The sequence below is a fragment of the Klebsiella sp. 18074 genome (assembly GCF_902705905.1).
Lineage (GTDB): Bacteria > Pseudomonadota > Gammaproteobacteria > Enterobacterales > Enterobacteriaceae > Klebsiella > Klebsiella terrigena.
The window spans coordinates 112,318-227,660 of sequence record NZ_CACSIS010000001.1 but is presented as its reverse complement, the minus strand read 5'-3'; the positions used below and the strand labels follow the sequence as shown (position 1 = coordinate 227,660).

General features: G+C 58.6%; 90 protein-coding genes, 1 tRNA gene and 1 pseudogene (2 of these 92 only partly in view). 47 read left to right on the top strand and 45 right to left on the bottom strand.

What is annotated here, in order from left to right; genetic code table 11:
• Positions 1 to 141, bottom strand: partial view of an oligopeptidase A gene (gene prlC / locus GVK32_RS01010; RefSeq protein WP_159864272.1) — the 5' end (the start) only. Its footprint begins 1,902 nt before the window's first position; 141 of the gene's 2,043 nt are visible here — the first part of the coding sequence; the start codon lies at positions 139 to 141; its stop codon lies beyond the left edge, outside the window.
• 185 nt (positions 142 to 326) lie between these two features.
• Entirely contained in the window at positions 327 to 1,598 is a 1,272-nt protein-coding gene (locus tag GVK32_RS01005; protein WP_159864269.1) for a phosphatase PAP2 family protein, read from the bottom strand.
• Between the two features lie 193 nt (positions 1,599 to 1,791).
• On the opposite strand from GVK32_RS01005, the gene GVK32_RS01000 reads away from it, so the two are divergent.
• Positions 1,792 to 2,634, top strand: coding sequence for a 23S rRNA (adenine(2030)-N(6))-methyltransferase RlmJ (locus GVK32_RS01000; RefSeq protein ID WP_041143107.1), 843 nt, complete (start codon positions 1,792 to 1,794; stop codon positions 2,632 to 2,634).
• A 71-nt stretch (positions 2,635 to 2,705) separates the two neighbouring features.
• A complete protein-coding gene (gene gorA, locus GVK32_RS00995; protein ID WP_159864266.1) occupies positions 2,706 to 4,058 on the top strand; it encodes a glutathione-disulfide reductase in 1,353 nt (450 codons plus the stop codon).
• A gap of 53 nt (positions 4,059 to 4,111) precedes the next feature.
• On the opposite strand, the gene GVK32_RS00990 is transcribed toward gorA, so the two are convergent.
• On the bottom strand, positions 4,112 to 5,209 hold the full coding sequence (locus GVK32_RS00990; protein ID WP_200842816.1) for a serine hydrolase: 1,098 nt from the start codon (positions 5,207 to 5,209) through the stop codon (positions 4,112 to 4,114).
• A gap of 214 nt (positions 5,210 to 5,423) precedes the next feature.
• The gene (locus tag GVK32_RS00985; RefSeq protein ID WP_123709654.1) at positions 5,424 to 6,047 is read right to left on the bottom strand and encodes a glutathione S-transferase family protein; all 624 of its coding nucleotides are present in this window, start codon (positions 6,045 to 6,047) and stop codon (positions 5,424 to 5,426) included.
• Between the two features lie 219 nt (positions 6,048 to 6,266).
• Between GVK32_RS00985 and GVK32_RS00980 the strand changes: the two genes are divergently transcribed.
• The 3 genes from GVK32_RS00980 to GVK32_RS00970 all read left to right on the top strand — a co-directional run bounded on the left by GVK32_RS00980 (position 6,267) and on the right by GVK32_RS00970 (position 9,943).
• Positions 6,267 to 7,415: an iron-containing alcohol dehydrogenase gene (locus GVK32_RS00980; protein WP_159864260.1), complete on the top strand. Its 1,149-nt coding sequence runs from the start codon at positions 6,267 to 6,269 to the stop codon at positions 7,413 to 7,415.
• 257 nt (positions 7,416 to 7,672) lie between these two features.
• The gene (locus GVK32_RS00975) at positions 7,673 to 9,325 is read left to right on the top strand and encodes an alpha,alpha-trehalase (protein WP_159864257.1); all 1,653 of its coding nucleotides are present in this window, start codon (positions 7,673 to 7,675) and stop codon (positions 9,323 to 9,325) included.
• A 69-nt stretch (positions 9,326 to 9,394) separates the two neighbouring features.
• Positions 9,395 to 9,943 carry a GNAT family N-acetyltransferase gene (locus GVK32_RS00970; RefSeq protein WP_159864253.1) on the top strand — a complete coding sequence of 183 codons (549 nt, stop codon included), beginning with the start codon at positions 9,395 to 9,397 and terminating at the stop codon, positions 9,941 to 9,943.
• A 66-nt stretch (positions 9,944 to 10,009) separates the two neighbouring features.
• Here GVK32_RS00970 and GVK32_RS00965 read toward each other — a convergent pair whose 3' ends face one another.
• Positions 10,010 to 10,768 carry an SDR family NAD(P)-dependent oxidoreductase gene (locus GVK32_RS00965; RefSeq protein WP_159864250.1) on the bottom strand — a complete coding sequence of 253 codons (759 nt, stop codon included), beginning with the start codon at positions 10,766 to 10,768 and terminating at the stop codon, positions 10,010 to 10,012.
• 118 nt (positions 10,769 to 10,886) lie between these two features.
• Here GVK32_RS00965 and GVK32_RS00960 point away from each other — a divergent pair, with 118 nt between their 5' ends.
• The 3 genes from GVK32_RS00960 (at position 10,887) to GVK32_RS00950 (ending at position 14,530) form a co-directional block, all read left to right on the top strand.
• Entirely contained in the window at positions 10,887 to 11,786 is a 900-nt protein-coding gene (locus GVK32_RS00960) for a LysR family transcriptional regulator (RefSeq protein WP_159864247.1), read from the top strand.
• A 120-nt stretch (positions 11,787 to 11,906) separates the two neighbouring features.
• Entirely contained in the window at positions 11,907 to 12,938 is a 1,032-nt protein-coding gene (gene yhjD / locus GVK32_RS00955; RefSeq protein ID WP_128876951.1) for an inner membrane protein YhjD, read from the top strand.
• Between the two features lie 269 nt (positions 12,939 to 13,207).
• On the top strand, positions 13,208 to 14,530 hold the full coding sequence (locus GVK32_RS00950) for an MFS transporter (protein ID WP_041143117.1): 1,323 nt from the start codon (positions 13,208 to 13,210) through the stop codon (positions 14,528 to 14,530).
• A gap of 40 nt (positions 14,531 to 14,570) precedes the next feature.
• On the opposite strand, the gene GVK32_RS00945 is transcribed toward GVK32_RS00950, so the two are convergent.
• Entirely contained in the window at positions 14,571 to 16,622 is a 2,052-nt protein-coding gene (locus GVK32_RS00945) for an AsmA family protein (RefSeq protein WP_159864244.1), read from the bottom strand.
• Between the two features lie 195 nt (positions 16,623 to 16,817).
• Here GVK32_RS00945 and GVK32_RS00940 point away from each other — a divergent pair, with 195 nt between their 5' ends.
• Positions 16,818 to 17,747 (top strand): sugar kinase, encoded by a 930-nt coding sequence (locus tag GVK32_RS00940; RefSeq protein ID WP_041143119.1) that lies wholly within the window; start codon positions 16,818 to 16,820, stop codon positions 17,745 to 17,747.
• A gap of 57 nt (positions 17,748 to 17,804) precedes the next feature.
• Here the strand turns inward: GVK32_RS00940 and GVK32_RS00935 are convergent, their stop codons facing one another.
• The 9 genes from GVK32_RS00935 to bcsR form a co-directional block, all read right to left on the bottom strand.
• Positions 17,805 to 19,304 carry a pitrilysin family protein gene (locus GVK32_RS00935; protein ID WP_159864241.1) on the bottom strand — a complete coding sequence of 500 codons (1,500 nt, stop codon included), beginning with the start codon at positions 19,302 to 19,304 and terminating at the stop codon, positions 17,805 to 17,807.
• A 220-nt stretch (positions 19,305 to 19,524) separates the two neighbouring features.
• Positions 19,525 to 20,811, bottom strand: coding sequence for a dicarboxylate/amino acid:cation symporter (locus GVK32_RS00930; RefSeq protein WP_076946222.1), 1,287 nt, complete (start codon positions 20,809 to 20,811; stop codon positions 19,525 to 19,527).
• Positions 20,812 to 20,966: 155 nt separating this feature from the next.
• Positions 20,967 to 22,973, bottom strand: a complete 2,007-nt coding sequence (gene hmsP / locus GVK32_RS00925; protein ID WP_159864238.1) for a biofilm formation regulator HmsP — start codon at positions 22,971 to 22,973, stop codon at positions 20,967 to 20,969.
• 285 nt (positions 22,974 to 23,258) lie between these two features.
• Positions 23,259 to 26,738, bottom strand: a complete 3,480-nt coding sequence (bcsC, locus tag GVK32_RS00920; RefSeq protein WP_159864235.1) for a cellulose synthase complex outer membrane protein BcsC — start codon at positions 26,736 to 26,738, stop codon at positions 23,259 to 23,261.
• Positions 26,720 to 27,829, bottom strand: coding sequence for a cellulose synthase complex periplasmic endoglucanase BcsZ (gene bcsZ / locus GVK32_RS00915; protein ID WP_200842815.1), 1,110 nt, complete (start codon positions 27,827 to 27,829; stop codon positions 26,720 to 26,722). Before bcsZ ends, bcsC begins: the two co-directional genes overlap by 19 nt.
• Before the next feature lie 3 nt (positions 27,830 to 27,832).
• The gene (gene bcsB, locus GVK32_RS00910) at positions 27,833 to 30,178 is read right to left on the bottom strand and encodes a cellulose biosynthesis cyclic di-GMP-binding regulatory protein BcsB (protein ID WP_159864232.1); all 2,346 of its coding nucleotides are present in this window, start codon (positions 30,176 to 30,178) and stop codon (positions 27,833 to 27,835) included.
• A 10-nt stretch (positions 30,179 to 30,188) separates the two neighbouring features.
• Positions 30,189 to 32,807, bottom strand: a complete 2,619-nt coding sequence (gene bcsA / locus GVK32_RS00905) for a UDP-forming cellulose synthase catalytic subunit (RefSeq protein ID WP_159864229.1) — start codon at positions 32,805 to 32,807, stop codon at positions 30,189 to 30,191.
• Positions 32,804 to 33,544 (bottom strand): cellulose biosynthesis protein BcsQ, encoded by a 741-nt coding sequence (gene bcsQ / locus GVK32_RS00900; protein ID WP_159864226.1) that lies wholly within the window; start codon positions 33,542 to 33,544, stop codon positions 32,804 to 32,806. The genes bcsA (GVK32_RS00905) and bcsQ overlap by 4 nt, the downstream gene beginning before the upstream one ends.
• 18 nt (positions 33,545 to 33,562) lie before the next feature.
• The gene (bcsR, locus tag GVK32_RS00895; RefSeq protein WP_159864223.1) at positions 33,563 to 33,751 is read right to left on the bottom strand and encodes a cellulose biosynthesis protein BcsR; all 189 of its coding nucleotides are present in this window, start codon (positions 33,749 to 33,751) and stop codon (positions 33,563 to 33,565) included.
• 167 nt (positions 33,752 to 33,918) lie between these two features.
• Here bcsR and bcsE point away from each other — a divergent pair, with 167 nt between their 5' ends.
• From bcsE to bcsG, 3 genes are read left to right on the top strand one after another with little or no spacing between them, the layout of a single operon-like run.
• Positions 33,919 to 35,475: a cellulose biosynthesis protein BcsE gene (gene bcsE, locus GVK32_RS00890; RefSeq protein ID WP_159864220.1), complete on the top strand. Its 1,557-nt coding sequence runs from the start codon at positions 33,919 to 33,921 to the stop codon at positions 35,473 to 35,475.
• On the top strand, positions 35,472 to 35,669 hold the full coding sequence (gene bcsF, locus GVK32_RS00885) for a cellulose biosynthesis protein BcsF (RefSeq protein WP_159864217.1): 198 nt from the start codon (positions 35,472 to 35,474) through the stop codon (positions 35,667 to 35,669). The genes bcsE and bcsF overlap by 4 nt, the downstream gene beginning before the upstream one ends.
• Positions 35,666 to 37,345: a cellulose biosynthesis protein BcsG gene (gene bcsG, locus GVK32_RS00880; protein WP_159864214.1), complete on the top strand. Its 1,680-nt coding sequence runs from the start codon at positions 35,666 to 35,668 to the stop codon at positions 37,343 to 37,345. Before bcsF ends, bcsG begins: the two co-directional genes overlap by 4 nt.
• A 55-nt stretch (positions 37,346 to 37,400) precedes the next feature.
• Here the strand turns inward: bcsG and GVK32_RS00875 are convergent, their stop codons facing one another.
• The 16 genes and pseudogenes from GVK32_RS00875 to GVK32_RS00800 all read right to left on the bottom strand — a co-directional run bounded on the left by GVK32_RS00875 (position 37,401) and on the right by GVK32_RS00800 (position 61,297).
• A complete protein-coding gene (locus tag GVK32_RS00875) occupies positions 37,401 to 38,402 on the bottom strand; it encodes a glycosyl hydrolase family 8 (protein WP_159864211.1) in 1,002 nt (333 codons plus the stop codon).
• 11 nt (positions 38,403 to 38,413) lie between these two features.
• Positions 38,414 to 38,890, bottom strand: coding sequence for a cellulose biosynthesis protein BcsD (bcsD, locus tag GVK32_RS00870; protein ID WP_165973037.1), 477 nt, complete (start codon positions 38,888 to 38,890; stop codon positions 38,414 to 38,416).
• On the bottom strand, positions 38,890 to 42,942 hold the full coding sequence (locus tag GVK32_RS00865) for a cellulose biosynthesis protein BcsC (protein ID WP_159864208.1): 4,053 nt from the start codon (positions 42,940 to 42,942) through the stop codon (positions 38,890 to 38,892). Before GVK32_RS00865 ends, bcsD begins: the two co-directional genes overlap by 1 nt.
• A complete protein-coding gene (bcsB, locus tag GVK32_RS00860) occupies positions 42,939 to 45,329 on the bottom strand; it encodes a cellulose biosynthesis cyclic di-GMP-binding regulatory protein BcsB (RefSeq protein WP_159864205.1) in 2,391 nt (796 codons plus the stop codon). Before bcsB (GVK32_RS00860) ends, GVK32_RS00865 begins: the two co-directional genes overlap by 4 nt.
• The gene (bcsA, locus tag GVK32_RS00855; protein ID WP_159864201.1) at positions 45,326 to 47,437 is read right to left on the bottom strand and encodes a UDP-forming cellulose synthase catalytic subunit; all 2,112 of its coding nucleotides are present in this window, start codon (positions 47,435 to 47,437) and stop codon (positions 45,326 to 45,328) included. Before bcsA (GVK32_RS00855) ends, bcsB (GVK32_RS00860) begins: the two co-directional genes overlap by 4 nt.
• A 19-nt stretch (positions 47,438 to 47,456) precedes the next feature.
• Positions 47,457 to 48,249 (bottom strand): annotated as a pseudogene (locus GVK32_RS00850) (cellulose synthase operon protein YhjQ/BcsQ).
• Position 48,250: 1 nt separating this feature from the next.
• The gene (locus GVK32_RS00845) at positions 48,251 to 48,835 is read right to left on the bottom strand and encodes a cellulose biosynthesis protein BcsO (RefSeq protein ID WP_159880929.1); all 585 of its coding nucleotides are present in this window, start codon (positions 48,833 to 48,835) and stop codon (positions 48,251 to 48,253) included.
• A gap of 612 nt (positions 48,836 to 49,447) precedes the next feature.
• The gene (gene dppF / locus GVK32_RS00840) at positions 49,448 to 50,461 is read right to left on the bottom strand and encodes a dipeptide ABC transporter ATP-binding subunit DppF (protein WP_159864195.1); all 1,014 of its coding nucleotides are present in this window, start codon (positions 50,459 to 50,461) and stop codon (positions 49,448 to 49,450) included.
• Positions 50,458 to 51,441 carry a dipeptide ABC transporter ATP-binding protein gene (gene dppD, locus GVK32_RS00835; protein ID WP_159864192.1) on the bottom strand — a complete coding sequence of 328 codons (984 nt, stop codon included), beginning with the start codon at positions 51,439 to 51,441 and terminating at the stop codon, positions 50,458 to 50,460. The genes dppF and dppD overlap by 4 nt, the downstream gene beginning before the upstream one ends.
• Positions 51,442 to 51,451: 10 nt before the next feature.
• On the bottom strand, positions 51,452 to 52,354 hold the full coding sequence (gene dppC, locus GVK32_RS00830) for a dipeptide ABC transporter permease DppC (RefSeq protein ID WP_095102792.1): 903 nt from the start codon (positions 52,352 to 52,354) through the stop codon (positions 51,452 to 51,454).
• Between the two features lie 9 nt (positions 52,355 to 52,363).
• Positions 52,364 to 53,383 carry a dipeptide ABC transporter permease DppB gene (gene dppB, locus GVK32_RS00825; RefSeq protein WP_159864189.1) on the bottom strand — a complete coding sequence of 340 codons (1,020 nt, stop codon included), beginning with the start codon at positions 53,381 to 53,383 and terminating at the stop codon, positions 52,364 to 52,366.
• A 106-nt stretch (positions 53,384 to 53,489) separates the two neighbouring features.
• The gene (dppA, locus tag GVK32_RS00820) at positions 53,490 to 55,097 is read right to left on the bottom strand and encodes a dipeptide ABC transporter periplasmic-binding protein DppA (protein ID WP_159864186.1); all 1,608 of its coding nucleotides are present in this window, start codon (positions 55,095 to 55,097) and stop codon (positions 53,490 to 53,492) included.
• A 1,916-nt stretch (positions 55,098 to 57,013) separates the two neighbouring features.
• Positions 57,014 to 57,090, bottom strand: a tRNA-Pro gene (locus GVK32_RS00815).
• An 81-nt stretch (positions 57,091 to 57,171) separates the two neighbouring features.
• Positions 57,172 to 58,872 carry a kdo(2)-lipid A phosphoethanolamine 7''-transferase gene (eptB, locus tag GVK32_RS00810; protein ID WP_159864183.1) on the bottom strand — a complete coding sequence of 567 codons (1,701 nt, stop codon included), beginning with the start codon at positions 58,870 to 58,872 and terminating at the stop codon, positions 57,172 to 57,174.
• Positions 58,873 to 59,100: 228 nt separating this feature from the next.
• Entirely contained in the window at positions 59,101 to 60,303 is a 1,203-nt protein-coding gene (locus GVK32_RS00805) for an MFS transporter (RefSeq protein ID WP_123709626.1), read from the bottom strand.
• A gap of 352 nt (positions 60,304 to 60,655) precedes the next feature.
• A complete protein-coding gene (locus GVK32_RS00800) occupies positions 60,656 to 61,297 on the bottom strand; it encodes an autotransporter outer membrane beta-barrel domain-containing protein (RefSeq protein WP_159864180.1) in 642 nt (213 codons plus the stop codon).
• A gap of 157 nt (positions 61,298 to 61,454) precedes the next feature.
• On the opposite strand from GVK32_RS00800, the gene tag reads away from it, so the two are divergent.
• On the top strand, positions 61,455 to 62,036 hold the full coding sequence (gene tag, locus GVK32_RS00795; protein ID WP_045853911.1) for a DNA-3-methyladenine glycosylase I: 582 nt from the start codon (positions 61,455 to 61,457) through the stop codon (positions 62,034 to 62,036).
• On the top strand, positions 62,014 to 62,460 hold the full coding sequence (locus GVK32_RS00790; protein ID WP_159864177.1) for an N-acetyltransferase: 447 nt from the start codon (positions 62,014 to 62,016) through the stop codon (positions 62,458 to 62,460). Before tag ends, GVK32_RS00790 begins: the two co-directional genes overlap by 23 nt.
• Here the strand turns inward: GVK32_RS00790 and GVK32_RS00785 are convergent.
• Positions 62,423 to 64,753 carry a molybdopterin guanine dinucleotide-containing S/N-oxide reductase gene (locus GVK32_RS00785; protein WP_159864174.1) on the bottom strand — a complete coding sequence of 777 codons (2,331 nt, stop codon included), beginning with the start codon at positions 64,751 to 64,753 and terminating at the stop codon, positions 62,423 to 62,425. The two genes, GVK32_RS00790 and GVK32_RS00785, sit on opposite strands and share 38 nt — an antisense overlap.
• Positions 64,754 to 64,920: 167 nt before the next feature.
• On the opposite strand from GVK32_RS00785, the gene GVK32_RS00780 reads away from it, so the two are divergent.
• From GVK32_RS00780 to ghrB, 6 genes are all read left to right on the top strand, one after another.
• The gene (locus GVK32_RS00780; protein WP_041143148.1) at positions 64,921 to 65,583 is read left to right on the top strand and encodes an OmpA family lipoprotein; all 663 of its coding nucleotides are present in this window, start codon (positions 64,921 to 64,923) and stop codon (positions 65,581 to 65,583) included.
• A 114-nt stretch (positions 65,584 to 65,697) separates the two neighbouring features.
• Positions 65,698 to 66,714, top strand: a complete 1,017-nt coding sequence (locus GVK32_RS00775; protein ID WP_159864171.1) for a LacI family DNA-binding transcriptional regulator — start codon at positions 65,698 to 65,700, stop codon at positions 66,712 to 66,714.
• A 110-nt stretch (positions 66,715 to 66,824) separates the two neighbouring features.
• Positions 66,825 to 67,574, top strand: coding sequence for a sugar phosphate isomerase/epimerase (locus GVK32_RS00770; protein WP_159864168.1), 750 nt, complete (start codon positions 66,825 to 66,827; stop codon positions 67,572 to 67,574).
• Between the two features lie 3 nt (positions 67,575 to 67,577).
• Positions 67,578 to 68,516: a sugar kinase gene (locus tag GVK32_RS00765; RefSeq protein WP_159864165.1), complete on the top strand. Its 939-nt coding sequence runs from the start codon at positions 67,578 to 67,580 to the stop codon at positions 68,514 to 68,516.
• 99 nt (positions 68,517 to 68,615) lie between these two features.
• Positions 68,616 to 69,896 (top strand): MFS transporter, encoded by a 1,281-nt coding sequence (locus GVK32_RS00760; RefSeq protein ID WP_123709618.1) that lies wholly within the window; start codon positions 68,616 to 68,618, stop codon positions 69,894 to 69,896.
• A 24-nt stretch (positions 69,897 to 69,920) separates the two neighbouring features.
• Positions 69,921 to 70,892 (top strand): glyoxylate/hydroxypyruvate reductase GhrB, encoded by a 972-nt coding sequence (ghrB, locus tag GVK32_RS00755; protein WP_076946249.1) that lies wholly within the window; start codon positions 69,921 to 69,923, stop codon positions 70,890 to 70,892.
• A gap of 98 nt (positions 70,893 to 70,990) precedes the next feature.
• On the opposite strand, the gene GVK32_RS00750 is transcribed toward ghrB, so the two are convergent.
• Positions 70,991 to 71,701: a DUF3053 domain-containing protein gene (locus GVK32_RS00750; RefSeq protein ID WP_128876940.1), complete on the bottom strand. Its 711-nt coding sequence runs from the start codon at positions 71,699 to 71,701 to the stop codon at positions 70,991 to 70,993.
• Between the two features lie 439 nt (positions 71,702 to 72,140).
• Between GVK32_RS00750 and GVK32_RS00745 the strand changes: the two genes are divergently transcribed.
• The 3 genes from GVK32_RS00745 to cspA all read left to right on the top strand — a co-directional run bounded on the left by GVK32_RS00745 (position 72,141) and on the right by cspA (position 74,508).
• Positions 72,141 to 73,499: an aromatic acid/H+ symport family MFS transporter gene (locus GVK32_RS00745; RefSeq protein ID WP_159864162.1), complete on the top strand. Its 1,359-nt coding sequence runs from the start codon at positions 72,141 to 72,143 to the stop codon at positions 73,497 to 73,499.
• A gap of 244 nt (positions 73,500 to 73,743) precedes the next feature.
• Positions 73,744 to 74,034, top strand: coding sequence for an HTH-type transcriptional regulator (locus GVK32_RS00740; RefSeq protein WP_159864159.1), 291 nt, complete (start codon positions 73,744 to 73,746; stop codon positions 74,032 to 74,034).
• Positions 74,035 to 74,295: 261 nt separating this feature from the next.
• Positions 74,296 to 74,508, top strand: a complete 213-nt coding sequence (gene cspA, locus GVK32_RS00735; RefSeq protein WP_004868803.1) for an RNA chaperone/antiterminator CspA — start codon at positions 74,296 to 74,298, stop codon at positions 74,506 to 74,508.
• Positions 74,509 to 74,609: 101 nt separating this feature from the next.
• Here cspA and GVK32_RS00730 read toward each other — a convergent pair whose 3' ends face one another.
• Positions 74,610 to 76,229, bottom strand: coding sequence for an ABC-F family ATP-binding cassette domain-containing protein (locus GVK32_RS00730; protein ID WP_159864156.1), 1,620 nt, complete (start codon positions 76,227 to 76,229; stop codon positions 74,610 to 74,612).
• 204 nt (positions 76,230 to 76,433) lie between these two features.
• On the opposite strand from GVK32_RS00730, the gene GVK32_RS00725 reads away from it, so the two are divergent.
• The 3 genes from GVK32_RS00725 (at position 76,434) to GVK32_RS00715 (ending at position 77,113) form a co-directional block, all read left to right on the top strand.
• Positions 76,434 to 76,631 (top strand): hypothetical protein, encoded by a 198-nt coding sequence (locus GVK32_RS00725; protein WP_159864153.1) that lies wholly within the window; start codon positions 76,434 to 76,436, stop codon positions 76,629 to 76,631.
• On the top strand, positions 76,628 to 76,837 hold the full coding sequence (locus tag GVK32_RS00720; RefSeq protein WP_041143158.1) for a YdgH/BhsA/McbA-like domain containing protein: 210 nt from the start codon (positions 76,628 to 76,630) through the stop codon (positions 76,835 to 76,837). The genes GVK32_RS00725 and GVK32_RS00720 overlap by 4 nt, the downstream gene beginning before the upstream one ends.
• Before the next feature lie 87 nt (positions 76,838 to 76,924).
• On the top strand, positions 76,925 to 77,113 hold the full coding sequence (locus tag GVK32_RS00715; RefSeq protein WP_159864150.1) for a hypothetical protein: 189 nt from the start codon (positions 76,925 to 76,927) through the stop codon (positions 77,111 to 77,113).
• Between the two features lie 98 nt (positions 77,114 to 77,211).
• Here GVK32_RS00715 and glyS read toward each other — a convergent pair whose 3' ends face one another.
• The 3 genes from glyS to GVK32_RS00700 all read right to left on the bottom strand — a co-directional run bounded on the left by glyS (position 77,212) and on the right by GVK32_RS00700 (position 80,645).
• Positions 77,212 to 79,281 carry a glycine--tRNA ligase subunit beta gene (glyS, locus tag GVK32_RS00710; protein ID WP_159864147.1) on the bottom strand — a complete coding sequence of 690 codons (2,070 nt, stop codon included), beginning with the start codon at positions 79,279 to 79,281 and terminating at the stop codon, positions 77,212 to 77,214.
• Between the two features lie 9 nt (positions 79,282 to 79,290).
• On the bottom strand, positions 79,291 to 80,202 hold the full coding sequence (gene glyQ / locus GVK32_RS00705; RefSeq protein ID WP_041143161.1) for a glycine--tRNA ligase subunit alpha: 912 nt from the start codon (positions 80,200 to 80,202) through the stop codon (positions 79,291 to 79,293).
• Positions 80,203 to 80,339: 137 nt separating this feature from the next.
• The gene (locus GVK32_RS00700; RefSeq protein WP_045853898.1) at positions 80,340 to 80,645 is read right to left on the bottom strand and encodes a YsaB family lipoprotein; all 306 of its coding nucleotides are present in this window, start codon (positions 80,643 to 80,645) and stop codon (positions 80,340 to 80,342) included.
• Positions 80,646 to 80,824: 179 nt separating this feature from the next.
• Between GVK32_RS00700 and GVK32_RS00695 the strand changes: the two genes are divergently transcribed.
• Positions 80,825 to 81,820: an acyltransferase gene (locus GVK32_RS00695; protein ID WP_159864144.1), complete on the top strand. Its 996-nt coding sequence runs from the start codon at positions 80,825 to 80,827 to the stop codon at positions 81,818 to 81,820.
• A 41-nt stretch (positions 81,821 to 81,861) separates the two neighbouring features.
• Here GVK32_RS00695 and xylB read toward each other — a convergent pair whose 3' ends face one another.
• Together xylB and xylA are read right to left on the bottom strand one after the other, a co-directional pair.
• Entirely contained in the window at positions 81,862 to 83,316 is a 1,455-nt protein-coding gene (gene xylB, locus GVK32_RS00690) for a xylulokinase (RefSeq protein WP_159864141.1), read from the bottom strand.
• A gap of 88 nt (positions 83,317 to 83,404) precedes the next feature.
• Positions 83,405 to 84,727 carry a xylose isomerase gene (xylA, locus tag GVK32_RS00685; RefSeq protein ID WP_159864138.1) on the bottom strand — a complete coding sequence of 441 codons (1,323 nt, stop codon included), beginning with the start codon at positions 84,725 to 84,727 and terminating at the stop codon, positions 83,405 to 83,407.
• A 372-nt stretch (positions 84,728 to 85,099) separates the two neighbouring features.
• Between xylA and xylF the strand changes: the two genes are divergently transcribed.
• The 4 genes from xylF (at position 85,100) to xylR (ending at position 90,161) form a co-directional block, all read left to right on the top strand.
• Positions 85,100 to 86,092: a D-xylose ABC transporter substrate-binding protein gene (gene xylF / locus GVK32_RS00680; RefSeq protein ID WP_123709610.1), complete on the top strand. Its 993-nt coding sequence runs from the start codon at positions 85,100 to 85,102 to the stop codon at positions 86,090 to 86,092.
• A gap of 65 nt (positions 86,093 to 86,157) precedes the next feature.
• Positions 86,158 to 87,699: a xylose ABC transporter ATP-binding protein gene (locus GVK32_RS00675; protein ID WP_123709609.1), complete on the top strand. Its 1,542-nt coding sequence runs from the start codon at positions 86,158 to 86,160 to the stop codon at positions 87,697 to 87,699.
• Positions 87,677 to 88,858 carry a xylose ABC transporter permease XylH gene (gene xylH / locus GVK32_RS00670; RefSeq protein WP_159864135.1) on the top strand — a complete coding sequence of 394 codons (1,182 nt, stop codon included), beginning with the start codon at positions 87,677 to 87,679 and terminating at the stop codon, positions 88,856 to 88,858. Before GVK32_RS00675 ends, xylH begins: the two co-directional genes overlap by 23 nt.
• A 124-nt stretch (positions 88,859 to 88,982) precedes the next feature.
• Entirely contained in the window at positions 88,983 to 90,161 is a 1,179-nt protein-coding gene (gene xylR, locus GVK32_RS00665) for a D-xylose utilization transcriptional activator XylR (RefSeq protein WP_159864132.1), read from the top strand.
• A gap of 64 nt (positions 90,162 to 90,225) precedes the next feature.
• On the opposite strand, the gene GVK32_RS00660 is transcribed toward xylR, so the two are convergent.
• On the bottom strand, positions 90,226 to 91,044 hold the full coding sequence (locus GVK32_RS00660; RefSeq protein WP_071844863.1) for a protein bax: 819 nt from the start codon (positions 91,042 to 91,044) through the stop codon (positions 90,226 to 90,228).
• Positions 91,045 to 91,358: 314 nt separating this feature from the next.
• Between GVK32_RS00660 and GVK32_RS00655 the strand changes: the two genes are divergently transcribed.
• Positions 91,359 to 93,392, top strand: a complete 2,034-nt coding sequence (locus GVK32_RS00655; RefSeq protein ID WP_159864129.1) for an alpha-amylase — start codon at positions 91,359 to 91,361, stop codon at positions 93,390 to 93,392.
• Between the two features lie 174 nt (positions 93,393 to 93,566).
• On the top strand, positions 93,567 to 94,823 hold the full coding sequence (gene avtA, locus GVK32_RS00650; protein ID WP_159864126.1) for a valine--pyruvate transaminase: 1,257 nt from the start codon (positions 93,567 to 93,569) through the stop codon (positions 94,821 to 94,823).
• 20 nt (positions 94,824 to 94,843) lie between these two features.
• Here avtA and GVK32_RS00645 read toward each other — a convergent pair whose 3' ends face one another.
• Positions 94,844 to 95,332, bottom strand: coding sequence for a 4Fe-4S dicluster domain-containing protein (locus tag GVK32_RS00645; protein ID WP_159864123.1), 489 nt, complete (start codon positions 95,330 to 95,332; stop codon positions 94,844 to 94,846).
• 120 nt (positions 95,333 to 95,452) lie between these two features.
• Positions 95,453 to 96,268, bottom strand: a complete 816-nt coding sequence (yiaJ, locus tag GVK32_RS00640) for an IclR family transcriptional regulator YiaJ (RefSeq protein ID WP_159864120.1) — start codon at positions 96,266 to 96,268, stop codon at positions 95,453 to 95,455.
• Positions 96,269 to 96,491: 223 nt separating this feature from the next.
• Between yiaJ and GVK32_RS00635 the strand changes: the two genes are divergently transcribed.
• The 12 genes from GVK32_RS00635 to araD all read left to right on the top strand — a co-directional run bounded on the left by GVK32_RS00635 (position 96,492) and on the right by araD (position 108,799).
• On the top strand, positions 96,492 to 98,012 hold the full coding sequence (locus GVK32_RS00635; RefSeq protein WP_159864117.1) for a sugar ABC transporter ATP-binding protein: 1,521 nt from the start codon (positions 96,492 to 96,494) through the stop codon (positions 98,010 to 98,012).
• A 13-nt stretch (positions 98,013 to 98,025) separates the two neighbouring features.
• On the top strand, positions 98,026 to 99,096 hold the full coding sequence (locus GVK32_RS00630; protein ID WP_159864114.1) for an ABC transporter permease: 1,071 nt from the start codon (positions 98,026 to 98,028) through the stop codon (positions 99,094 to 99,096).
• 63 nt (positions 99,097 to 99,159) lie between these two features.
• Complete coding sequence (locus tag GVK32_RS00625; RefSeq protein ID WP_227697800.1) at positions 99,160 to 100,227, top strand: substrate-binding domain-containing protein; 1,068 nt, start codon at positions 99,160 to 99,162, stop codon at positions 100,225 to 100,227.
• 1 nt (position 100,228) lies between these two features.
• On the top strand, positions 100,229 to 101,092 hold the full coding sequence (locus GVK32_RS00620; RefSeq protein WP_159864108.1) for an SMP-30/gluconolactonase/LRE family protein: 864 nt from the start codon (positions 100,229 to 100,231) through the stop codon (positions 101,090 to 101,092).
• Positions 101,093 to 101,205: 113 nt separating this feature from the next.
• Entirely contained in the window at positions 101,206 to 102,204 is a 999-nt protein-coding gene (gene yiaK / locus GVK32_RS00615; protein WP_123757152.1) for a 3-dehydro-L-gulonate 2-dehydrogenase, read from the top strand.
• Positions 102,205 to 102,215: 11 nt separating this feature from the next.
• A complete protein-coding gene (locus GVK32_RS00610; protein WP_159864516.1) occupies positions 102,216 to 102,683 on the top strand; it encodes a YhcH/YjgK/YiaL family protein in 468 nt (155 codons plus the stop codon).
• A 45-nt stretch (positions 102,684 to 102,728) separates the two neighbouring features.
• A complete protein-coding gene (locus GVK32_RS00605; RefSeq protein ID WP_159864105.1) occupies positions 102,729 to 103,664 on the top strand; it encodes a DUF4862 family protein in 936 nt (311 codons plus the stop codon).
• 53 nt (positions 103,665 to 103,717) lie between these two features.
• Positions 103,718 to 105,037, top strand: a complete 1,320-nt coding sequence (locus GVK32_RS00600; RefSeq protein WP_159864102.1) for an MFS transporter — start codon at positions 103,718 to 103,720, stop codon at positions 105,035 to 105,037.
• Positions 105,038 to 105,091: 54 nt separating this feature from the next.
• The gene (locus GVK32_RS00595) at positions 105,092 to 106,597 is read left to right on the top strand and encodes an FGGY-family carbohydrate kinase (RefSeq protein WP_159864099.1); all 1,506 of its coding nucleotides are present in this window, start codon (positions 105,092 to 105,094) and stop codon (positions 106,595 to 106,597) included.
• The gene (ulaD, locus tag GVK32_RS00590; protein WP_159864096.1) at positions 106,594 to 107,247 is read left to right on the top strand and encodes a 3-keto-L-gulonate-6-phosphate decarboxylase UlaD; all 654 of its coding nucleotides are present in this window, start codon (positions 106,594 to 106,596) and stop codon (positions 107,245 to 107,247) included. The genes GVK32_RS00595 and ulaD overlap by 4 nt, the downstream gene beginning before the upstream one ends.
• 2 nt (positions 107,248 to 107,249) lie before the next feature.
• Complete coding sequence (locus GVK32_RS00585) at positions 107,250 to 108,110, top strand: L-ribulose-5-phosphate 3-epimerase (RefSeq protein WP_159864093.1); 861 nt, start codon at positions 107,250 to 107,252, stop codon at positions 108,108 to 108,110.
• On the top strand, positions 108,104 to 108,799 hold the full coding sequence (gene araD, locus GVK32_RS00580) for an L-ribulose-5-phosphate 4-epimerase (RefSeq protein ID WP_159864090.1): 696 nt from the start codon (positions 108,104 to 108,106) through the stop codon (positions 108,797 to 108,799). Before GVK32_RS00585 ends, araD begins: the two co-directional genes overlap by 7 nt.
• Positions 108,800 to 108,882: 83 nt before the next feature.
• Here araD and GVK32_RS00575 read toward each other — a convergent pair whose 3' ends face one another.
• A complete protein-coding gene (locus tag GVK32_RS00575) occupies positions 108,883 to 109,698 on the bottom strand; it encodes a helix-turn-helix domain-containing protein (RefSeq protein ID WP_159864088.1) in 816 nt (271 codons plus the stop codon).
• Positions 109,699 to 109,951: 253 nt separating this feature from the next.
• On the opposite strand from GVK32_RS00575, the gene GVK32_RS00570 reads away from it, so the two are divergent.
• Together GVK32_RS00570 and GVK32_RS00565 are read left to right on the top strand one after the other, a co-directional pair.
• Positions 109,952 to 111,352 carry an MFS transporter gene (locus tag GVK32_RS00570; RefSeq protein WP_159864085.1) on the top strand — a complete coding sequence of 467 codons (1,401 nt, stop codon included), beginning with the start codon at positions 109,952 to 109,954 and terminating at the stop codon, positions 111,350 to 111,352.
• 10 nt (positions 111,353 to 111,362) lie between these two features.
• Positions 111,363 to 113,324 (top strand): glycoside hydrolase family 127 protein, encoded by a 1,962-nt coding sequence (locus tag GVK32_RS00565; RefSeq protein ID WP_159864083.1) that lies wholly within the window; start codon positions 111,363 to 111,365, stop codon positions 113,322 to 113,324.
• A gap of 133 nt (positions 113,325 to 113,457) precedes the next feature.
• On the opposite strand, the gene selB is transcribed toward GVK32_RS00565, so the two are convergent.
• Complete coding sequence (gene selB, locus GVK32_RS00560) at positions 113,458 to 115,296, bottom strand: selenocysteine-specific translation elongation factor (protein ID WP_159864081.1); 1,839 nt, start codon at positions 115,294 to 115,296, stop codon at positions 113,458 to 113,460.
• Positions 115,293 to 115,343: the final stretch of an L-seryl-tRNA(Sec) selenium transferase gene (gene selA, locus GVK32_RS00555; RefSeq protein ID WP_159864079.1), read on the bottom strand. The gene runs 1,338 nt beyond the window's last position; 51 of the gene's 1,389 nt are visible here — the last part of the coding sequence; its start codon lies off the right edge, out of view; the stop codon is at positions 115,293 to 115,295. Before selA ends, selB begins: the two co-directional genes overlap by 4 nt.

The window sequence follows — 115,343 nt, the reverse complement described above, 5'->3', positions numbered from 1 at the left end:
ATAGGGCGCACCCTGCGCCACGACGCTCTCTACCACTGCCCGGCAATCGTCCAGCGCTTTGGTGACCGCAGGCACCACATGCTCCGGCTTGATTGCAGAAAAAGGCGGCAACGAAAAAGGCGTCAGTAATGGATTGGTCATATGCGCAGTCCTGTTGAAAAGGGGAAATGAAGCGCGCGTTCCGGCGCTTTAGCATGAGATCTAGAATGGGGGATAGTTGGGTGAATTTCAATGTCGTGCGATGCGCAGAGCCGGGTATTGCTGCAATAAGCCCGGCCGTTGAGCAAAATCCCGGCGGGCGCGCTGCTTCGCCGGGCTGGGTGAGATTAATGCGCCTTCTGCGCCATCTGCCAGGCGGCAGGCAGGTTGAGGCGCTGCCAGAACTGCTGGTCGGCGGTCTCTCCCGACAGCGGATAGCCGGCCGGTAGCGCGCTTTTCACCATCAGTGCCCGACGCTGCGCGGCGGAAAGATGCGGCAGGGCGGCCTCCAGCAGCACCTCGGCCCCTTCCGGTACCTTCAGGGCCGGCTTCTCGCCCTTCTGCTGCGGCAGATCGTAGGTCATGGTGAAGCGATAAAAGGCGTTCATCGCCGGGTCGCGGTACGGATCGTCCTTGCCGGCGCTTTTCGCGCATTCGGCAAGCGAAGTGCCGCACTCTTTCTCCAGCGCGGCGCGCAGCTGGTCGCGCGCTTCGTTAAACAGCGCGCGATATTTTGCGTCGTTCAGATAGTGGGCGACGTTACGCTGCGCCACCATCCGCGAGCCCATCACGTCCAGCGGGTAGTGCACGCCGAGCACGATCCGCGAGTAGCCGTAGCGCGCGCCGCGGGTCACCAGCGCATCGAAGCGCTCCGGGATCATTTCGGCCATCAGCAGGGCATCGGTATAGCCCGTATTGGTGTGCCCGCTGGGGAAGGAGCCTTCATCGGCGGAATAGGGCTGGTTATCCTTCACCACCACGTCATCGGGCACCAGGTGGATGGTGTTGCCCTGTATCAGGAACGGACGCGGGTTATTGAAGTGCTTTTTCGCCGCCCCGGTGCTGACTTCGCTGGCCTTAATCAGCGCCGCCGCTTTGCCCAGCTCGCCTTTGTCGTAGGCCGCAAGGAACGCTTTGCCCAGCCGAGGCCCCATCGCATCGCTGAGGAAGTAGAGATAGTTTATCCCCTCGGCATCGGCCAGCGCCTGCTGGCGGGTAGCCTGGGTGGCATCGCGGTTAATGACGGTGACGGTGGCGAGGTTATCTTTCACCACCGAATCAGGGAGCTTGCTGAACGCCGAGAGCAGCTCAATCCCCGCCTGCTGGTTCGCTTTAGGCTGAAAATCGTAGCCGCTGGCCTTGAGCCAGGCTTTATCCGCCTGGGTTTTATTCTGCTTAGCGTGTTCCAGCTGGCCGCGGGTGAGCGTTGCGGCATCCCCCTTCAGCGCCTGGCACAGCGCCGCCAGCGTCTGGCTTTCCAGCGCGTCAAACGCCGGGCTCTGCGCCGCGGGCGTGACGCTGGCGGCAATCGCCGCCGCCTGATTGAGCGGAAGGTCTTTAGCCAGCGCCGGCAGCGCCAGGATCAGCGCCGACGTCAGAAGTGTGATTTGCAGTTTCATTATTTTTCCTTTTATTCAAACGATTACCTTGCCTGCACGCGACGCTAGCGCGACCGTTTGACGCTTTTATGACACCGTTATGTTTTGCAACGCTTTTGCCACAATTGAAACAGCACGGCGCTACAGCGGTAATCCGGGCGGATCTGCGGTAAACTATCGGTTATCTTGTTTAATTCCCGGAATCTCTGCATCCATGCTCAGTTATCGCCACAGCTTTCACGCAGGCAACCACGCCGACGTCCTCAAACACACCGTTCAGAGTCTGATCATTGAATCGCTGAAAGAGAAAGAGAAGCCGTTTCTCTATCTGGACACCCACGCCGGCGCAGGTCGCTACCATCTGAGCAGCGAGCACGCCGAGCGTACCGGTGAGTACATGGAAGGCATCGCCCGCATCTGGCAGCAGGATGACCTGCCGGCCGAGCTGGAGCCATATATCTCCGTGGTTCAACACTTCAACCGCAGCGGCCAGCTGCGCTACTATCCTGGCTCCCCGCTGGTTGCCCGCCAGCTGCTGCGCGAGCAGGACAGCCTGCAGCTGACCGAGCTGCACCCGAGCGACTTCCCGCTGCTGCGCTCAGAGTTCCAGAAAGACGAGCGCGCGCGCGTAGAAAAATCCGATGGCTATCAGCAGCTGAAGGCAAAGCTGCCGCCCGCCTCCCGTCGCGGCCTGATTCTGATTGACCCGCCGTACGAAATTAAAAGCGATTACCAGGCGGTGGTGACCGGCATTCACGAAGGCTACAAGCGCTTCGCGACCGGCACCTATGCGCTGTGGTATCCGGTGGTCCTTCGTGCGCAGATTAAGCGCATGATCAAAGAGTTAGAAGCAACCGGCATTCGTAAAATCATGCAGATTGAGCTTGCCGTGCGCCCGGACAGCGACCAGCGTGGCATGACCGCGTCGGGGATGATCGTGATCAACCCGCCGTGGAAGCTGGAACAGCAGATGAACAACGTTCTGCCGTGGCTGCACAAAAAGCTGGTTCCGACCGGCATCGGCCATGCAACGGTCAGCTGGATCGTCCCGGAGTAATCGCAGTCATCGGCGGAACCTATTGATTTACGGTATACAATCGCAGCATTCAGATATTAAGGATATGACTCATGAGCAAACATTATGACTACATTGCTATCGGCGGCGGCAGCGGCGGCATTGCCTCCATCAACCGCGCGGCGATGTACGGCCAGAAGTGCGCCCTGATTGAAGCGAAAGATCTGGGCGGCACCTGCGTTAACGTCGGCTGTGTACCGAAGAAAATAATGTGGCACGCGGCGCAGATCCGCGAAGCGATTCACCTGTACGGCCCGGACTACGGTTTCGATACCACCATTAACCACTTCGACTGGGACCGGCTGGTTGCCAGCCGCAGCGCCTACATCGACCGCATTCATACCTCCTACGACAACGTGCTGGGTAAAAATAAGGTCGATGTGATTAAGGGCTTCGCCCGCTTTATCGACGCCAAAACGGTGGAAGTCAACGGCGAAACCCTGACCGCCGATCATATCCTCATCGCCACCGGTGGCCGTCCGAGCCACCCGTCAATTCCAGGCGTAGAGTACGGCATCGACTCCAACGGCTTCTTCGAGCTGCCGGCGCTGCCGAAGCGCGTGGCGGTGGTTGGCGCGGGCTATATCGCGGTTGAGCTGGCGGGGGTGATTAACGGTCTGGGGGCCGAGACGCATCTGTTCGTGCGCAAGCACGCGCCGCTGCGCAGCTTCGATCCGCTGATTGTTGAGACGCTGGTTGAGGTGATGAACGCCGAAGGCCCGCAGCTGCATACCCACGCCATTCCGCAGTCGGTGGTGAAAAACGCCGACGGCAGCCTGACCCTGACCCTCGAAGATGGCCGCAGCCAGACCGTCGATTGCCTGATTTGGGCCATCGGCCGCCAGCCGGAGACCGATAACTTCAACCTCAAGGCCACCGGGGTGGAAACCAACGACAAAGGCTATATCGTCGTGGATAAGTTCCAGAACACCAGCGTGCCGGGGATCTACGCGGTGGGCGATAACACCGGCGCGGTCGAGCTGACGCCAGTTGCCGTTGCCGCCGGCCGCCGCCTCTCCGAGCGTCTGTTCAACAACAAGCCGGAAGAGCATCTGGACTACAGCAACATCCCGACCGTGGTCTTCAGCCACCCGCCGATCGGCACCGTCGGCTTAACCGAGCCGCAGGCGCGCGAGCAGTACGGCGACGAGGCGGTGAAGGTCTATAAATCGTCCTTTACCGCGATGTATACCGCCGTCACCTCGCACCGCCAGCCGTGCCGCATGAAGCTGGTCTGCGTGGGCCCGGAAGAGAAGATTGTCGGTATTCACGGCATCGGCTTCGGCATGGATGAAATGCTGCAGGGCTTTGCGGTCGCGCTGAAGATGGGCGCCACCAAGAAGGACTTCGACAACACCGTGGCGATCCACCCAACCGCCGCGGAAGAGTTCGTTACCATGCGCTAAACGTCAAGGCCCCGTACTCACGGGGCTTTTTTCAACGCCTCATGACGCAGCTGCTAATCTGTTCCCGCCGCCTGATTTTGCAAAATCGCATGCCCGATGTAGTTACTCCAGTTAAAGCTATTTTGCAGCACTACCACCGCATTCTGGTTCGCTTTATCAAAGCCGATATAGCTGGAATAGCCGCCGATGTAGCCCACCTGATAGGTAATCTTTTGCCCGCCGATCGTATCGGTCACCCAGGCAATATTCGCCGCCTCCGTCTGCCGCGGATAGTAGTCGCCGCCAACGTCGGTGAAGGTTTTATCCAGCGCCGGATGGCCGGTCGGTGAAAAATGGGCGCGGGCGTAAGCGATGAGGTCGCGGGCGTCGCTGTACAGGTTTGCCGCCCCCACCATATTGTTGCTGAACTGCCAGTCCGGCGTCAGCGCACCGCGGGTTTTAAATTTCGGCTGATCCCCCGCATGCCCGAGGGCGCGCCGGGAGTATCCGCGCAGCGTTGACGGCACGAAGCTGGTGTTATGCAGAGCCAGCGGCTGGAAAATCATCCGCGATGCCAGCGCCTCAACGGATTCTCCGGTCTGATATTTGAGGATGTAGCCGAGAATGGCGTAGCCGAGATTGGAGTACTCAGGCTCGCGCACCAGCGGCGCGTTGAAGGTGCTGAGATAGCCCAGCACAGCGTCGCTATCCAGCTCGTGGTAGAAGTTTTCCCCATCGCTCAGGTAGGCCAGCAGATGCTCCAGCGACAGCAGGTTCATTGGCTGGCGCGGCAGTCCGGAAGTATGCGTCACCAGTTGCAGGAGCGTGATTTTTTTAGCGTCTGCGCTTAGCCGGGTCTGCGGCGGCAGCAGCATGGCGAGCGTATCGTCCCAGTGCAGCTGCCCCTCATTGACCAGCAGAGTTATCACCTCTGCGGTTATCCCCTTGCTCAGAGAGCCGAGGGCAAAGAGCGTATCCGGGGTAATCGGGTAGCGATTTTTGGCATCGGTCACGCCGTAGCAGTGAAATTCCGCCGGGCCGTTATGACGGATCACCGCCACCACCACACCGCTCACCTGCTTGCTCTGCATATAGTGGTTAACGAAGGTATCAACGGAGAGTCGATGCCCGTGTTGCCCTATCTGACTGGTTTCGTCAGAGGGGACACTCATTTGCGAAAGCGTTCCGGAGCATCCGACAAGCAGCAGAGACGCCAACAACACAGGGCTCAACCGCCTGCTCAAACCATACCTTCCTGCCGTACGCGCTACCGGGTGGATAAAAAAGGGACGCAGATCGTAACGGCAGTCATCGGTGATTGCAAAGCGAATAGGCTGAATTTAACGTCCGCGGCGATGTAAATCTGGACGTTTTTTTATCCTGCCGTCACGCCATGCCGTTATTACCGTGGCGCATAAACGCCGGGCGCTGGTTGAGCGCCATATACCAGCGTTCGACGGCCGGCATCTCTGGATGGGCAAAGGGCGTCATTTTCCAGCGGTGGACCGACAGCCCAAGGACGATATCCGCCAGCGTAAACCGACCACCGGCCAGCCAGCCGCCGGTTTGCTGAAGCTGCTGGTCCACTATCTGCACGCAGCGGGTCCAGCTGGCAATGCTCTCTTTCAGCGCCGCCGGGTCCTGAAAGCGCGGGTCCTTACGCACCAGCCCCATAAACGCGTAGCGCCAGGCGTTGTTAAACTCCGTTGCCTGCCAGTCCATCCAGTGCTCAACCTCGGCCGCCGCCTGCGGCGCAACGGGCAGCAGATCCTCCCGTCCGGCCTTACGCGCCAGGTAGCGACAGATACTGTTCGATTCCCACAGCACAAAGTCGTCATCCAGCAGAACCGGCACCAGGGCGTTCGGATTCAGCGCGCGGAACTCCGCGGTATCAATCGGCTGAAATCCGCTGCCGTAATCCTCCTGCTGATACTCAAGACCCGCTTCTTCGCAGGTCCACAGCGCTTTACGGACGTTAATTGACGAGCGTTTACCCAATATTGTTAGCATTGTCTGGGATTCCTTAACTGAAGAGACGTTTTATTCACCATACTCCATCGGCTACGCGAGTACAGCCAATAGCGAGGCCGCCTGCCGGATTAATCTGTTTCTCAAGCGGCACGCGCGTTGGCTCGCCCCGGTCACTTACCTGCGTTGCCGTCTTCCTGCAACGCGAATGATTTAGGTTATAGTGGGTGCTTGCCTTTTTTGCCGATACAGGAGCCCGTGATGCTGACCCCCTTTAACGTTCTAACCCCGGGAAATATTCGTTTTGGTCGCGGCCTGGCGCCGAGCGCTGCGCCCTGGCTGGCCCAGCGCAGCGGCAAGGTGCTGCTGGTACACGGCGCCAGCCCGCAGCGGGCCGACTTTCTGCTGGCCGAGCTTCGCGCCCACGCGCTGGAGGTGACGACCCTCTCCATCGCCCATGAGCCCGACCTGCAGGCGATCGAGCAGGGCGTGCGCCTGGCGCGCGAAAGGGGCGTCGGGGCGGTGGTGAGCCTCGGGGGCGGCGCGGTGATCGACGCCGGGAAGGCCATCGCCGCGCTGGTGCCGGCATCCGGAGAGGTTATCGAATATCTGGAAGTAGTCGGCAGCGGTCGGGTACTGGAAGCGCATCCGCTGCCGTTTGTTGCCATCCCCACCACCTCCGGCACCGGCGCCGAGGTGACGAAAAACGCGGTGATTAACGTCGTGCAACAGCAGCGTAAGGTCAGCCTGCGCGATGACCGGATGCTGCCGGACCTGGCAATCGTTGACCCGGCGCTCACTGACAACGCGCCGCGGTCGGTGACCCTGGGCTCCGGTCTCGATGCGATCACCCAGCTTATCGAACCCTGGCTGTGCACCCGGGCCAACCCTTTTACCGACGCCCTGTGCCGGGAGGCGATCCCGCGCGGCATCAAGGCGCTTAAAACGCTAATGGCGCAAGAGTGCCCGCAGAGTCGCGATGAAATGGCGTGGGTCAGCCTGTGCGGCGGCCTGGCGCTGGCCAATGCCGGTCTCGGCGTTGTTCACGGCCTGGCGGGGCCGCTGGGCGGCCTGAGCAACGCCTCCCACGGCGCGCTGTGCGGCTGCCTGCTACCCTTCGGCCTCGCGCTTAACGAATCGCTGGTCACCGATGAAGCCCTGCGCGGGCGCTTTAACGACGTGCGCCGCTGGCTGGCCGACGGGCTCAACGTGCATCCGGATACCGCCTGGGAGAGCCTGCACGAATGGAGCCGCGGCGCCGGGCTCGGCAATCTCAATGACCTTGGCGTAGCGCATCGAGCGCTTGAGCCCGCCGCGCTGGCCGCCAGCGGCTCGTCGTCGATGAAAGCCAACCCGGTCACGCTAAGCAGCGAACAGCTGCTGGAGATGCTGGAAGCGGCGTGGGAGTAATCCCGCGCCTGCGCCATAAAATAAGATTTTGTTGCAAAACGATTGCTCTGAATTTTTCCGCGCGATTCAGAGCACCAGTTCATAAATTAACGATATAAATCAGTGATTAATAAAAATATCGGCTTCAGGTATTTGCACAGAAGCGTGACCTGACGCACAGTTTCCCCCACGAAAACCGAAGCGAATGACTAAGCTTAAAAACCATGCCGGGAATATCCGGCGCCATTAAGCGACGCGATCCGGAGGTCCGTATCACTATGTCCAGCCAGACATTACGCAACGATAATAGCGATGAGTTAAAGATCGACGTCGATCTGCGCTACGAAGCCGATCCGTATGAGTTAAAACTGGACGAAATGTTCGACGCCGAACCGGAGCCAGAAATTATCGAGGGGCTGCCGGCGTCTGACGCCCTGACCCCGGCCGATCGCTATCTGGAGCTGTTCGCCCACGTGCAAAAATCGCGCATTTTCGCCGATAGCAAAACCTTCCCCGACTGCGCGCCAAAGCAGGACCCGCTGGATATTTTAATCCACTACCGGCGGGTGAGGCGCACCCCAGGGTTCGATCTGCGGCAGTTCGTTGAGGATCACTTCTGGTTGCCGGATCATCGCGCGGAAGATTACGTTTCCGATCCTAAGCGATCCCTGAAGGAGCATATCGATCACCTCTGGCCGATCCTCACCCGCGAGCCGCAGGATCATATCCCGTGGTCGTCGCTGCTGGCGCTGCCGCAGTCGTATATTGTGCCCGGCGGCCGCTTTAGCGAGACCTACTACTGGGACTCCTACTTCACAATGCTGGGGCTGGCGGAGAGCGGCCGCGAGGACCTGCTGAAGTGCATGGCGGATAACTTCGCGTGGATGATTGAAACCTACGGCCATATCCCTAACGGCAATCGTACCTACTACCTCAGTCGTTCGCAGCCGCCGGTTTTCGCCCTGATGGTTGAGCTGTTTGAAGAGGACGGCGTGCGCGGCGCTCGCCGCTACCTTGAGCATCTGAAGATGGAGTACCGCTTCTGGATGGACGGCGCCGAGTCGCTGATCCCGAACCAGGCCTATCGCCACGCGGTGCGTATGCCGGACGGTTCGCTGCTCAACCGCTACTGGGACGATCGCGACACCCCGCGCGACGAGTCATGGCGCGAAGATATCGAAACGGCAAAGCACTCCGGCCGCCCGCCCAACGAGGTTTACCGTGACCTGCGCGCCGGCGCCGCCTCCGGCTGGGACTACTCCAGCCGCTGGCTGCGCGATATCACCCGTCTGGCGAGTATTCGCACCACCCAGTTTATCCCCATCGATTTGAACGCCTTCCTGTTCAAGCTCGAAAATACCATCGCCAATCTCTCCGGCGTTGAGGGCGATCGCGAAACGGAAGCCGCATTTCGCCAGAAGGCCAGCGACCGTCGGGCGGCGGTGACCCGCTATTTGTGGGATGACGACAGCGGCTGCTTCCGCGACTACGACTGGCGCCGCGAGCAGCTGGCGCTCTTTTCGGCCGCCAGCATCGTACCGCTGTACGTCGGAATGGCGACGCATGAACAGGCGGATCGCCTTGCCGACGCGGTGCGGGCTCGCCTGCTGACCCCTGGCGGCATTATGGCCACCGAGTATGAAAGCGGCGAACAGTGGGATAAGCCCAACGGCTGGGCACCGCTGCAGTGGATGGCGGTGCAGGGCTTTAAAATGTACGGCCAGGACCCGCTCGGCGATGAGATAGCTCAAAGCTGGCTGCAAACGGTGAACCACTTCTACAAGCAGCATCATAAGCTGATTGAGAAGTACCATATTGCCAGCGGCGTTCCGCACGAGGGAGGCGGCGGTGAATACCCGCTGCAGGATGGTTTCGGCTGGACCAACGGCGTGGTGCGTCGGCTGATCGGCCTCTACGGCGAGCCATTATAACCAGGTGCTATTCCGGCGGAGAATGTCCTGCTATGGTCAGGCTATCGACCTTTGCAGGAACCCCGATCTATGCCTGAACTGCTTACGCCACGGCTGCGCTGCTCGCCGCTGCAGCTGGATGACTGGTCCTTCTTTTTAGCCCTGCAGCGCGATCCGCAGGTGATGCTCTATATTGCCGATTCGCGCCCGCTCGCCGAAATCCGCGAAGCGTTCGATTCGCGCCTGTCGCCGTGGACGCCGGGCGCCAGGCACTGGCTGTGCCTGATCGTCCGCGACCGCCAAACCCACGTGCCGCTCGGCATGACCGGCTACCGGAACCACGAGGACGACTGCGCTGAGGTGGGGTTCCTGTTCACTCCCCAGGCCCAGGGAAAAGGCTACGGCTACGAATCACTGCAGGCGCTGTGCGATTTTGCCTTTTCCGCAGGCGGCGTCCGTCGCCTGACCGCCACCGTCACCGCCGGCAACATCGCTTCGAAAAGCCTGCTGCAGAAAACCGGCTTTCTGCTGGAGGGCGAGCTGCGCGAATGCTACTGGCTCAACGGCCGCTGGCATAACGACTGGCTATTTGGCCTGCTGCCGCGCGATTATCACCGGCCCGCCGCTGCGGCAGGCTAGCGCCGCCGGCAGCAGAATACGCCGCCGCGTCCGTTGCAGAGCCAATTGACGCGGCGGCCTCACCGCTTACAGGAACATGCCGCCGGAAACCTCCACCCGCTGGGCGTTCATCCATTGCAGATCGTCACTCAGCAGCGCCGCTATCGCATCGCCGATATCGTCCGGCAGCCCTACCCGCCCCAGCGCCGTTTGCGCCGCAATATGCTGGTTTACCTGCGTATTATCGCGCACCACGCCGCCGCCAAAGTCCGTCTCGATGGCCCCCGGCGCAATAATGTTCACCGAGATCCCGCGCGCGCCCAGCTCTTTTGCCTGGTAGCGGGTCAGGACCTCCATTGCCCCTTTCATTGCCGCATAGGCGGCGTATCCCGGCAGCGCGAAGCGGGCCAGCCCGCTTGAGACGTTGAGGATCCGCCCGCCGTCCTGCAGCAGCGGCAGCAGGCGCTGGGTCAGAAAGAACGGGCCTTTGAACTGGATATTCATCAGCTCGTCAAACTGCGCTTCGCTGGTCTGTGCAAAGGCGACGTTGATGCCGATCCCGGCGTTGTTTAATAAATAATCAAAGGTGCCGCGCTGCCAGCGCTGCTGCAGCAGCGTTTCCACCTCCTGAGCAAAGCTTTCGAAGCTCGACGTATCGGCGACGTTAAGCGCTAATGCCGCAGCTTTAACCCCTTTTTGTTCGATTTCAGCGACAACTTCCAGCGCCGCCTGGCGGTTGCTGTGGTAGGTGAGGATAATATCGGTTCCCTTCGCCGCCAGCTTCAGCGCCGCGTTTTTTCCCAATCCACGGCTGCCGCCGGTCACTAAAGCAATACGTTGTGTCATCAGAAACCCCTTATCAGTTGCGTTTGCATCGTTAAAGAGCTTATTAGCTGACAGAAAAACAATAAATACGCTAAATTACGTTTTACTGTTTCCCTGGCAGCAACAATAGGTCTCAGGTATGGATAAAATTCACGCAATGCAGCTGTTCATTCGCGTGGCGGAGCTGGAGAGCTTTTCCCGCGCCGCCGACACCCTGGGCCTGCCGAAAGGCAGCGTTTCGCGCCAGATTCAGGCGCTGGAAAGCCACCTCGGCGCGCGCCTTCTGCACCGCACCACCCGCCGGGTGCAGCTGACTCAGGACGGGATGGTCTACTACGAGCGCGCCAAAGACCTTTTGAGCAACCTCGAGGAGCTGGACGGCATATTCCAGCACGATCCCTCCAGCATCAGCGGACGACTGCGGGTAGATATGCCGGTCGGCGTGGCAAAAAAGCTGATCATTCCGCGGCTGCCGGCCTTTTTGCAGCAGTATCCGGGGATCGAGCTCGAGCTGAGCAGCAGCGATCGGCTGGTTGACGTGGTCCGTGAAGGTTTTGACTGCGTCGTCCGCGTCGGTACGCTGAAAGATTCCGGCCTGATCGCGCGTCCGCTGGGTAAGCTGACGCAAATTAACTGCGCCAGCCCGCAGTACCTGGCGCGCTTCGGCTATCCACACTCTCTTGACGATCTCGGCGATCATGCCCTGATCCACTATGCCAGCACCCTTGGCGTTCGCCCGCCGGGTTTTGAGGTCGTCAGCGACGGCGCCGTGCGCTGGGTAAAAACCGGCGGCATACTGACCGTCAATAGCACCGAAACCTATCAGGCCGCCTGCCTCGCCGGGCTGGGCATTATTCAGGTTCCGCGCACCGGCGTTCGCGAAGCGCTGCGCACCGGGGAGCTGATAGAAATTCTGCCGCAATACCGCGCCGAACCGCTGCCGGTCTCGCTTATCTACCCACATCGGCGCAATCTTTCGCGTCGCGTCCACCTGTTTATGGAGTGGCTGGGTGGCGTGATGAAGGGCTACGTCGATTAGCGCACGGCGGTCCCGTTTCGCCAGAGTCAGGGGTCGGGTTTACCGCTTCGCCGCCGCAACCGGCGTTTTGCGTATATAATTTTTGCTGAATCTCGCTGTAAAAAAAGGAAGAAATAACTGATGACACCGGAAAACGACGCGACACGCCCGACCCAGGATCCGGGCCAGCAGCCGGAAAAGAGTAAAAGCACGCTGGCCGCCATCAACGAATCCGCCGTGGGACAGAAAGCGAACCAGGCGCTGAAAAGCGTGACCGGGACGGCGGAAAAGGTCCAGCGAAATCCGATTATTGCGCACCTGATCCGCGCGGCAGAGCGCTTTAACGACCGCCTGGGCAACCAGTTCGGCGCGGCCATCACCTACTTCTCGTTTCTGTCGATGATCCCGATACTGATGGTCTCCTTCGCCGCCGCCGGCTTTGTCCTCACCTGGCATCCGACGCTGCTGCAGGACATCTTCGATAAAATCCTGCTCAACGTCAGCGATCCAACGCTGGCGGCAACGCTGAAAAACACCATTAATACCGCGGTTCAGCAGCGCACCACCGTCGGCCTGGTCGGGCTGCTGGTCGCGCTTTATTCCGGTATTAACTGGATGGGTAACCTGCGGGAAGCCATCCGCGCCCAGTCCCGCGACGTCTGGGAGCGTACGCCGCAGGATCAGGAAAAGATCTGGGTAAAATACTTCCGCGACTTTATTTCGCTGATTGGCCTGCTGGTCGCCCTGATTATAACCCTCTCCATTACCTCCATTGCCGGCGCCGCGCAGCAGACCATCATCTCCGCGCTGTATCTCGACAATATTGAGTGGCTAAAACCGGCGTGGCGGCTGATTGGCCTGGCGATCTCGATTTTCGCCAACTATCTGCTGTTTTTCTGGATCTTCTGGCGCCTGCCGCGCCACCGTCCGCGACGCAAGGCGCTGATACGCGGCACGATGATTGCGGCAATCGGCTTTGAGGTGATTAAAATCGTCATGACATGGACGCTGCCGGCGCTGGTGAAGTCCCCGTCGGGCGCCGCGTTTGGCTCCGTTTTAGGACTGATGGCCTTTTTCTATTTCTTCGCACGCCTGACCCTATTCTGCGCGGCGTGGATTGCCACCGCCGAGTATAAAGACGACCGCCGGATGCCGGGGAAAACCCACGATTGATGCCGTATCGGGCTGAACGGAGAGGTATCATTCAGCCCGTTCCATCATTTCAGCAGATAAATCCAACATGTAACTTTTATTTAACCAAAACCTGGTTTTATCTGCCATTGTTTTATTTATGTGAAGCATTTCATAGAAGTTATTTTTCAGTCACACAAATTATCCGCTTTTTGCCCATTTTTTGGCCTCTCCCGCCCCCTGTTACAGATTGAAATGTCGCTTTTGCTGTGGCTATATGGCTTTTCGTTCGCTAAAAATAAGAAAGATCTATGCAAGCCACAGCCACCACGCTCGACAAGGCGCAGGAAACCGCACCGGTTAACTCGCGCAATAAGGTCGTCGTTGCCTCACTCATCGGCACCGCCATTGAGTTCTTCGACTTCTACATCTACGCCACCGCCGCGGTTATCGTGTTTCCGCATATCTTCTTCCCGCAGGGCGACCCGGCTGCCGCGACGCTACAGTCGCTGGCAACCTTCGCCATTGCCTTCGTCGCGCGTCCGATTGGCTCAGCGCTGTTCGGCCACTTCGGCGATCGCGTCGGTCGTAAGGTAACGCTGGTCGCCTCGCTGCTGACCATGGGGATCTCTACCGTGGTGATCGGCCTGCTGCCCGGCTATGAGAGCATTGGCATTCTGGCTCCGATGCTGTTGGCGCTGGCGCGCTTTGGTCAGGGGCTGGGCCTTGGCGGTGAATGGGGCGGCGCAGCCCTGCTGGCCACCGAGAACGCCCCGCCGCGTAAACGCGCGCTGTACGGCTCCTTCCCGCAGCTGGGCGCGCCGATCGGCTTCTTCTTCGCTAACGGCACCTTCCTGCTGCTCTCCTGGCTGCTGACCGACCAGCAGTTTATGGAATGGGGCTGGCGCGTGCCGTTTATCTTCTCCGCCGTGCTGGTGATTATCGGGCTCTACGTCCGCGTTTCGCTGCATGAAACGCCGGTCTTTGCCAAAATCGCCGCGGCGAAGAAACAGGTAAAAATCCCGCTGGGGACGCTGCTGACTAAGCACGTGCGGGTGACCGTGCTCGGCACCTTCATCATGCTGGCCACCTATACCCTGTTCTATATCATGACCGTCTACTCCATGACCTTCAGCACCGGCGCTGCGCCAGTGGGGCTCGGTCTGCCGCGTAACGAAGTCCTGTGGATGCTGATGATGGCGGTGATTGGCTTTGGCGTGATGGTGCCGATTGCCGGCCTGCTGGCGGACGCGTTTGGCCGTCGTAAGAGCATGATCGTCATTACCTCAATGATTATTCTCTTTGCCCTGTTCGCCTTTAAACCGCTGCTGGGTTCCGGTCAGCCGGTGCTGGTCTTCGCGTTTCTGCTGCTCGGCTTGAGCCTGATGGGGCTGACCTTCGGTCCGATGGGCGCCCTGCTGCCGGAGCTGTTCCCGACGGAAGTACGCTACACCGGCGCATCGTTCTCTTATAACGTCTCGTCGATTCTTGGCGCCTCCGTCGCGCCGTATATTGCCGCCTGGCTGCAGGGCAACTACGGCCTGACGGCGGTAGGGCTCTACCTGGCGTCGATGGCCGCGCTGACGCTGATTGCGCTGCTGCTGACCCACGAAACTCGCCACCAGTCGCTGTAATCCTTTGCTGCCCGCCGCGCCGGGCAGCTCTCTTCCGAAGCTACTTTTTCATCTGCGATAAAATTGTCTGACACTGGTTGGCTTCGCCCTCCGCCGCCGATACCAGCGCCAGCAGCGCCGCAGCCGGGGTGACCAGCGTTGCCAGCGCGGCCGCTACCGCACCGCGGGCGATCAGCGGCCCCACCTTCACTCCGGCGTCCGGGGATTTAAACGTGCCGCGCACGTACAGCGGCGAGCGCAGGGTTATAATGCGCAGCCCCTTGCTTTCGGGGTCGATGGTTAAGTCGAGCTGCTCCGAGGCGAAGCTGGCGGTCCCGGTGACGTTAATCAGCGCATTTTCGGTATCAAAGGCAAAGATCTGCGGCCGCGCGACGCCGTTAACCACATCAACGTTCGCCGCCGCGCAGTTTACCCGCACCTCGTCGTCGCCAAAGATCTGCCCGATAAGATAGTTACCGACGTTCAGCCCCAGAATTTCCATCAGGTTTCGGCTAATCAGGCCATCGTTCATCAGCAGCTTGATATTGCCGTTGCTGTTACCCAGCAGCGCCGCCACCGAGTTACCGGTGCCGCGCAGCTGCATATCGCCGTTCATCTCGCCGAGGGTCTTCTGCATCATCTCCACGTTCGGCATCAGCGCCTTGAGCTTCAGGCGCCTGGCCTGCAGGTTAGCGGTGCCCTGCAGCGGCTTTTTATCGCCCTGCAGATGCAGGCTACCGGCGATCGTGCCGTTGGCGAGGCCAAAGCGCAGCGGCTGCAGGCGCAGGTCGCCGCGCTCAAGGATAACGTGAGTACTGAGGTCGCTAATCGGTAACGTGCCGCCGTGCTCAATTCGCCGTCCCTTGAAGCGGACATCGGCATCCATCAGCTGCCACTTGTCGGTCTCAAAGCGATCGTAAGGCAGGATTTTCCCGGCTGGCTGCGGCGTAGCTTCGCCTTTACGCTGCTCGGTTTTGCTCACCTTACTCTCGGAGTTGACGCCAATCAGCGGCCCGAGGTCCGCCAGACGCAGCTGGCGGGATTCAACGTCGCCCTCCAGCTTCGGACGCGGCTTGCCGGTAGCGTAGGTCAGGGAGCCGTGAATGTCACTTTCGCCGATCCGGCCATTGAAATCGCGGTAGGTAAAGCGCGACCCGCCCTGCTGATTGAAAGTCGCCCGCAGGCGCCCGTCGGTGGAGAACGCCGGCGTATCCGGCAGGACGATTCCGGTGAGATCGTATAAATCCCCCAGCGAATCGCCGGAGAACTTCAGGCGTAAATCGACGCCGCCCAGACTCAGCGGATCGCTCACCGTCCCGCTAAAGGCCACCCGGGTATTGCCGGAGCGGAAGTCGCCCTGCAGCGGGAACGGCATCCCTTCGCTGCGCAGCGCCAGCATGCCGCCAATTTTACCGCTGCCGGAGAGCGGCTGGTCACGATAGCTCCCCCTGGCCGTCAGCCCAAAAACGTAGTCCGCCACCTTCTTTGGCGCCTCTTTGTCTTCCGTGCCGGTGACTTCGCTAAACGGCAGCGGTTTCCCCAGCGGATCGACCAGCAGAGTAATATCGGCGCGCGTCACCTTGTCGCTAATGGCGATCCGTCCGCGATCGAAGAGAATATTATCCAGCCGGAAAGACCAGTCGGATGGCGCGGCCTGGCTGGCCGCATCGTCGTCCGACCCGAGGGTAAAGGTCCAGTTATTGGTTTTCTCGGAGAGCCTGATCAGCCGGGCATCGGGCTGCTGCAGCTTAATCCACGGCAGATAGACCGTTTTGCTCAGCAGCGACAGCGGCGCCAGCGTGGCTTCGACCCGCGGCAGGTGCACCATCGTGACCTGGGGAATATCAGGTGGGTTGCCGAGGACGATATCTTCGGCATGGACGTGGGGCCAGGGCACCCAGCTCCGCCAGCCCCGCTCGTCGCGCTGGCGCTCCCAGACCACGCCGAGGTCGCCGCGAATGGCAAACGGCCGGTTCAGCTCGGCGGACACCTTCTGGTTAATCGTGGGCTTCAGGCGGTTCCAGTCAAATGTCGCCAGTACGATGAATAACAGGACGATAAGTAAGACTATCGTTCCCGAGATAATGGCAATCGTCTTGCGGGTTGTGGTCATACCCTCTCAGCTCCTTTGCTCCTCGTCAGTCCTGAATATAGTTGAAAAGCGCATTTTTCTCCGACAAATGCGTCTTTCGTCACATTACGCGCCTGATGTCAAAAAAAATAATGGAACGATGTTTTAATATGATTGACCATAAAAACGACGCGGCGCACACTAGCGCTAATTCCGATTCAATCCCAGGTCATGATGATGTCTAAAAAAATTGCCGTTATCGGCGAATGTATGATTGAGCTGTCAGAGAAAAACGCGGCGGTAAACCGTGGATTTGGCGGCGATACCTTAAATACCTCGGTCTACATTGCGCGTCAGACCGACGCCAGCGCGCTCGCCGTGCACTACGTTACCGCACTTGGGACGGACGCCTTCAGCCAGCAGATGCTGGAATCCTGGCAGGCTGAGGAGGTCAAAACCGATCTTATCCAGCGTATGGCCGATCGTTTGCCGGGGCTCTACTACATCGAAACCGACGATACCGGCGAGCGTACGTTTTACTACTGGCGCAACGAAGCGGCGGCAAAATTCTGGCTGGAGAGCGAGCAGTCTGCCGCGATCTGCGAAGAGCTGGCGACCTTTGACTACCTCTATCTCAGCGGAATTAGCCTCGCCATTCTCAGCCCGCAGAGCCGCGAGAAGCTGCTTACGCTGCTGTGCGAATGCCGCGCTAACGGCGGGCAGGTGATTTTCGACAACAACTACCGCCCGCGCCTGTGGGCCAGTAAAGAAGAGACTCAGCAGGTTTATCAGCAAATGCTGACCTGCACCGATATCGCCTTCCTGACGCTGGACGACGAAGATGCGCTATGGGGTGAAAAACCGGTAGCAGAGGTGATTGCCCGCACGCATGCCGCCGGCGTCAAAGAGGTGGTGGTAAAACGCGGGGCTGACTCGTGCCTGGTGTCGATTGTCGGCGAGCCGCAGCAGGAGATCCCTGCCGTCAAGCTGCCGAAAGAGAAGGTGGTTGATACCACAGCCGCCGGCGATTCATTCAGCGCCGGCTACCTCGCCGTGCGCCTGACCGGCGGTGACGCCCGGTCCGCAGCCGCCCGCGGGCACCTGACCGCCAGCACGGTGATTCAGTATCGCGGAGCCATTATTCCGCGCGAAGCGATGCCGCAGTAACCTTCTCCCGGACTGCGCCATTGCGCCGCAGTCCGGGAAAAGCCTCGTCAACCGGGACTACTGGGCCGGGGGAATATCCGTCGCGTCGCTGCGTGCCTCGGCAGCCTCGCCGCCTCCGGTCGTCGTCGCCGTTGGCGCAGGCACCATCAGCTTCTCCCACGTCGCCTTCAGATCCTTCATGTTATATTCCGGCTCGCCCTGCGGCTGCTGCAGCACCAGCGCCATATCCTGCGACAGCTGCTGACGCAGATACTGATTCAGCATATCGACGGTCAAGGAATCAAGAAACTCCTGACGCAGCTTCTGATACTGCTCCGGCGCGATATCCACCACCTGATTCTGCAGCGAGCGGATGCGCTGGCTGATCAGAATATCGGTATCGGTACGCGCGTAGGTGGCGAAGAGCTTTTGCAGCTCGAGCTTTTTCTGCGCAATCAGGGTATCGAACTCATCCTGCGGTAAGCCGTTATCGCGGACCTTCGCCAGCTCGCGGGACACCGCGATCAGGTTCGCATTGAGCTTGTTGCCCGGCGATTCAATGTTGATCGCGCACTGGGCGCGCTGGTACAGCACCCGGCAATCAAAGCCGAGGTTCACGTCTTTGATATTATTTTTGCTCAGGTTCTGCTGCACGTGCCAGAACAGCGCCTCGCGGGCCAGATCGTCGCGCCAGTAGTGCTGCAGCGCCACCGAATCGCGAATAGGCAGCCACGGAGAGTCCCACATGATCGACAGCTTATCCTGACGCACGGTATTGGTCATGATGCTAACCGGCGTCGTCGGCAGCGGAGCCAGCGTCGGCACCGCGGCCGGCGTTTCTCGTTTGCCCTTCAGCTCGCCGAAGTTTTTGTTGATCTGCTCCGCTACGTTACGGCTATCAACGTTGCCCACGACGATCAGCGTCATGGCGTCCGGGGTGTACCATTTCTGATAAAACTCTTTCAGCTGCGCAACGTCGACCGGGGTTTTCAGCGGCGCGGCGGGGTCATGCCCCAGCATGGTGGAACCTTTCAGGCGATAGCGCCACCAGCCCTCTTTGGTATCCAGCGGCCAGGTCGCGACCATATCGCCGCCCTGCAGGGCGTGATTCACCGCTTCAGGCGTTACCGTTAGCTTCCCGCTGGCGTCGGCCAACCAGCTCAGCGCCTCTTTCAGCAGATCGTTGCGGTTATTCGGCAGGCTGAGGTTAAACATGGTGTAGCTATAGGAGACGATCGCCGGCGGTAGCGGACGATTCGGATCGATGCTCTGCTGCCACAGGGAACGCGCCTGCATCGTCGGAAGGCTGCCGCTCTGCGTTAAGGCCAGGCGGGGAATAAAGCGGCTAAAACCGCTCTGCTGAGTGCTTTCACTCAGCGAGCCAATATTGACGAACAGGCGGACTTCAATACGATCGCTAGGACGCTGCGGGGTGGCTAAAACCTGCCACTGAAGTCCGTTGGCGAGAGTCCCCTGTTGCCAGGCCGGGTCCGGCTGGAGCGCTTCTGCTTGCACATAACCGGCCGCTGCCATCATCAGCAAACCACCCGTTAAGAGTTGAATTTTTGTGCCCTGCATGTGAACCCCTGATGAACATTCCTGGTTACAAAAGCAGCCCGCTGGAGGGCTGCCAAAAAATATGGTGAGTAAGTACGTCGGTTAGACCACGCGGAGCGGAAAATGTCGCACGGAGACGTAAAATAATCATTTAGTATCACTCCCCAACCCCGGGGAGCGATACCTAATTATGCGCAGGAGCCCGGAGTCCAGCAAGGGACAACGGGCCTAACAGATGGATTTAAGAGGATAATTCGTGCGATTTGTTCGCCGGAGTGCGGTTATTGAGGACATCATCAAGCTGTTGGGAATCCAGCTCTTTCACCCATTTCGCCACCACGATAGTCGCCACGCCGTTGCCCACGAGGTTGGTCAGCGCGCGCGCCTCGGACATAAAGCGGTCGATACCGAGGATCAACGCCAGGCCGGCAACCGGTAAATGACCCACGGCAGAAATGGTGGCTGCCAGGACGATAAAACCGCTGCCGGTGACGCCGGCGGCGCCTTTCGAGGAGAGCAGCAGCACCACCAGCAGCGTTATCTGGTGGAAAATATCCATATGGCTGTTGGTCGCCTGGGCGATAAATACCGCCGCCATCGTCAGGTAGATGGAGGTGCCGTCGAGGTTGAATGAGTAGCCGGTGGGGATCACCAGACCCACTACCGATTTACGACAACCCAGCTTCTCCATCTTGTCCAGCATGCGCGGCAGCGCCGATTCGGACGAGGAGGTCCCGAGAACAATCAGCAGCTCTTCGCGGATATAGCGGATGAATTTAAAGATGCTAAAGCCGGTGATCCGCGCGATGGTGCCCAGCACCACCACCACGAACAGAATACAGGTAATGTAGAAGCAGACGATCAGCTGGCCCAGCTGCACGAGGGTGCCGACGCCGTATTTGCCGATGGTAAAGGCCATGGCCCCGAAGGCGCCGATCGGCGCGAGGCGCATAATCATGTTGATGATGCCGAAGATCACCTGCGAGAAGCTTTCGATAACGTTAAAAATCAGCTGGCCCTTGCTGCCCAGGCGATGCAGGGCAAAACCAAACAGCACCGCAAACATCAGCACCTGCAGGATATTACCGCTGGCGAAAGCGCCGATCACGCTGCCGGGAATAATATCCAGCAGGAAGGCGACAATGCCCTGATCTTTTGCCTGCTCGGCGTAGACCGCCACCGCCTTCGCATCAAGGGTGGCCGGATCGACGTTCATGCCGCCGCCGGGTTGCACCACGTTGACGATGATAAGCCCGATAATCAGCGCGAGGGTACTGACAACTTCAAAATAGAGCAGCGCTACCGCGCCGGTACGGCCAACGGCCTTCATGCTTTCCATCCCGGCAATCCCCGTCACGACGGTGCAGAAGATAACCGGTGCAATAACCATTTTAATCAGTTTAACGAAGGCGTCGCCGAGGGGTTTCATCTGCGCGCCCAGTTCCGGGTAGAAATGGCCCAGCAGAATACCGATCGCAATGGCCGACAAAACCTGAAAATAGAGGCTTTTGAAGAGGGAGGTTTTCATAGGGTGTCCTTTGGGTATAACCACAGACCTTGAAGGGTTATAGGTCGTCTGTGGCTTAAAAGTAACACCAGGGAAACATTTCAGAAATAACTAAGCGCGAAATTGCAACGGAATTGTTAAAAACTTAGAGCTGACTCGCACAAGTCAGCCTCCCGTTACAGGCTTGCACCCTCTCCATTCACCGGCAAAAACTGCGCCGCAAACGTCTCCTGCGGTAAGGCGCAACCGAAGAGGTAGCCCTGGCCGATATCGACGCCGGCCTCCTGCAGCCACCGGTGCTGCTCCTCTCTCTCAACGCCTTCCGCCACAATGCGCAGGTTAAGCCCGCGCGCCAGCTGAATAATCGCCGGCACCATGCTGGTATCTTCGGGCAGCATATCGATGAAGGCCTTATCGATTTTCAGGATATCAACCGGCAGCGACTTCATATGCTGGAGCTGGCGCAACCCGGCGTAACCCATACCAAAATCATCGAGGGCGATGCGCACCCCCGCTTCGCGCAGCGGGCGCAGCAGGGAGACGACCATCCGCGGATCGTCCAGCCGGCGGCTTTCGGTAATTTCGATAATCAGCGTGCCCGGCGCAATGCGATAGCGCGAGAGCAGGGTCAACATCTCTGCGCCCCGGTCATGATGCAGCAGCTGCAGCAGCGACACGTTCACCGATAGCGGCAGCATAATGCCCTGGCTTTGCCATGCCGCAAGCTGGCGACAGGCCTCTTCCATCACCCAGTAGCCGACCGGGACAATCAGCCCGCAGGCCTCAATGCGTTCAATCAGATCCGGCGGCAGCAGCCAGCTGCCGTCCTCCTGGCGCTGGCGCAGCAGAACCTCCGCGCCGCACACGTCGCCGCTGGCGATATTCACCTGCGGCTGCAGCCAGATGGCGAAGCGCTGATTATCCAGCGCTGCCAGAATATCGTGCTCTTCCATCAGCCGGCGCTGCGCCTTCTCCATCTGCTGCGGATCGAAGAACTCAATCTGGTTTTTACCTTTGCGCCGCGCGGCGACGGCGGCGGAAACCGCGCGTCGGTAGAGCTGCTCCGCGCTCAGCTCGCCGTTAAACATCGCAATGCCGACGCTGGCGCAGGGGCGAAGCTGGATGCCGTGCAGCGGCAGACGCTCGCTGACGGCAGTGAGCACTTGCTTACTTAATGTCACCGCCTGCCAGGGCTCGGTAATGCCGTTGGCCAGAATCGCAAAGTCATAGCCGCTGACCTGCGCCAGAACCATGCGCGAGGGGATGATTGCCCGCAGCTTTTCCACCAGAGTCAGCAGCAGTATTTCGCGCTGGGCCTCCTTCAGAACGCCAGCGGTGTCCTGCAGCGTTTCGCAGGCGACCACCAGCAGCGCCGAGGTTTGCGGGCGGGCCACCGCCTGCTCGAGCAGCGCCATCAGGAAGGCCTTATTCGGCAGGTCGGAGACCGGAAAGCGGGTGGACTGTAAAGAGAGCTCATCGTGCCGCCGCAGCAGGGTTTGCTGGTTGCGATTGTAGCTGCGCACCAGCATGCCTATCTCATCATCGTGATGCAGTCGCGGCAGGGTCAGCTGATGCCCGAGACGCTCCTGCTGCGGGACGTCGTTAAGTTCACGCGCCACCTTACGCAGCGGACGGACGATCAGCCGATTGATGCACCAGGTGATCGCCACCGTCAGAACCAGCACAAGCAGAAAGTAAGCAGTCACTAACGTAGAAAGCGTACTCATCACGAATTTATACATCTGGTATGAGTCTGCCTGCAGCACCAGATAGGCAAGCGGCTGCGGGTTTGCGGGGCGTTCCTGGGAGTAGATCGGCAGCGATATCTGTACCGGTAGCTCAAACATGCGGGTAATCATCACCGGAACCGGGCGCTCGGGGATAAAGCGCATCCGCAGCGCCTGGAACTGGTTCGGCAGCACCACGTCGGCCCGGCTGACGATGCCGGCGGGCTGGATACGACCGAGAATGGCTTCCGCCTCAGGAATATCCGCCTTCAGGATCGCCGCAGAGAGCGGCTCGCGAACGGAACGGGCGATGCTTTCTAACTGCGTGGCCGTAGTAAAGCGACTCTGTTGCACAAAGTGAAAGAGTAAAATAGAGCAAAAGACCAATACAAATGCCATGGACACGCTCGCGACCATCGCCATCTGTTTAATTGTAAGTGAGCGGCTGACGCGCAACTGTGTTCTCCACTGATACTGAATACTGTCCGGACTTCGTCCATCAACGCCGGTATTTTGCGGCTGATTATCTCTGCGAAATAGCGCGTAAACGCCCGACAGAGAGCACCAAACGGGTCACCAGGACGGGTACCAGGCACCGCCCCCGGGCTTGCGGACACGCCGGGCCGACGTCGCGATTAGCGCAGCGCGAACGGGGGGATGCCCCCCGCGGCGCGAAGTACGACGAGTATACGCGAACACGGGGGTGGAGTGACGGTTGATCGCGTAATTCGGCCTATTCTGCTACCAATCAGCGTAGGGAACCAGCGGCTGCGGCGGCATATTCATATCGCCCTGCCAGCCGGAGGCCGAGTAGCGAACGTAGAGCAGCGCGTGGCTCGGGGTGTAGTCCTTGGCCTGCTGGATATCAACCGCCGCGCCCACGAACCAGTTGCCGGTCACCCGCCGTTCGACCAGCGCCCGGGCGGTATAGCCGAAGCCCTGGCTGCTGCTGCCCTCCTCGCTGAGCTGGCTGGCATCGGCGCGATACTCGGAGGGAATGAGGTTCAGCAGCGGGTAGCGCGCCTGGGTTTTCGTCCGCGAGTGTGACCAGGAGACGGAGCCGCCAAGCTCCCACGACCAGTTTTCGGTACGCTGGCGCCAGGTCACCGGCACGGCGAAAGAGACGTACTCCTGCGGGCTATAGTAGCCGCCCTGTCCCAGAGTATAGCCGCTGAGATCCTTGTCATAGTGCCAGAGCATATTGCTCAGACCGACCGTCACGCGGCGGTTATCTTCGTTGATAACTTTATAGTAGTAGCCGGTCATCCAGCGCACGCGCCAGTTGTCGGCGACGTTTTTGCCGGTGAGCTGGTCGGCCCCCAGCGAAGACCAGACGCCGTTGGCTTCCCCTTTGTCGTAGCTCAGGCTGATGCCGCCGCCGTCGGCGCGCACCCCGCCCCAGGTTTTACCGGTATGGCTGGCGCTGTCCTTCTGCCCGCCAAACGCCAGCAGGGAGCTGGAAATCGGCCGACGGTGCAGATTGAGGGTGTAGCCCAGCGGGCCAAGATCGTCGCTGTAGCTCAGACCGCCGACGACATCGACGACGTTAAAGCCCATCGGCGTGGTGCCGATGTCGCCGCTCCAGGTGTCGTTCTTCCACCCTACCGCCACGCTTGCCCCGCCGTCGCTCTGGTGAAGGCTACCGTTGGTGCAGGCAATCTCGCCGCAGGTGCCCCAGCTCGGCGAATAGCTGCCGTCGCCGTTGGTTGAGAAGCTGCCGGCGTTCATATTGACCAAATCGGTGCGGAAGAACATCCGGCCGTCGGCCAGCGGCGCATCCACGTGCAGCATCGTCGTTTGGGCTTTTAAATCGGAATAGCCGCCGGTACCGCTGGATCCCCAGTAATCATGCTCCAGCGTGACGTTAAGATCCTGCTGGCGATAAAGATCCGCCGCGTCGCTGCGGATCCCGCGCTTAAGCCAGTCGTCCTTCGCGTCGTTGCGGGTGAGGCGGGTGAAGGCGTCGTTATCCTGCGGACGGGCCGTGGCCACGCCGGAAGCCACCATCGCGTCTTTATAGCTTTCCAGCGCCTGCTGCGGCTGGCCGTTTTGCGCCTGAAACCGCGCCGCATCGCGCAGCACCAGCGCGCTCTCCATCGACGGCGGCTGCGCTTTCGCCTGGGTGGTGATACGGCTAAAGATCTGCTGCGCCTGCGCCGCGTTGCCCAGTCCGGCCTCGGCCAGCGCGACTCGCCGCTGCATATTGATCGATTCGGCGTCCTCGCCCTTCAGCTGTGCGACCTGCGCGCGGGCGGCGTTTTTGTCGCCCTCGGCAAGGTAGACCTCCGCCAGCCCCAGGCGCGCGTCGCCATTATTGGCCTCTTTGTTCAACGCCGCGTTGTACTGGAGGATCGCCGTCTGCGCGTCGCCGCGCTGCTGCGCCCAGTCGGCGAGGGTCAGATCGTAGCGAACCGACGCGGGCTGCTGCTTAATCAGCGCAATCGCCTGCTCTTCCTTGCCCGCCTCGCGTAGCCCGTTGGCCTGACGCAGAATATTGTCGCTCTGCAGGCGCGCCTCAAGCTCGCGAATATTATCGCTCCACTGGCTACGCGGCAGCGCGTTAATCTGCGCGAGGGCCATATCGTCCTGGCCGTTGCCGGATAGATAAAGGCCCCAGGCGTAGACCCGATCGGCGTCGCCGGGCTTACGGTTGACCATCGTGCGCATCAGCGCATCCGCCTCGGCCCGCTCGCCTGCGCTCACTAAATCTCGCGACAACCGCCAGGTTATCCAGACGCTATCGGGGTCGAGCGCCAGACGTCGACGCTGCACTTCCGCAGCCTGCGCCCAGTTGCCCTGGCTCTCCAGCGCTTCAGCCTGCTTTTCCAGACGTTCGTTCGCCAGGCTGCGCTCAATATCGTCAATGCTGCGCCGCTGAGCGGGCGTCAGCCCGGCGATAAAGGCGCTGGCTTTTTCCGCCGACTCCGCACGATAGAGGTTCGCCAGCCCGCGTACCGCCAGGCTGTTGTCGCGATCCATGCGCAGCGCGCGCTGATAGTAGCTCTGCGCCGCGGCGCTCTCTTTACGCGCGGCGGCCACGTCGCCGAGGCCAAGAACCGCGTAGCTGTCGGTGCTATCCACCCGCTGCGCCTGCGCGTAGGCGCTCTGCGCCTGCGCCAGCTGCCCGGCTTTCAGCGCGCGGTCGCCCTGCTTAATCAGCAGCCAGTAGCGGTTGGTCTGCAGCAGGCTGCGCCATTTGTCGCGATTCGGGCTATCCGGGTCCATGGCGAGCGCTTTATTCAGCTGCGCCACGGCGCGGGCGCGATCCCCGCGCTGCGAATAGGCCTGGCCCAGCGCGCCCACGGCGTCGCTGTCCCTGGCATCCGCGCGAACGGCCTGCTGTAAATCCGCCACCGCCTGAGCTGGTTTATCGCTTTTAACCGCCGCCAGCCCTTCGGAGCGGGCAAGAAAGGTCGGGTCTTTGAGCTGCCCCTGCTGCTGATCGAGCAGCACCCGGGCATTGGCCGCCGATTCGCCGGTGGCGAAGAGCAGCAGAAAGCGCTGCAGCGCCTGCACGCTGGCGCGACTGACCGGCATATCTTTTATTTTGTCGAACCACATCGAGGCGGCGGTGCTGCGGCCGGCGGCCGAGCGCGACATCTGCTCTAGCCAGGCAAAACCTTCATCCGGCTTATTGTCGGCAAACATCAGCTTAGCCAGCGCGGTTTGCAGGGCGACGTTGCCCGGAGATCTGGCGTTAATTTTTTTCAGCTCAAGGACGGCTTCGTTATGCCGGGCCGGCAGCCGCGCGACCAGCGACCAGTACTCAATGGCGAGCGTTTCATCCGGCGGCACGCCGCCGAACAGCTTTTCAAATGCGGCCACGCCCTCTTCTACATGCCCCGACACGCCCAGCAGGCGCGCCTGCTGCAGCGCCTGGCGCCCGTCGCCGGTGCTGAGGTTCATTTCGCTGCGCGAGGATTTCAGGGCGGTCGAGTCCGGAGCCAGCTTCGACAGGCGATCGAGCTGTTTCTTTGCCCCATCGGTATCGCCCTGGCGCAGCAGATAGCGCATCCGCGCGGAGATAACGTCCGGGTTATTCGGGTCAATCAGCTCCAGCCGGTACAGCGATTGACGCACCAGATCTTCACGATTGCTCGCTTCCCCCAGCCGCACCTGCTCCAGCAGATGGTCCTGAGCAGGCGTGGTCGCGGCCTGCGCCAGCGGCAGAAGCGCAGCCCCCAGGGCCAGGGTGATAAACGTTAGTGAGAACTTGCGCATTCCTGGTTCCAGTCAGGTTGTAATTCGCCATCGGCGGTAAAGCGAAAACGATGTTGATCCCATCCCTGGCCAAAAAGGGTCAGGACCGCGCTATAGTACGCGTCCGCGCCGGGATAGTTGTCGCTGACGCGCTGGCGCTGAACGGCCCGGGCATCCTCATTTTGCAAGAACGGTAGCAGCGCGGCCGAGAAGCCCACCGGGCCGTTTCCTGCGGTCTTCGCCGTGGCGATATTCACCTTTTCCGGCGGCAGGCCCTGGCTGATGGTCTGCTGCGCCATCGGTTTAAAATGGGTCAGCAGGCGCGTCTTCTGCTTATCGCTGTCGTTGAGCATGCCGACCCACAGATAGACGCGGATCGCGTCGTAGCTGCCGATAATCGGTTTATCCGCCTTCAGCTCCCAGCCCTTACCTTTCTCGTAGCGTACCCAGTCAGGGGAGAAGCCCTTGGGCGCCGTCTCCAGCAGCAGGCGGATATTGCCGTCGCGTAGCTTCGGCCACGGGGCGCCGTAGCGGACAAAATAATTCGCCAGCTGCGGCGGGAGATAGCTAGGGTTGAAGCGCCAGCCTTTATCGTCAGCAAAGCCGACCTTCCCCGGCAGCACCAGCGGCCCCAGCCCCGGCACGTCCGCCACCTCTTCTTGCGCAATCCGCGACAGCAGCGCTTTACCTACCTCGACGTACTGCGACATCTGCCACAGGCGCCCGGCCTCCAGCAGCGACCAGGCTATCCACAGGTCCGAATCGGAGGCCGAGTTGCTGTCCAGCATCGTCCACTCGCTGTCGCTCTTTTTGCCCCACAGCCAGCCGGGCAGACGCGCGCGCAGGTCGCCCTCGGCGAGGTTGTTTTGCGTCCACTGCAGCAGCTTGCCGAACGCATCGCGATCGTTAGCCGCCAGGGCAAAGAACAGGCCGTAGCTCTGTCCTTCCGAAGTGGTGATTTTTCGCGGATCGCTGGGGTCAACGACGCGCCCTTCGGCGCTGACGTACTCTTTCCTGAACTGATCCCAGGCCGGCCACCGGCAGGCGGCGCTGACCTGCGCCGCCGCCAGCATCAATACCAATGTCACCCCTGTGCGTAGCGCATTCATCATGGGTTACTCGTCATCCAGGTGCAGGCGACGACGGCTGATGATACGCAGCATGCGCCACAGTACCCACGCCAGCAGCACGATGCTGACCGCCGCCAGAATAGCCAGCAGCACCGGATGGCTGGAGAGCGCAAACCAGATACGTTCAAACCACGGCAGATGCCCGACATAATAAACGTCGCCCACCCGCAGGCTGTTGACGCCGGATTCACGCACCACCACCGCCGAACCAAACATCGCCGCTCGCTTACCGCTGTCGTTCAGCGCATCGTTGAGCAGTTCGTTGCCGCGGGTGCTGTCCGCCAGCAGCGCCACGACGCTGCGCTGGTCGTGATACGGCGACTGGAAGCCAATAATGGCCGCCATCGGTCCGGAAGAGGTGATGTCCGCGCGTGTATTCGGCGTCCGGGCTTCATCATCGGGATAAATGCTCGGCAGCTCGTAGTGACGCATCGGCATTTTCACCCAGCTTTTCGTCGCCTCAACCAGCAGGTTAATTCGCGTATCGTCCTTCAGCGCCGGTGGAATCGAGCCGATCAGCAGCAGGTCGGCGTCTTTGCCCTTAACCTGGCTACCGTCATCGGTGACCTGGATATTGATCGCCGCCAGGCCGGTCTGGGCGCTGATGCCGCCAACGGACTCCAACAGGGTGGCAACCTGGCCCTGAGTTGGCGTTTTCGGCACCACCACCAGGGTTTCGGCGAGGTCGGCCATCCGGCTATACGGGAAGCCCGAGCTGGCAAAGACCCGCAGGTCCGGCATGGTAATAAAGTGGTAATACTTCGAGAAATCAATCGTCGAGTCGTCGCCGATCACCACATGGTTCTGTACCGGCTGGAAGGTAATACAGTTATCAATTGAGCCGCCCGGCATCGGGTTCATGTACTGGAAATCAAAGCGCAGCTGATTCATGGCGCCCAGGTGCAGCGCCGGAATAGTCACCGCAGAGTTACCGTCCAGTAGCCCCTGCAGCACCGGCAGGCGGAGTATCAGCTTGTTAACATCCTGAGAACTGTTGAGACTGAACGACTGCAGGAACTGGTCATTCAGGCTGATGTCCATGCGCGAGCTATCTTTGACCGGCGGCATGGTGTAGCGATATTTCAGATTCATATCAATGCCGTTGGCGCGCAGCAGATAGAGATCCGGCGGCAGGTTGAGCGCCACGTTAATCGAGTCCGGCACCAGCCCGCTGGACTGCAGCTGCTGCTCGTAGGTTTTCAGCTCCGCAAAGGTCACCGCGCGATCGGTCCGCACCCAGTTTGGCGCATCGTAAGGTTTACGCGCCTGCAGCTGCTTAACGTCGTCCACCACCACGCTGTTACCACGGAACAGGATATTGCCCTGCGCAATGCCCTTCGCCGCCAGCAGCAGATCCTTATCGTCACGGCCCAGCACCACCAGCAGCTTGACGTACGGGTTGTCCGGATGGTTGATCATTTCGATGGTCGGCGCGTTAACCGGCGCATGCTCGCGCAGGAAATCCGGGCGCCTATCGTTGGTGGCAAAAACGATGGCGTTGCGATCCGGCAGCGCGTTGAAATAGACCGGGAACTGCTGGCCGCGCCAGCCGGCCTTGCTGCCAAACCAGGAGGCGACAATCGCCGCCGCCTGCTGCTGCAGCCCGTCCGGGGCGGAGGCGAAAACCATCGGCAGGTTCAGCGGGCGATTATCCCGTGAGTCGTAGAACGGCACCGGGAAATGGGAGAGATCGTTGCGCACCTTCAGCGACTGATAGGTCAGGTCCAGGTTGCTGTCGCGCCCGATGTCCAGCCACAGCGTGCTGCTGGCCGGGTTCTCACAAACGTCGCGATAGTGGCCGACAAACTCGAGGCGCACGCGGTTAAAGTCGGTGATGTACAGCGGATCGATAGGGATCTGCGCCTTGACCTTTTTACCCAGCTGCTCTTTGGTGACCGGCAGAACGCCCATCAGCTCATCGTTGAGATAGACCTTCAGCTGCGACTGTACCGGCAGCAGCGATGGCGACGGCGTATAGTCGAGATTCAGCAGCGCCTTAGCCATCACCTCGTCGCTGCGCATGCCAAATTCCACCGATCCATCGGGACGCGCGCCGCGCAGAACCATGCTGCCCGGCGCCGGGGCGATTTTAGCAAAGCTCAGCTTGACGTCGCGGGTTGGGATATTTTCCGCCACCACCACCGGCGCGGCCGGGTCAACGACGGTCGCCGTCGGCTGGTCTTGCGCAAGAGTGGGTTCAGGCACGGTTAGCGGCGCGGCAGCGGTCGGCGCCGCAGTAATGGCCGCCGTGGGTTCCGGGTAAGACGCGAAGGGGTACCAGCCAGCCATTCCCACCGCCACTGCACAAATCAAGGAGAGTTTTCTTTTCATCGCATTATCATCATTGTTGAGCCATTTCTGGTTCCGAAGTTAGTATCGCCGCGGCGCGTTCGGGACGACGGGGAATAAACGAGACTATCCAGGCAACCAGCAGGGTAAGCGAGCGGAAAATAACCTTCACCGACGGCGGGGAGAACTCCGCCAGGTGACGATATCCACGGAACCCCAGTTTCAGGATATCCAGCAGGCTTTCCATCGGTTTATCTTCCGGGAAGCTATCCTGCCAAAGCGCCCACGTATCGGCGCGGGCAAACGTACACTGCACAAAATCGATATGCTGCTTATTGGTCAACGGCAGCAGCTGCAGGCCGGCTTCACTGTCGTTCACGCGGGCTACCCGCGTCGGGAAGACGTACTCCTGCTGCCCGCGTTTGAGCAGCAGGTTGACCTTCTGCCCTTCCAGGACCTGCGCTTTACCGTGAATTTTGATCCCTATCCCACCGTCAGAATAGTCATGGACGGTGCAGGAGAAGAGGTGACCATCTTCACGGGCAATCGCCGCCGGCATGTTCATTTCCACACGATGCGAGCGGCGGACCTGCTTGCTTTCCACCGACACCGCCACCGCGCCGCCGAGAATAATCAGGTTATAAAATACCCATACAATGCTGACCCACACGGTTAATATTTCGTTTTCCGGGCCGTAGAAGTGGCGCCAGATACCGACCGCAACGCCAACCAGGTTAAGCAGCACGAGATAGATGTAGGGACGAGAGATAACCCAGTCGACGTACTCGTCCTCTACCAGACCGCCCTTCGCGGTAACGTTGAACTTGCCCTTATGCGGGTTAATCAGCGCGACGAAGGTCGGCGGCGCAATATACCAGGCCAGCACCGTTTCGTAGATTTCACTCCAGAAGGAGTGGCGATATTTACCCTGAATCTTCGAGTTGGTCAGGCTGGCGTGAATCATATGCGGCAGCACAAACAGCGCGATCATCAGCGCGGGCGCATAGATGATATAGGCGTGCAGCAGTAAAAAGGCCAGCGGCGCGATCAGGAAGATCAGCCGCGGAATACCGGACAGGAAGTGCATCATCGCATTGACGTAGCACAGCCGCTGCGCCAGCTTCAGCCCTTTACCGAACAGCGGGTTGTCGAGACGGAAAATCTGCACCATCCCGCGCGCCCAGCGGATACGCTGGCCGATATGCGCCGACAGGCTTTCGGTCGCCAGCCCGGCGGCCTGCGGAATGCGCATATAGGCGGAGGTGTGGCCCCGGCGGTGCAGGCGCAGGGAGGTATGCGCATCTTCGGTCACCGTTTCGACGGCAATACCGCCGATCTCATCCAGCGGGCCGCGGCGGATCACCGCGCAGGAGCCGCAGAAGAAGGTGGCGTCCCACATATCGTTGCCGTCCTGCACGAGGCCATAAAACAGGGTGCCCTCGTTCGGGGTTTTACGAAAACGCCCGAGGTTGCGTTCAAACGGGTCCGGGGAGAAAAAGTGGTGCGGCGTCTGCATCATCGCCAGCTTTTTCTCTTTCAGGAACCAGCCCATAGTCATCTGCAGGAAAGAGCGCGTCGGGACGTGGTCGCAGTCGAAAATAGAGACGAACTCGCCGTTGGCATACTTCAGCGCGTTGTTGATGTTGCCGGCCTTCGCGTGCTCGTGCGTCTCACGGGCGATGTAGTGCACCCCCACGTCTTTGGCAAACTGGCGAAACTCTTCGCGCCCGCCGTCATCGAGGATCCAGATATTCAGCTTGTCCTTCGGCCAGTCGATGCCCTGAGAGGCGTAAATGGTGTTTTTCACCACGCTGAGGTCTTCGTTATAGGTCGGCACAAAAATATCGACCGTCGGCCACTCGGCCATATCTTTGGGCAGCGGCACCGGCTGACGGTTGAGCGGCCAGATCACCTGGAAATACCCCAGCACCAGCACCAGCCAGGCGTAGGTTTCAGCGAACAGCAGCACCAGCCCGCACACCAGGCTGACGGGGTCGTCCCAGTTTAGCGTGGAGGTATAGCGCCACCAAATATAACGACAGGAGACGGTGAGCGAGAGCACGATGAGCATCAGCGCCGAGAAGCGCCCCGGAATGCGCCGCACCAGCAGCGCCACGCCCCACAGCAGCATCAGGAAGATAAACTGTGAAATCGGGTTAAACGGCTGGGTGATGCAGAGCAGCGCCAGGATCAGCGAGAAAAAAACTACCACGCAGAGGATCGCCTTGCGCAGCTTTGGATTGAAGTGCGCCAGCTCTTTGTATTTATCCAGATGACCGGTGCGGGAGTTCACCCGTTCGGGGAGCCGGTCCATCCACTGGGCATAGCGGCCGTGCACGCCTTCAAGCGCCACCAGCGAGCGCCAGTTGACCTTTTTCTCTGGCTCGGGCACCCGGGTCACCAGCAGCCACACCGACTGCAGCAGGTAGCGGAGCGGATCGAGTGGCCGCGGCCGGTGGGGATTAATATGCGGGAAATAGTCGCCGTGACTGCCGAGGATCGCCTGCCAGCGCGGCGTCTCCAGCGGCATCAGCGCCCACGCCAGCGCCGCCCACAGGCAGCCCAGCGTCGCCGATAGCCACGAGGCGCCGTGCTGGCGATAGTCGTCGTAGCGTTCGCTCAGGCGTTCGGCGACCGGAGGAGCCAGCAGCAGCGTACTCAGGCGCATCATTGCGCCTCCCGAGCGGAGGAGTAGTGCAGCAGGCACCAGTTGGCAAGCGTCAGGATCTCTTCTGCCGCCAGAGAGTCCTGCCGATACTCACCCAGCGGTTGCTTCGCCGCCAGGCACTCGGCCATCGCCTCATCGCGATGGATGGCGATCGGCAGAATGCGCCGCTGGCTCTCCAGCCAGAGCTGATATAAATCTTCCTGCAGCTGGCTGCCCACCCGCAGATCGTTGATCAGAATATCGCGATTCGCCGCCAGCGCCTGCTGATGCAGGCGAATATGGCTGTTGCCGTCCGGATGCACCACCACCAGCGTACGGTCGCAGACGTCGAGCAGCGAACGAGTCAGTGGGGAAAAATCGGCGGGTAAATCGAGCAGCAGCCAGCGACGATCGCCCTGCTGGTCGAGCTGCTGCACGATAGCGGCCAGGGGATCCAGCGTCGGGTAGAGCCTGTCGAGATGTTCTCTTTCACCCGGCGTCAGCTGACCAAAGGGCAAAATATCAATATGGGAGGTGTAGCGCATGCCGGCATCGCGCCAGTCGCCGCCGTCAATTAAGGAGCGCGCCCAACCTTCACGATGGTCGGCATCGACGTTGAAAAAAAAGCGCAGCATGTTATCCGGGCTGGCATCAACCACCAGTACCGTTTCCCCCAGCAGCTGTAGCGCCCAGGCGAGCGACGCGGTAATCGACGTTGTGCCCACGCCGCCACGGATGCCCTGTAATCCAAGAATAGCCATCGACGGCGTCCTTACTTTTTACTTTTTCTCTGCTAATTCTGCCAGTAGTGGCCAGCGTTTCAGCGCCGCAGCTAGCTGCTCGCGTCGGGAAATGTCGTGGTAATCAATTTCAGGCAGGGAAAATGCCCGGCTTAGCGCCAGGAAATCATTTTGAAAGGTATAACCCAGCGTTGCATCTAAGGGCACTACAGGCTCTTTTCCTGGCATTTCTCTGTCCATTCAAACAACACATAAATAATAACCGAAGTGTACAAGGCCATTCTTAAATGGCCCTACATGCTAAGACCGATGCCCTTTAATTTCAATGTTAGGTTTACTCTACTGCTTTCGCTAGTAAACTAATCCAGTATAAATCAGGGCTCGCGAGGGGCGTCGTGGATATCGTATATACTTTGGGTATTTCGTCATTATGGGACGAGGTCAGCCATATGCCCGTGGGTGGGGTATGGTGGCTCAACGTTGACCGCTATGTTGATGCGGTAAGCCTGCTCAACCATACGCTGGCCGCACAGGCTAAAGACGGCAGGGTTGCAGCGATCGTAATGGGTGATAAACCAAGTAAAATCATTTCATTAGATAATAATAGCGGCCCGGAAAAAATCGTCTTATTTACCCTACCGAACCTCACGGAAGGGTTAGAAGAAATGCATCGTGATTTACTTTGTTCGCTGGAACCTGGCAATTATCTCTTTATTCTGCTATGCGCTGAAAATGCCTGGCAAAATATTAAAAGTGAACAATTATGCAAGTGGGTAGAAAAATCAGCACGGTGGGCCAAATACCACAATTGCGCCTTGTTAGTACTTAATTCGGGTAATGATAATGATAAGCAGCTGTCCCCGCTATTATATCAGTATCGTTCTCTTTCTGGTCTCGCCAGCATCCGCTATCAGGGCGATAACTTCCTGTTTGATATTGCCTGGTGGGGCAGTGAAAAAGGAATGAGCGCGCAGCAACAGCTGGTTGTTTTACAAGGCGAAGCCGGATGGCGGCTGGCGCAGGACGAAGAAACTCTCGTCCAGCCGCGCAGCGATGAAAAGGTCATATTAAGCAATTTACGCGTCCTTGAGGGTGCCCCGGCGCTGTCGGAATACTGGACGCTGTTTGAGACCAACGACGCCGTGTTTAACGCCGCCAGAACGGCGCAGGCGGCAACCCTGCTGTTTAGCGTGACCCAAAATGTACAGATAGAGCAGCTGGGGCGCTATATTCATACCCTGCGCCGTCAGCGCGGCAGTGCATTAAAAATCATCGTCCGTGAACAAACTCCCAGCCTGCGCGCCACCGATGAACGGCTGCTACTCAGTAGCGGCGCTAATATGGTCATCCCGTGCGGCGCACCGCTTTCTCGCTGCCTGACGCTCATTGAGAGCGTTCAGCAACAGAAGTTTAGCCGCCATATCCCGGAAGATTTCGCCACCCTGATGACCTGGAGTCAGCCGCTCAAGCTGCGCGGCTATCAGAAGTGGGACGACTTTTGCTCTGCGGTCTATAACATCATGGCCAACACCATGCTACCTGCGGACAGCAAAGGCGTGATGGTCGCGCTACGTCCGGCGCCGGGCCTGCGTGTGGAGCAGGCGCTAACGCTTTGCAAGCCCAACCGCATGGGCGATATCATGACCATCGGCAACAACCGGCTGGTGCTGTTTCTCTCATTTTGCCGCATCAACGATCTGGATACGGCGCTGAACCATATTTTCCCGCTTCCTACCGGCGACATATTCTCTAATCGCATGATTTGGTTTGAAGATAAACAAATCACGGCGGAGATTTTGCTGATGCGCGGCATCACGGCGGATAAATGGAACACGCCGCTGCCCATAACGGTAGGCAAAAACGAGACGATCAATGCCACCCACGACGGGCGCAGCTGGCGCCGGATACCGGAGCCGCACCGGCTGTCCACTGACGTGGAGCAAAAATCATGATGTCTCTTAGCGATATTATTCAGCTGGTGGTGCTCTGCGCGCTGCTGTTTTTCCCGTTAGGTTACCTTACGCGCCACTACCAGCGCCGTATCCGCACCACCTTACGATTGATGTTCTTTAAACCCCGTTACGTTAAACCGGCTGGCGTACTGCGCCGGAATACGACGGCTAAGCAAGGCAAAGTGAATAAATGACCAATCCAAAAACTACCGCAACGCCGCTTCCGCTCTGGCAATACTGGCGCGGCCTTGCCGGGTGGAATTTCTACTTTCTGGTGAAGTTTGCTCTGCTATGGTCGGGATATCTTAATTTCCACCCGATGCTTAACCTGGTGTTTCTCGCCTTTTTGCTGGTACCGCTGCCGAAATATAAGCTGCACCGCCTGCGCCACTGGGTGGCGATCCCCGTGGGTATCGCGCTGTTCTGGCACGACACCTGGCTGCCCGGCCCGGAGAGTATTTTCAGCCAGGGCTCCCAGCTTGCCGGCTTTAGCGCGGATTATATCTGGGACCTGGTGACCCGCTTTATTAACTGGAATATGGTCGGCGCCTTCTTTGTGCTGCTGGTCCTGTGGCTGTTTATCAGCCAGTGGCTGCGCGTCACGGTGCTGGTCTCGGCGATGATGATATGGCTCGCCGTCAGCCCGCTGCTCCCCTCCTTTACCCTGTGGCCCGCCGGCCAGCCGACGACGACGACGGCAACCACCGCGGTCATCACCGCCACCAACGCCGGGGGAACGGCGGCGGGCAGCGCTTCCGCTAACGGCGATATTCCGCCGCAGACCGAACCGCCCACTTCCGCCAACCTCACCAACTGGCTGAATGCGTTCTATGCCTCGGAGCAGAAGCGTAAAACGCCGTTCCCACAGCAGCTGCCGGCGGACGCCCAGCCGTTTGATCTGCTGGTGATTAATATCTGCTCCCTGTCATGGTCCGATATCGAAGCCGCCGGGCTGATGGACCATCCGCTATGGAAGCACTTTGATATCGTGTTCAAAAACTTTAACTCGGCGACCTCCTACAGCGGCCCGGCGGCGGTTCGTCTGCTCCGCGCCAGCTGCGGCCAGCTGTCGCATTCCAACCTGTATCAGCCGTCGGGCAGCGAGTGCTACCTGTTTGAAAACCTGGCGAAGCTCGGCTTCAACCAGCAGCTGATGCTGGGCCACAACGGCCTGTTTGGCGACTTCCTGAAGGAGCTGCGCAGCCTGGGCGGCATGCAAAGCCCGCTGATGGACCAGAAAGGTCTGCCGGTTAACCTGCAGGCCTTCGACGGCTCGCCGGTGTATGACGATCTGGCGACCCTGAACCGCTGGCTGGAAACGGAAGATAAGCAGGGCGATGCGCGCACCGCGACCTTCTACAACATTCTGCCGCTCCACGATGGCAACCACTTCCCGGGCCAGAGCGAAATGGCCGATTACAAGGTGCGCGCCCAGAAGCTCTTTGATGAACTGGACAACTTCTTTACCGAGCTGGAAAAGTCGGGCCGTAAAGTTATGGTGGTGGTGGTGCCGGAGCACGGCGGAGCGCTGAAGGGCGATAAAATGCAGGTCTCCGGCCTGCGCGACATCCCAAGCCCGTCGATCACTAACGTTCCGGCGGCGGTGAAGTTCTTCGGCATGAAGGAACCGCGCCAGGGCGCGCCGCTGGTTATCGATCAGCCAAGCAGCTATCTGGCGATCTCTGAGCTGGTGGTTCGCGCCCTCGACGGCAAAATGTTTACCCAGGATAACGTGAACTGGCCGCAATACACCGCCAACCTGCCGCAGAGCGCCGCGGTATCGGAGAACGCCAACGCCATCGTCATTCAGTATCAGGGGAAACCTTACGTACAGCTGAACGGCGGAAGCTGGGTTCCGTACCCGCAGTAAAACGAAAAGGCCGCAGGGTTTTCCCCCCGCGGCCCGTTGAAACGCCGGCAGCTACCTACCGGCGGTCGTTCTTCGCCAGCCAGACCAGCATCTTCAGGCTGGCAGAGTAATAGTCATCCTTCGCGCTAAGCTGTGGATCGTCCTGCGCTTCACCGATGGTCAGGTCGCGAACGGCCAGCAGGCCGCCGGTCATAAACCACGGGGCGACGTTGTTGGTATTGACGTTGACCCACGCCGGAGTCTGCAGCCGCGGATAGCTCTGAAACCAGCTTTTCCACGGCGTCAGCAGGGCGCTTTGCGGATCGGCCCAGTAGAGATAAAGCGGGATGCGAATCGCGTCGTAGCTCATCCGGGGCGGCCACTCCTTTGCCGGCTCCATTCTGCCGTCCGCTCTCAGCGCCACCCAATCGCTGGGCAGCTGCGCCTTACCCCACGCCATTTTACCCAGCAGCGCCTTCCCGTCGCTCTGCAGCTTACGCCACGCCGTCAGGTGCGTACGCGCGGCAAAGGCCTGCCATGCGGGGAAAATAAAGTAGGAGGGATTGAGGTTGACATGATCGTTGCGGTTGAAGCCCTTCGCACCGGGCAGCATCACCTGATGACCGGCAAAGGTGATGACCGTAGACTTCAGCAGCGACGCGGTAATGGCATCTGAAGCGATGCCGTAGGATTTATCACCCCACTGCTGCTGGGCGCGTAGCAGCGCCCACGCGATCAGGGAATCGCCGTCGGTCGCATCGTTTTTATCCGCAATAGGGTCCGGCGCGACGGGGTTGTAGCGCCAGTAAAATAGCCCGTTGTCTTTATTACGCAGCGTTTTATCCGTCCACTGCCACAGCTTATCAAAGGCAGGGCGGTCGTTTTTGGCGACCGCCAGCAGCATGGCGAACCCCTGCCCTTCGGTATGGGAAACGTTGCCGTTGCCGGTATCAACGATCCGCCCATCGGCCATCATAAAACGGGATTTATAGCTTTCCCAGGCGGTATCTGCCCACGCGCGGGGAAGCATCATCATCGTCGTCGTAACCATGACTGCGACTAAAGCACGCAAGGACATAAGTGCACTCGTTATGGATGAAAATAGAGAAACTGAACGTCAGACACAGAAAACAGCCGCTCACGCCGTAACACGACGTGCGCGCCGCCGCCCTGTCCCCTCAGCCAGCGGGAATAAAGCCCTTCGAGTATGGCACAGAATGCATTACACCAGCGCACGCGACGCGCTTCGTCGCGGCTGACCGGCATCGCCCGATGGCGCAGCCGCAGCCCGTCATCGCCGACGTCAACGCTGACCACGCCCCACTTGAAGCGGCTCAGCAGCTGGTTGATATTGGCCTCCAGCTGGCCGACCGTCTCCGATTCCGGTAGAGGATAGTTGTCCGCCAGCTCTTCACCCATCTGGCGCAGAAAGGGCTGACTCTCCAGCTCGCCCGCGTTGCTGAGCATGCCATCCACCATAACAATCAGCAGATCGAACCATCCGGCAGGGGTCTGCTGCTGCTGAAACCAGGCCAGCGCCTCCGCGTTATTATTTTCCGTCATGATCAGTTATCTCCTAACATATAGCGGATATAAAGACCGGCGGTGCTTTCGTTATAATCGCCGAAGGTGTCATAGCCCACCTGGCCGCCAAGCGTCATCTGTTTGTTTACCTTGTAATCCGCACCGGCGCGCAGGGTATAGCCAATGCCGCTCTTCGAGGTTGCCGAGTAGTAAGCTTCCTTGGCGTACCCGTTCGTTACCGCGGTTTCCAGGGTCCGCTGCCACTCGGAGTTGGTCGGGAAGTAGGCGCTCTTATCCTGGCTATAGGACTGGTAGCCCACCGAACCGCCCAGCTTCATCGTCCAGTTGTCGTATTTCTCCGTCAGGTTGACCGGCAGCGAGACGCTCACGTAGTTTTGCGGGCTGAAATAGCCCCCCTGACCGTAGGTGAAGTAGCTCAGGTTTTTCGAGTAGTCCATGTAGCTCATGCTCAGGCCGGTCTGCAGCTGACGATACTCGTCGTGGTAAGGCCGCAGATAGACCCCGGCGTTGGCGTTAACGCTGGTGTTGCTGGCAACGTTGTCGCCAATATAGCTATAGCCCCCGCCGCCGACGTAGAAACCGGCGTCACCGTCATCGTAGCTCAGCTGCAGGGTGCCGCCGTTTTTCGTCACCTGGCCCCAGTTTTTCCCCGAGTAGGAGTCTTTAAGGCCGACGTAGGAGAGCAGGCTGTCGGTCAGCGAGCGGCGCTCGCCGGTGAAAATCAGCGACAGATAGTTAGTCAGCTTCGGCGACCACTTCACGCCCCCGACGACGGTGTTCAAATCCTGGCCCAGCGGGGTACTGCCGATGTCCACGCGGTAATCATCCCCGCTCAGCGCCAGCGCCAGCTCGACGCCGTTGGCCTTCTGCGAGTCCGTCGAGCCGCTGGCCTGGTCGACGTTCGGTTTCAGGTTGGAGGAGGCCAGATAGCTGGCAACCTGCCCGGAATCATAGGCTCCCAGCTTCGCCAGATTCTCCATGCCGCTGCTGGTCGTGGCGTTAAAATCGGAGGCGTTCAGCGTCCCCAGCGAGCTCAGCGCCGAGGCCCCTGGATTGCTGGCAAAGTACGTCGTCCGCTCGGTATCCGTCATCGCCGCAATCGCCGCCTGCTCGCTGGTGGCGGTACTAATCATACTGGAGACCGCATTAGAGAGCGGGTTCGCGCCGTAGCGCCGCCACGCGTCGCCGGTCGCGGTCCCGGCATTCAACGTGATCGGCGTGACCGTGAAATCAAAGCGCGAATCGCCAAACGGCGACGAGGACCAGGTCAACGGCGTTTTCATTTCCGTCAGCTTGCTGGTACCGGATTCGCCATCGCGCCCGCGCACCTCCATGCCGCCCTGCAGCCAGCTGCCGGTTTTTTCCTGCAGCGACTCCATCATGGTATCCACCTGACGCAGCATCCGGGTCTGCGCGGTTTCTACCGGCAGGTCGGGACGCTGGATCCCCGGCAGCGAGGTCCCGGCGCCTGCCGATACCTGCGAGACCTGCCACGGCATATACTGCCCGTAGGTCGAGGCCGTCCGCGTCGCCGTTGGCGTGCGGGAGACACCGACGAAGGGGTTATCCACCGCCAGCACGCCGCCAACGGTCGGCGTTTGCGCGCTGTTGCTGCTCTGCAGACCCAGCAGCTTGCCGCGCGCGCTGCGCAGATAGGTCATCGCCTGCTGATGGTTACCCTGCGCCTCTTCGACCCGCGCCAGCAGCAGCAGGCGGTCCGGAGAATTATCCTGACGCAGCCCGCCGGCGAGCTGCTCCGCACGGCGGCTGTCGCCGGACGACAGCGCAACGTCAATCGCCCCGCTGCGCGCCGCCTGATCCGGCGTATCGCGGGTCATCAGATAGTCGTAAACCACCCCGGCTTCTTTGTTCATTTTGCCGCTCTGGTAGAGGCGCGCCATCGCGAACATCAGGTCGGTATTTTGCGGGTCGCTTTGCATCGCGCCCATCAGCTTGTCATACGCCGCGGCGTAGTTCCCCTGCTCGCGCAAATGATCCGCTTCGTTAATCACATAGCCATTACGAATGCTCGCCAGCTGCGTCGGCGTACTGCTGGCCTGCAGCTGCGGGTTGCTTAACAGATTCTGCGCTTCACGGGTCAGGCCCGCCTGATTCAGCACCGTCACCTGATCGGCATAATCGCCGGCGTTGCCCGAGATCCCGCCGCTGATATTGTTGCGTACCAGCGAGACGGCGGTCGTGACATCGCCGCTCTGCGCCAGCAGTCGCGCCAGCTTGCCGACGTCCGCCGGCGATTTCGGCGGCGTGGCGGCCATCGCCCGCAGGGTGTTGGAGGCGGCAACCGTATTGCCCTGCGCCAGGTAGTTTTGCGCCGTCACCAGCTGCAGGTTGTAGTTCACCCGCTGATGGAGATCGCGCATCTGGCCGGTCTGGCTGGCGGCGGGAATACGCCCCAGCAGCGTTTGCGCCTGCTGCCAGCCGCCGTTTTCGCTGGCATACAGCGCCGCGGCGTACAGCGAGGTGCTGCTGGCGCCGGGACGCCAGGCCGCCGCCATCGTCGAGGCGGCCTCGCTCTCGTTGCCCGATTTTTGCAGCAGCCGGGCTAAATCAAGCCGCATCCAGGCGTCATCCGGGTAGCGGGATACGCCCTGGCGCAGCAGCGCGATGGCGCCGCTCACGTTGCCGCTGCTGGCCTGCTCCTGCGCCTGCCGGCGCAGCGAATCCCCCGGCATACCGGTCACCACGCGCGGCTGCAGTTTTTGCTGCAGGCTCTCCGGCAGCGTGCGCAGCATCGCCTGCGCCTCCGCCGTTTTATTCTGCTCGCGCAGAACGTAATAGAGGCTCTCCCGCGCCGGGCCGTTTTGCGGCTGCTCGTTGAGCAGCGAACGCAGCGTCTGCTCTGCCTGCGGCAGGTCTTTGTTATGCCGCAGAACGTCGGCGCGGAACAGCTTCGCCGAGGTGCCTCGCGTCCCGCTCTGCTGGGCCAGCGGGGCGGAAAGCGCCAGCGCCTGGCTGATATTGCCCTGCTTATAAGCCAGCTGTGCCTGGGCCAACTGGCCGTAGAACAGCGCATCGGCAGCCTGCTGGCGCCTTGCTGCGGAATCATCGCCGCCGAGATCCGCCGCCCGGGTCAAATACTGCGATGCCGCCTGGAAATCGCCGTTACGCTGCGCGATATAGCCCATGCCGGCCAGCGCATCCGCATCCTGCGGGTTGGTTTGCAGCACCTGTTCAAACTGCTGCTTCGCGGCGGTGGTATTGCCGCTGTTGAGGTTGGCATACCCCTCCCCGCGCGCCAGGCCACTGAGCCGCTGGCGATAGTAGTTCTGCACCTCGGTATCCTGCGGGTGGCGCTGCATCCAGGTGTCGTAAAACTGCTGATCTCCGGACTGCGGCCCCAGCCACAGCAGCGCCTGGCGCAGCCCGCTGTCGGCATCTTTGCTGCCGCTGGCCATCGGCTCCAGCATCGCAATCCCTTCCCGACGGGTGTCCTCACGCCAGGTCAGCGCTTTACCCAGAGCCACGCGCGGCGCGTTCTCCTGCGGATGCTGCGCCACGTACTGGCGCAGTTCGCCGATCGCCTGCGAATAGAGCGCTTTATCGCTGGCCATCGTCATGTAGTATTCGGCCGCCAGGCCCGACGGTGGGACGTTGCCGTTAAACATGCTGTGCCAGGTGGCGAGGGCGGCGGGCACGTTGCCGCTGCGCGCCTGCTGCCTGGCGAGACTCAGCTGCCCCTGCGGCACCTGGGTCATTTTTTTGGCATTGTCGAGCTCCTGCAGGCTGGCGCTGTTCGGCGAGGTTTTCGCCAGCCGCGCCCGCCACTGCGCCGCCGCCTGAAGATCGCCGCCCTGCTGCGCCCAGAGCGCCATCAGGTACAGAGCCTGAGTGTTGTTGGCATCCACCAGCAGCACCTTTTGCAGCGACTCCATCGCCAGTTCGTCGTGGGATTTTTCATGCCAGTAGTTGGCCTGGGCAAAAAGCGCCTGCAGCGCGGCATCGTTGCTCGCGGCAAGGGCATCGCCGAATGCGCCTAGCGTCAGCGCGCCTGACAGGCAGAAGGTCGATAGTCTGCGGGTTGCCCTGCTATTCATTTTGATCGCTCGTTTCATTGGCCATCCCCCGAACTCAAACGCTTGCGAGCATGCCGTTTAAACATGGCGGTTAACGCCAGGCCGATTATCGATGTGGCGAGAAGCCCGAGGATCGCCAGCAGGCCAGAATGCTGGTTAGCGTACCAGATAGCCATCATGTACCAGGGCATCTGCCCGCTTGGGAATGGCGTGCTGACCTGGAAGCTGCGTACGCCGTTATCGCTGGTGATCACCGCCGTATCGCCCCGAATGCCGGCGTTGATCCGCGGCGAGTCGAGGTCGCTTTTCAGCCTCGCGAGCTGATCGTCATTGCTGGCCATCGCCACCACCACCGTACGCTGGGAATTCCACGGCGAACGGTAGCTGATAAAGCCGCGCCAGGCGCTGCTGGAGGAGAAGTAGCGGTCGGCATCGACGCTTGCGAAGGTCCAGTCGCCGGTCAGCCAGCGCTGTACCTTCGCCCAGCCTCCCGACTCGCGGACGCTGAGCTGGTTATCCACCGGATTGTAGGGAGAATTGGCCAGCAGGCGCTGGTTAAAGGTTTTCTGGTCAAGGGCGCTGACCGCCAGCACGTCGCGATCCCGCAGGTATTGCAGGCCCGCGCCGCCCTCAGGAACCCCCAGCACGACCCGGTTGTTGGCTAGCGCCGTGCCGGTGGCGTTACCCGAACGCGCGGCCAGGTTTAACAGGGTCGCTACCTGCGTATCCGACGGCTGCTCCGGCAGCAGCAGCACGGTTTGCGAGTAGTCCGCCAGCCGCGAGAACGGGAACGAGGCGCCGACGAAATAGGAGAGGTTCGGCAGCAGCGAGAAGTGCCGCGTGTTGCTCAAATCAATCCATGAGTCGTCGGTAATGCGGCTCTTGATGTTGTTATTCAGCAGCACCGAGCAGGGAGCGTTATCCTTCGGCACCACGTTGAAGTAGAGCGAGAGCTGGTTATCCCCGTAGATCAGGTAAGGCGCCAGTGGGATGGTAAAGCGCTCCTGGCGGGCATCGCCGCCCAGGTGACGCCACAGCTTCTCCAGCGGCCCCTGCTTGTTCATCGGCAAATTGTGCAGGAAGGTGTTGTTCAGCGTGACGCTCAGCAGCGACTTGTCTTCGTTGATCCAGCTTTCGGACGGGAAGCGGTAGCTAATCTGCAGGGGAATGGTTTCGCCATCCCACAGGTAGAGATCCGGCGCCGCGCGGAAAGCGACGCGCAGCGGTTCATGCCACACTCCGCTCACCGTCGTGCTTTGATCTTTACGCAGCAGCTCGCTGATTTTGACCGGCCGATCGGTTGGGATCCAGCGCGGGGCGTCGTACGGTTTACCCAGCGGAATGGCCTGCGGCTCCACCGTCATGCTCGCGGTCTGCGGCGCAATGTTGCCGCGGGTCAGCCGCCAGGCCGCCGCGCGCAGCGCCGCATCGTTCCGCCCAACGATCAGCAGCAGCTTATAGCTCGGGTTGCCGGGGTTATCAACAACCTGCAGCAGCGGCCTGTCGGTTTGCGGCAGAGTCAAACCGCCCACCTGATCGCCCGGATGGCCGATGATAATGCCGTTTCGCTCCGGCAAACGGTCGCGCAGGGCGTTGAAAGCAATCCCGCGATAGTCCGCCTGAATACCCAGCCATGACGACAGCAGCGCCGCCGTGCTGAAGATATCCGCACCCGCGTTTTGCGGGTAGGCGACCGCGATATCCGCCGGGGTCATCTGCATGCTGTCGAAGAACGGCCGCGGGAAGAAGCTCAGGTCGTTGCTGATATTCAGCGGCTGGCTTTCCCAACTAAAGCGCGAGGCGGGTAAAACGGTGATGCCGGAGGTGTCGCGCGCGTTGAGCAGACACTGCATGGCGTCGCCGTCGTTCACCTTAAAGCTTAAATTATTGCTCGAGACCATCAGCGCGGCCGGGATATCGAGCTGAAAGTGCGAGATATCGGCGCCGTTCGTACCCAGCGGTACCGTACCCAACGGCTGGCCGTTGAGCATTAGCTGCAGGGTGGCGTTGCGGGCGGCCATCTCCGGAGAAACCCGGACATCCAGCATCAGCTCAGCGTGGGTGACCACCTGATCGGAGGGCAGCGTAAAGCTCGCGCCGCCCTGCAGCTGGCCGCCGCTCAGCATAATGCCGTCCGGCATCCCCATTTGCGCCAGATTCAGGCTGCCACCGACGATCGGCGTTAGCGGCACCACTTCCGGAGCGGGGTTACTGACCGGTGGCATCGCAGGCAGGGAAGCCGGCTCCGGCGTCGATTCGGCTTCTGCCGCCGTCGGCGCCGCGCCCTCATCAGGCGCGCTATCGGTCGCCGCGTCCGGCAGCGGGAAGTTCAGCGGGGCCGAGGGATCGGCCGGGGCCTCTTCGCTATGCAACGCGGGGGCCGAGAGCATCCCCGCCAGCAGCGCAAGGGTCGTTAATCGCTTCATAGATGCCCCTCCTCCTGCGCGGTCTGCGCAGCAGAAGGTTGCCGACGGCGGTCACGCCGCGTTTTCCAGGTCAGCCAGAAGAGCTCAAATACGCAGCGCAGGATAGTGGCGAAAGAGCGGAACGGCTTATCCTGCGGACGCGGCGGATTAATCCACGCGTCGGCGCGGGCCAGCACCACGCGCACCAGCTCGCGGCGCAGGGAGAGCGGGATATTTTCATCAAACTTGAGGCGAATAAAGCGCGCATCCGCGGTGACCTGCTCGGCCGGAATAGAGATCGCCCCTGACTGCAGAATCAGCTCAATCTCTTCAATTTTATCCTGCAGGTGGCGATCGTCAGGCACGGCGATACGGCAGCCGCCCATCGACAGATCGGCGGTATGGCTGCGGGAGACAATGCCGCTGGCATAGTGGATGAGCACCGGGATATCGACATCAATACGGATCGTTTTACGCACCTGGCGGGTTTCCCGCGCCACCGCAATCGCCGCCAGCAGGAAGATCAGGCTGTAGACCCCCCACCCGACGTTCAGCGCGATAACGTTGGGATCGGAGCCGAAATAGTCATGGCCGATGGCGCGCACGAGACCCACCACCACGCCCGCGCCCAGCAGGCAGGCCACCACCAGATGCGGCCTGACCACGGTAAAGTCGAAGTAGCCGACGTCCAGCAGGCCGCCCTTATCGGTGACGTTGAATTTGCCGCGTTTGGGGAAAATCATCGTCACCAGCGTCGGCAGCACCAGGTGGAATGCCAGAACGATGTCGTAAATTTCACCCCAGAAGCTGTAGCGGTAGCGGCCGTTCATCCTCGAGCCAACGTAGATGGCCAGGAACAGGTGCGGCAGGGCATACGAGACGATCAGGCTCGCCGAGGAGTAGATAATGTTCAGGTTAAACAGCAGGTAGGCCAGCGGTGCGGTAACAAAAACCACGCGCGGCAGCGCAAACTGGTAGTACAGCATGGCGCTGAGATAGCACAGACGCTGCTGGAAGGTCAGCCCGCGGCCAAAGAGCGGGTTATCGAGGCGGAAGATTTGCGTCATACCGCGCGCCCAGCGGGTTCGCTGAATGACGTGCACCACTAAGCGTTCGGTGGCTAAACCGGCCGCCAGCGGGATATCGAGGAACGCTGATTTCCAGCCCAGGCGCTGAAACTTAAGCGCGGTGTGCGCATCTTCGGTGACGGTTTCTACCGCAAAACCGCCAATCTGCTCCAGCGCTTTACGGCGAATAACGGCGCAGGAGCCGCAGAAGAAGGTCGCGTTCCAGTTGTCGTTGCCCTGCTGGATTGGGCCATAAAACAGCATCCCTTCATTGGGAATATTGCGCCCAACGGAGAGGTTGCGTTCAAACGGATCCGGCGAGTAGAAGTAGTGCGGCGTCTGCACCAGCGCCAGCATCGGGTCCTTGAGGAAGCCGCCCACCGTGGCCTGCAGGAAGACGCGGGTGGCGACGTGGTCGCAGTCAAACACGCAGATAAGCTCGCCTTGCGTCAGGGTCATCGCATGGTTCAGGTTGCCCGCTTTGGCATGTTTGTTGTCGTTGCGGGTGATATATCCGACCCCAACGTCGGCGGCAAACACCGCAAACTCGCTGCGCTTACCGTCGTCCAGCAGATAAATTTTCATCTTATCCGCTGGATAATCAATGCACTGCGCGGCCAGCACCGTATCGCGAACCACCTCGAGCGGCTCATTATAGCTGGGGATATAAATATCGACCGTCGGCCAGGTGCTCATATCGTCCGGCAGCGGGACGATTTCGCGCTTCAGCGGCCAGACCGTTTGCAGGTAGTTCAGTATCAGCATCACCCAGATATAGACTTCCGCCATAAAGAGCCCCATCCCCAGAATCGTTTCAATTCCGGAGTTAAAATGCAGGGTTTGCGTCAGGCGGAAATACATATAACGGGTCGACATCAGCAGCGAAGTCACGACCATAATAACGGAAATGCTGCGATTCTTACTGAAGCCCATTAAGAACAGAATGCCGATACTCAGCAGACCAAAAATATACTGCTTTTGGCTGTCCATCGGCGTGATAACGACCAGTACGGCAACCGGAGACAGCAGCAATACCAGCAACCAGAAAAGTGACTTTTTCATTCAGCAGCCCTGCAATAAGTTAAAGCCCTGACATGCGAGGCTGGCCGTGCACCGTGCCGTCGCCAATATTGATACCCAACAGCGCAGAGATTTTTTTTGCAATGATTTCAATATCAAAGGCGGCTGCAGAGGATGAGCTAAAGTCGAGAATCGACTTTTGGGAAGCATTTGCCTCTACGACGCTTTCATCACGGTGGATAATGCCCAGCAGGCGGTCGCTCAGCTTCTCCTCCATTAGCGCAACCACGTCGCGACTTACCTGGCGGCGAGTATCGCTCTGGTTTATCACGAAGAAGTGTCCGAGCTTGTGATTGAGCTCACCGCCGGTTAAACGCTGCTTTTCCACATGGGATAGCGTTGACATCGAGGCGGTGTCCGCCAGCAGCGGCACCAGATGCAGGTCAGCCAGCGGCGTTAACGCCGTCAGCGCCGCGGAGGGGCCCGGCGGCAGATCGGCGATAATAATCAGTCCCGGGTAGTTGAGCAGCGCCGACAGCCCGCGCGTCAGGAAATGCGGATCGCTGACGAGCCGTTCGTCAAACGCCTGACGCTGCTTTTCGGTGACGTCGCCATAGGGCAGCACGAAGATATTGCTGCCCGCACTGAGCACGCACTGGCTCCAGTCGTGCAGTTCGAGCGACTTCGCTACGTACCCGCGATCATCGCTAAGCGGGACGCCAAAATGCAGGCGCAGTGCATTCTGAACGTCAAAATCCAGTGCCAGGACTTTGCTACCCGCGCGCGCCAGCGAGTAGGCCAGATTTGCTGCGAGGGTCGTTTTTCCTACGCCGCCTTTTGGAGAACACACGCAAATCAGCGGCATGTCGCAATCCTTTCTAAAAGAGATTTAAGCGGCTGATCTTTATCTTTAGCCGCAGGTGCAGCAACTTTCGTCGCAAATAAATGCGCATAGCCTTCCGCGGCTGTCAGCGGAGCCGGCAGCGGACGAGGCGCAGCGGATGGCGGCAGGCTCATTGCCGGCGCGGGTGCTGTCACCGCTGCAGGGGCGGATATCGGCGCGGCAGCGGGGGGCGCCGGCACCGGCTCCGCTGGGGCAGCGGCCTGGGCAACCGGGGTCGGCGCAACGGCAGCCGGCACGACGACAGGGGCCGCGGGAGGCGGCTCTGGCGTCAGGACCGGCGGAGTTGGCTCGGGAGCGGCCTGGGCTGGCTCAGGCTCAACCCATAGAAACGTATCCGCGGGGACCTGCTGCGGCAGAGGAAGCGATACCGATCCTCCCACTGCCAGCGAGGATTCTTTTTCCCCAGGCGCAAGCTGATTGAGAATGACCCAATCTCCCTGTTCCCGAGCGGCTGATTGTGATGAAAGGTCCCTGAAATGAAGACTTTGTGTACGAGTCTTTTCCTTGAAGCGCTGCAAATCATCATAATGGTTCATAGATAACCCCATGATTTCAAATTCATTATATTTTAACTGTTTTTATTTAGACCCTATACTTCCAGAGCATAGTGTATTTTATTGTTTTTCATAAAGTTAAGTTGATCAGGACGATCGGCTATGCAACGGCTTTTATCTGGATATGGGTTAGAGTGGCTTTAATGCACTGATAGTTATGTGGCTACCCTATCAGTTCTTATCTGAAATGATAGCTCCATTTTTTAGGAGGTATCTTAAGGCGCAGTTCATATTCACCTCATCAATGAAAATAACCAGTTTTTTATTCCGGACTTCAATCTACGATAAGCATAATAAGCATCAAATTGACGCTGAATTATATATTTTAGACTTTTTATATACTCTAAATAATTCAAGTTGCAGGACGGCGGCAAGGGAGTGAATCCCGATGAGCTTACACCAGTAAGTGATTCGGGTGAGCGAACGTAGCCAACACACATGCAACTTGAAGTATGACGAGTATAGATCTCTATATATAAGTCGAATGACTGATTCTTCTAAGAGCAGAGGGCGCCTTTTTCGGCGCAAAAAAAAGGGGAAGCAGAGCAATATGCCGCTGCCGAAAGCATTCGTCCTTCGGCAGCAGCGGGGTCATTACACGGGGCGTTTTTCCTGGTTTTCGTCCTGGTCAACGGCAAAGCAGGCCACCAGCTGACCGCCGTACTCCTTCAGTTGCGGCTGCAGCTGGGTGCACGGGCCGAAGCGACGGCGGCAGCGGGCGTTAAACGCGCAGCCCGGCGGCGGATTCAGCGGGCTTGGCAGCTCGCCGGTCAGCTTAATGCGCTCCCGGCGATCGTCCGGATTCAGACGCGGGGTGGCCGACAGCAGCGCCTGGGTGTACGGATGCTGCGGGTTGCTGAAGATCTGCTCTTTCGAACCTTTCTCTACGCAGCGCCCGAGATACATCACCATCACCTCATCGGCGATGTGCTCAACAACCGACAGATCGTGGGAGATAAACACATACGACAGCCCCATATCCTGCTGCAGGTCCATCATCAGGTTCAGCACCTGCGCACGCACCGACACGTCCAGCGCGGAGACCGGCTCATCGGCAATCACCACGTCCGGGTCGAGCATCAAACCACGGGCGATAGCAATACGCTGACGCTGGCCACCGGAGAACATATGCGGATAGCGATCGTAGTGCTCGGTTTTCAGCCCCACTTTCGCCATCATCGCCAGCGCTTTCTCGCGCCGCTCCGCCTTGTTCAGCGACGTGTTGATCTGCAGCGGCTCTTCCAGAATCTGCCCCACCTTTTTACGCGGGTTCAGCGAACCGTACGGGTTCTGGAACACAATCTGGATTTTCTGCCGACGCAGGCTCTGCGCCTGCGGATCGTGCTTCAGCAGATCCTGTCCCTGGTAGTACAGCTCGCCGCCGGTAGGGATTTCAATCATCGTCAGCAGGCGGCCGAGGGTTGATTTCCCGCAGCCTGACTCCCCTACCACCGCCAGCGTTTTGCCGCGTTCGAGGGTAAAAGAGACGCCGTCCAGCGCCTTGACCAGCCTTTCAGGGGAAAATATCCCCTTCTTCACCGGGTAGTATTTTTTCAGATCGATGGCCTGCAACAGGAGCTGTTGCGCGGTGGCCTGTTCGGTACTCATAGGGTTGGCCTCCCGGCATCATCGAGTGGGAAGTGGCATTTGGACTGACGCCCGTGGTCCACCAGGTTCAGTTCTGGCTCTTCGCTGCGGCAACGGTCCGTGGCATACGGGCAGCGCGGATTGAGCAGGCAGCCGTTCGGGCGGTCATATTTCCCCGGAACCACGCCCGGCAGCGACGCCAGACGCGCCTTATCCTGGGCAAACTCCGGCAGCGCGCGCAGTAGCGCCTGGGTATACGGATGGCGCGGCGCGCGGAAGATATCCTCCGCGTCGCCGGCTTCCACAACCTGACCGGCGTACATCACGATAATTTTGTGCGCCGCTTCGGCCACCAGCGCCAGATCGTGAGTAATCAGGACCAGCGCCATATTCTCTTTCTGCTGCAAATCCAGCAGCAGCTCGATGATCTGCGCCTGGATGGTGACATCCAGCGCGGTGGTTGGCTCATCGGCAATCAGCAGCTTGGGCTGACAGGCAATCGCCATCGCAATCATTACGCGCTGGCTCATCCCGCCGGAGAGCTGGTGCGGATAGACGTCGAGGCGCGATGCCGGATCGGGAATGCCCACCAGCGTCAGCAGGTCAATCGCCCGCTGAACGCGCGTTTTTTTATTGCCGCCCTGGTGCACCTTGATGGCTTCCATAATCTGGTAGCCCACGGTATAGCACGGGTTAAGGCTGGTCATCGGGTCCTGGAAGATCATCGCCACTTCGGCACCCACCAGCTGGCGGCGCTCTTTCTCGGAGATGCGCTTCAGATCGCGACCGTTAAACTCCAGCTTGTCCGCCATCACCCGGCCAGGGTAATCAATCAGCCCCATAATCGCCAGCGAGCTCACCGATTTACCGGAGCCGGATTCACCGACAATGCCCACCACTTCACCCTGATTTACGCTGTAGCTCACGCGGTCTACGGCGCGGAACGGCGTCCCTTCGTCGCCGAAGTGCACCGATAATTTATCAACATTCAATAACGCCATCTCGAACCTCTTACTGCTTCAGTTTGGGATCGAGCGCGTCACGCAGACCGTCGCCCATCAGGTTAAATGCCAGCACCGTCAGCAGGATCGCGACACCCGGGAAGGTGACGACCCACCAGGCGCTCTGCGCGAACTGCAGCACATCGGAGAGCATGGTGCCCCACTCCGGTGTCGGCGGCTGCGCACCCATGCCAAGGAAGCCAAGAGCGGCCATGTCGAGAATGGCGTTAGAGAAGCCCAGCGAGGCCTGAACAATCAGCGGCGCCAGGCAGTTAGGCAGAATATTGACGAACATCTGACGCAGCGCTCCCGCCCCCGCCACGCGCGAAGCGGTGACGTAGTCGCGGTTCACCTCAACCATCACCGCCGCACGGGTCAGACGCACGTAGTGCGGCAGGGCGACAAAGGTGAGCGCCAGGGAAGCGTTAACAATCGACGGGCCGAAGATAGCCACCAGCACCAGCGCCAGCAGCAGGCTAGGCAGCGCCAGCATGATGTCGACGATGCGCATGATGACGGAATCAGCCACCCCGCCAAAATAGCCCGCCACCAGGCCAAGCACCACGCCGAGGATCAGCGACAGCACCACCACCAGGCAGCCGACCAGCAGCGACAGGCGCGCGCCGTACATCAGGCGCGACAGGATATCGCGGCCCACGTCGTCGGTCCCCAGCAGGTGGGCGAAGCTCCCGCCTTCCTGCCAGGCCGGCGGCGCCAGCAGCACGTCGCGGAACTGGTCTGCCGGGTTATACGGCGCCAGGAAATTGGCAAATACGGCGATGATAATCATGATCGCCACGTACACCAGGCCGACAACCGCGCCCTTATTGCGTTTGAAATAGTGCCAGAACTCCTGCAGCGGGGTCATTGGCACCGGTGCGGCGACAACTTTATTTTCAGTAACTTGTGACATGATGGCCCCTTACTTCCTATGCCGAATACGCGGGTTCACCACGCCGTACAGCAGATCGACCAGCAGGTTGACGAGGATAATCATCGTCGCTACCAGCAGAACGCCGCCCTGCACTACCGGATAATCGCGGCGCTGCAGCGCGTCGATGAGCCAGCGCCCTAAGCCGGGCCAGGAGAAGATAGTTTCAGTCAGAATGGCGCCCGCCAACAGCGTGCCCACCTGCAGACCGATGACCGTGACAACCGGCAGCAACGCGTTACGCAGCGCGTGGACCACAATGACGCGCATCCGGGTCAGCCCTTTGGCGCGCGCGGTGCGGATATAGTCCTCACCCAGCACTTCCAGCATCGATGAACGGGTCATACGCACAATCACCGCCAGCGGAATGGTGCCCAGCACCACGGCGGGCAGAATCATATGCATCACGGCATCGATAAAGTCGCCCGGCTCGCCCCAGATAGCGGTGTCGATCAGCATGAAGCCGGTCAGCGGCAGGGTATCGTCAAGGAATACGGTATCGCTGATACGCCCGGAGACCGGCGTCAGGTTAAGCTGCACCGAGACCAGCATAATCAGCATCATGCCCCACCAAAAGATAGGCATGGAATAGCCGGTCAGCGCGAGGCCAACGGAGGTGTGATCGAAGATAGAACCGCGTTTTACTGCAGCCAGTACGCCAACCGGAATACCGACGACGACGGCGAAAATCATCGCGCAGACGCCCAGCTCCATCGTGGCCTTAAAGCGCGGCACAAACTCTTCCCATACCGGAATACGGCTTTTCAGCGAGATGCCTAAATCGCCGTGCAGCACGCCCCAGATATAGTGGACATACTGCTGCCACATCGGCTTATCGAGGCCCATTTCGGCCAGCAGCTGAGCGTGACGTTCAGGGGAAATACCACGTTCGCCCGCCATAATCATCACCGGGTCACCGGGGATCATATGCACAAAGGCAAAGGTGAGAAGGGTAATACCGATAAATGTCGGGATGACAAGTCCCAAACGTCGGAGGATGAACTGCAACATAACCCGGATTCTCTATAGTGACGCTCTGCCTGGTGACAGGACGTCTGCATTGCTCACAATTGTCAATTCCCTCTCCCGGGAAGGGAGAGGGGGACCACACTGTTTATTATTCGATTGAGACGTTTTCGAAGTGGTGTTTGCCTAACGGATCGACCACGTAGCCTTTGACTTCTTTACGCACCGGCTCAAATACGGTGGAGTGAGCGATAATCAGCGCCGGAGCCTGATCGTGCATCACTACCTGGGCCTGTTTGTAGAGTTCAATACGCTTGTTATGGTCGTCGGTTGCGCGAGCCGGCTGAATCAGATCTTCAAACGGCTTGTAGCACCAGCGGGAGTAGTTGGAGCCGTCTTTCGCCGCCGCGCAGCTGAACAGGGTCGCGAAGAAGTTATCCGGATCCCCGTTATCACCGGTCCAGCCCATCATCACGGTCTGATGCTCGCCCGCTTTCGCGCGCTTGAGGTATTCGCCCCACTCGTAGGTCACGATCTTGGCCTGGACGCCAACTTTGGCCCAGTCGGCCTGAATCATCTCAGCCATACGGCGCGCGTTCGGGTTGTACGGACGCTGTACCGGCATTGCCCACAGGTCGATGGTGAAGCCTTTTTCCATGCCGGCTTCTTTCAGCAGCGCTTTCGCTTTTTCCGGATCGTAGCTGTAGTCTTTAACGTCGTCGTTATAGCCCCACATGGTCGGCGGAATCAGGTTCTTCGCCGCCTGGCCTGCGCCCTGGTAAACGGCTTTAATGATCGCTTCTTTGTTGACCGCATAGGTCAGAGCCTGGCGGACTTTGACATTATCCAGCGGCTTCTTCTCGGTATTGAACGAGAGGTAGCCGACGTTCAGACCCGGCTGCTCCAGCAGGGTAAGGTTTTTATCTTCTTTCATGCGCGCGATGTCAGCCGGGTTCGGGTACGGCATGATCTGGCACTCATTTTTCTGCAGCTTCGCGTAGCGCACGGAGGCATCAGGCGTGATAGAGAAGACCAGGCGGTCGATCTTCGGCTTGGTGCCCCAGTAGCCCGGGAACGCTTTGTAGAGGATGCGCGAATCTTTCTGGTACTGCAGCAGCTGGAACGGGCCGGTACCAATCGGGTTGAGGTCCACTTTTTCCGGCGAGCCGGCTTTCAGCATGTTGTCAGCATACTCTTTTGACAGAATAGAGGCGAAGTCCATCGCCAGGTCGGCGAGGAACGGAGATTCAGGACGGGTCAGCACGAACTGGACGGTATTGTCGTCCACTTTCTTCACTTCGCTAATCAGGTCCGGCAGGCCCATACCTTCGAAGTATTCATAGCTGCCGCCAGAGACTTTATGGTACGGGTTTTGCGCGTTTTTCTGACGATCGAATGAGAACACGACGTCATCGGCATTGAAGTCGCGGGTAGGTTTAAAGTCTTTATTGTCCTGCCATTTCACGCCTTTACGCAGGTGGAAGGTATAGGTTTTACCGTCCTCGCTCACTTCCCATTTTTCAGCCAGGCCCGGAATAACTTCGGTGCTCCCGGTTTTGAATTCCACCAGGCGGTTATAAATTGGCACCGAGCTGGCGTCATAGGTGGTACCAGAGGTGAATAGCTGTGGGTTAAAGCCTTCCGGCGAACCTTCAGAACAGTAAACCAGGGTCTTAGCTTGTACGCTTGCGGCAACGGTCAGAGCGACCAGGCTCAGGCCAAGCTTCAGCATCCCTGACTTTTTCAAGGAAATACTCATTATTCTGCTCCAGATGTGATGTTGTTTGCATATTTCCGCCAGACCTTTATTTATTTTTTACCCGGTCTGGTCGGTTGTGCCCGAGGGCGCTGAGAGAGATGGGGATTCCTTTCACAAAAACGACTGAGTTGCAGTGCGGATTCTCCATGAAATGCCCCTCATGCCCTACAATCTGTCAACAGAATGGGGAAACGTCAATACAGCCAACCTGGTTTTACATCCGGGGTGAGAAACCGCAGGCAAAGATTAAAAAAACTCCATGAGGCTATTTTCAGCAGAGAAATTTATGCTACCGGCAATGAACCAGCACAAACGCCTTAATACCTTTCAAAATGTAGTGATAAGCAATTCTGGCAAATGGCCAAAATTTCTTACTATGTGACCAATATGTGAGCGATTAATAGCGCGAACGTTAAAACGCACAGCGGAAAATGCTGCCGTTATCCATAAGCTTCGCGAAAAAAGATCGGTTCATATATAAAAAAATACAATGGAAGATGTCACAAAACGATAAACAGGCGGGTAGAAACGGGGATCAGCGCCTTTTTGCCGAGTCGGCTGGAATAGCGCACCCGCCATGCCCGCCCAACGCGCATAGTACCGACCCTCCCTTACTCCGCCATGCAGAGCGTTCTGTGAAGAAAAGGCGTGCAGCGGGGCCCTGACTCCCCGCTGAAATCGGCGAACCGGAGACCGGAAGACAAGGGCTGGCCGCCAGGGATGGCGGCAAGAGGCGAATCGAGACAGGAGCGAGCCCCTGAAATGGGCGAGCAGGTCGAGTTGAGCCGACCGCAGGCTGCTGGCCGGGAGGTGAGCGCAGTGCGCAGCACCGATTTCCGTGCGGGACCGCGGGGATCGTTAAGGGGAAGACGGTTATCTTCCCCTTAACCCGGTCACCTGGCACCGAGGCCGCATATTCTGCCAGACGTCCGGTGAACGGAACGCTACTGAACTGACAAGCATCTACATCAGCTACGGACGTAAAAAAGCCCGTTCAAAGCGCCTCATGCCGTTCAGTTAAGCGACCCATCGCCTCATACCTTCATCTCATCCCCTCACCTACCCTCCGCGATGCTGAGCGTACAGTGAAGAAAAGGCGTCCAGCGGGGCCCTGACTCCCCGCTGAAATCGGCGAACCGGAGACCGGAAGACAAGGGCTGGCCGCCAGGGATGGCGGCAAGAGGCGAATCGAGACAGGAGCGAGCCCCTGAAATGGGCGAGCAGGTCGAGTTGAGCCGACCGCAGGCTGCAGGCCGGGAGGTGAGCGCAGTGCGCAGCACCGATTTCCGTGCGGGACCGCGGGGATCGTTAAGGGGAAGACGGTTATCTTCCCCTTAACCCGGTCACCTGGCAGCGGGACGGCATGTTCTGCCAGACGTCCGGTGAACGGAACGCTACTGAACTGACAAGCATCTACATCAGCCACGGACGTAAAAAAGCCCGTTCAAAGCGCCTCATGCCGTTCAGTTAAGCGACCCATCGCCTCATACCTTCATCTCATCCCCTCACCTACCCTCCGCGATGCTGAGCGTACAGTGAAGAAAAGGCGTGCAGCGGGGCCCTGACTCCCCGCTGAAATCGGCGAACCGGAGACCGGAAGACAAGGGCTGGCCGCCAGGGATGGCGGCAAGAGGCGAATCGAGACAGGAGCGAGCCCCTGAAATGGGCGGGCAGGTCGAGTTGAGCCGACCGCAGGCTGCAGGCCGGGAGGTGAGCGCAGTGCGCAGCACCGATTTCCGTGCGGGACCGCGGGGATCGTTAAGGGGAAGACGGTTATCTTCCCCTTAACCCGGTCACCTGGCAGCGGGACGGCATGTTCTGCCAGACGTCCGGTGAACGGAACGCTACTGAACTGACAAGCATCTACATCAGCCACGGACGTAAAAAAACCCGCTCTAAGAGCGGGCTTTTAAATTTGGTCGGTGATAGAGGATTCGAACCTCCGACCCCTTCGTCCCGAACGAAGTGCGCTACCAGGCTGCGCCAATCACCGAATGCGGGCGCATCTTACTGCTGAGACCCACACCCGTCAATGCCTTATTATGAAAAAATCACTCAAGCGGCGAGAAACTCATCACTCTTGCGACTCCTTCACCGCTTTGCTCGCACCGGGAACGCGGCACCAGTTGTTATTCTCGTTAATCCCGCCGTCCGGCGAGGTGTAGCCGAGACAACCCATAATGGTATCGTACAGCTCAACGTGACGACGCGGGACCTTCATCTCCGCCTGCTGCTTGAGTCGGGCAAAGGAGGCCGCATGGTCGGGCGCTTCCAGATACTTATCCGACATCCACACCATCATCGGCACGCGGAACTGCTCCGGCGGCGCCATCTTGCGCGGCGTCCCGTGCAGGTGCTCGTGCTCGTTGATCGACTCACCGTGATCGGCGGCATAGAAGACAATCGCTTTCTTATCGCGCAGCTGATCCAGCACGCTAACAATAAAGTGGTCGACATAGCTCACGCTATTATCGTAGGAGTTAATCAGCTCTGCTTTCGAACATTTGCTGTCCACGCCAACGCACTCCGGCTTCCACTGGGCGAAGCTGCGCGGGTAGCGCTGGGTATAGTTAAAGTGCGAACCCTTGGTATGCAGAATAATCAGGTGCTTGCCGCGGGTGTTCTTCACCATCGAGCGCTTCACCTCATCGATAAGCAACATGTCATCAACGCTCTTACCGCGGTTACGCGGCTCGGCGCCAATCTGCTCGCGATAGGCAATGGTGTTCGCCATCGTATTGCTGTAGAACCACATCTCGCTCTGCATGGCGTAGAGATCGCCGGTGAAGCCCAGCTGGTGCAGAACGGAAAATACGTTTTGCTCTTTCAGCGTACGCTGAGGGTTATCTTCCGCCCCGCCTTCGCGAACGAACATGCAGCGCAGAGAGAGCTTGGTCGCGGTATCGCAGGAGTAGCCACGGAAGGCCACGAGATTTTTCTCCTGGGCCAGCTTCGGCGTGGTGTTGCGGCTATAGCCCAGAATCCCCATGTGATCCCAACGGGTCGTTTCGCCGATGATAAACACCACGTAAGTATCATCCAGCCCCTGCGGCGCAACGTAGGTGAATTTCTTCACCGGATTAATCAGGGAGCCGTTATCGGAGGATTCATCGACCTGCGCCCAGGCGTACAGCCCCAGCGAGGAGAGCCAGTTCGAGGGCAAATAGGAGTTAGCAATCACCCCACCGTAGCTCGGCATATCCACTTCTGAATTCCGCTCCACGTTCTTCTGGCGAACCTCAAGCAGACGAATCGGTCCCCAGACCATCAGCCCTGCCAGCAGCACAATGGCAATATTCTTCACCCGCTGGCCCGGCGTGCGGATCTGCCGCAACAGGGTATCGCGGCAGCGGTTATTCCAGATAAACAGCAGCGGCGGCGCGCTAACCAGCACCAGCCAAAGAATCAAATGCCAGCCGATCACTTCCTGAGAAAGATCGATATCCGTGGTCATCACCGAGGCAATAATACCGTAGCCAATGACCACGTTGAGGAAGGTCATATAGTAGCTGGCGGCGGCGGAGAACAGCACCACCAGAGTGGCTAATATTCGCCATAACCGCCGTCCCGTCAGCGACAGAATACGCAGAAGGAAGAAGGTCACCAGCACGGTCGCTACCAGTTCCACAAGCCCGGAAAGTCCTTTCCAGAAGGTAAATTCCTGAGCATAACCGTCGAAACGACGGATAAAAACGGCAACGTTCATAAACCAGCCGATGTACAGCGCCAGCCATATACTGAGCGTCTGCTGCGTCATCGTTCTAATATATTTCATGCAAGAAAACCTGGAAAAAGATGAGATAGAACCCCCTCACTTACGCGATATAAGCGAGCAGGTTAATAGAGTGCGTTAAGGTTGGTTATGAGAAACCTCTACAAAGCGCGGTAAGTAGACCACAGAGGAAGGGAAAAGTATCAGGAGGGAATGTGATCCGACCAAATATTTACAAAATATCTGGTCGGATTGGCATTATTAGCTTAGTTAATTGATAGTCCGTCGCCGTCAGGCGTGTGCAGCGCTGTATACTTCGTTTTTTGGCTGACGAATCGTCGTGGAAAGCGCCAGAGAAAGAATCAGCAGCGCGAAGATCACGCAGAAGGTGACGTAGAATCCGCCGAACAGGGACGCAATCAGCGACCCGCAGATGCTGCCGATACCGAAGCCCAGATAAATCACCCCGTAGTTTTTCGCCAGGTTGTTCAGGCCGAAGAATTCGCTGATCAGGGACGGGAACACGGTGATCGTACCGCCGAAGTTAAAGGCCACGCAGGCAATCGCGGCAAAGAAGGTCACGGCATTCAGCGGGGCGAACAGCAGCGCCGCCATACCGACCAGCGAAACAACCTGACCGATAGTGATTACGCGGATGCGGGAAATTTTATCCGACAGGATCCCCAGCACCAGGCGTCCGCTGAGGTTAGCGATAGAGATAATGGTCACCGCATTCGCCGCCGTCGCCACGTCCAGGTGCACCATCCCCTGCGCAATATCCTTCGCCACGCCGATAACGTACAGGCCGCTCATGCAGGCGGTCAGGAACATCACCGCGAGCATCCAGTACTGCGGTTTACGCATCGACTGCGCCAGCGTGAAGTCATTCTCCACCACCCCATTGCGGGTGCTGGCGGTGTGGTTCGGCGCATCTTTCATCAGCGTGGCGCCAAAAACAATCATCACCAGCACAATCGCGCCCCAGATGATAAAGGTCTTCTCCAGCCCGACGGTGGCCAGCAGATGGCTATCAATAAATTTAAACCCGAGGCTGCCGAGGCCGTAGGCGCCGATGGAGAAGGCGGAAATCAGCCCTTTACGCTCGGGGAACCACTTCACGCAGTTGGAGAGCGTCAGCAGATAGCCGGCGCCGTCGGCCAGGCCCACCAGCAGACCGGCGCTCAGCCACAGCATCATCAGGCTGTTGGCGTGGGCGGTGAGGAAAAAGCCGAGCCCGAGCAGCACGCCGGATGCCATCGTCACGCGTTTTACGCCAAAGCGTTCCTGCAGCTTACCGGCGACGGAGGAAGACAGCGCCAGGCCAAGGCTCAGCAGGCCAAAGGAGAACGCCACCTGGCTTACCGGCTCGTCCAGCTTTGCGGAAAGAGAACTATTGAACAAACTCCAGGTATAAACCGATCCCAGCGCGAACTGCGTCACGATCGTGCCGAACAGCGTGAGCCAGCGGGTATATTGAGTAGTGGTAGCGTTCATGGCAGATGTCCTGAAATATTAACTGCCGCCACAATAGCGAAGTCCCCAGAAGCCCTGGGGAGAAAAGGCATGAAATGCCGTCAGCAGGGAATGAAATGCATAAATGCCGGAATGAATGACATGGCGAAACGAGCGCGCACTCGACGGCAGGGAATAAGTTAGTGCCTGCTATCTCATTAAGCCGCGCCGTTTCTGTGATCGCAACGTTAAAAAGTGGTGCCAAACATGCTACATATGGACGAAATAATTCACATTACAGAAGCAAAATAGCCACAGCGTAGCCGAGCAGCACGCCCGGCGATCTTATGCCAGCGGCGCGCGCAGGTCGCCGGAAGCCGTCCGGAAAGACGGCTTAAAAATTGGCGCTGACCCCCATCAGGTACTGATAGTTTGCCCCGGTCGGCAGGTTATCCGCCTGCGAGAGCGCCGCCCATGCCGCAAGGTGCGAATTGAGCGACATATCCGCCCCGAAGGTTACATCCCGCCAGCCGCCGTCCTGGGTACGGGTTGGCCAGGGCAGCTCTGAAGCAAGCGCCTGGTTGTAGCTCACCTGCGCCCAGGGATGAATACCCCACAGCTGCTGATAATCGACGCGCCAGCCGAGCGTGTTCACGTAGCTGCTTTCCGCCGCGCGGCGAACGGGAGGCGGCTGTAGATCGCTGCGCAGGCTTGCCACCGGCCCTGAAGTCACGCCGTTGGCTAAGGTAAAGTTCCAGCCCACGCTCATGCCGTGCCCGATATCCGGCGGTGCCAGCGCCTGGTTAAGGGTGAATCCGGCGGCCTCGCCGGTTGAATTGATGCGCTCAGCCAGAATGTCCTCATAGCGCGGTTGGTGATCGCTGTCCCACGTATAGCGTTCAGGTGTATTACTTTTTGTATCGATAGCGATATATTCCTGTTGCCAGGCATTCACCCCACTGACGCACGATACCCACACGGATACGCACGCCGGGAGGAAGTATCCCCACAAGCCATTGCATTTCTTTATTATCATTAAAGCGACTCCATAAAGAGCCAAACCGGAAGTATTGCTGTGTTTTTTATGGGATCTGATACCCCTGTATTTGGGAGTGGTATCCCTGTATTAACTATTATCTTTATCTTTCAGCCGTCAAGGTGAACGCGTAAGTTTATTGCTAAGGGAGAAAGACATGCAGCGTTGCGGATGGGTTAGCCAGGACCCTCTCTATATTCAGTATCACGATAGCGAATGGGGCGTAGAGCAAAGAGACGCCGGGAAGCTGTTCGAAATGATCTGCCTCGAGGGCCAGCAGGCCGGGCTTTCATGGATTACGGTGCTAAAAAAACGTGAGAACTATCGCCGGGCGTTTCACCAGTTCGACCCGGTTCGCGTCGCCGCGATGGATGAGGCCGACGTTGAGCGTCTGCTGCTGGACGCCGGTATTATTCGCCATCGCGGAAAAATTCAGGCCATTATCGGCAACGCGCGGGCCTTTCTTGCGCTGGAAGAAAAGGGCGACTCCTTCAGCGATTTTGTCTGGTCCTTTGTCGATAACCACCCGCAGATATCGCACGCCGCTACGCTGGCGGAAATCCCAACGACAACCCCCGCCTCCGACGCGCTGTCGAAGGCGCTGAAAAAACTCGGCTTCAAGTTTGTCGGTTCGACTATCTGCTACTCCTTTATGCAGGCCTGCGGGCTGGTGAACGATCACGTCACAGGCTGCTTCTGTTACCCCGGAGGTGCGGATGATCCGCAAGTGGGAAACTAAAGAGATCGGCCCGCTGCTCGCGCTATGGCTGGAAAGCACGATTCATGCGCATCCGTTTATCAAAGAGGCCTACTGGCATGAAAGCCTCGCGGTCGTGCGCGACGTTTACCTTCCCGCCGCCAGTACCTGGGTGTGGGAAGAGGACGGTGAGATAAAAGGCTTTATCAGCGTGCTGGAGTCACGCTTTGTCGGCGCGCTTTTCGTCGCCCCGGCGGCTGTGCGCCGGGGGATTGGCCGCGCGCTGGTGGACGAGGTCAAGCGGCACTATGCCTGGCTGAGCCTCGAGGTGTACCAAAAAAACCTACAGGCGGTGAATTTCTACCATGCGCAGGGCTTCCGGATAGAAGACTGCGCATGGCAGGACGATACCCTGCAGCCGACGTGGATTATGCGTTGGCCGGTGGATCAAACGCCGTTAACGTAAGCGCCGGGCCGGCGTATTTTTCCAGCCACGCCAGCGCCGTGTTTCCGGCGCAGCCGTTACCGAGGCGCGAAGTCGGAATATCTTTGGTCAACACGTTCACGGCGCCATTTTTACAGATCCCCGCCTGCGGGTCGATATCAGGCCAGGCGCCCTCGTGCAGGCAGATAACCCCGGGGCGGATCCCCTCCGTCACCACCGCGCCGGCCAGAACCTGGCCGCGCGAATTCCATACCCGCACCAGATCGCCGTCGGCAATCTGCCGCGCCTCGGCATCCTGCGGGTGAATAGTTAACGGCTCGCGGCCGGCAACCGCGTACTGCTCCCGCAGGGTCGTGTGATTCAGCTGGCTGTGCAGGCGATGGGCCGGATGGGCGGAGAGCACCTGCAGCTGGCCCGGCTGCGCGTTGCCATGCCATTCGTCCGGCGCCAGCCACATCGGGTGCGGCGGGCAGTCGGGATAGGCAAAACCGGCAATCGTCGGCGAGTGGATCTCAATTTTTCCGCTCGCCGTTTTCAGCGGATTAGCCTGCGGATCGGCGCGGAAGGCGGCAAAGCGGGCGAAGCGGGCGTTGTCGGGGTTTTCCGGCATCTCAATCAGCTGATTATCCTGCCAGAACTCTTCGAACGGCGGCAGCGTAATCTGCTGACTCGCGCCGCGCTGGGCCGCGGTGCGGTAGAAGCTTTCCAGCCACTGGATATCGCTTTTCCCCTCGGTAAAGCGCGCGCGTCCCCTCTCTTCCCAGCGCTCGCTGAGATCGGCAAAGACCTCAAAGTCATCGCGGGCCTCGTCGCGCGGCGCAACCACGCGCTTCATCGGCACCAGATGCTGGTTGCTGTAATCGCCGGTCATGGTCATATCGTTGCGTTCAAATGAGGTTGTCGCCGGCAGGACGATATCAGCGTGGCGGGCCGCGGCGGTCCAGAAGCACTCCGAAATAACGATAAGCTCCGGCTTCTGCCAGGCGCGGATCAGGCGGTTGGTATCCTGATGATGGGTAAAATTGGCGCCGCCCGCCCACCAGATAAAGCGAATATCCGGGAAGCATCGGTCCATGCCGTTGTGCTGATAGGGCGCGCCGGGGTTTTCCAGCGCTTCGACGATGCGCGCCACCGGAATTTTTTCCACCGCCTCAATACCGTCCGCCACGCAGCCCTGCATGGAGGCCAGCACCGCCGCCCGGCGGGTCGGATTGCCGCCGTTAGCAAAATGGTAGGAGAGGCCAAAGCCGCCGCCCTGGGTGCCAATTTGTCCCAGCATCGCGGCCAGCGTGACCAGCATCCAGTGCTTTTGCTCGCCGAACTGCTGACGCTGCATGCCCCAGCCGGACATCAGCATGGTCGTATTTTCGTAGAACAGTTTCGCCAGTTCGCGAATTTTAGCCGCACTTACGCCGCAAATCTCTGCGGCCCACTCGGCGGTTTTCGCCACGCCGTCGCTTGCGCCGGTCAGGTAGCGGGCGAAAATCTCATAGCCGCTGGTATAGCGCGCCAGGAACGCATCGTCCTGCCAGCCGTTTTCGACCAGAGTCGAGGCGATCCCGAGCATCATCGCCACGTCCGTTCCCATATGCGGGGCCACCCAGTCGATATCCTCGCCAAAGAAATCAACGGTTTCCGATCGCATCGGATCGATGCAGATCACCCGTTTGCCGCTCTTGCGCAGCCGATCGAACCACGTCACTCCCTGCTCATCGGAGGCATTCCAGGCAATCTTCAGCGTATTCAGCGGATTAGCACTCCACAGCACCACCACGTCGCTGTGTTCCAGTACCATTGGCCAGCTGGTTTGCTGCTGATACACTTCATTTCCGCCCACCACGTACGGCATGATCGCCTGCACCGCGCCGGTGGAGTAATCCCCGAGATGGCCGGTATAGCCGCCGGCCAGGCTCATGTAACGCTGCAGCAGCGTCGCCGCTTTATGCAGTACGCCGTTTGAGCGCCAGCCGTAGGAGCCGGCAAAGATCGACGTCGGGCCGTAGCTCTCGCGGATCCGCTGATGCTGGGCATGAATAAGATCCAGCGCCTGCTCCCAGCTCACCCGGACAAACTCATCCTGTCCGCGTACGCCCTGCGGGCTATCCGGCGAGGCCAGAAAGCCTTTTCGCACCATCGGGTAGCGCACGCGGGTCTTGCTATGAACCTGGTCCCGCACGGCGGTTTGCAGAGAGTTTGCGAAGGGGGTTTCCAGCGCGCCGCGGGAGGAGAGGACATTTTCACCATCGGTTTCAACCAGCATCGGTCCCCAATGGGCCGCGGTGAGGATGGTTTCAGTTGCAGATGAGGTTGGCAAAGCGAGCTCCTGGTCAGCGAATGCAGGTGTTGTGACGGCCTGTTATTCGGCCGTTCAAGGTTACTTACAAATAGAGACGTTATCCGGGGAATTTTCTCCGCATCCGGGCGTCATAATCAACCGTCACGGGCGCTGTGACAAAGAATAAAATGGATTAAGGAAATAATATGAAAAAACGCGTACTGATGATTGCGGCTATGGTTAGCGGCACACTGGCCATTTCTGGCTGTACGACCAACCCCTATACCGGCGAACGTGAAGCAGGAAAATCCGGCGTCGGCGCGGGCATCGGCTCCCTGGTCGGCGCGGGTATTGGCGCGCTCTCCTCTTCCAAACACGACCGTGGTAAAGGGGCGCTGATCGGCGCGGCGGCGGGCGCGGCGCTTGGCGGCGGCATCGGCTACTACATGGACGTACAGGAAGCCAAACTGCGCGAGAAAATGCAGGGAACCGGGGTTAGCGTGACGCGAAATGGCGATAACATCGTGCTGAATATGCCCAATAACGTCACCTTTGATAGCAGCAGCGCCAACCTCAAACCAGCGGGAGCCAATACGCTCACCGGGGTCGCGATGGTGCTGAAAGAGTACGAAAAGACGGCGGTTAACGTGGTCGGCTATACCGACAGCAGCGGCGGCCAGGATCTGAACATGCGCCTCTCGCAGCAGCGCGCGGATAGCGTTGCCAGCGCCCTTATCACCCAGGGCGTGGCGGCAAACCGTATCCGCACCAGCGGCATGGGCCCGGCCAATCCGATTGCCAGCAACGGCACTGCGGAAGGCAAAGCACAGAACCGTCGCGTGGAAATTACCCTCAGCCCGCTGCAGTAATCCCGCTTCATCGCTCCCTCCTGCGCCCGGTAAGACGCGCTTACCGGGCAAAACGCTTGATATAGCGAATTTTCGCGCTAAGGTGTTCTCCAGATTTCAGCAAAGGAAGCCATCATGGCGAAAGCGGCGCGAGCAACCATTAGCGATGTGGCAAAAGCCGCAAAGACCGGTAAAACCAGCATTTCACGCTACCTCAACGGCGAAAAGCATCTGCTTTCCGATGACCTGCTGGCGCGCATTGAAAAGGCGATTGCCGAACTTAACTATCGCCCCAGCCTGATGGCCCGCGGCCTTAAGCACGGCCGCACTCGCCTGATTGGCCTGATCATCGCCGATATTACCAACCCCTACTCGGTTAACGTGCTGAGCGGCATCGAGGCCGCCTGCCGCGAAAAAGGGTTCACCCTGCTGGTCTGTAACACCAACAACGAGCTGGACCAGGAGCTGCACTATCTCGATCTGCTGCGCAGCTATCAGGTTGAGGGGATTGTGGTCAACGCCGTCGGCATGCGCGAAGAGGGGCTCAATCGCCTGCAGCAGTCGGCGCTGCCGATGGTGCTGATCGACCGAAAAATTCCCGATTTTGCCTGCGACGTGGTCGGGCTGGATAACACCCAGGCCGCCACTACCGCCACCGAGCATCTGGTGGAGAAAGGCTTCGAGGCGCTGCTGTTTCTGAGCGAGCCGCTGGGCTCCGTCAACACGCGACGCGAGCGGCTGAGCGCCTTTCGCACTACCCTCCAGCGCCACGCCGGGATCGTCGCGGAAAATGCCGAAGTCCCGCTCAACGACGGCGCGATGCTGGACAGCGTACTGCGCCAGTTTCACTCCGGACATCGCGGGATGCGCAAAGCGGTAATCTCCGCCAACGGCGCCCTGACGCTGCAGGTCGCGCGCGCGCTGAAGCGCGTTGACCTGATTTGGGGAAGCGATATCGGCCTGCTCGGGTTTGATGAGCTGGAGTGGGCGGAGCTCGCGGGCGTCGGCATCACCACCCTTAAACAGCCGACGTGGCAAATAGGCTACGCCGCCGTTGAACAGGTGGTACGCCGCATCGAAGGCGCCCATGAGCCAATCTGTGAGCGGGTATTTTCCGGGGAGCTGATCGTCCGCGGATCGACCTCCCGTTGACTCTCCTTCGTGATGGTGATCATAAATTAGACATCCTCCCCTTTTCTTTGGAACCGGTACCATCTAGCGTAATAGAGAGATTCGCTACAGAACCACCGGGAGTTTGTCAGATGGCCAGAAAAATCATTGTCGTGACCGCCGCTTATGGCAACGATCGCGTTAGAGAGCTTGGCGGGCAGTCCGCCGTACTGCCGTTCATTGCCGGTTCCGGCGCCGACGGCGTGGAGATCCGCCGCGAGTTATTCAGCGCAGAGGAACTGAACCGGCTGCCGGCCCTCGCCGCGGAGATTGAAAGCCACGGCCTGCTGGTCTGCTACTCTGCGCCGGAAGCCCTGTTCGCCGCCGACGGGTCGCTTAACCCGAACCTCTCGGCGCTGCTGCAGGAAGCGCAAACCCTCAACGCCTTATGGTTAAAACTCTCCCTCGGCCATTTCATCCATAACCATCAGCTGGAGACCCTGCGCAGCACGCTGCAGGCGAGCGGTATGGCGCTGGTGGTGGAAAATGACCAGACCGATTGCGGCCAGCTGGCGCCAATGCAGCGGTTTAAAGCCATCTGCCGGGTGAATAACCTGCCGGTGACGCTGACGTTTGATATGGGCAACTGGCTGTGGGTCGGCGATTCGCCGGAAGAGGCCGCCCGCCATCTCGCGCCTGCCGTCAGCTATATTCACGTTAAGGCGGCCCAGCCGCATCACGAGCAGTTCCGTGCCGTTCCGCCCGACGAGGCCTCTCCGCGCTGGCTGGCGCTGCTGGATAACCTGCCTGCTGATGCCCCACGCGGTATCGAATTTCCGCTGGTCGGCCATGACCTGACGGCCGTTACCCGCCGCTATGTCAATCTTTTACGCGAGGATTAAGCCATGGAAAACAACCTGGATGTCATTACCATCGGCGAAGCGATGGCTATGTTTGTAGCGACCCAAACCGGGGATCTCGCGGAGGTTGAACGCTTTATCAAGCGCGTCGCCGGCGCAGAGCTGAACGTCGCCACCGGCCTGGCTCGCCTGGGGCTGAAGGTCGGCTGGGTCAGCCGCGTCGGCGAGGATAGCTTCGGTCGTTTTGTTCTTAATTCGCTGGCAAAAGAAGGGATTGATGCCCGCGGCGTAACTCAGGACCCGCGCTACGCAACCGGCTTCCAGATGAAATCTAAAGTCGAAAATGGAACCGATCCCATTGTGGAATATTTCCGCAAAGGCTCGGCGGCCAGCCACCTGTCGCCGGATGATTTCCACCCCGATTACTTCGCCAGCGCTCGCCATCTGCACCTGAGCGGCGTCGCCGCCGCGCTGTCGGAGAGTTCATATGCGCTGCTGGATCGTGCCGCCGGCGCAATGAAGGCCGAGGGAAAAACGATCTCTTTCGACCCCAACCTGCGCCCAGTGCTGTGGAAAAGCGAAGGCGAAATGGTGGAAAAGCTCAACCATCTCGCGTTCCAGGCCGACTGGGTTTTACCCGGCCTGAAGGAGGGGACAATCCTGACGGGTCAGCAAACGCCGGAGGCTATCGCGGACTTCTATCTCAACCGCGGCGTGCGCGCCGTGATTATCAAAACCGGCTCCGACGGGGCCTGGTATAAAACCGCCGCGGGTGAGCAGGGTGCCGTCGCGGCAGTTAAGGTCGATAACGTCGTCGATACCGTCGGCGCGGGCGATGGCTTTGCCGTCGGGGTAATTAGCGCCCTGCTGGAAGGCAAAACCCTGGATCGGGCGGTACGGCGTGGGAACAAAATCGGCTCGCTGGCGATTCAGGTTCAGGGCGACAGCGAAGGATTACCGACGCGCGACGCGCTGGGCGAATAACGTTTAATACAACGATGGTCGCCACTCTGTACCCTACATACAGCGCGGCATAAGACACCTTCTATCGGTGAGTGTTACCTCACATACAGAGGCAAGCCTATGAACAGCTTAACCAATGCAACAAAACGCTGGTGGTACATCATGCCTATCGTGTTTATCACGTATAGCCTGGCGTATCTCGACCGTGCCAACTTCAGCTTCGCCTCCGCGGCGGGCATTACCGAAGATTTGGGGATCACTAAAGGGGTCTCATCGCTGCTGGGCGCCCTCTTCTTCCTCGGCTACTTCTTCTTCCAGATCCCTGGGGCAATCTACGCTGAACGCCGCAGCGTGCGAAAACTTATTTTTATCTGCCTGATCCTGTGGGGCGCCTGCGCTTCGCTGACCGGCATGGTGCACAACATTCCGGCCCTGGCCGCTATCCGCTTTATTCTCGGCGTCGTCGAAGCAGCGGTGATGCCCGCGATGCTGATTTACATCAGCAACTGGTTTACTAAATCCGAACGCTCGCGCGCCAATACCTTTTTAATCCTCGGTAATCCGGTCACGGTGCTGTGGATGTCGGTGGTGTCCGGCTACCTGATTCAGTCCTTTGGCTGGCGCGAGATGTTCATTATTGAAGGCGTGCCGGCAGTGCTCTGGGCCTTCTGCTGGTGGGTGCTGGTAAAAGATAAGCCGTCGCAGGTGAACTGGCTCTCCGAGAGCGAAAAAGCCGCGCTGCAGGAGCAGCTGGAACGCGAGCAGCAGGGCATCAAAGCCGTACGTAACTACGGCGAGGCCTTCCGCTCACGTAACGTCGTGCTGCTGTGCATGCAGTATTTTGCCTGGAGTATCGGGGTGTACGGCTTCGTGCTGTGGCTGCCGTCAATTATCCGCAGCGGCGGTGAAAACATGGGCATGGTTGAGGTTGGTTGGCTCTCTTCGGTACCTTACCTGGCGGCAACGATTGCGATGATCGTCGTCTCCTGGGCCTCGGACAAAATGCAGAACCGTAAGCTGTTCGTCTGGCCGCTGCTGCTGATTGGCGGGCTGGCCTTTATCGGCTCCTGGGCGGTCGGCGCGAACCACTTCTGGGCTTCTTATACCCTGCTGGTGATTGCCGGCGCGGCGATGTACGCCCCCTATGGCCCCTTCTTCGCCATCATCCCGGAGATGCTGCCGCGCAACGTAGCGGGCGGCGCGATGGCGCTGATTAACAGCATGGGCGCGCTGGGCTCCTTCTTTGGCTCGTGGTTTGTCGGCTACCTGAACGGTTCGACCGGCAGTCCGTCCGCCTCGTACATTTTCATGGGAGTGGCGCTTTTCGTCGCGGTATGGCTTACTTTAATTGTTAAGCCTGCTAATAATCAAAAACTTCCGCTTGGCGCTCGTCACGCCTGACATCCTAATACTACGGAGATCCGCATGAAGCCGTCCGTTATTCTCTATAAAACGCTTCCCGACGACCTGCAGCAACGTCTGGAAAAACACTTTGCCGTCACCCGGGTGAAAAACCTGAGCGCCGAAACCATCGCGCAGCACGCCGAGGCGTTTGCCCAGGCCGAAGGCCTGCTGGGCTCCAGCGAAAAAGTTGATACCGCGTTACTGGAGAAAATGCCCAACCTTCGTGCGGCCTCAACGGTCTCCGTAGGCTACGACAACTTCGACGTTGCGGCGCTGAATGCGCGCAGGGTCCTGCTGATGCATACGCCCACCGTACTGACCGAAACCGTTGCCGACACGGTGATGGCGCTGGTACTCAGCACCTCACGCCGGGTGGTGGAAGTGGCCAATCGCGTGAAGGCGGGTGAGTGGACCAAAAGCATCGGGCCGGACTGGTTCGGCAGCGATGTGCACCACAAAACGCTGGGTATCGTTGGGATGGGGCGCATCGGCATGGCGCTGGCCCAGCGTGCGCACGCCGGCTTCGGAATGCCGATCCTCTATAACGCGCGCAGCCAGCACCCGCAGGCGGAAGAGCGCTTCAACGCCCGCTACTGCGATCTGGATACGCTGCTTGAGGAAGCCGATTTTGTCTGCCTGATCCTGCCGCTGACCGCTGAGACTCATCATCTGTTCAATGCGGAGAAGTTCGCCAAAATGAAGCCATCCGCCATCTTTATTAACGCCGGACGCGGTCCGGTCGTCGATGAGAAAGCGCTGGTTGCCGCGTTGCAGAATGGTGAAATCCATGCCGCCGGTCTCGACGTGTTTGAGCAGGAGCCGCTGGCGCAGGACTCCCCGCTGCTCAGCATGCCTAACGTCGTCGCGCTGCCGCATATTGGTTCCGCCACCCATGAAACGCGCTACAACATGGCGGCCTGTGCGGTGGATAATCTGATTGATGCGCTGCAGGGCAACGTCGATAAGAACTGCGTGAACCCGCAGGTAAAATAGGCAGGAAAGGGACATTCTCGCCCGGCTGAGCGTCGCGTCAGCCGGGAAGAAACCCGGATGATGGCGCGATAAGCGCCTTCACCGGGCTCGGTCAGCGGCTATCGCGTCGCGTTAACGGCTGCCGTCCACGCCTGATTGAACGCCTGGTGCTGAGCCGCCAGCGGGCCAATCAATGCGTTGTACTGGCTGGCCTGCTGCGAGGTCGGGAACTGGATCCCGTTTGCCACGAAGCTCACCTGGGTATTTTGCTGGGCAACAAAATCACCCACCTGCACCAGCTGCTGAGTAAACACCTGCGCCGCAGGGATCAGCGGCTGCAGGGCATTTGCCGGGGCGGTAACCACTTTGTTGTAAACCTGGTCAAAGACCGGCTTAAGATCTTCACCCTGCTTCAGCGCGCTATGCGCACCGTCGGCCTGCATTTTGGCATTTTCCAGCTGCTGGCTCAGTACGCCGAGCGCGCCGTTTGCCTGGCGCAGCGGTTCACGCTGGGTGATATAGTCCTGCGGGACGCGAATCGCGTTCACGCTGTCTACCACCGGGCGCAGACCCGCATCCATCGCCTGACTTACCTGCTGCGAATAGCCGTAAATCACCGCGTAATCGGACACAAAAGGACCGAACTGTTTTTTCTGATCGGCGGTCAGCGTCGGCAGACGTTCGCCGCTCCGCATAGCCGTATTTTGCAGGAAGTCGATGAACGCTTTGCGCTGATCGCCTTCTTTATCAAAACACCCACTCAGGCTAACCACCATTAATAAGGCCGCAACAGCCGCAAACCAGCGAGAGCAGGACTTTCCTGTCGCCATTTTTTTACTCCTTTCAGCCAAAAAAAGCGCAAACAGACACACACGTGCCAGACGCTGACAAGGATAGTCCAGGTCAGCCTCGCAGGATACACTTTCCTGACAATCTTCCGCAGGAAATAGCCCGCTGGCGGCGTGTTATCGACAACCGCTACCGTCTGTTAAGCACATCACAATTACCGCCATAACAACAAATCCAAAAATAAAACACAACGAATTGATTTAAATAAACTTAATTTTCAATCATTGCGTTTAAATCCCCGAAAAGAACGATAATCGCACGCTTCCTGGCCGGACCGCGTTGCCTGCTGTCGGGTTCAGTGTTTTGATTAATGAGCGATTAACGGCATTACGTTCGATTATCGCACAAATACTATTAACGACAGCGAGGGAGGCGTGAACAGCCGTTTTCGTCCCCCGCTCTGCCTGCCAGGAATGCCGTATGAATAAGACAACCATCGATATTCAGGCTTTTATCAATGAACATCCGTTCACGAAGTACCAGTGGATGATTCTGGCCTTATGTTTTATCACCGTTGCTATGGACGGTTTCGATACCGCGATAATCGGTTTCATCGCCTCAGACCTCGTGCAGGAGTGGGGCGTAGAAAAATCGGCATTGGGCCCGGTAATGAGCGCTGCGCTGGTCGGCCTGGCGGTGGGCGCCTTGACCGCGGGGCCGCTGGCCGACCGCATTGGCCGCAAGAAGGTCCTGCTGATGTCGATCGTGGTGTTTGGCAGCTTTAGCCTGCTTACCGCTTTTGCTACCAGCCTGAACCAGCTGACGCTGCTGCGTTTTCTGACGGGGCTGGGGCTGGGGGCCGCGATGCCGAACGCCGCGACGCTGATGAGCGAATACGCACCGGAGCGCCGCCGGGCCTTAATGGTTAATCTGATGTTCGTTGGGTTCCCGATGGGATCGTCGCTGGGCGGTTTTCTCTCGGCCTGGATGATCCCGCACTACGGCTGGCAAAGCATGCTGATACTGGGCGGCGTGATGCCTCTGCTGCTCGCCGTGGCGCTGATCTTCCTGCTGCCGGAATCGGCGCGCTACATGGTCGTTAAGCGTCAGCCCGCACAGCGTATTGCGGCAATCCTCCGGCGCATTGCGCCGCTGCCGGAAGGAGTGGAGTTTGAGCTGCGTGAGGCCGGCCAGGTCAAAGAGAAATCGGCTCTGGCGGTCATTTTCTCTCCACGCTATATCGTCGGTACCGTGATGCTGTGCCTGACCTACTTTATGGGCCTGCTGATCTTCTATTTGCTGACCAGCTGGCTGCCGCTGCTGATTCGTGAAACCGGCGCCACCATGAGCCAGGCGTCGATTATCACCGCGCTGTTCCCGCTGGGCGGCGGTATTGGCGTACTGATCCTCGGCGCGCTGATGGATAAGATCAACCCCAATAAGGTCGTCGCCGTCGGCTGGCTGCTGACCGGTATTTTCGTCTGTCTGGTGGGCTTCTCCACCGGCAGCCTGGTGCTGATGGGGGTGATGGTATTTATCGCCGGCAGCATTATGAATGGCGCGCAGTCTTCCATGCCGGCGCTGGCGGCCGGGTTTTATCCCACTCAGGGCCGCGCCACCGGCGTCGCATGGATGCTGGGGATCGGGCGCTTTGGCGGCATTCTCGGCGCCTTCAGCGGCGTATTCCTGATGCAGGCGCAGCTCTCTTTCACGACTATTTTCAGCCTGCTGGCGATCCCGGCTTTTTTATCCGCCCTCGCCCTGCTGGTTAAATACAAAATGAGCCTGCGTCAGCCTACCCCGCCTCAGGCCGACGCTGAAAATCTGCAGAAAGCCTGATCGCAAGGCCAGCGGGAAGCCGCTGGCCTCGGTTTTTCTCTGGCGTTTACAAATATTTTCCAAAGCCACGCGTATGATGATTAATCATCGGTTTACCCCCCGCTCCCGCTGGGCTATCAGGCGGTAAACGAAAGCCTGCTGGCATATAATCACCCCCGTTACCGTTCTTGACGCTTTTTCCTGACTATTCTTAATAAGCAGCGACAAACCCTACCCTTTACTGTGCGACAGGAAGGAGTTCTCAATGGAATATAAAGATCCAATATTCGAATTACTGAGCAGCCTGGAACAAATTATTTTCAAAGATCTGCCCCGAGCGACCGCCCCAGTCCGCAAGCCAACCGCCTTCAGCGAATTCGACCGGCTCCGTAAAGGGACCGGGCTGAAAATTGACGATTTCGCCGATGCCATGGGCGTCAGCGTGTCGATGGTGCAGGAGTGGGAATCAAGACGCATCAAACCCTCTTCGACTGAGCTCAAGTTAATGCGTCTGATCCAGGCAAGCCCCAAGCTTTCAAGGCAGATTCTCGAGTGAAGTTCTATAATGTTATTGGACACTGATTACGGTCCTGATTTGGGACCGTTTTAATTTCTATGAAAAAAACGTTTGCTATCGCACCTCAAAAATGAGTTAATGCTCGCAGGTTTGATGTACAGACCACAGAGCGTTAGTATAGAGTAGTCCTTGAGCGGTTATCCTAGATACCCCGGTAGTGAACTTTCCCTTTATAGCTTCAAATCTGTAGTCCAGACCGTATCGCCGAAAGGTTCATTTATTATTTAAAGGTATTTCGCTATGTCCGGTAAAATGACTGGTATCGTAAAATGGTTCAACGCTGATAAAGGTTTCGGCTTCATTACTCCTGATGACGGTTCTAAAGATGTGTTCGTACACTTCTCCGCTATCATGAACGATGGCTACAAATCTCTGGATGAAGGTCAGAAAGTTTCCTTCACCATCGAAAGCGGCGCTAAAGGCCCGGCAGCTGGCAACGTTACCAGCCTGTAAGCTTAAATAAGCTCAGAATTCAAGATCCCTGCCTCACGGCGGGGATTTTTTTTATCTGAATATCAGGAAACCGCCACCTTGCATGGCGGTTTTTTTTCGTTTTAATACGGCTCAAGCTGCCAGCCGCCGTCCCGCCACGCTAAAGCGTGGGTAAGCTTCAGTCCCTGCAGGAACGACTCGTCATGCGACACCACCAGCATCGCGCCGGGGAATCCCGCCAGCGCCGCTTCAATGGCCTGGGCAGAGGCTAAATCCAGGTGGTTAGTCGGCTCATCGAGCAGCAGAAGCTGAGTGGCGTCCCGCCGCCACAGTACGCAGGCCAGCGCCGCCTTCAGCCGCTCCCCGCCGCTCAGGGCCGCCAGCGGCAGATTGATTTTATCCGCCCCCAGCTGTAGCTGGGCAAGCCGGCTGCGCAGCACGCCCTCCTCCAGCAGCGTATCGTCAAGATTAAGATGCGTTAAAACCGATAGCGACAGGTCCAGCTGCGTCAGGTGCTGATCCAGCCACGCCGCATGAACCGACAGTCGGCACTCTCCAGAAACCGGCTGCTCGAGACCGACCAGCGTTTTCAGTAACGTGGTTTTTCCACAGCCGTTAGGCCCGCGCAGCGCTACGCGCATCGGCCCATCAATACGCCAGCTCAGCGCCGCCGCCGTCGAGTGCGCCAGGCGTAGATCCTCCAGCACCAGGACCTGTTTACCGACGGCGATCTGACTTCCCGGCAGAGTGAACATCACCGCAGCCTGATCTTCTACCCGCTCGTGCGCCTGGGCGACGGCGGTATTGAGCGCGCTATTTTGCTCCCGATGCTGCCGATGGAGCGTTCCGGGGCGCTCCTTCGCCGCGCCTTTGTACTTCACGCGTTCAAACGAGGCAATATTCAGCGTATCGACAACCCGCAGCGTCTGCGCAGATCGCCGCTGGCTGGCATCATGCTCTTTTTGCATTCGGACCCGGGTGCGGCGGCGTTCGGTCGCGGCATGTTCCAGCGCGGCTCGCGCGGCCTGCTGTTCGGCATCACGCTGCTGCTGATAGTCGGCGTAGTTCCCGCCATAGCTTCGCAGCGCCGTCGGCGTGAGCTCAAGGATACGCGGCATTCGCGCCAGCAGTTCACGATCGTGGCTGGCGATAATTCCCCCACCGCGCCAGCGCTCCAGCTGCCGATACAACCATTCGCGGCCCTGCCCGTCGAGGTGGTTGGTCGGCTCGTCCAGCAGCAAATAGTCCGCGCCTGAGAGAAAGGCTCCGCACAGCAGTACTTTCACCCGCTCGCCGCCGCTCAGCGACGAGGCGAGACGCTCGGGAGAAAATGCCGGCAGGCCGGCATCGGCGAACGCCGCGCTCAGACGCTCGCGCAGATCCCAGAAACCCTCCAGGCTCTCGACGTCGTCAGCGAATCCCTCCCCGCGCTCAAGCCGCCGCAGAGCAGAGAAGATGGGCTCATAGCCCAGCAGGTCGGCCAGGGTAGTGCTGGAAACAATTGCCGGATGTTGGGCAACATAGGCCAGCGAGGTAAAGCGTTCGATATGTCCGCCGGAAGGAGAGTCGACGCCCGCCAGCAGCCGAAGCAGGCGAGTTTTGCCGACGCCATTACGGCCGACCAGGCCGCAGAACGACGTCTCTAACGATAAATTTAGCGGGCCAAACAGCATGTCTCCCGTCGCAAACTGACAGGTGAGCTGATGCAAAATAAAAGCGGGGGATTGGGCACAATGGGCCATAAGCACTCCTGAATGAAATCGATACTTCCCCTGCCGCATATGGCGCTGGCAAGGAGTGAATTCAGCAGGCGTGGTTATCCATTTTCAGTGTGCTCTCAGTAAGACGAGGGATTCGTCGGGACACAGAATAGCCACACCGCCCCACACATTTCAAGATTATTTTTTCAGCACCCGCGCCGGTACGGGGCAAAAGTAGCCGCGCCGATGGGCCAGCTGACGGACGTATTTATCGCCGGTCATAACGATGAGCGCCCGGAATTTATCGATCAAATTTTGTTCTATTTTTTTGAACAAGATGCGCAAATTGTTCCGATTTTAATCACCAGACGATCGGCCTATTATTTATCACATCAGGGCAAAACGCCCTATTACAGACAAACAACCTCAGGAATACGACCATGAAATCTATCAAAACTTTCGTTGCAGTTACCGCACTTTCTCTGATGTCCTTCGGCGCATTTGCTCAGAGCATCAGCACCACCGCCTCCACCCTGGACCGTGCAGAAGCTAAAATTGCCGCCCAGGCTGCTGAGCAGGGTGCGTCCTACAAAATTACCAGCGCCCAGTTCAACAACCGCGTTCATATGACCGCAGAACTGACCAAATAAATCGCATTGATGGCGCTTTTAGAGAGTGCCGGCCGCCGGAATCAAGCATACAGGCGACAACGACAGCACGATGAAAAGGAATCTAAAATGAAAAATATCAGCGTGATGACCGCCCTGTTTCTGGCAGCCTCACTATCAACCGGCGTCATGGCAGCAGAACGTCATGCCGTACCGCCGGAAGCGGGATCCAACATCGATACGTCGATGCATCAAAACCGCATTAACGTCAGCCATGCTTTCGATAAAGAGAGCCTGACGGCAGGCAACCTGGAGTAGTTAAGGGCCAGCCTGTAGGCGAGCAGATGGCGCCATGAGCATCTTCGCGCCATAAAAAAACCTGCCAGAAGGCAGGTTTTTTTGTTGCCAAAAGGCGCTTACTGCAGCAGAGAAATGTCCGCTACCTGCAGGAAAAGCTCGCGCAGTTTGGACAGCAGCGTCAGTCGGTTGATACGCACGTCCCGATCTTCGGCATTGACCATCACGTTCTCAAAGAACTCATCCACCGGTTCACGCAGGGAGGCCAGCTCGATCAGCGCTTCCTGGTAACGGCCTTCGGCGAAGAACGGCTGCAGCTTATCACGCAGCACAACCAGATGGGTCGCCAGCTTGATCTCTGCGGCTTCTTTCAGCACGGAGGCGTGAACGGCATCGTTCAGCGTCTCTTCAGATTTTGCGAGGATGTTGGAGACGCGCTTGTTGGCTGCCGCCAGTGCCGAGGATTCTTCCAGCGTACGGAAGTGCGAAACCGCCTTCATGCGCGCATCGAAATCAGCCGGACGGGTCGGGCGACGAGCCAGTACAGCCTGGATGGTATCAACGCCGTAGCCTTCGTCCTGGTACCAGGCACGGAAGCGACCGAGCATAAAGTCGATGACCTCATCAACAACTCTGGCGTTAGTCAGCTTGTCGCCATACAGATGCACCGCTTCTTCGGTGAGAGTCTGCAGATCCAGGTTCAGGTTCTTTTCAACGATGATGCGCAGTACGCCCAGCGCGGCGCGGCGCAGTGCGAACGGGTCTTTGTCCCCTTTCGGGTGCTGACCAATGCCGAAGATACCGGCGAGCGTATCCATCTTATCGGCAATCGCCACCGCACAGGCAACCGGGTTAGACGGCAGATCGTCGCCGGCAAAACGCGGCTGATACTGCTCGTTCAGCGCCACGGCAACGTCTTCCGCTTCGCCATCATGGCGCGCGTAGTGCATGCCCATCACGCCCTGAGTATCGGTGAACTCGAAGACCATATTGGTCATCAGGTCGCACTTCGACAGCAGGCCCGCGCGGGTCGCGTGGTTGACGTCCGCACCAATCTGACCCGCAATCCAGCCGGCAAGGGCCTGAATACGATCGGTTTTATCGCGCAGGGTGCCCAGCTGCTGCTGGAACAGGACGGTCTGCAGACGCGGCAGATGATCTTCCAGGCGCTTTTTACGGTCGGTGTTGAAGAAGAACTCCGCATCCGCCAGACGCGGGCGCACAACCTTCTCGTTACCGGAGATAATCTGGATCGGATCTTTGGATTCGATGTTGGCAACGAAGATGAAGTTCGGCAGCAGTTTGCCGTCGTCAGCATAAACCGGGAAGTACTTCTGATCGCCTTTCATGGTGTACACCAGCGCTTCAGAAGGCACCGCGAGGAATTTTTCTTCGAATTTCGCCGTCAGCACCACCGGCCATTCCACCAGCGAGGTGACTTCTTCCAGCAGGCTTTCGCTCAGATCGGCGTTGCCGCCAATCTTGCGGGCCGCTTCTTCCGCGCCAGCTTTAATGGTGGCTTTACGCGTTTCGTAGTCAGCAATAACTTTACCGCGCTCCAGCAGGATTTGCGGATACTGTTCGGCGCTATCGATAGTGAACTCCGGCTCGCCCATAAAGCGATGGCCGCGGATCACGCGATCGGAGTCGATGCCGAGAATAGTTGCCGGCACGACGCTGTCGCCAAGCAGCAGGGTCACGGTGTGAACCGGACGGACAAACTGCACGTCCGACGCGCCCCAGCGCATCAGTTTAGGGATAGGCAGCTTGCCGAGGGAGGTCGAGACCATGTTCGGCAGCAGCGCTTCCGCGCTTTCGCCTTTCACATGGGCGCGATACAGCAGCCATTCGCCTTTATCGGTCGCCAGACGCTCGGCCTGCTCGACGGTGATACCGCAGCCGCGCGCCCAGCCTTCGGCCGCTTTGCTCGGTTTACCTTCTGCGTCAAACGCCGCAGAAATCGCCGGGCCACGTTTTTCGATTTCGCGATCCGGCTGGGAAGCGGCCAGATTAGCCACCTTCAGCGCCAGACGACGCGGGGCGGCAAACCACTCAACGGTGCCGTGGGCGAGGCCAGCGCTGTCCAGCTCCGCGGTAAAGTTCGCAGCAAAAGACTCAGCCAGGCTGCGCAGGGCTTTTGGTGGCAGCTCTTCGGTGCCGATCTCCACCAGGAAAGTTTTCTCAGACATGGCCGCCTCTTATTTGTTTTTGTTGCACATCGGGAAGCCAAGGGCCTCACGGGAAGCGTAGTAAGCTTCTGCCACCGCTTTCGTCAGGGTGCGGATGCGCAGAATATAGCGCTGACGCTCGGTGACGGAGATGGCTTTACGCGCATCCAGCAGGTTGAAGCTATGGGCGGCCTTCAGAATGCGCTCGTAGGCGGGCAGCGGCAGCGGGTTTTCCAGCGCCAGCAGCTGCTGCGCTTCTTTCTCATACTGCTCAAAGCAGGAGAACAGGAAGTCCACGTCGGCGTATTCAAAGTTATAGGTTGATTGCTCGACTTCGTTCTGATGGAACACGTCGCCGTAGGTCGTTTTACCCAGCGGGCCGTCGCTCCAGACCAGGTCGTAAACGCTGTCTACGCCCTGAATGTACATCGCCAAACGCTCCAGACCGTAGGTGATCTCGCCGGTTACCGGCTTACATTCCATACCACCCACCTGCTGGAAGTAGGTGAACTGCGTCACTTCCATACCGTTCAGCCACACTTCCCAGCCCAGACCCCAGGCACCCAGCGTTGGGTTTTCCCAGTTGTCTTCCACGAAGCGGATATCATGAATAGTCGGATCCATACCCAGCTCTTTCAGAGACCCGAGGTACAGCTCCTGGATGTTGTCCGGCGAGGGCTTAATGACCACCTGGAACTGATAGTAGTGCTGCAGGCGGTTCGGGTTTTCGCCATAGCGGCCGTCGGTCGGACGACGCGAAGGCTGCACGTAGGCAGTCGCCATCGGCTCTGGCCCCAGCGCGCGCAGGCAGGTCATTGGGTGGGAGGTGCCGGCGCCAACTTCCATGTCCAGTGGTTGAACAATGGTGCAGCCCTGACGAGCCCAGTAATCCTGTAAGGTCAGGATCAGGCCCTGGAAGGTCCTGGTATCAAACTTTTGCATATTATTTCGTGCTGGATACGTGTGGATTTAAAGGAAGGGATCAGTATACCCGCTGGCTGCGAGATATACAGTACGAAACGGCGTTGTTTAAGCAAAATTGGGGAAATTAACGCCATCATGCGGCAGCCGCGGGGCATTTAGCGCATAGAAAGATGTAAAAACTGCCCGTCTGGATCGAAAGAACAGATAAAGCGCTCATTCTGCTCGGTATGGCCCGACAGCTCATAGCTTCCCTGGAACTGTTCAAAATGGCTGACGTCAACCAGCCTGGCCCCGGTGCTGTAGCGTCTTGCCGCCTGATCCTTACACAGCTGTTCCATATTCAGGGTAATTTGCGGCGTAATCCGCGCTCTTTGCGCTTTTTGTGGCGGCTGGGATGGCGTCTGGCTGCAGCCGGCGAGCACAAGCAGCAGCAGTCCAGAAAAGAAACATTTCATCACCATTTTCCTCGACCGCCTTGTTAGCAAATTGTTATCGTTCAGATTACGTGAAATCACCCGGACATTGTGCGAATCTCTCCACATCTCTACAAGCATGCGGCGGCAAACTCAGAATATTCCATTGCGACACCGCGGTATCAGGGAAGTCAGACCCTGTTTAAGAAGGAACCACTGAGGTACTGATGCAGGAAAAAATAAACTGGATTACGAGTTTGCGCGGTATCGCATGCATGATGGTGGTGATGATCCACAGCACCACCTGGTACATCACCCATCCCCACTCAATCAGCCTGGTGGAATGGGATATAGCCAACCTGCTCAACTCCGCCTCTCGCGTCAGCGTCCCGCTCTTCTTCATGATGTCTGGGTACCTGTTTTTCGGCGAACGCAGCGCCCAGCCGCGGCACTTTCTGCGCATCGTGCTGTGCGTGCTGTTTTACAGCGCCGTGTCGCTGCTCTACATCTCCCTGTTTACCCATATCAACGTCGAGCTCTCGCTAAGAAACCTGCTGCAAAAGCCGGTGTTCTATCATCTGTGGTTTTTCTTCGCGATTATCGTCATCTACCTGCTCTCGCCGCTTATTCAGGTTAAGCAGGTCAGCGGCAAGATGCTGCTGGCGCTGATGCTGGTCATCGGCATTCTCGCCAACCCCAATATGGTGAGCGTAAAAGCGGGCGGTATCGAATGGCTGCCGCTCAATCTCTATATCAGCGGCGATGCCTTTTACTACGTACTGTACGGCGTGCTTGGCCGGGCGATTGGCATGATGGAGACGGATAAAAAATGGCTGACTCTGCTGTGTGCCGCGCTGTTCGCCAGCGCCGTCTGGATGATATCGCGCGGAACGCTGCATGAGCTCAAGTGGCGCGGCAACTTCGGCGATACCTGGTATTTATACTGCGGTCCGGCGGTGTTTGTCTGCGCGGTAGCCCTGCTGACGCTGGCGAAAAACACCCTTAATGCGCGTCAGATCCCCGTTCTGGCGCTCATCGCCCGCCACTCCCTGGGGATCTACGGTTTTCATGCGCTGATTATCCACGCGCTGCGGGCCAGCGGTCTGGAGCTCACCCGCTGGCCGCTGCTGGATATTCTGTGGATCTTTAGCGCCGCCCTGCTGGGCAGCCTGCTGCTGTCGGCGCTGGTGCAGCGCATCGACACGCGTCGGCTGGTGAGCTAGCGCCGCGGTCAAACCCGCTCCCGCGCGGGAGCGGATTGCCGCTATGACATCAGTGGGAGAAGCTGCTGATAAATCTGGCGGAAGGTTTCGCGACGCGGAGCATAGAGCGCGACGCGTTCGCTATTAGGACGGTGAGCCTGCTCAAGCGGCAGCTGGGGTAGCAGATCCGACCAGGACTCCCCTTGATGCAGCGCCAGCTGCGCGAGTCTCGCGGCACCCAGCGCCGGTCCAACGTCGCCGCCGGTGCGGTAATCCAGCTGCTGTCCGCTGATGTCAGCCAGCATCTGCCGCCACCAGGGGCTGCGCGCGCCTCCGCCAATCAGGGTGATGCTCTCGGGCTTGATGCCGCAGGCGTGGACCGCATCCATACCGTCCGCCAGCGCATATCCCACCCCTTCCAGCACCGCACGCGCCAGCTCCGCCGGGCCATGCTGATGCGTCAGGCCGAAAAAGACGCCCTTCGCCTGCGGGTTGTTATGCGGCGTACGTTCGCCGGAAAGATAGGGTAGAAACCACACCGGGCCCGCGCGCTCATCGGCGGACTCTGCCGCGCCGATCAGCGCAGGAACCGTACCCAGGCCGGTCAGCTTAGCCGCCCAGTCGAGGCAGGATGCCGCGCTGAGCATGACCGACATCAAATGCCAGCGCCCGGGAAGCGCGTGGCAGAAGCTGTGCACCGCGCTTTCGGGTTTGCTGAGAAACCCCTCGCTGACGGCAAAGTAAACGCCGGAGGTCCCCAGCGATAGCATCGCCTGCCCCGCGTCCGCCATGCCCACGCCAACGGCACCGGCGGCGTTATCCCCGCCGCCGGCCACCACCAGCGCCTGCGGCATATTCCACGCCGCGGCGATAGCCGGGCGCAGCGCTCCCGTCACCTCGCTGCCTTCAAATAGCGCGGGCATGTTATCGCGGCTCAGGCCGCAGGCGGCGAGCATCTCGTCGCTCCAGTCGCGCTTTGCCACGTCCATCCACATCGTCCCGGCAGCGTCAGACATATCGCTGGCGAACTCGCCGGTCATGCGTAAGCGTAAATAGTCTTTCGGCAGCAGGACCTTATCAATCTGGCTGAAGACGTCCGGCTCGTGTCGCTTAACCCACAGCAGCTTCGGCGCCGTAAAGCCGGGCATCATCAGGTTGCCGGTGATCTGCCGCGACCACCCGACCCGCTCTTCCAGCAGGGCGCACTCTTCGCCGCAGCGCCCGTCGTTCCATAAAATGGCCGGACGCAGCACCCGCTGCTGCTTGTCCAGCAGCGTGGCGCCATGCATCTGCCCGGCGATACCGATAGCCTTCACGTCGCGCAGGGAGTGCTGCTCTCCCAACGCTTTGATCGCGCTATCCGTTGCCTGCCACCAGTGCTCGGGATCTTGTTCGGACCATAAGGGGTGCGGGCGCGATACGCTGAGCTTTTCCGTGTGCGAAGCCAGTACCTCACCCTGCTCATTGAGCAAAATGGCCTTCACGCCCGAGGTACCTAAATCAATCCCGATGTACATACCGACTCTCCTGAACAGCGCGCCACGGCTGAGCGTGGCGCGAAAAGCGTGCTAAATAGCCTATGCCCGGACGCGCCGGGCATTGTCATCACTTATCAAAAAGATAGTGATTCACCAGATTTTCCAGCTGCTCCTGGTGTCCACTCTGGTGCTGCGGTGCCAGATTATGCTGCGCGGCATGCTGAGCAATTTCCGTCAGCGTCATCTGCCCCTTGAGGATTTGCTGGCCCAGATCGCCGTTCCAGCCGGCATAGCGTTTTGCTACGCGCTTATCCAGCTCGCCATCTTCAATCATGCGCGCTGCCACCTTCAGCGACAGGGCCATCGTATCCATCGCCCCAATATGACCATAGAACAGATCGTACTTGTCGGTGCTTTGACGACGTACTTTGGCATCGAAATTCATCCCGCCGGTCGTGAAACCGCCGGCCTTGAGAATTTCATACATCACCAGGGCGTTTTCTTCCACGCTATTCGGGAACTGATCGGTATCCCAGCCCAGCTGCGGGTCGCCGCGGTTGGCATCGACGGAGCCAAACAGGCCCAGCGCGATGGCGGTGGCAATCTCGTGGTGGAAGCTATGGCCTGCCAGGGTCGCGTGGTTCGCTTCGATATTCAGCTTAATCTCTTTTTCCAGGCCGAACTGCTTGAGGAAGCCATAGACGGTGGAGGCGTCGTAGTCATACTGATGCTTGGTTGGCTCCTGCGGCTTCGGCTCAATCAGCAGCGTCCCCTGGAAGCCAATTTTATGTTTGTGCTCAACCACCAGTTGCATAAACCGGCCAATCTGCTCACGCTCCTGGCGCAGGTCGGTATTGAGCAGCGTTTCATACCCTTCGCGGCCGCCCCACAGGACGTAGTTTTCCCCGCCCAGCTTGTGGGTGGCGTCCATGGCGGTCACGACCTGCGTCGCCGCCCAGCTGAACACTTCCGGATCCGGGTTGGTTGCCGCGCCTGCGCCGTAGCGCGGGTTTGTAAAGCAGTTCGCGGTGCCCCACAGCAGCTGCACGCCGCTGTGCTCCTGTTTTGCCGCCAGCACATCGACCATCTGTGCGAAATTGTTGAGATACTCCTTCAGCGACGCGCCTTCCGGGGAGACGTCAACGTCGTGGAAGCAGTAGTACGGGACGTTCAGCTTGTGGAAAAACTCAAAGGCGACGTCGGCTTTACGTTTTGCCATTTCAAGGGCGTCGCCCGGCTGCTGCCACGGACGGTTGAAGGAACCGACGCCAAACATATCGGCCCCGTTCCAGCAGAACGTGTGCCAGTAGCAGGCCGCAAACCGCAGGTGTTCTTCCATGCGTTTACCCAGCACCAGCTCATCCGGATTATAGTGACGGAAAGCCAGCGGGTTAGTAGATTTAGTGCCTTCATAACGAACGCGATCGAGTTGATCGAAATAGGTCTGCATAATGAACTCCATATTCAGGGATGCGGCGGGTAATAATTCATAAGCCAATATAGAATTGCTGTTTTGCTTTCCTCAATTACGTTATTTCACACCGCCGTTGAGAGAATCCGCAAACGTGCGCCAGATCGCAAAAACAACCAGCTTATTCGCTATTCACGCCCTATCCCAATGAAAGATCGGCACCATCCCTGAGGCCCTAAAGATTAAAGTAAGATCGCGGTCATAAATCAGCAAATAAACTAAATTTCATAACGTCAAAATAAGCACAGGTAATTGCCAGCACCCTTTTCCCCGTTAAGAATCTTCAGCGTATCAGGCCGTCTGCTTTCACCGCTCGTTTTATCCTGCACTCTACAAAAAGGTATTATTATTATGAAGATAAAGAACCTTTGCCTCACGCTCTGCGCTTCACTCATTCTGACCAGCATGGCGGGTATTGCTAAAGAAGTTAAAATTGGTATGGCCATTGACGATCTTCGGCTGGAGCGCTGGCAGAAAGATCGCGATATTTTTGTCAACAAGGCTGAATCATTAGGCGCGAAAGTATTTGTACAGTCTGCCAACGGCAATGAAGAAACACAAATGTCGCAAATTGAAAATATGATAAATCGCGGCGTTGATGTTCTTGTCATTATTCCTTACAACGGTCAGGTTTTAAGTAACGTGATTAAAGAAGCGAAGCAGGAGGGAATCAAAGTTCTCGCCTATGACCGTATGATTAATAACGCAGATATTGATTTCTATATTTCATTCGATAACGAAAAAGTCGGCGAAATGCAGGCCAAAAGCCTGGTCGATAAAGTGCCCCAGGGAAACTATTTCCTGATGGGCGGCTCGCCTGTTGATAATAACGCCAAGCTCTTCCGCGCCGGACAAATGAAGGTGCTCAAGCCCTATATCGATCAGGGCAAAATCAAAATTGTCGGCGATCAGTGGGTCGACGGCTGGCTGCCGGAAAACGCGTTAAAAATAATGGAGAACGCGCTGACCGCCAACAATAACAAAATTGATGCGGTCGTGGCTTCAAACGACGCCACCGCCGGCGGGGCAATCCAGGCGTTAAGCGCCCAGGGGCTGGCGGGGAAAGTGGCGATCTCAGGTCAGGACGCCGACCTTGCGGGAGTGAAGCGCATTATCTCTGGTACCCAGACGATGACGGTTTATAAGCCCATCGTGACGCTTGCCACCACCGCGGCAGAAATTGCCGTTGAGCTCGGTAACGATAAGGCGCCGCACGCTGACACCACCTTAAACAACGGCCTGAAAGAGGTCCCGTCGCGTCTGCTGACGCCAATTGAAGTGAATAAAGACAATATTGAACAAACGGTGATTAAAGACGGTTTCCACAAAAAGAGCGAACTGTAACCCCCGACGCCCCTTAACCGGGGCGTTATTCTCGTCCAGCCGGATATCGCTTATGCGGAGCATCTATGTCCTGGTTACTTGAAATGAAGAACATTACCAAATCTTTCGGCGCGGTGAAGGCCGTTGATAATGTCAGCCTGCGGCTTAACGCCGGGGAAGTTGTCTCATTGTGTGGCGAAAATGGTTCCGGAAAATCCACCCTGATGAAGGTGCTGTGCGGCATTTATCCGCACGGCAGCTATGAGGGCGAGATTATTTTCTCTGGCGAAACCCTGCAGGCCGCCCATATTCGCGATACCGAGCGTAAGGGCATTGCCATCATTCATCAGGAGCTCGCGCTGGTAAAACATCTCACGGTGCTGGAGAATATTTTCCTCGGCGCTGAAATTTCCCGCCACGGCCTGCTGGATTATGAAACCATGACCCTACGCAGCCAGAAGCTGCTGGCTCAGGTCAATTTGGCGATATCACCCGATACGCGCGTCGGGGATTTAGGTCTTGGCCAGCAGCAGCTGGTTGAAATTGCCAAAGCGCTCAACAAGCAGGTGCGCTTATTGATTCTCGATGAGCCCACCGCTTCATTAACCGAACAGGAAACGGCAATCCTGCTGAACATTATTCGCGATCTGCAAAATCACGGCATCGCCTGTATTTATATCTCCCACAAGCTCAACGAAGTCAAAGCGATCTCCGACACCATCTGCGTGATTCGCGACGGCCAGCATATTGGTACCCGCGACGCCAGCGGCATGAACGAAGATGATGTTATTACCATGATGGTCGGCCGCGAGCTTACCGCCCTTTACCCCAGCGAGCCGCATACCCGCGGCGACGAGATTTTGCGCGTTGAGAATTTAACCGCCTGGCATCCGGTCAATCGCCATATTAAACGAGTAAACGATATCTCCTTTTCGCTGCATCGCGGTGAAATCCTCGGCATTGCCGGACTGGTCGGCGCCGGGCGTACCGAGGCCGTCCAGTGCCTGTTTGGCGTCTGGCCGGGCCGCTGGGAGGGAAAAATCTATATCGACGGCCAGCCGGTGGCGATTCATCACTGCCAGCAGGCGATTGCTCAGGGTATCGCTATGGTGCCGGAGGATCGTAAAAAAGACGGCATCGTGCCGGTGATGGCGGTCGGCAAGAACATCACCCTGGCCGCGCTGGATCAGTTTAGCGGCCCGCTAAGCAGCCTCGATGACGCCGGGGAGCAGCTGTGCATTCAGCAGTCTATCCAGCGCCTCAAAATCAAAACCTCGTCGCCGGATCTGGCCATCGGCCGGCTCAGCGGCGGCAATCAGCAGAAGGCGATCCTCGCCCGCTGCCTGCTGCTGAACCCGCGCATTTTAATTCTTGATGAGCCCACTCGCGGCATTGATATCGGCGCGAAATACGAAATCTACAAGCTGATTAATCAGCTGGTGCAGCAGGGGATCGCCGTTATCGTTATCTCGTCGGAGCTTCCGGAAGTGCTCGGGCTCAGCGATCGGGTGCTGGTCATGCACGAAGGCAAACTGAAGGCCAACTTAATCAACCAGGGTCTGACCCAGGAAAAGGTAATGGAAGCCGCACTGAGGAGCGAACACCATGTCGAAAAACACGCCGTCTGAGATAAAACTGGCCTCATCTGCCTCCGCCACCCTGCCCGGATTAAAGAGCCTGAACCTACAGGTTTTCGTCATGATCTCCGCCATCGTGGTCATCATGCTGTTCTTTACCTGGGTTACCGACGGCGCCTACCTGAGCGCGCGTAATATTTCTAACCTGCTGCGGCAGACGGCCATTACCGGGATCCTCGCGGTGGGAATGGTCTTCGTGATTATTTCCGCCGAGATTGACCTCTCCGTCGGCTCAATGATGGGGCTTCTCGGCGGCGCGGCGGCCATCTTCGACGTCTGGCTCGGCTGGCCGCTGCCGCTCACCATTGTGGTGACGCTGGCGATGGGGCTGCTGCTGGGCGCCTGGAACGGGTGGTGGGTCGCCTATCGCAAGGTGCCCTCGTTTATCGTCACCCTTGCCGGCATGCTGGCATTCCGCGGGATTCTGATCGGCATCACCAACGGTACCACGGTCTCCCCGACCAGCCCGGCGATGTCGCAAATCGGCCAGAGCTACCTGCCGGACGGCATTGGCTTCGGTATCGGCGTTGTCGGCATGGCCGCCTTTATTATCTGGCAGTGGCGCGGCCGCCTGCGCCGCCAGGCGCTGGGGTTAACCACCTCCGCCTCAACCGCTGCCGTCGGCCGCCAGACCCTTACCGCCGTTTTTGTCCTCGGCGCAATCTGGCTGCTGAACGACTATCGCGGCGTCCCTACTCCGGTGCTGATCCTCGCCGCGCTGCTGCTGGCCGGTATGTTTTTGGCCACCCGCACCGCCTTTGGTCGGCGGATTTACGCCATCGGCGGCAACATTGAGGCCGCCCGCCTGTCGGGCATCAGCGTAGAGCGGACCAAGCTGGCGGTATTCGCCATTAACGGCCTGATGGTGGCGATTGCCGGGCTGATCCTCAGCTCGCGTCTGGGGGCCGGCTCTCCGTCCGCGGGCAACATCGCCGAACTTGACGCCATCGCCGCCTGCGTTATCGGCGGCACCAGTCTTGCCGGCGGCGTAGGCAGCGTGGCCGGGGCGGTGATGGGAGCCTTTATCATGTCCGCGCTGGATAACGGCATGAGCATGATGGACGTCGCCACCTTCTGGCAATACATCGTTAAAGGCGCCATTTTGCTGCTGGCGGTGTGGATGGATTCCGCCACCAAGCGGCGCGCCTGAGGCGCTGGACAGCAGAATGCCCGTATTATTTGCGCTACCGCCAGATTTACGCATAAGTAGCTTGTAATAGTTCGGGCATTGGCCGGTATTGTATGGCCAGCAAGAGAGACCAGGGAACGAGATTATGTTTGAAAAGCGTCACCGTATTACGCTGTTATTCAACGCCAACAAGGCCTACGATCGGCAGGTTGTGGAAGGCGTTGGCGAATATTTACAGGCGTCGCAGCTGGGGTGGGACATTTTTATCGAAGAGGATTTCCGCGCCAGGATAGAGAACATCAGAGAGTGGCTGGGAGACGGGGTGATCGCCGATTATGACGATCCCGAAATTGAAAAGCTGCTGGCCGGCGTCGAGGTACCGATCGTCGGCGTGGGCGGCTCCTACTATCGCCCTGAGGACTACCCGCCGGTTCACTATATCGCCACCGATAACGCCGCCCTGGTTGAGAGCGCCTTCCTGCATCTGAAAGAGAAAGGGGTTCATCGTTTCGCCTTTTACGGGCTGCCGACCTCCAGCGGCAAGCGCTGGGCCGTCGAGCGCGAGCACGCATTTTGCCAGCTGGTAGCAAAAGAGAAGTATCGCGGCGTGGTTTATCAGGGGCTGGAGACGGCGCCGGAAAACTGGCAGCACGCGCAGAACCGCCTGGCGGACTGGCTGCAAACGCTGCCGCCGCAAACGGGGATCATCGCCGTTACCGATGCCCGCGCGCGCCACGTTTTGCAGGCCTGCGAGCTGCTGCATATTCCGGTACCGGAAAAGCTGTGCGTCATCGGCATCGATAACGAAGAGCTGACCCGCTACCTGTCGCGCGTGGCGCTATCGTCGGTGGCCCAGGGCACCCGCCAGATGGGCTATCAGGCGGCAAAGCTGCTGCACCGCCTGCTGGATAAAGAAGCGCTGCCCCTGCAGCGCAGGCTGGTTCCCCCCATGCGCGTCATTGAGCGACGCTCGACGGACTACCGCTCCCTCTCCGACCCTTCGGTTATCCAGGCCATGCACTACATCCGCAATCACGCCTGCAAGGGCATCAAGGTTGAGCAGGTGCTGGACGCCGTCGGGATCTCGCGATCGAACCTTGAGAAGCGCTTTAAAGAGGAGGTGGGCGAAACCATTCATACGGTCATTCACAGCGAGAAGCTGGAGAAGGCGCGCAGCCTGCTGGTTTCGACGACGCTGTCGATTAATGAAATCTCGCAGATGTGCGGCTACCCGTCGCTGCAGTATTTCTATTCCGTGTTTAAGAAAGAGTACGACGTTACGCCGAAGGAGTACCGCGATCGGCACAGCGAAGTGATGATGTAGCGGGAAAATAGCGAAAAAAATGCCCGGGCAAGCGCGCCGGGCATTTTTCATTATAGGGTTTGCATTACATATGTGCGGCAATCAGACGCTGGTTATCCTGATACATCGCGAAGAGATAGTTGTTATAGCTCGACCCTTTGGTCGAATAGCCCTTCAGCTTATGAATCATCGTACTGGCGGTCACTTCCTGGTCCGTTTTACGCAGCTGCGCGCGGGAGGTGCGGAAGGATTTGTACGCCGGATGCGTGTTCAGGTTGGTCACATAAGCCTGCACCGACTGCTCTACAGAATCAAACTGAGAATAGCCTTTCATCGCACCGCTGCAGTTGCCGCCGCCGCACTTCATACCAAACAGATTGTTGTTTACGCGTGCCAGCTTAGACGTACCCCAGCCGCTTTCGGCCGCCGCCATGGTGGCAACCATGCTGTTAGGAATAATGTCGACGCGATCCATCAGCGTATTCCAGGGAATACGGCGCGTGTTGCCAGACCATTTCACCTTATAGCGAGACGTTATATCTTTCAGACGCGTGCGCTCGCTCGGCGACCAGCGGGAATCATACTGCTTGGTAACAAGCCAGTTACGATCGGCGGTAATCACCTGATTCTGTTTGGTAATATAAGGCATCACTGTCCGGAGAAACGCTTTTTTCCTTGGTGTTCCGGAAGGGTATTTTCGCAAATCAGGAAGTGAACTGCTCTTTACACTATTGCGAGAATACTCTTGTTTACTGCTGACCTTAACACTACTGCTTTTCTTTACTATCGGGGCTTTATGACTCGTTGTTGCCGTGTGGGTTGTTGCCAACACACTACCTGAAAATATGCAGGTAAGTAACATGAGTATCGCAGCCCCATATCGTCGAATGGGAATCGATATCATTAGATCTCCTGGTCGGATATATGCATTCCAACACCTTGTTTTATGCGAAAAAACGTTAATTGAATCGCGAATAGTATCAAAAATACCCAGTGAGAGCACTAACAGAAATAGTCCAATTCCTAAAAGCTGTCACCTGAAATCGGTTTCTGTCCGCTGAAAAGGTCGCGAAAATGCTAGCGCCGTCTCATTTTTTGGCTGTTTTTTGAACTGAATCACTCACCCCTTTTCATCCTCCCCGTAAAAGCGCAGGTGGGATGAGTTCATCTCGCGGTCAGACAGGCAAACTGAACAAAAACCGCTCATAGGACTTCGGCATGAAACTCGCTGCTCTCGCGTCGCTACTGTTGCCTGGGATGGCCTTCGCCGCCTGGACCACCGCTAACTTTCCCACCTTTACCGAAGAAGGCACCGGCAGATTTATTAGCCAAAATGAGGTGGCGAAGGGTACACGTCCGCTGCAAATAAATTTTGACCAACAGTGCTGGCAGCCGGTCGGAACCATAAAACTCAACCAAATGCTCTCCATGGAGCCCTGCCGCGGCGCACCCGCGCAGTGGCGAGTTTTCCGCGAAGGCCTGTACACCCTTGATGTCGATACCCGCTCCGGCACGCCGACGCTGATGATCTCCCTCAAAGAGAACGAAACGGCGTCAGCGGTGACGCCCCAGCTGCGCCAGTGCCCGAAATGGCAGGGCCAGCCGCTGACGATCGCCGTCGGCCAGACTTTTGCCGAAGGCAGCAAGGTGCGTGATTTTTACAGCGGCAACATCGCGACGGTGAGCGGCGGGAAGGTCACCCTCCAGCCGGCCCCCAACAGCAACGGCCTGCTGCTGCTCGAACGGGCGGAAACCGACGCCACCGCGCCGTTTAGCTGGCATAACGCCACGGTCTATTTCGTGCTCACCGACCGCTTCGTTAACGGCAACCCCGCCAACGACAACAGCTACGGGCGGCACAAAGACGGCATGCAGGAGATCGGCACCTTTCACGGCGGCGACCTGCAGGGCCTGACCAGCCGGCTCGACTATCTCCAGCAGCTGGGCGTCAACGCGCTGTGGATAAGCTCCCCGCTGGAGCAGATTCACGGCTGGGTTGGCGGCGGAACCAAGGGGGACTTCCCGCACTACGCCTATCATGGCTACTACGCCCAGGACTGGACGAAGCTGGATGCCAACATGGGTACCGAAGCCGACCTCCGTCGCCTCGTCGATGAGGCCCATAAGCGCGGCATGCGCATCCTGTTTGATGTCGTGATGAATCACACCGGCTACGCGACGCTCGCCGATATGCAGGAGTTCAAATTTGGCTCCCTGTATCTGCAGGGAGATGAGCTGAAAAAGACGTTCGGCGAACGCTGGACCGACTGGAAGCCCGGCCCGGGTCAGAGCTGGCACAGCTTTAACGATTACATCAATTTTAGTGATAAGGCCGGCTGGGAAAAATGGTGGGGGAAACAGTGGATCCGTACCGATATCGGTGACTACGACAACCCCGGCTTTGACGATCTGACTATGTCCCTGGCCTTCCTGCCGGACCTGAAAACGGAATCGACAACCCCTTCCGGCCTGCCGAACTTCTACCATCTGAAAGCGGATACCGCCGCTAAAGAGATCCCCGGCTTCACGCCGCGCGACTACCTGACCCACTGGCTCAGCCAGTGGGTGCGTGATTACGGTATTGACGGTTTCCGCGTCGATACCGCCAAGCACGTCGAGCAGGCCGCCTGGCAGCAGTTGAAAACCCAGGCGACCGCCGCGCTGGCGGAGTGGAAAAAGGCCAACCCCGATAAGGCGCTGGATAACGCGCCGTTCTGGATGACCGGCGAGGCCTGGGGCCACGGCGTTATGCAGAGCGATTACTATCGCCACGGTTTTGACGCGATGATTAACTTCGATTATCAGGATCAGGCGGCGAAGGCGGCGGATTGCCTGGCCAATATGGACCTGACCTGGCAGCAAATGGCGGACAAGCTGCAGCAGTTTAACGTCCTGAGCTACCTCTCATCGCACGATACGCGCCTGTTCCGCGAAGGCGGCAGCTCGGCGGCCGAACTGCTGCTGCTTGCCCCTGGCGCAGTGCAAATATTCTACGGCGATGAGTCCTCGCGGCCCTTTGGCCCGACCGGCTCAGACCCGCTGCAGGGCACGCGCTCGGATATGAACTGGCAGGACGTCAAGGGCAAGGCCGCGCTTAGCGTGACGCACTGGCAGAAGCTCGGCCAGTTCCGCGCCCGCCACCCGGCCATCGGTATGGGCAAGCAAACCACCCTCTCCCTGCCGCAGGGCTACGGTTTTGTGCGCGAAAACGGCGATGATAAAGTGATGGTCGTTTGGGCAGGCCAGCGCTAGCCCACGGATAAGCGGCACCCTCGGTTACCGAGGGTGCCGCCACAGAATAAATCGCTATAAAAAATAGATAACTCAGCACAATAACAAAACACTCTCCGTTTCCGCAGATTTGCACCTCGCCAACGCTGGCGTTATGGTTACCCACTTTCCAGACATACCGACAGATTATTCGCGATGACATTTTCACTTTTCGGCGACAAATTCACCCGCCATTCGGGCATTACCCGTTTGATGGAAGACCTTAATGACGGCCTGCGTACGCCGGGTGCAATCATGCTGGGTGGCGGTAATCCCGCGCAAATCCCGGAAATGAATGACTACTTCAAGGACCTGCTTGCCGACATGCTGGCGAACGGTAAAGCCCTTGATGCGCTTTGTAATTACGACGGTCCGCAGGGCAAAAGCGAACTGCTAAGCCTGCTGGCGCAGATGCTGCGTGATGAACTCGGCTGGGAGATTGAACCACAGAATATTGCACTGACAAACGGCAGTCAGAGTGCATTTTTCTACTTATTTAATCTCTTTGCCGGACGCCGTGCTGATGGCACCATCCGTAAGGTGCTGTTCCCGCTGACGCCGGAATATATCGGCTACGCCGATTCGGGTCTCGAAGAGGATCTGTTCGTCGCCACCCGCCCGAATATCGAACTGCTGCCGGAAGGACAGTTTAAATATCACGTGGATTTTGAGCATCTGCAGGTGACGGATGAAACGGGCATGATTTGCGTCTCCCGCCCGACTAACCCTACCGGCAACGTGATTACCGACGAAGAGCTGATCAAGCTGGATGCGCTGGCCAACCAGCACGGCGTGCCGCTGGTCATTGATAACGCCTACGGCGTTCCCTTCCCGGGGATTATTTTCAGCGACGCCAGGCCGCTATGGAACCCCAATATCGTGCTGTGCATGAGCCTCTCCAAGCTCGGTCTGCCGGGCAGCCGCTGCGGGATTATCATCGCCAACGAGAAGATCGTTACCGCCATCAGTAATATGAACGGCATTATCAGCCTTGCCCCGGGCGGCATGGGCCCGGCGATGATGTGCGAAATGATTAAGCGCAACGATCTGCTGCGCCTGTCGGAGACGGTGATTAAGCCGTTCTATTACCAGCGGGTTCAGGAAACCATCGCCATTATTCGCCGCTATCTGCCGGCGGAGCGCTGCCTGATTCATAAGCCGGAAGGCGCCATTTTCCTCTGGCTGTGGTTTAAGGATCTGCCGATTTCCACCGAGCTGCTCTACCAGCGCCTGAAAAAGCGCGGCGTGCTGATGGTGCCGGGCGACTACTTCTTCCCAGGCCTCGATAAGCCCTGGCCGCACACCCATCAGTGCATGCGGATGAACTACGTGCCGGACCCGCAGAAAATTGAAGCCGGTGTGAAAATTCTCGCCGAAGAAGTTGAACGCGCGTGGGGCGAACAGGGCGCGTAATCGCACGCGCTGTCGCCCTGCTACATCGCCAGCGCCGTCAGCCGACGGCGCCCGGCGCTTAATCTTTCCAGTTCCTCCGCCGTCATGCAGCGCAGTGCCTGGGTCGGACAGGCCGCCACGCAGGCCGGGCCGTCATCGCTATGGCTGCACAAATCGCACTTCAGCGCCTGCACGCCATCGTCGGTCATCATGACGGTCATCGCGCCGTACGGACAGGCTACCATGCAGCTTTTGCAGCCAATACAAAGGGATTGTTCAACGTACACCGCACCGCTGACCCGACTCATCGCCCCCACCGGGCAGACGTTGGCGCAGGGCGCATCTTCGCAATGATGGCAGGTCACGGCGGTGGTAAAAGACCCGCTCTTCACCACCCGAATGCGCGCGCTGAAGGCTTTTGGAGAAAGAGCGGCGCAATCCTGATTTGCCTGGTGTGACACCACGCAGGCCACTTCGCAGGTACGACAGCCGATGCATTTGGCCGAATCCGCAGTGATAAAACGGTTCATTTTCCACTCCGCATGACGTTGATTGCCGTCAGAATGCCAGAAAATGAGCCGCCTTCGCTTTGATCCCGGCGGGGATTGTTGCCAGATCTGTCATTTTCCTAACGGCATCTGGCTTTTTTCCTACACGCGCAAGGTAAATCCCAGCTCGTTAGAGATCGCCTGCGCCGTGTCGCGCAGCGGCTTGAGCAGGTTTTTCTCACCAATCTGTTTCAGACGTGACGTCGAGAGTGAGATGGAGATGGCATAAGGCACACGGTGATGAATATCAAATACCGGTACCGCAATACAGGAAACGCCAAGCTCGTTCTCTTCTCGGTCCATCGCCATCGCGCTTTCACGAATTTGCGCCAGCTCGTCGTACATCGCAGGTAGCCCCGTAATGGTGTTGCGCGTCAGCGGCTGAATCTGCTCCTGATGCGTCTCCCAGTACTCTTTCACATATTCCTGCTGACCAAACGCCATGTAAATCTTACCCATTGCCGAGCAGTACAGCGGCATATGCTGGCCGATATAGGCGCGCGTGCGCAGCATCCCGGTGGTGGGTTCCAGCTTATAAATCAGAATGGCGTGATCATCTTCCCGGCTGGAGAAGTTCACCGTCTCGCCGGTGACCAGGTTCAGCGTCTCGAGGTGCGGCGCAGCAACGTGGATGATATTCAGCGAGGAGAGCGCTTTTTGCCCTACCGCAATGAACTTGGTGGTCAGCCGATAGCTACCGGCCGCGGGTGCGGGCGTCACATAGCCGCAGGACTGGAGCCCCTGCAGCAGGCGATGGACGGTGCTTTTGTTCAAGCCCGCCAGCTCCGAAAGGTGCGCCAGCGGGCAACCGTTCGGATAGTTACTGAGGATTTCAATCAGCATCAACCCGCGGAACAGGCTCTGGCTTCCCGCAGGCCTTTCTTTATCTTGCGTCATTTCTCTCTCTTTTGTGTCCATCGCGTCAGCTCCCCTTTTCGACCCGCTCTGATGGTAGCGCAAAGTGTGTTTCACTTCACGATCTGAACAGAAATTTTGTAATTATCTGATTTTATTGAATTTCAAAAACAACCTCACCGATTGCTTTGTCAAATCATGATCGATATATTTGAAATCAGATTTCGCATAGTGAAATTTATAGCATGTAAAACGTTCTTTCCCACACATCGGGAGGTCACCTTAAATGGCAGAAGCAGCAGTGTTGTCTCCGTTGTTATCCATGCGCCACATTATCAAGCGCTTTGGTGGAAACGTGGCGGTCAATAACGTCAGTCTGGATATTTATCCGGGCCAGGTTGTAGCGCTGCTGGGAGAAAACGGTGCCGGTAAATCGACGCTGATTAAGGTGCTGGCGGGTGTCTATTCCCGTGATGGCGGAGAGATCCTGTTTCGCGGGCAGCCGGTGGATTCCGCCGCCGCGTTACGTCAGGGCAACGAACAGCCCATCGCCTTTATTCATCAGGATTTAGGCCTGGTAGAGTGGATGACCGTCGCCGAAAACATGGCGCTGGTGATGGGTTTCCCCCGTCGCTTCGGCCTGATTGACTGGGCGGCCACCAAACGCCAGGCGCAAAAAGCGCTGGAAGATATCGGCATTCAGCTCGACCCGGATGACCGCGTGTTTGACCTTTCCCGCACCGAAAAATCCCTGCTGGCGATTGCCCGTGCGGTGGCCGTTGACGCCTCGGTGCTGGTGCTCGATGAACCGACTGCTTCACTGCCTGCTGACGATGTCCGCCACCTGTTCCGCGTGATGAACATCCTGCGCGAGAAGCAGGTCGGCATGATTTACATCACCCACCGCCTGGATGAGGTGGTGGAGATGGCTGATACCGTTTGCGCCATGCGCGACGGCTGCTACGCGGGGGGTGGCGATATCGGTCGCTATAGCCTGCGTGGTCTGGTCGAACTGATTGTGGGCGAAAACCTCCGCGACGATCAGCGTCAGGCCTTACCCGATGCCAGCGCGCCGGTGCTGTTGAAAATGGACAACGTCAAAGTGGGCGATACCGGGCCGGTCTCCTTCGAGCTGCGTGCCGGTGAGATGGTGGCGCTCGCCGGTCTGCGTGGCGCCGGTCAGGAAGAGATTGGACGTTTACTGTTTGCCTGCAGGCCGCAGGAAAGTGGACAAATCACTTTAAATGGTGCGCCGTTCACGGCGACAACACCAGGGGAGGCGATGTCCGCAGGCGTCTCTTTTGTCGCAGGCGACCGTCTTCATGAAAGTCTGATTCCAGGCATGATGGTGCGTGAAAACCTGTTTATGAACCCGTGTAAACACGGTCATGCGCTGCTTTCCCGCTATAACGAAAAAAGCGAAGCGCCGCTGAGCTGGGAGAAAATCCGCCAGTTCGACGTGCGTCCTGCGCAGATAAATATTGAAATCAGTGCACTGTCGGGCGGCAATCAGCAAAAAGTGGTCATGGCACGCTGGCTCTCGCTCAACGCTCCTCTGCTCATTCTGGAAGACCCTTCTGCGGGCGTTGACGTGGGCGCACGCGCAGAAATTTACGATTTACTCAATCAGGCGCTGCAAAACGGCGTTGCCATTCTGGTCATCTCCAACGACCTGGAAGAGGTGGCGCACATCTGTAACCGGGCGCTGGTGTTTAACCGCGGGCAGATCGTCGGCGAACTTCTCAACCAGGATGTCACCTTTGCCAGATTGCTTGAGCTGGCATCGGGCAGCGGCACCATACATTAAGTCGGAGTGCGTTATGGCTAAAACATCAATGAAATCGACGGCCCTGGAATCACGCGTATCACTTCATGAACACGGTGCGGCCACCTGGCTTGGACAATTGACCACTCGTTACGGTTTACCCGCGATCTGCGTGCTGCTGGTTATCGTTTTTTCACTGACAACGCCTTCGTTTGCTTCCCTGTTGACGCTGCAGGCAATTCTCGACAGCAAATCGAAAATCGCCCTGCTGGCACTGGCGGCCACCATCCCGATGATTGTCGGCAAGATTGACCTGAACGTCGGCTTCGGCATCGTGCTCTGGCACATCCTCGCCATTACGTTGCAGGTTGAATACGGTTTCTCCTGGCCCGTCGCTGTGGCGATCGTGCTGGTGCTCTCTGCGCTCTACGGCTTGCTGAACGGGATTCTGGTGGCGCTGGCGGATATCGACAGCTTTGTTGCGACCCTGGGTTCCGGTACGGTGCTGTACGCCGTCGCGCTCTGGCACTCTGGCGGTCGGCAGATCGTCGGTGACTTACCGGACGCCTTTATCGCCCTGCATCACTCCGACCTGTTCGGCATTCCGGTGGTGGCCTTCTACGTCCTTATTGCCGCCGTGGTGCTGTGGATTATCACCGAACATACCCCGATCGGCCGCTGCATGTATGCGGTGGGCGGTAACCCCGTCGCCGCAGCGCTCAACGGCATTTCCGTTAATCGTTACATTATCGGGGCATTTATTACGTCCAGCACCTTAACCGGCTTTACCGGGGTAATCATCGCCGCCGAGCAGGGCGTGGGCCAGGCCAGCGTCGGGATGGATTATCTGCTCCCGGCTCTGGTGGGTGCCTTCCTTGGCAGCACCACCATTCGTCCCGGCCGGGTGAACGTCTGGGGCACGGTGGTCGGTATTGCGGTACTGGCGATTGGGATTGCGGGTATCCAGCAGTTCGGCGGCGCGTTTTGGGTCGAACCGCTGTTTAACGGCGCAACGCTGCTGCTGTCGATTACCCTGGCGGGCTACGCCCAACGCCGTCGGGCATTAAATAAAAAACTGGTGCAGCGGGCACAATCGCCAGCATCGGGCTCCTCTTTTACCCAATGACTCTCGCGTAAGGAACTGAAAATGAATAACAAAATAGTTCAATGCTGTCTGGCTGCCGGGTTGATGATGGCAAGTGGTTTCAGCCTCGCCGACGATGCCTTTGTTCAGCAAGCGAAAACGGCGATTTCCAAAGCAACCGCGCCAGTCACCACATGGGACGGCCCAACCCAGGGCCCGGCGCTGCAGCCGAATAAGAAGATCATTTTCATCGCCTCGGACATGAAAAACGGCGGCGTACTGGGCGTTAAAGAGGGTCTGGAGGAAGCGGCAAAAACCGTAGGCTGGCAGCTGGATGTGCTGGATGGAGCAGGTTCGGTGAAAGATCAACTGGCGGCGTTAAACCAGGCGATCGCCCGTAAACCGGACGGTATCGTCATTGGCGGCTGGAACCCGAACGTCGCCAAAATCCCGCTGAAAAAAGCCGTAAAAGAGGGCATCGTGCTGACCGCATGGCACGCGGTTCCCGCGCCTGGCCCGGTTCCGGCTTACAACATTTTCTACAACGTGACCTCCGACTCGAACGAAGTCTCGCGCATGGCGGCGCTGTATGCGGTGGCGAAATCCAACGGCACCGCCAGGGTGCTGATTTTCACCGACTCGCTGTACCAAATCGCGCTGGATAAGGCCAACGCGATGAAAAAGGTGATTGAGCAGTGCAGCGGTTGCCAGGTGGTGGAGTTTATCGATACCCCGCTCGCCGATACCTCCAACCGCATGCCGGGCATGACCTACAGCCTGATCCAAAAATATGGCGACAAATTCGAATACTCGCTGGCGATTAACGACCTGTACTTCGACTTTATGGCCCCAGCCCTGCAAACCGCGGGCAAAGGCAGCGGAGATAAACCACCGCACAACATCTCCGCTGGCGATGGTTCCGTCACCGCCTACCAGCGCGTACGTGAAGGCAAAGCGCAGATCGCAACTGTACCAGAACCGCTGAAACTGCACGGCTGGCAGCTGCTGGATGAATTTAACCGCGCCTTCGCGGGTAAAGAGCCGTCTGGTTATGTCACCCCGGCGCATCTGGTGACCAAAGAGAACATCGCCGCCGATGGCGGCCAGAACAACGAATTCGACCCGGACAACCATTATCGCGATCGCTACAAAGCCATCTGGGGCGTGAAGTGAGATGTTAGCCGTCACGGAAAGTGTTGAACGCCTGTGCTCACCGGCGATCTGGGCGGAAGGCCCGGTGTGGCTGGCAGACCAGCAGTGCCTGATTTTCAGCGATGTGAAAGGCAACAGAATGTTCCGTTGGGATGGGCAAAATGGCGTCAGCGTATTTCGTGCCGAATCCCACTTTGCCAACGGCAACGCGCTGGATAAGCACGGGCGTTTGTTGACCTGCGAGCACGGTCGGCGCGGGATCAGCCGTACCGACGCCGCAGGCAATCACACCCTGCTGGTGGATAAAGTCGACGGGCTGCGTTTTAACTCGCCCAACGATATCGCGGTGCGCCAGGACGGGTCGATTTGGTTTACCGATCCACCCTACGGCATCGTCGGTGACGAAGAGGGCTATCGCGCCGCAAGTCAGGTCATTGGCTGCTACGTCTACCGCTTTGATGAAGCGCGTCACCAGGTCGCGATTGCCATCAGCGATACCCAGCGCCCTAACGGACTGGCCTTTTCGCCGGATGATAAATGGCTCTACGTGGCAGATATGTCGGTTATTGATTTTCCAAGCCAGGGTCGCCGGGAAATTCGTGCTTACCGTCTTGAAGGCGATAACGCGTTATTTTCCCACGTCGTAACCCAGGTCAAACCAGGTATTCCGGACGGATTCTGCGTCGACCAGGACGGGAATATTTACTGCAGCTGCGAGACGGGGATTTTGATTTTCTCCGCCGCAGGCGAATTACTGGACACTATTGCGGTCCCCGAGCGCGTCTCTAACTGCACCTTTGGTGGCCCCGACGGGAATACGCTTTTTATTACGGCGACGACATCGCTGTACCAGGTGACCCTCACCCCATCCCGCCTTCAGGGATAAACAGGAGTAATACCGAAACGCACCGGCCCTGCCGGCGTGTTTTTGCAACCTGACACTATTTGGTGGAATCAGATTCCACTATGTGAAACAAAAAGCTGTAATGGAGAAAACGTATGTTACTGAGTTTTTCTGACCTTAAAAATGAGTTTACCCGTGTCCTGCTGGCACGCGGCGTGGCGGCTGAAACCGCCGATGCCTGTGCAGAAATGTTCGCTCGCACCACCGAGTCAGGGGTCTATTCACACGGCGTAAACCGCTTCCCACGCTTTATTCAGCAGCTGGAAAACGGCGATATCATCCCGGAGGCCCAGCCAAAACGCACCACTTCGCTGGGGGCGATTGAGCAGTGGGATGCCCAGCGTTCAATCGGTAACCTGACGGCGAAAAAAATGATGGACCGGGCCATTGAACTGGCATCTGACCATGGTATTGGCCTGGTTGCTGTGCGAAACGCCAACCACTGGATGCGCGGTGGCAGCTACGGCTGGCAGGCGGCGGAAAAAGGCTACATCGGTATCTGCTGGACCAACTCCATTGCCGTGATGCCGCCGTGGGGTGCCAAAGAGTGCCGCATCGGGACTAACCCACTGATCGTCGCCATTCCGTCGACGCCGATCACCATGGTGGATATGTCGATGTCGATGTTCTCCTACGGCATGCTGGAAGTGAACCGTCTGGCGGGCCGCCAGCTGCCGGTTGACGGCGGCTTTGATGACGAAGGCAACCTGACCAAAGACCCGGCACCCATCGAGAAAAACCGCCGTATTCTGCCGATGGGCTACTGGAAAGGTTCGGGCCTCTCCATTGTGCTGGACATGATCGCCACCCTGCTCTCCGATGGCGCTTCTGTTGCTGCAGTAACTGAAGACAACAGTGACGAATTCAACATTTCACAAGTCTTTATTGCTATCGAAGTGGACAAGCTGATCGACGGCGCCACCCGCGACGCCAAGCTGCAACGCATCATGGATTACATCACCAGCGCCGAACGTGCCGACGAAAACGTGCCGGTCCGTCTGCCCGGTCATGAGTTTTCCCGTCTGCTGGAAGAGAACCGCCGCAACGGCATCACCGTTGATGACAGCGTGTGGGCAAAAATCAAAGCGCTGTAAGGAATATCATCATGATTTATGGACATATTTCTCAACCCAACGCCTGCCGGTATCCGGCGGCGATTGAAAAGGCACTGGAATTTTTGCGCACCACAGACTTCGGCAAGCTGGAGACCGGGGTGGTCGAAATCGAGGGGCGCACGATCTTCGCGCAGATCCTCGACCTGACCACCCGCCCGCACGATGAGCTGCGCCCGGAAGTGCACCGCCGCTACCTGGATATCCAGTTTTTATATTCCGGTGAAGAGCAGATCGGTGTCGCTATCGATACCGGCAATAATGTCGTCAGTGAAGAATTACTTGAGCAGCGGGATATTATTTTCTATCACCACAGCGAAAATGAATCGTTAATAGAAATGAGGCCGGGGAACTACGCCATATTTTTCCCGCAGGATGTTCACCGACCAGCCTGTAATAAACACCAGGCAACGGCAATCAGGAAAATAGTGGTTAAAGTTGCTATTTCCGCTTTAGATTAATCCGTAATTTATTTGTCGCACGGCGATAAATAAAAGGAGTGAAAAATGGAAAGAAATGACGCCGGTTATATCATCGGCGCATACCCTTGCGCGCCCTCATTTCACCAAAAGAGCGAACAAGAAGAGACGGAATTCTGGCGCTTACTCGCGGACACGCCCCACATCCGTGGGCTCGAGCAGCCATGCCATGAGAACTTTCATCCCTATGGCGATGAGTGGTTGATCCAGCATACGCCGCAGGAGTGGAAGATGGTGGTGACTGCCATCCCGGAAACAATGCGGCGCCGTGGCGGCGGCAACACGGCTTTCGGCCTGGCCTCCAGCGATGAAGAACAGCGCCTGGCATGCGTCGAATTTCATCGTCATTTACGCAACAAAATCAATGCGCTAAACAAACGTTTTGCCGGCAAGGTTATCTCCCTGGAGCTGCAGGCAGCGCCGCTTGCAGGCAATGCGAACGTCGGGCAGGCAACCGATGCTTTCGCGCGCTCAATCAAAGAGATAGCGGCCTGGGACTGGTCATGCTCACTCGTACTGGAACATTGTGATGCCATGAACCAACCGGCACCGCGCAAAGGCTTTCTGCCGCTGGAAAACGTGCTGGAGGTCCTGGCAGGTTACAACATCGATATCTGTATCAACTGGGCGCGTTCGGCGATTGAAGGGCGTAATACCGCCCTGCCGCTGATGCACGCTCAGGCGGTACATGCCGCAGGCAAACTGGGGGCGCTGATGTTCTCTGGCACCGCAACCCAAGGGCCGTACGGCGAATGGACTGACCTGCACACCCCGTTCGCCCCGTTCTGCCCGCACAGCCTGTTAACGGCGGCGCACGCACAAGAACTATTTAATGTGGCTGATTCAGCAAAATTACAGTTTGCCGGTATTAAGTTACTGGAAATTGATGAGAATGCTGATGCGAATCATCGCACAGCCATATTACGCGATGGCATTAACGCGTTAAACATAGCCCAACAATAAATATAAAGCGTCAATTTAATCGCAACGTCAGTTACTTTAAACACGAGATTAATATGAACACTTCCTCTTACGCTACAACCGCGGATATTCCGCGCCAACGCTGGTTAAGAATTATTCCCCCTATTCTTATCGCGTGTATTATTTCCTATATGGACCGGGTCAACATTGCTTTCGCCATGCCCGGCGGGATGGATGCTGAACTCGGTATTTCTGCCACCATGGCGGGGCTTGCGGGCGGGATTTTCTTTATCGGCTATCTGTTTTTACAGGTGCCGGGCGGAAAAATCGCGGTCCACGGCAGCGGCAAGAAGTTTATCGGCTGGTCGCTGGTTGCCTGGGCGGTGATTTCCGTGTTCACCGGGCTTGTTACCAACCACTACCAGCTGCTGGCACTGCGCTTCCTGCTGGGCGTGGCGGAAGGCGGCATGCTGCCTGTGGTACTCACCATGATCAGTAACTGGTTCCCGGATGCCGAGCGCGGTCGCGCTAACGCCATCGTCATCATGTTCGTGCCGATCGCCGGAATCATCACCGCCCCACTCTCTGGTTGGATCATCACTGCCCTCGACTGGCGCTGGCTGTTCATCATCGAAGGCCTGCTCTCCCTCGTTGTGCTGGTGATATGGGCGCTGACCGTTTATGACCGCCCGCAGGAGGCCCGCTGGATTTCCGATGCAGAGAAAAAGTACCTGGTGGAAACCCTGGCCGCTGAACAGCACGCCATTGCCGGTAAAACCACGGTGAATGCCTCGCTGGGCGCCGTGCTGTCTGACCGCACGATGTGGCAGCTGATTGCCCTGAACTTCTTCTACCAGACCGGGATTTACGGCTACACCCTGTGGCTCCCGACCATCCTGAAAGAGCTGACCCACACCAGTATGGGCCAGGTCGGGATGCTCGCCATTCTGCCATACGTCGGGGCGATTGCCGGGATGTTCCTGTTCTCTTCCCTGTCTGACCGCACCGGCAAACGCAAGCTGTTCGTCTCCCTACCGCTGATTGGTTTCGCCACCTGCATGTTCCTTTCCGTTGTGCTGAAAGAGAGCGTCTGGCTGTCGTACTCCGCGCTGGTCGGCTGTGGCTTCTTCCTGCAGTCCGCGGCCGGGGTGTTCTGGACCATTCCTGCCCGTCTGTTCAGCGCCGAAATGGCCGGCGGCGCACGCGGTGTGATCAACGCTCTGGGCAACCTCGGCGGCTTCTGCGGCCCGTATGCCGTGGGCGTGCTGATCACTCTTTACAGCAAAGATGCGGGCGTTTACTGCCTGGCGATTTCACTGGCGATTGCCGCGCTGATGGCGCTGCTGCTGCCGTCCAGGTGCGACGCCAACAGTTCGTCTGTCGGTGCGGTAAACGCACCGAAACGCGCGATATGACGCCTTCCCCCCAACCCTCTCCCGCCGGGAGAGGGTGCAAACCAGGAAAAAAAGATGAGTGAAAAAGAGACCTTCTGGCTGGGTATCGATTGTGGCGGTACTTATCTGAAAGCAGGCCTGTACAACAGCCAGGGTAAAGAATTCGATATTGAGCGCCAGTCCGTTCACACCCTCAGCCCGCAGCCCGGTTGGGCGGAGCGCGACATGGCGGCATTGTGGCAGCGCTGCGCGGCAACCATTTCACGTCTGCTGAAGCGCACCGGTATTCGCGGTAAACAAATCAAGGGCATCGGTATTTCCGCTCAGGGCAAAGGACTGTTTTTACTGGATAAAAATGACCAGCCGCTGGGCACCGCGATCCTCTCTTCCGATCGCCGCGCGATGGAGATCGTCAAACGCTGGCAGCAGGACGGCATTCCACAAAAGCTCTATCCGTTAACGCGCCAGACCTTATGGACCGGGCACCCGGCTTCACTGCTGCGCTGGGTAAAAGAGTACGAGCCGCAGCGTTACGCACAAATTGGCTGCGTGATGATGGGCCACGATTATCTGCGCTGGTGCCTCACCGGCGTGAAGGGATGCGAAGAGAGCAACATCTCTGAATCCAACCTCTACCATATGACCTCCGGGCGGTACGATCCCTGCCTGACGCAATGGCTTGGCATCAGCGAAATCGACGCCGCGCTGCCGCCCATTGTCGGTTCATCCCAAATCAGCGGTGAAATCACCTCTCAGGCAGCCGCCATGACCGGTCTCGCGGTGGGAACGCCCGTCGTGGGCGGTCTGTTTGATGTGGTTTCTACTGCGCTCTGCGCTGGGCTGGATGACGAGTACACGCTGAACGCCGTCATGGGAACCTGGGCGGTCACCAGCGGCATCGCTGAAGGGCTGCGCGATAAAGAAGCGTACCCCTTCGTCTACGGACGCTACGTCAACGAGGGTCAGTACATCGTCCACGAAGCCAGTCCCACATCCTCCGGCAATCTCGAATGGCTGACTGCACAATTTGGCGACATCAGCTTTGATGAAATCAACAAGCTCGTCGCCAGTCTGCCAAAAGCCACCAGCGATGTCTTCTTCCTGCCCTTCCTGTACGGCAGTAACGCCGGGCTTGATATGACCAGCGGCTTTTATGGCATACAGGCGCTGCACACCCGTGCGCACCTGTTACAGGCGGTCTATGAAGGGGTGGTGTTTAGCCACATGACGCACCTCAACCGCATGCGCGAACGCTTTACAGAAGTACGCTCCCTGCGCGTCACCGGCGGGCCGGCGCACTCCCCGGTGTGGATGCAGATGCTGGCGGATGTTAGCGGCCTGCCCGTTGAGCTGCCGCAGGTGGAAGAGACCGGCTGCTTTGGTGCCGCCATTGCAGCCCTCGTCGGCACCGGCGTTTACGCAAACTTCGCCGACGCCCAGCGGACCCTCAGCTACGAAATGCTCACCCTGATGCCAGACATGAACGCCCATGCGGCCTACCAGCGCAAATACCACCGTTATCAGATTTTAATTGAAGCACTTCAGGGCTTTCACGCCCGTATTAAGGAGCACTCTTTATGAGCCGACCATTACTGCAGCTGGCGCTCGATCACACCGACCTTGCCGCCGCCCAGCGCGATGTTGCGTTATTAAAGGAGCACGTAGATATCGTAGAGGCAGGCACCATTCTCTGCCTGAGCGAGGGGCTAAGCGCCATTCGCGCCCTGCGCGCCCAATGCCCGGAAAAAACGATCGTCGCCGACTGGAAAGTCGCTGACGCCGGGGAAACTTTGGCCCAACAAGCGCTGGAAGCAGGTGCCAACTGGATGACCATCATCTGTGCCGCACCGCTGGCCACCATCGAGAAAGGTCACGCCGTTGCTGACGCGCGCGGAGGTGAAATCCAAATCGAGCTGTTTGGTTACTGGACCTTCGACGATGCCCGCGACTGGTACAGCGCCGGCGTGCGTCAGGCGATTTATCACCGTGGGCGCGACGCCCAAGCGAACGGCCAGCAGTGGGGCGAAGTGGATCTGGCGCGCATGAAAGCACTGTCGGATATCGGCCTGCAGCTCTCCGTCACGGGGGGCATCACCCCTGCCGACCTGCCGCTGTTCAAAGAGATTAACGTGAAGGCCTTTATTGCCGGACGCGCCCTTTCCAGCGCCGCCGATCCGCAGCAGGTGGCTGAAGAGTTCCACGCCCGCATTCGCGACATCTGGAGAGCGTAATTATGCGTAACCATCCATTAGGGATTTATGAAAAAGCGTTATCGAAAGACCTATCCTGGCCGGAGCGTCTGGTTCTGGCTAAAAGCTGCGGATTCGACTTCGTGGAAATGTCCGTCGACGAAACCGACGAGCGCCTGTCGCGACTCGAATGGACCACCGCCCAGCGCGCCTCGTTAGTGGAAGCGATGCTGGAGACGAATGTGTCGATTCCGTCGATGTGCCTTTCCGCACACCGCCGTTTTCCGTTCGGCAGCCGTGACGAAGCCGTGCGTGAACGTGCCAGGGATATCATGACCAAAGCCATCAAGCTGGCGCGCGATTTGGGTATCCGCACCATCCAGCTCGCCGGTTACGATGTCTATTACGAAGAGCATGACGCGGGCACTCAGCAGCGCTTCGCCGAAGGGCTGGCGTGGGCCGTTGAACAGGCCGCTGGTGCGCAGGTGATGCTGGCGGTGGAGATCATGGACACCGCATTTATGAACTCCATCACCAAGTGGAAAAAATGGGACCAGCTGCTCGCCTCGCCGTGGTTCGCCGTCTACCCGGACGTGGGCAACCTCAGCGCCTGGGGTAATGACGTCCCGGCAGAGCTGGCTCTGGGCATCGACCGCATCGCCGCTATTCATCTGAAAGACACACAGCCGGTCACCGACACCAGCCCAGGCCAGTTCCGTGATGTGCCGTTTGGTGAAGGATGCGTCGATTTCGTCAACGTCTTCAGCACATTACAGAACCTGAACTATCGCGGCGCATTTCTGATTGAGATGTGGACCGAAAAAGCCAAAGAGCCGGTACTGGAAATCATTCAGGCCCGTCGCTGGATTGAAGCCCGTATGGAAGAAGGAGGATTCGTATGTTAGAGCAACTGAAAGCCGAAGTGCTGGCGGCAAACCTGGCGCTGCCCGCTCACGGGCTCGTCACCTTCACCTGGGGTAACGTCAGCGCGGTGGATGAAACCGGCAAACTGATGGTGATTAAGCCTTCTGGCGTGGAGTACGCCGTGATGAAAGCCGAAGATATGGTGGTGGTGGATATCGCCAGCGGCAAGGTGGTGGACGGCAGCAAGAAACCCTCTTCCGATACGCCAACGCACCTGGCGCTATATCGTCGCTTCCCGGAGATCGGCGGCATTGTGCATACTCACTCCCGCCACGCCACCATCTGGTCACAGGCCGGACTGGACCTACCTGCCTGGGGCACCACCCACGCGGACTATTTCTACGGGACGATTCCGTGCACTCGCCTGATGACCTCTGAAGAGATCGGCGGCGAGTACGAGTACGAAACCGGCGAAGTGATCATCAAAACGTTTGAGGAGCGCGCCCTGAATCCGATGCAGGTTCCGGCGGTGCTGGTACACTCCCACGGCCCGTTTGCCTGGGGTAAAAACGCCCATGACGCGGTGCACAATGCGGTAGTGCTGGAAGAGTGCGCCTATATAGGCCTGTTCTCGCGCCAGTTGGCTCCCCAACTGCCTGATATGCAGGCTGAATTGTTGGATAAACACTATCTGCGTAAGCACGGAGCGAATGCCTATTACGGGCAGTGAGTGAGCCTTCAGCTCCCCCCCTGACGATTTTCCTGTGGAAGAGCGTCAGGGGCCAGGGCATCAGACCGCGCAATGCCAAAGCCTCATCCCGAATTAATATGCTCCTTACAATACCGCCGCTTCCACGCGGCCGGCGTCAGGCTGGTGTGCTTGCGGAAAATTTTGCGAAAGTAGCCCACGTCGTTAAACCCGCATTTCATCGCCACTTCAGTCAACGATAGCGAATCGCTGATAAGCAGCTTTTCCGCCACCCGCACCCGCTGGCGATGCAGCGCTTCGGTTAACGTCAGCCGAAACGCATGACGATAAACGCGCCCCAGATAGTCGGCATTGCAGTGCAGCTCTTTCGCCAGCGTGGAGGCGGAAATCGGTAGATGAAACCGGGTATGAATAATTTGCTGCGCTTTCCACGCCAGCGCGTTGCCGGGGCTATCGGCCGGCTGCTCGCTTACCGCCGCCGAAATTTGCTGCAAAATCAGCAGCAGAATAAGTTCCAGCGCCACGCTACGATGAATATTTTCCTGTTCACGTAAGAACTGCCGGAACAGCGAAATAATATCCTGCGGCTCGCTCACCCTAACGTGCTGGGGGACAGAAAGCAGCGGCTCGGGCAGCGAAACGCGGCTACCGGAAGCGACTTCAAAATGCAGCCAATAAAACTTTAAATCCTCCGGAAATTGCCCCACGCCGACATGTAAACGCTGCGGCCAAAGCAGCAAACTTTCTCCGGCATTAACATTAAAAACCCTGCTCCCTTCGCGAATCGTTAATGTCCCTTTTTCAACGAATATTATTTCCCATGAGTTAAGCTGCCGCGCCGGATGGCTACCAATACCGCGGGAAATAAACAGTCCGCCGTTTTGCACTTTAATCGGAAGAGACATGGATAATTCAAGCATAGATATTCAATTTCCCGCTCTTAGTATCATAAAAATCGCTACTTTTACTTGATTATTAACGATAAGCAGGTGCAATGCCGGATCGAAATCACACTTTTATAATCAAGTCGGAATCGTCATCTTTTTATACTTTTTCCTTCCCTTGTTGGTCCTCATATTTAGTGCAGAATAAATAACGTACTTTGCAAATTACAAAATAAAAGCCCGCGACTCAGCGGGATATTTTTCCGAACACTCTCTCCGGGAGTTATTTATGACTTCGGCTCCGATTACGACAAGCGATTTGGCACAGCGTGCCCAGGACGACAAATTATCCCTCCGTGAAAAAATAGGCTACGGGCTGGGGGATGCGGGCGGAACGGTCATTACCTGCCTGATCATGAACTTTTTAACCTTTTTCTATACCGACGTCTTTGGGCTGACGCCCGCGCTGGTCGGGACCCTGTTTCTGGCCCTGCGCGTTTTCGACGCCATTTCAGATCCGATCATGGGCGCTCTGGCCGACCGCACCCAAAGCCGCTGGGGGCGCTTTCGCCCCTGGCAGCTGTGGATCGCCGTGCCTATCGGGATTATAGGCGTCCTGACGTTTACCGTACCCGATGCCAGCATGGGGGTAAAAATCGCCTGGGCATTCGGCACCTATCTGCTGCTCTCGGTGAGCTACACCGCGATTAACGTGCCGTACTGCGCGCTGATCAACACCATGACCACGCGTCACAGCGAGGTTATCTCGTGCCAGGCCTGGCGTTTTGTCCTGTGCGGCGTAGCGGGATTCCTGGTCTCCGTTGGGCTGCCGTGGCTGGTCACCGCGCTCGGTCAGGGCAACACGGCTCAGGGCTATCAGTATGGCGTCGGCGTACTTTGCGCTATTGCGGTGGTGATGTTCCTGTGCTGCTTCTTCTGGGTTCGCGAACGCGTCTCGCTGGACATGATGGGTAAATTTACCCTGCGTGAGCACATCGCCGGTCTGCGTAAAAATGACCAGCTGCTGCTGATGCTGGTGATGTCGTTCCTGCTGATCAACGTCTTTAATATCCGCGGCGGCGGCTACATGTACTTCATCACCTACGTCCTTGAAGGGTCCACCGGCTACACCTCACTGTTTTTCACCATGGTGACCTTCGCATCGATTTTCGGCTCCGTCATTATCAACCTGCTGTCGCGCCGCTTCGATACCGTCAGGCTCTACTACCACACCAACCTGGTGCTGGCCGCACTGGCCGTCGCGATGTGGTTTTTACCGACCGGCCCGGCGTACCAGACCCTGTGGCTGGGGATCATCCTCGGCAACGGCATTATTCTCGGCTTCACCCTGCCGCTGCACTTCTCGCTGATGGCCTTCTCTGACGACTACGGCGAATGGAAAACCGGCGTGCGTTCTTCCGGGATGAACTTTGCCTTCAACCTGTTCTTTATCAAGCTGGCGTGGGCCTCCAGCGCCGGAATTATCAGCCTGATCTTTATCTACGTGGCCTATCAGCCAGGTGCTGGCAACCAAACCGCCCTGTCGCTGTCCGGGATCTCCTCAATGGAAACCCTGCTGCCCGCTCTTTTCCATCTGCTGCTGGCCTTCTCGATCCGCGCCTGCAAGCTCAATAATCCTATGATGGCGCGCATTGCCACCGACCTGCGCACCCGTCACGTTCAGTCTTAAGGAGTCCGTAATGCCCGTAATGGAAGTCAATCTACACACGCTAAAAATCAGCGATCCGTTCCTTGGCCAGTACCAGCAGCTGGTCCGCGATGTGGTGATCCCCTACCAGTGGGATGCGCTCAATGACCGTATCGACGAGGCTGACCCAAGCCATGCGATAGAAAACTTCCGCATCGCCGCAGGGCTGCAGGAGGGGGAGTTTTACGGGATGGTATTTCAGGACAGCGACGTGGCGAAATGGCTGGAAGCGGTGGCCTGGTCGCTGTGCCAGAAGCCGGACGCCGAGCTGGAAAAAACCGCCGATGAGGTGATTGAACTGGTGGCCGCCGCCCAGTGTGAAGATGGCTATCTGAACACTTACTTCACGGTCAAAGCGCCAGCAGAGCGCTGGACTAACCTCGCCGAGTGCCACGAACTCTACTGCGCCGGGCACATGATTGAAGCGGGCGTGGCCTTCTTCCAGGCCACCGGGAAGCGTCGGCTGCTGGAGGTAGTTTGCCGCCTCGCCGACCATATCGACAGCGTGTTTGGCCCCGGCGAAAGCCAGCTGCACGGCTATCCCGGACACCCGGAGATCGAGCTGGCATTAATGCGCCTGTATGACGTGACTCAGGAGCCGCGCTACCTGGCGCTGGTGAACTACTTCGTCGAGGAGCGCGGAACGCAGCCGCATTTCTACGATATCGAATATGAAAAGCGCGGTAAAACCTCCTGGTGGAATACCTACGGCCCGGCGTGGATGGTGATGGATAAGCCCTACAGCCAGGCGCATCAGCCGATTGCCGAGCAGCCCGTCGCCATCGGCCACGCGGTGCGCTTTGTCTACCTGATGACCGGTGTCGCCCACCTCGCTCGCTTAAGTCACGACGAAGGTAAACGTCAGGACTGCCTGCGTCTGTGGAAAAATATGGTTCAGCGTCAGCTGTATATCACCGGCGGCATTGGCTCGCAGAGCAGCGGCGAGGCCTTTAGCAGCGACTACGACCTGCCAAACGATACGGTCTATGCCGAAAGCTGCGCCTCCATTGGCCTGATGATGTTTGCCCGCCGGATGCTGGAGATGGAAGCCGATAGCCAGTACGCCGACGTCATGGAGCGCGCATTGTATAATACGGTTCTGGGCGGCATGGCGCTGGATGGTAAGCACTTCTTCTACGTTAACCCGCTGGAAGTGCATCCCAAATCATTAAAATTCAATCATATCTATGACCACGTGAAGCCCGTTCGCCAGCGCTGGTTCGGCTGCGCCTGCTGCCCGCCGAACATCGCCCGCGTGCTCACCTCGCTGGGCCACTACATCTACACGCCGTATGACGACGCGCTGTATATCAACCTGTATGTCGGCAACAGCGCGGAGATCCCGGTGGGCGATGAGACGCTGCGTCTGCGTATCAGCGGCAACTATCCGTGGCAGGAGCAGGTGAAAATCACCATCGACTCCTCCACCCCGGTCAGCCATACCCTGGCGCTGCGTCTGCCGGACTGGTGCGACAAGCCGCAGATCACGCTCAACGATGTCCCGGTGGAGCAGGACGTGCGCAAAGGCTATCTGCACATTAGCCACCGCTGGCAGGAAGGCGACACGCTTCTGTTAACGCTGCCGATGCCGGTGCGCCGTGTTTACGGTAACCCGCTGGTGCGGCATCAGGCCGGCCAGGTCGCCGTCCAGCGCGGACCGCTGGTTTATTGCCTGGAGCAGGCGGATAACGGCGAGCAGTTGCATAACCTACAGCTGCCGCGTCACGCGCGGTTCAGCGCTTTTGAAGGCAAAGGGATTTTTGCTCACAAGACGCTTCTCCAGGCATCAGGCTATAAGCACACGGCGGAAGACGCCGAAAACCAGGCGCTGTGGAATTACGACCGTGCGCCGGCTGTGCGTCAGCCGCAGACCCTGACCTTTATTCCGTGGTTTAGCTGGGCCAACCGCGGCGAAGGGGAGATGCGCATCTGGGTGAAGGAGGCGGACGAATAAGCACGCCAGGCCGGCTCTCCCCCAGCAAAACCGTCCCCTGCTCAAGCTGCGCTTAGCGGGACGACAACCTGTCGCCATTCGCTCACCCGGACGGGCGCGTCACGCGCCTACTCCGGGAATTAGCCGATGACGCTCAAAGAAACAGCGCCTTATCGCGCAGAATATGATCGTTTCCGCGCCGGCGGGTGAAGCCAATACGGTCAAAATACTCGAGAATTTGGATCGCCAGCTTTCTGCCGACGTTCAGCTTATCGCGGAAATCAGCGGCGCAGGTCGATCCCCTTTCGAGATCCAGCTCGCGGATCAGCCCGGCGAATTCGATAATCCGATCGTTACGGTAATAGCGATCCTTAACGATCGCAGTAATCACGCCCTGCTGTGCCGCCTGGCGCAGCACCGCGCGCATTAAGGACTCTTCAACGCCGCTCTCTTTTGCCAGATCGCGCACCCACCAGGGCTCATCGGCAAACAGATCGACCACCCGTAGCCAGATGGCCTGCTGCTCATCGGTAAAGCCCGCCTTGTGCTCCGGCAGATGCAGCCAGCCGTGGTGGCTGTGGATAACCCCGCTTTCGCGCATCTGCTCAATCAGCAGCAGCACCAGCCCCTCGTCCTCCATCGGCAGGGCAATGCGCCGCAGGCGCTCGCGTCCCGTACCCGGCTCATCGCGATGCTGATCGTGATAGCGCGTCAGCGCGTCGATTAATTTGCTCTGCCAGCGCGCCGCCAGCGGGGCGCTTAGCAGGCTGCTACCCGCCTGCAGATAGCCGGGCTGGCCCATCAGCGCGGCCAGGCCGGTTTCGCTAAGCTGCCGGGCCCAGGCAAAATCATCGAGACGCACCGCATCACGCTGAAGATGCACCTCCAGCGCCAGGGCATCGTCGTCGGCGCTCGCCAGCGTATGCAGCCACTGCAGGTATTCCGGCTTACGCTTGCCGCGGCGCGGCGGATTGAGCGTCACCACTCTGGCGCCTGCCAGGGTACTGCGGGCGGAGATATCGCGCAGCACCAGGCGATCGTTATCCGCCAGCCACAACGGGCTATCGAGCACCAGCTCGGCCAGTTCCCCCTCCAGCAGCGACACGCGGCCGGTAATATGGCGGGCAGCATGATGGATATGTAACGACTGCCACTGGGTGAGCGGCGCGTGGCGCTGCAGTTCGACAATCACCCGCTCAGACGGTTCGGGAGGCGGAACCGACAGCAGCCAGTCGCCGCGGTTTAGCGCCTCTTTTTGCGCATCGCCGACGATATTGAGAGCAATGCGCTGGCCGGCCCACGCCTGCTCGACCGGCTGGTTCTGCGCATGCAGGCCGCGCACGCGCACGGGCTTATCGACGCCGGTAAGCCACAGCGTGTCGCCGACCTTCACTTCGCCGCTGAGCGCCGTACCGGTGACCACCAGCCCCGCGCCCTTAACGGTAAAGGCGCGGTCGATCGCCAGGCGAAAGCGCTGATGCTGCGGATGCCCGCGCTCAGAGAGCTGCAGCAGATGCTCACGCAGGGCGCTAATTCCGCGCCCGGACGGTACGGCGGTGACAAACAGCGCGGCGGGCGTAAAACCAAACTCCGCCAGCACCGCTTCTGCGTCGGCGCGCACCTCGTCCACGCGCTGCGCCTCCACGCGATCGGCCTTGGTTAGCGCAACGGTCAACGACGGTTTTCCCGTCAGCTGCAGGATCGCCAGATGCTCGCGGGTCTGCGCCATCACGCCATCGTCACAGGCCACCACCAGCAGCGCGTGGTCAATACCGCCCACCCCCGCCAGCATATTGGACAAAAACTTTTCGTGGCCCGGCACGTCAATAAAGCCCAGCACCCGGCCGTCAGGCTGCGGCCAGTAGGCGTAGCCCAGATCGATGGTCATCCCGCGGGATTTCTCTTCCGGCAGGCGATCGGCATTCACGCCGGTAATCGCCTGCAGCAGCGTGGTTTTACCGTGGTCAACGTGTCCGGCGGTGGCAATAATCATGGTAATAACATCTCCATAAACCTCGATTCATCTTCAAGGCAGCGCAA

Coding starts and splice junctions, on each gene's coding strand:
- GVK32_RS00575 (WP_159864088.1), bottom strand. CDS start 109,698: ATGCTTGAATTATCCATGTCTCTTCCGATTAAAGTGCAAAACGGCGGA.
- dppB (WP_159864189.1), bottom strand. CDS start 53,383: ATGTTGCAGTTCATCCTCCGACGTTTGGGACTTGTCATCCCGACATTT.
- GVK32_RS00720 (WP_041143158.1), top strand. CDS start 76,628: ATGAAATCTATCAAAACTTTCGTTGCAGTTACCGCACTTTCTCTGATG.
- GVK32_RS00760 (WP_123709618.1), top strand. CDS start 68,616: ATGAACAGCTTAACCAATGCAACAAAACGCTGGTGGTACATCATGCCT.
- bcsA (WP_159864201.1), bottom strand. CDS start 47,437: ATGAAAAAGTCACTTTTCTGGTTGCTGGTATTGCTGCTGTCTCCGGTT.
- GVK32_RS00865 (WP_159864208.1), bottom strand. CDS start 42,942: ATGAAACGAGCGATCAAAATGAATAGCAGGGCAACCCGCAGACTATCG.
- GVK32_RS00965 (WP_159864250.1), bottom strand. CDS start 10,768: ATGACACAACGTATTGCTTTAGTGACCGGCGGCAGCCGTGGATTGGGA.
- GVK32_RS00775 (WP_159864171.1), top strand. CDS start 65,698: ATGGCGAAAGCGGCGCGAGCAACCATTAGCGATGTGGCAAAAGCCGCA.
- GVK32_RS00585 (WP_159864093.1), top strand. CDS start 107,250: ATGCGTAACCATCCATTAGGGATTTATGAAAAAGCGTTATCGAAAGAC.
- yiaK (WP_123757152.1), top strand. CDS start 101,206: ATGTTACTGAGTTTTTCTGACCTTAAAAATGAGTTTACCCGTGTCCTG.
- xylH (WP_159864135.1), top strand. CDS start 87,677: ATGTCGAAAAACACGCCGTCTGAGATAAAACTGGCCTCATCTGCCTCC.
- dppF (WP_159864195.1), bottom strand. CDS start 50,461: ATGAGTACCGAACAGGCCACCGCGCAACAGCTCCTGTTGCAGGCCATC.
- dppD (WP_159864192.1), bottom strand. CDS start 51,441: ATGGCGTTATTGAATGTTGATAAATTATCGGTGCACTTCGGCGACGAA.
- araD (WP_159864090.1), top strand. CDS start 108,104: ATGTTAGAGCAACTGAAAGCCGAAGTGCTGGCGGCAAACCTGGCGCTG.
- bcsB (WP_159864232.1), bottom strand. CDS start 30,178: ATGAAAAGAAAACTCTCCTTGATTTGTGCAGTGGCGGTGGGAATGGCT.
- GVK32_RS00935 (WP_159864241.1), bottom strand. CDS start 19,304: ATGCAGGGCACAAAAATTCAACTCTTAACGGGTGGTTTGCTGATGATG.
- GVK32_RS00700 (WP_045853898.1), bottom strand. CDS start 80,645: ATGGTGATGAAATGTTTCTTTTCTGGACTGCTGCTGCTTGTGCTCGCC.
- GVK32_RS00940 (WP_041143119.1), top strand. CDS start 16,818: ATGTCTAAAAAAATTGCCGTTATCGGCGAATGTATGATTGAGCTGTCA.
- GVK32_RS00765 (WP_159864165.1), top strand. CDS start 67,578: ATGGAAAACAACCTGGATGTCATTACCATCGGCGAAGCGATGGCTATG.
- GVK32_RS00695 (WP_159864144.1), top strand. CDS start 80,825: ATGCAGGAAAAAATAAACTGGATTACGAGTTTGCGCGGTATCGCATGC.
- ghrB (WP_076946249.1), top strand. CDS start 69,921: ATGAAGCCGTCCGTTATTCTCTATAAAACGCTTCCCGACGACCTGCAG.
- bcsC (WP_159864235.1), bottom strand. CDS start 26,738: ATGCGCAAGTTCTCACTAACGTTTATCACCCTGGCCCTGGGGGCTGCG.
- GVK32_RS00660 (WP_071844863.1), bottom strand. CDS start 91,044: ATGATATCGATTCCCATTCGACGATATGGGGCTGCGATACTCATGTTA.
- GVK32_RS00975 (WP_159864257.1), top strand. CDS start 7,673: ATGTCCAGCCAGACATTACGCAACGATAATAGCGATGAGTTAAAGATC.
- GVK32_RS00630 (WP_159864114.1), top strand. CDS start 98,026: ATGGCTAAAACATCAATGAAATCGACGGCCCTGGAATCACGCGTATCA.
- GVK32_RS01005 (WP_159864269.1), bottom strand. CDS start 1,598: ATGAAACTGCAAATCACACTTCTGACGTCGGCGCTGATCCTGGCGCTG.
- GVK32_RS01000 (WP_041143107.1), top strand. CDS start 1,792: ATGCTCAGTTATCGCCACAGCTTTCACGCAGGCAACCACGCCGACGTC.
- GVK32_RS00780 (WP_041143148.1), top strand. CDS start 64,921: ATGAAAAAACGCGTACTGATGATTGCGGCTATGGTTAGCGGCACACTG.
- bcsQ (WP_159864226.1), bottom strand. CDS start 33,544: ATGGCTATTCTTGGATTACAGGGCATCCGTGGCGGCGTGGGCACAACG.
- yhjD (WP_128876951.1), top strand. CDS start 11,907: ATGACACCGGAAAACGACGCGACACGCCCGACCCAGGATCCGGGCCAG.
- GVK32_RS00945 (WP_159864244.1), bottom strand. CDS start 16,622: ATGACCACAACCCGCAAGACGATTGCCATTATCTCGGGAACGATAGTC.
- GVK32_RS00740 (WP_159864159.1), top strand. CDS start 73,744: ATGGAATATAAAGATCCAATATTCGAATTACTGAGCAGCCTGGAACAA.
- GVK32_RS00715 (WP_159864150.1), top strand. CDS start 76,925: ATGAAAAATATCAGCGTGATGACCGCCCTGTTTCTGGCAGCCTCACTA.
- avtA (WP_159864126.1), top strand. CDS start 93,567: ATGACATTTTCACTTTTCGGCGACAAATTCACCCGCCATTCGGGCATT.
- glyQ (WP_041143161.1), bottom strand. CDS start 80,202: ATGCAAAAGTTTGATACCAGGACCTTCCAGGGCCTGATCCTGACCTTA.
- GVK32_RS00845 (WP_159880929.1), bottom strand. CDS start 48,835: ATGAACCATTATGATGATTTGCAGCGCTTCAAGGAAAAGACTCGTACA.
- GVK32_RS00570 (WP_159864085.1), top strand. CDS start 109,952: ATGACTTCGGCTCCGATTACGACAAGCGATTTGGCACAGCGTGCCCAG.
- GVK32_RS00950 (WP_041143117.1), top strand. CDS start 13,208: ATGCAAGCCACAGCCACCACGCTCGACAAGGCGCAGGAAACCGCACCG.
- GVK32_RS00770 (WP_159864168.1), top strand. CDS start 66,825: ATGGCCAGAAAAATCATTGTCGTGACCGCCGCTTATGGCAACGATCGC.
- GVK32_RS00620 (WP_159864108.1), top strand. CDS start 100,229: ATGTTAGCCGTCACGGAAAGTGTTGAACGCCTGTGCTCACCGGCGATC.
- dppA (WP_159864186.1), bottom strand. CDS start 55,097: ATGAGTATTTCCTTGAAAAAGTCAGGGATGCTGAAGCTTGGCCTGAGC.
- xylB (WP_159864141.1), bottom strand. CDS start 83,316: ATGTACATCGGGATTGATTTAGGTACCTCGGGCGTGAAGGCCATTTTG.
- bcsR (WP_159864223.1), bottom strand. CDS start 33,751: ATGCCAGGAAAAGAGCCTGTAGTGCCCTTAGATGCAACGCTGGGTTAT.
- xylR (WP_159864132.1), top strand. CDS start 88,983: ATGTTTGAAAAGCGTCACCGTATTACGCTGTTATTCAACGCCAACAAG.
- GVK32_RS00970 (WP_159864253.1), top strand. CDS start 9,395: ATGCCTGAACTGCTTACGCCACGGCTGCGCTGCTCGCCGCTGCAGCTG.
- bcsA (WP_159864229.1), bottom strand. CDS start 32,807: ATGATGCGCCTGAGTACGCTGCTGCTGGCTCCTCCGGTCGCCGAACGC.
- eptB (WP_159864183.1), bottom strand. CDS start 58,872: ATGAAATATATTAGAACGATGACGCAGCAGACGCTCAGTATATGGCTG.
- GVK32_RS00790 (WP_159864177.1), top strand. CDS start 62,014: ATGATCCGCAAGTGGGAAACTAAAGAGATCGGCCCGCTGCTCGCGCTA.
- dppC (WP_095102792.1), bottom strand. CDS start 52,354: ATGTCACAAGTTACTGAAAATAAAGTTGTCGCCGCACCGGTGCCAATG.
- GVK32_RS00600 (WP_159864102.1), top strand. CDS start 103,718: ATGAACACTTCCTCTTACGCTACAACCGCGGATATTCCGCGCCAACGC.
- bcsZ (WP_200842815.1), bottom strand. CDS start 27,829: ATGATGAATGCGCTACGCACAGGGGTGACATTGGTATTGATGCTGGCG.
- GVK32_RS00610 (WP_159864516.1), top strand. CDS start 102,216: ATGATTTATGGACATATTTCTCAACCCAACGCCTGCCGGTATCCGGCG.
- gorA (WP_159864266.1), top strand. CDS start 2,706: ATGAGCAAACATTATGACTACATTGCTATCGGCGGCGGCAGCGGCGGC.
- GVK32_RS00980 (WP_159864260.1), top strand. CDS start 6,267: ATGCTGACCCCCTTTAACGTTCTAACCCCGGGAAATATTCGTTTTGGT.
- GVK32_RS00595 (WP_159864099.1), top strand. CDS start 105,092: ATGAGTGAAAAAGAGACCTTCTGGCTGGGTATCGATTGTGGCGGTACT.
- yiaJ (WP_159864120.1), bottom strand. CDS start 96,268: ATGGACACAAAAGAGAGAGAAATGACGCAAGATAAAGAAAGGCCTGCG.
- bcsF (WP_159864217.1), top strand. CDS start 35,472: ATGATGTCTCTTAGCGATATTATTCAGCTGGTGGTGCTCTGCGCGCTG.
- cspA (WP_004868803.1), top strand. CDS start 74,296: ATGTCCGGTAAAATGACTGGTATCGTAAAATGGTTCAACGCTGATAAA.
- GVK32_RS00805 (WP_123709626.1), bottom strand. CDS start 60,303: ATGAACGCTACCACTACTCAATATACCCGCTGGCTCACGCTGTTCGGC.
- GVK32_RS00730 (WP_159864156.1), bottom strand. CDS start 76,229: ATGGCCCATTGTGCCCAATCCCCCGCTTTTATTTTGCATCAGCTCACC.
- GVK32_RS00655 (WP_159864129.1), top strand. CDS start 91,359: ATGAAACTCGCTGCTCTCGCGTCGCTACTGTTGCCTGGGATGGCCTTC.
- GVK32_RS00565 (WP_159864083.1), top strand. CDS start 111,363: ATGCCCGTAATGGAAGTCAATCTACACACGCTAAAAATCAGCGATCCG.
- ulaD (WP_159864096.1), top strand. CDS start 106,594: ATGAGCCGACCATTACTGCAGCTGGCGCTCGATCACACCGACCTTGCC.
- GVK32_RS00605 (WP_159864105.1), top strand. CDS start 102,729: ATGGAAAGAAATGACGCCGGTTATATCATCGGCGCATACCCTTGCGCG.
- GVK32_RS00800 (WP_159864180.1), bottom strand. CDS start 61,297: ATGATAATAAAGAAATGCAATGGCTTGTGGGGATACTTCCTCCCGGCG.
- GVK32_RS00645 (WP_159864123.1), bottom strand. CDS start 95,332: ATGAACCGTTTTATCACTGCGGATTCGGCCAAATGCATCGGCTGTCGT.
- selB (WP_159864081.1), bottom strand. CDS start 115,296: ATGATTATTGCCACCGCCGGACACGTTGACCACGGTAAAACCACGCTG.
- GVK32_RS00725 (WP_159864153.1), top strand. CDS start 76,434: ATGGGCCAGCTGACGGACGTATTTATCGCCGGTCATAACGATGAGCGC.
- tag (WP_045853911.1), top strand. CDS start 61,455: ATGCAGCGTTGCGGATGGGTTAGCCAGGACCCTCTCTATATTCAGTAT.
- glyS (WP_159864147.1), bottom strand. CDS start 79,281: ATGTCTGAGAAAACTTTCCTGGTGGAGATCGGCACCGAAGAGCTGCCA.
- GVK32_RS00985 (WP_123709654.1), bottom strand. CDS start 6,047: ATGCTAACAATATTGGGTAAACGCTCGTCAATTAACGTCCGTAAAGCG.
- GVK32_RS00750 (WP_128876940.1), bottom strand. CDS start 71,701: ATGGCGACAGGAAAGTCCTGCTCTCGCTGGTTTGCGGCTGTTGCGGCC.
- GVK32_RS00745 (WP_159864162.1), top strand. CDS start 72,141: ATGAATAAGACAACCATCGATATTCAGGCTTTTATCAATGAACATCCG.
- GVK32_RS00875 (WP_159864211.1), bottom strand. CDS start 38,402: ATGTCCTTGCGTGCTTTAGTCGCAGTCATGGTTACGACGACGATGATG.
- GVK32_RS00625 (WP_227697800.1), top strand. CDS start 99,160: ATGATGGCAAGTGGTTTCAGCCTCGCCGACGATGCCTTTGTTCAGCAA.
- bcsB (WP_159864205.1), bottom strand. CDS start 45,329: ATGAAGCGATTAACGACCCTTGCGCTGCTGGCGGGGATGCTCTCGGCC.
- bcsG (WP_159864214.1), top strand. CDS start 35,666: ATGACCAATCCAAAAACTACCGCAACGCCGCTTCCGCTCTGGCAATAC.
- GVK32_RS00675 (WP_123709609.1), top strand. CDS start 86,158: ATGTCCTGGTTACTTGAAATGAAGAACATTACCAAATCTTTCGGCGCG.
- GVK32_RS00960 (WP_159864247.1), top strand. CDS start 10,887: ATGGATAAAATTCACGCAATGCAGCTGTTCATTCGCGTGGCGGAGCTG.
- GVK32_RS00635 (WP_159864117.1), top strand. CDS start 96,492: ATGGCAGAAGCAGCAGTGTTGTCTCCGTTGTTATCCATGCGCCACATT.
- xylF (WP_123709610.1), top strand. CDS start 85,100: ATGAAGATAAAGAACCTTTGCCTCACGCTCTGCGCTTCACTCATTCTG.
- xylA (WP_159864138.1), bottom strand. CDS start 84,727: ATGCAGACCTATTTCGATCAACTCGATCGCGTTCGTTATGAAGGCACT.
- GVK32_RS00930 (WP_076946222.1), bottom strand. CDS start 20,811: ATGAAAACCTCCCTCTTCAAAAGCCTCTATTTTCAGGTTTTGTCGGCC.
- GVK32_RS00990 (WP_200842816.1), bottom strand. CDS start 5,209: ATGAGTGTCCCCTCTGACGAAACCAGTCAGATAGGGCAACACGGGCAT.